Source organism: Azospirillum sp. TSH100, from assembly GCF_004923295.1.
GTDB lineage: Bacteria > Pseudomonadota > Alphaproteobacteria > Azospirillales > Azospirillaceae > Azospirillum.
Genome location: NZ_CP039634.1, coordinates 2568748 through 2680888 on the forward strand (window position 1 = coordinate 2568748; position 112141 = coordinate 2680888).

Here is a 112141-nt window from a genome sequence, read left to right on the forward strand (position 1 = left end):
CGAAGCCTTCTATGGCGAGGACGAGCTGACCACCAACGGCGAGGGCAAGAAGATCGCCCCGACCGGTGCCGAGTGCGAGTGGGTCGAGGAGCCGTCCTACTTCTTCAAGCTCTCGGCCTGGCAGGACCGGCTGATCGAGTTCTATGAGCAGAACCCCGACTTCATCGCCCCGGCCGGCAAGCGCAACGAGGTGATGTCCTTCGTCAAGTCGGGCCTGAAGGATTTGTCGGTCAGCCGCACCACCTTCAAGTGGGGCATCCCGGTGCCGGGCGACGACGCCCACATCATGTATGTCTGGCTCGACGCGCTGGCGAACTACATCACCGCCGTCGGCTATCCCGACACCACCGGCGACTATGCCAAGTATTGGCCGGCCGACCTGCACATGGTCGGCAAGGACATCCTGCGCTTCCACGCCGTCTACTGGCCGGCCTTCCTGATGGCCGCCGGCCTGCAGCCGCCCCGCCGTGTGTTCGCCCATGGCTGGTGGACGATCGAAGGCCAGAAGATGTCGAAGTCTCTCGGCAACGTCATCGCCCCGGAGACGCTGGTCAACACCTACGGCCTCGACCAGACCCGCTATTTCCTGCTGCGCGAAGTGCCGTTCGGCAATGACGGCGACTTCTCGCACAAGCAGATGGTCAACCGGATCAACGGCAACCTCGCCAACGATTACGGCAATCTGGTGCAGCGCGTCCTGTCGATGATCGGCAAGAACTGCGGCGCCGCCGTGCCGACGCCGGGCGAATTCACCGAAGCGGACAACGCCCTGCTCGGCCCGGCCTACGGCCTGCTCGACGTGGTACGGGCGGAGATCAGGGCGCAGGCCTTCCACAAGGCGCTGGACGCCATCTGGGCCGTGGTCGGCGACGCCAACCGCTATGTCGACGAACAGGCCCCGTGGGCGCTGAAGAAGACCGACCCGGCGCGCATGGCCACCGTTCTGTATGTGCTGGCCGAGACGATCCGCCATCTGGCGATCCTGACCCAGCCGGTGATGCCGGACGCCTCCGCCCGGATCCTCGACCTGCTGGCGCTGGGGCCGGATGCGCGCGGCTTCGGCACGCTGGGTCCGTCGGGGGCGCTGGTGGCCGGCACGCCGCTGCCGACGCCGCAGGGCGTCTTCCCGCGCTACGTCGAAGAACCGAAGGACTGAGTTCCCCTGATGCTCGTCGACAGCCATTGCCATCTCGACTTTCCCGATTTCGCCGAGGAGCTGGACGCGGTCGTCGACCGCGCCCGGCAGGCCGGCATCGGGCGGATGGTCACCATCTGCACCTATATCAGCCGCTTCGACCGCATCCTCGCGGTGGCGGAACGCTATGACGACATCCTCTGCACGGTGGGGGTCCATCCCCATCAGGCGGCGGAGGAGTTCGCCATCACCACCGTGGACAAGCTGGTGGAACTGTCGCGCCATCCCAAGGTGATCGGGCTGGGCGAGACCGGGCTCGACTACTTCTATGACAAGAGCCCGCGCGACCAGCAGCAGGAGTGCTTCCGCCGGCACATCCGCGCCAGCCTGGAGACCGGCCTGCCGCTGATCATCCACACCCGCGACGCCGACGACGACACCATGCGCATCGTCAAGGAGGAAGCGGCCGGTCAACAGGTGAAGGGGCTGCTGCACTGCTTCAGCTCCGGCCGGGCGCTGGCGGAGGAGGCGGTGGAGTACGGCTTCACCCTGTCGCTGTCGGGGATCGTCACCTTCAAGAAGTCGGAGGATCTCCGCGCCATCGTGAAGGACGTACCGCTCGACCGCATCCTGGTGGAGACCGACGCGCCCTATCTGGCGCCGATCCCCTTCCGCGGCAAGCGCAACGAGCCGGCCTATGTCGCCCACACCGCATCTTGCGTGGCGGAGGTGAAGGGGGTGTCGGCCGAGGAGCTGGCCCGCGTCACCACCGAGAACTTCTTCCGCCTGTTCGACAAGGCGGCCCAAGACAAGGCCGCTGCATGAGCGAAGCCGGCGTTTCACCGGGTGCGATTCGCGTGACCGTGCTGGGCTGCGGCGGGTCGCGCGGCGTGCCGGTGATCGCCGGGGTGCCCGGCGGCCAATGGGGCCGCTGCGATCCCGCCAACCCGAAGAACCGCCGCCTGCGTCCATCTGTTCTGGTGGAAAGCGGCGGGGTTTCGGTTCTGGTCGACACCTCCCCCGACCTGCGGCAGCAGCTGCTGGATAGCGGCTGTGCACGGCTGGACGCCGTGCTGTGGACGCACCAGCATGCCGACCATTGCCACGGCATCGACGAGGTCCGCGAGATCTGCCGGCAGATGCATGCGCCGATCGACGCCTATGGCTGGGACGAGCATCTGCGCGACATCGAGGTGCGCTTTCCCTACTGCTTCGATCCGCTGCCCGACGGCTACCCCTTCTACCGGCCGGTGCTGAAGTCGCACCGCATCGACGGGCCCTTCAACGTGAAGGGGCTGGAGATCACGCCGTTCGAGCAGGACCACGGCTATATGCGGACGGTCGGCTACCGGTTCGGCAACTTCGCCTATTCGACCGACGTGGTGCGGCTGGACGAGCAGGCGTTCGACGCGCTGGCGGGGATCGACACCTGGATGGTCGATTGCGGTCGAATCGAGCCGCCGCATCCGGTGCATGCGCATCTGGCGCTGACGCTGGAGTGGATCGAGCGGGTGAAGCCGCGCCGGGCCTATCTGACCCACATGGACAACACCATGGACTACGACAGCCTGCGGCGGATTCTGCCGGAGGGGGTCGAGCCGGCCTACGATGGGCTGGTGATCGAGGTTTAGGATCAGCGAGGGAGGGGGCGGAAATCCACCCCCTCTCCGGGAAATCCTACTTCTTCTTCTCAAGCGGCGGGGCCGCGTAGACGAAGCGGTCGAAGCTGTATTCGGCGACGCGGAACCACAGATACTCCTCCTCGCGGAACTTCTTCCACGCGTCGTAGATCTTGCGGAACTTCTCGTTCTTCGCCGCTTCGTCCTCGTAGACCTCGATGGCGGCCTGATAGCAGGCCTGCATCACTTCGTTCGGGAAGGGACGCAGCTGGGTGCCGCTGGCGACCAGGCGCTTCAGCGCGGTCATGTTCTGGACGTCGTACTTGCCCAGCATGTCCAGCGTGGCGTCGGCGCAGGCCGCCTGGAGCGCCGCCTTGTAGGCCGGCGGCAGCGACTCGAACTTCTCCTTGCCGAACAGCATGGAGACCTGCGGCCCGCCTTCCCACCAACCCGGATAGTAGTAATACTTGGCGACCTTCTGGAAACCGAGCTTCTCGTCGTCATAGGGGCCGACGAACTCGGCGCCGTCGATGGTGCCCTTTTCCAGCGCCGGATAGATGTCGCCGCCACCGATCTGCTGCGGAACGACGCCCAGCTTGGCCATGATGGTGCCGGCATAGCCGCCGATGCGGAACTTCAGACCCTTCAGGTCGTCGACGGTCTTGATTTCCTTGCGGAACCAGCCGCCCATCTGGGTGCCGGTGTTGCCGGCGCCGATGGAGACGAGGTTGTGGGTGGCGAAGAACTCCGCCATCAGCTCCTTGCCGCCGCCATGGCTCATCCAGGCGTTCTGCTGGCGGGCGTTCAGGCCGAAGGGCATGGCCGCGTCGAAGGCGAAGGTCGGATCCTTGCCGACATAATAGTAGGAGACGGTGTGGCCGCACTCGATCGTGCCGTCCTTGACCGCGTCCAGAACCTGGAGAGCCGGAACGATCTCGCCAGCCGCGAAGACGCGGATCTGGAACTTGCCGTCCGTCAGCTCGGCCACGCGCTTCGCCACGAACTCCGCACCGCCATAGATGGTGTCGAGGCTCTTGGGGAAGCTGGAGGCGCAGCGCCACTTGATCTCGGGCGCGGACTGGGCGATGGCGGGGGCGGCAAGCGTGCTGGCGGCGACGCCCACGCCGGCGGAGGTCAGAAATGCACGACGTTTCATCCAGAAGCTCCCTTGTCCATTCTCGTTATGCGTTCTTGTCGCCGGGCCGGCGGACACCCTGCCAAGGGCTAAGCCGGGCCGCACCCGTCAAGGCCCATTCCCTCACGGGACCGGACGAAACCGGGTGAGCGGGGAAAGCGGGAATGGGTGGGATGCACGCTCGACCAACCCGGACAGCGCACCGCGGGAAGCCGCCGGACCGGCGGGTCTCGGCGCAAAGCGCCCCCGTCCGATCCCGCGGCCTCCCGACGTTGGTGTGCGTTTCCTCCCGTCCATCCGGGTTTGCCGCCGGCCTTCCGGCCGATCCGCCCCAGCTTTCTTTTGCTGGCCGGATTATGCAGGAAGCAAATGGTCGGGATCAAGCGCGAACGGGAATTGAGGACTGTATTTCAGAGGTTTAACGCTGCGGCGCGAAGCCGCGGGTTCCATTCAACCACCAGCCGGACCACCGGCCCGGTGGCATTCCCGCCCCCTTCTCATCAAAATCCTCGACTCAGGCGGCGGCGCCCCCATCTTTTGCAACGGGCGTGGCCGGGAACCCGGCTGCCTTGGGGTGTCGATGGGTCGGAGCAGGCATTTGCGGGTTGGACGGCCATGACCGAGGCGGCCATGAAAGGCGGGACTGCGGCGGAGACCGGGACCGAGACGGCCGCACGCGACCTGCGGCTGGATTTCTTCCGTGGCCTGGCGCTGTGGTTCATTTTCGTGAACCACATTCCGGCCAACCAGATCTCCTGGGCGACGCCGCGCAATTTCGGGCTGAGCGACGCCACGGAAATCTTCGTCTTCATCTCCGGCTACACCGCGGCGCTGGTCTATGGCCGCACGCTGGAGCGGCAAGGCATGCCGATGGCGGCGGCGCAGGTGCTGCACCGCTGCTGGACGCTGTACGCCACCTACATCATCCTGTTTTTCGCCTACACCACCCAGATCGCCTATACCGCCCGCGCCTTCGACAGTCCGCTTTTCGCGGAGGAGATGGGCATCGCCGGCTATTTCCAGGATCCCGTCACCGCCCTGACCCAGGCCATCCTGCTGAAGTTCCGGCCGGCCAACCTGGACGTGCTGCCGCTCTACATCGTGCTGCTGCTGGGCTTCCCGCTGCTGCTGCCGGCCTTGCGCCGCCGTCCGCTGGGCGTGCTGGCAGGGTCCGGCGCGCTGTACCTCGCAGCTCGGCAGTGGGGATGGAACCTGCCGACCTATCCGGACGGCGGCGTCTGGTACTTCAACCCTTTCACCTGGCAGTTCCTGTTCGTGCTGGGTGCCTCGCTGCAATTCCAGCCGGACCTGCGGGCGGCGCTGACCCGCTTCCGCCGGCCGGTGGCGGCGGCGGCCGGCCTGATCCTGCTGGCCAGCCTGTTCCTGACGCTGTCCTGGAAATTCGCCCGGCTGCACGCGGTGATCCCGGTGTGGCTGACCGAGATCCTGTATCCCATCAGCAAGACCGACCTCGATCCGCTGCGCCTGCTGCATTTCTTCGCGCTGGTCTATCTGGTGCTGTGGCTGGTGCCGGCGGGAGCGTCCTGGCTGCGCGGGCCGTTGGCCTCCCCGGTGCTCGCCTGCGGCAGGCAGTCGTTGAACGTGTTCTGCCTGGGCGTGCTGCTGTCCTTCGCCGGACAGACCGTGCTGGTCAATGTCAGCGGCTCGCTTTCCGCCCAGTTCCTTGTTACCGTGCTCGGCATCGCCGCGATGGTGCTGATGGCGCGGTTCCTGAACTGGTACCAGTCGGCGGGCCGGGCGCGGGGCCAAAGGGTCGCCGCCACGACCAAGATGAACACATGAGGGGGGTATGGCGCTAGGCCGGGTGCTGGGGCGGGTGCTGACGGTCACGGCGATCCTGCTGGCGACCGCGCTTTTCGCGTCGCCGGGCCGCGCCAATGCCGCTCCAAGCATTGCCGCGTCCGTCGATCCCGCCTGCGCCGTGCCGGAGTCCGTGCTCGCGCCCGGCAGCGGGCTGCCGCGGGTGTCGGCGCAGCTGGCCGCCGGCCGGCCGCTGTCGGTGCTGGTCGTCCATTCCGCCAAATCGCCGCCCAAGCCAGGCGCCGTCGGCTATCCCGCCCGGCTGGAAGGCGAGTTGAAGCTCCGCCTGCCCGGCCGTGAGGTCAGCACCGCCGTGCTCAGCCTTCCCGGCGAAGCCGCCCCCGCCATGGTCGCCCCGCTGACCCGGGCGGTGGAGGAGCAGCGGCCGGCGCTGGTCGTCTGGCAGACCGGCACGGTCGACGCCATGCGCAGCGTGGATCTGGAAAGCTTCGGCACAGCGCTCCAGTCCGGCATCGCCGAGGTGCAGCGCCGCGGCGCCGACATCGTCATCATGGACATGCAGTACAGCATGCACACCGCCCAGCTGATCGACTTCGCGCCCTACGTGTCCTACATGTCCTGGCTGGCCCAGAGTTCCGATGTCTTCCACTTCCCGCGCTACGACATCATGCGGCATTGGGTGGAGGACGGCCGGGTCGATTTCGCCGGCGAATCGGACGAGGCGAAGCAGCGTGCTTATGAATTCGTTCACCAATGCATCGGACAATTGCTGGCGCAAAGCGTCACGACGATGATCGATCCCCTGTCGATCGGCCGACGCACCGGAGCGAGCAATTGAAGTCTGTCCTGTCGTCCGCCGTCCGTGCCCTGTCGCTGATCGCCGCCGTCACCCTTTCCGCCCCGGCCTTCGCCGCCGAACCGGCAGCGGGCGCAGGCTGCCACTTGCCGCGCAGCGCCTCGGCGCTGTCGGTGCCCCTGCCGCAGTTGTCGCAGCGCATCGCGACGGGCACGCCGATCCGGATCGTCGCCATCGGATCGTCCTCCACCGCCGGGGCGGGGGCGAGTTCGCCCGACAAGGCCTATCCGGCCCGGCTCGACCATTACCTGAGCGAGCGGTTCCGCAACGCCGACATCGCGGTGCTGAACCGCGGCGTCAACGGCGAGACCGACGACCAGACCGAAAAGCGGATCGAAACCGATGCGCTGGGCGCCAAGCCCGATCTGGTGATCTGGCAGGTCGGCGCCAACACGGTGCTGCGCGACGGCGACCAGGGCTTGAGCGAACGCTCGGTGCGCCAGGGCGTGGCGCGGCTGCGCGCCGCCGGGGTCGATGTGGTGCTGATGGACCTGCAATACGCCCCGAAGATGCTGGAGAAGACCGGGGTCGCCCCGATGCTGGCCCGCATCGCCGCGATCGCCGGCGACACTCACATCGGCCTGTTCCACCGCTTCGAGGTGATGCGGTCGCTGGTGGAGACGCGCGGGATGACCATGGCCGACCTGATCGGGCCGGACGGCGTCCACCAGAACGACGGCGGCTATGACTGCGTCGCCCGCATGCTGGCGGCCGGCATCGAGGACGCGGTGAACGTCCACAACAGCGGACTTCAGCGGTAAAAGGCCGGGGCGGCCCGCCGCCCCATCCCCTCAGCGCTGCATCATCGCGCTTTCCTTGCCGCAGAGGAAAAACACCTTGGAGTAGACCTTCAGCAGGGCATCGGTCAACGCCTGCACCTCGGGGCTGCCCATGGCACGCGGCTTTGCCGGGTCGACATGCAGGACGCAGCTGTCCTTGACGTCGTTGAAAGCAGCCAGCGCATGGATGCGGTCGGGGCGGAACTCGTCGGGGAAATTCTCGTCCATCAGCCAGAAGCACTGGAAGTTACGGCAGGATTGCGGCCGCTCTTCATAGATCGAGCAGCCCTTGCCCTGGTCGCAGGACGCGCACCACTTCGCGGCGGGCTTCTTCAGTTCCGGCACGCCCATCAGCTTGCAGCAGAGGGTGCATTCACCGCAGTTGCGGTCCGACATCAGGCAAACTCCAAGTAACGACAGCTTGCAACGGCTTACGCCGATGCTGGCAGGACAATGTGCGCGTCCTCGGCAACCAGCAACCGCTCCACCGCCTCCGGCAGGGCCGGGCGGGCGAAGTGATAGCCTTGGGCATATTGGCACAGACCGCGCAGATACACCGCTTCGTCCGCCGTTTCCACCCCTTCCGCCACGCAATCCAGCCGCAAAATGGTGGCAAGGCCGGCGATGACCTGGACGATCGCGGCGTTGCCCTCCCCCGTCGACACCGCGCGGACGAAGCTGCGGTCGATCTTCAGCACATCCACCGGCAGCTTGTGCAGATAGGCAAGCGACGAATAGCCGGTGCCGAAATCGTCGATCGACAGCCGCACGTCCATGTCGCGCAGGCTCTGCATCAGCATCCGGCATTCGTCCGGATCCTGCACCAGCAGGCTTTCGGTCAGCTCCAGCTTCAGGCTGGAGGGCGGGATCGCCACCTCGTCCAGCAGGTCGCGCACGGCGCCGACGATGTCGTCGTCGCGGAACTGGCGGGTGGAGACGTTGACGCTCATGAACAGCGGAGTGGCGCGGGGGAAGCGGGCCTGCCAAGCCGCCAGTTGCCGCACCGCCTCGCCCAGCGCCCAGCGGCCCATCGGGGCGATCAGGCCGGTTTCCTCGGCCAGCGGGATGAACTCGGCGGGCGGGACGAGGCCGCGCTCGGGATGGTTCCAGCGCATCAGCGCCTCGAAACCGGCGATGGCGCCGGTCTCCAGCAGGACGATGGGCTGGTAATGCAGGCAGAGCTGGCCCTGCTCCAGTGCTGCGCGCAGGTCGGCCTCCATCCGCGGCGGCCATCGCCTGCCGGCGCAGATTGGCGTCGAACACGTCGATGCGCGCCCGTCCGCCGCTCTTGGCACGGTACATGGCGAGGCTGGCATCGCGCAGCATGTCCTCCGCCCGGTCGTAGCCGGTCTGGCTCAGCGCCACGCCGATGGAGGCGGTCAGGACGACGTCGTGCCCGTCCTCCAGCGTCACCGGGCGGGAGATGGCGTGGGCCATCCGCTCCGCCGCCTCCAGCGCGTCGCCGGCATCGTCCAGATCATCGACCAGCACGGCGAACTCGTCGGCCGACAGGCGGGCCAGCGTGTCGCCGGCATGGCGGCTGGTGTCGAGGCGCTTGGCGACGATGCGCAGCACGCGGTCGCCGGCGCTGCTGCCGAGCGCATCGTTGATCGCCTTGAAGCGGTCGAGGTCGATGATGATGGTGGCGAAGGGCCGGGCACCGGAGCGGCGGTTGCGGTCCAGCGCCTGCCCGATGCGGTCGAGCAGAAGCGTCCGGTTGGGCAGGCCGGTCATGCTGTCATGCACGGCGTTAAACAGGATCTGCCGTTCGGCCGTCTTGCGCGCGGTGATGTCGGTCATCGAGCCGGCCATGCGGACGGCGCAGCCCTTGTCGTTGCGCACCGCCAGGCCGCGGACCAGCATCCACATCTCCTGCCCGGCCTTGTCGCGGATGCGGAATTCATGCTGGAGGTGCGGGCGCTCACCGGTCAGATGCAGGGTGATGGCGGTGCGCAGCCCGTCCAGATCGCCCGGCAGCACGCGCTGGAACCACTCGTCGATGGTGCCGGCGATCTCGGCATCCTCGAAGCCGAGCATCGCCTTCCAGCGCGGCGAGTAGTAAATCTCGCCGCTGTCGATCAGCCAGTCCCACAGCCCGTCGGCCGCCCCGGCGGCGGCGAGCGCATAGCGTTCCTCGCTGCGGCGCAGCTCCTGCTCGGCATGCTTGCGGTCGGTGATGTCGGCGACCGAGCCGACCAGCCGGATCGGCTCACCCGCATCATCCATCACCGCCATGCCGCGGCAGACCAGCCAGCGCCAATGCGGTTTCGCGGCCGGAACGGAGTCGGCGCGGCGGACCCGGTGTTCGATCTGGAAGGGGACGGACAACCCGACCATCTGCGCCTCGAACGAGGCATGCAGCCAGTCGACGTCCTCAGGGTGGACCAGCGAGAGCCAGTCGTTCGGCCGGTTGGATTCCCGGCCCGGATCGCCCGGCGGCAGCCCGAGGAATTCCTTGAAGCGCGGGGAAAGATACAGCGTGTCGCTGCGAAGATCCCAATCCCAGACGCCTTCGGTTCCGGCCTTTTCCGCCAGCAGATATCGGTCGATGTTGGTGTTCAAGACCCCTCGTCGAACCCGTCGGCGGTCAGCGATTGGTGGGGTCTCCCACCGTTGAGCTTTCGATCATAATGGCATTTGCGTGAAGAAACCATAAATGCTCCGCACACACAGTTTATCCAGCTTGCGGAGGGTTCCTTCGGCGAAATTTTTTCCTATATTAGGATAGCTCGCCACCTCATCCGAAACCGGCACCGATGGATTGGTCCGATCAGGGAATCGTTCTGTCCGCCCGCCCGCAGGGGGAAGGGTCCGCCGTCGCGACTCTGCTGACGCGCGAACACGGCCGCCATGCCGGCATGGTGATGGGCGGGCGGTCGGTACGCCAGCGCGGCACGCTGGAGCCGGGAACCCTGGTCCATGTCCGCTGGCGCGGCCGGCTGCCGGAACATCTCGGCCATTTCACCCTGGAACCGGTGAAGGGCTACGCCGCCAACTTCTTCGACGACGCGCAGGCGCTGGCCGCGCTGATCAGCGCCTGCGCCCTTGTCGAGGCGGCCCTGCCGGAGCGGGAAGCCCACCCCGCCCTGTTCGACGGGCTGCTCGCCCTGTTCGACCTGCTGGACGGGCCGGCCTGGGCCGAGACCTATGTGCGGTGGGAGATCGGGCTGCTGGCGGAGCTTGGATTCGGCCTCGATCTCGACCGCTGCGCGGTGTCGGGGGCCAACGATTATCTCGCCTATGTCAGCCCGCGCACCGGCCGAGCGGTGACCGCATCGGTGGGGGAACCCTACCGCGACCGGCTGCTTCCCCTGCCCGATTTCCTGGCCGGACGCGGTGGCGGCGGTCCCGCGGCGGTGGCCGACGGGCTGCGGCTGACCGCGCATTTCCTGGAACGCCACGTGCTGAACGGGCCGCTGCCGCCCGCGCGTGAGCGCTTGAGAGAACGTTACGCGAACGCGGTAGCGCGCTCCGGCTGAAACTGCTAAACCCCCGTGTCATGAAGCCGCAAAACCCTGCCTCCGAAATTCTGGAAAAGCCGCTGGCCGACGCTCTCGGCGAGCGCTATCTCAGCTACGCGCTGTCCACCATCATGTCCCGCTCGCTGCCCGACGTGCGCGACGGGCTGAAGCCGGTGCACAGGCGGCTGCTGTTCGCCATGAGCCAGCTCCGGCTGGAACCGACGACACCGCCCAAGAAGTCGGCCCGCGTCGTCGGCGACGTGATCGGCAAGTTCCATCCGCACGGCGACACCTCCGTCTATGACGCGCTGGTCCGGCTGGCGCAGGATTTCTCCGTCCGCTATCCGCTGGTCGACGGCCAGGGCAATTTCGGCAACATCGACGGCGATAACGCCGCCGCGATGCGGTACACCGAAGCCCGCCTGACCGAGGTCGCCAAGGCCCTGCTGGAGGGCATCGACGAGGACGCGGTCGATTTCCGCCCGACCTATGACGGCGACGGCGACGAGCCGGCGGTGCTGCCCGCCAACTTCCCCAACCTGCTGGCCAACGGGTCGAGCGGCATCGCCGTCGGCATGGCCACCAACATCCCGCCGCACAATGTCGGCGAAATCTGCGACGCGCTGCGCCACCTCATCAAGCACCGCGACGCGTCGATCGAAACGCTGGTCGGCTTCATGCCAGGGCCCGATTTCCCCACCGGCGGCGTGCTGGTCGAGTCGCGGCAGAATGTGATCGAAGCCTACCGCACCGGCCGCGGCGCCTTCCGTCTGCGCGCCCGCTGGGAGGTGGAGAAGCTGGGCCAGGGCACCTGGCAGATCGTCGTCACCGAGGTGCCCTATCAGGTGCAGAAGGCCCGGCTGGTCGAGAAGATCGCCGAGCTGCTGCTGGCCAAGAAGCTGATCCTGCTGGACGACGTCCGCGACGAATCGGCGGAGGATGTCCGCCTCGTCCTGGTGCCGAAGAACCGGAACGTGGATCCCGAGGTGCTGATGGCCTCGCTGTTCCAGGCGACCGACCTGGAGATCCGCTTCTCGCTGAACATGAACGTGCTGGGCGCCGACCATGTGCCGCGGGTGATGAACCTGCGCGAGGTGCTCCAGGCCTTCCTCGACCACCGGCACGAGGTGCTGGTCCGCCGCTCCAACCACCGGCTGAAGCAGATCGACCACCGGCTGGAGGTTCTCGGCGGCTATCTCGCCGCGTACCTGAATCTGGACGAGGTCATCCGTATCATCCGCGAGGAGGACGAGCCGAAGCAGGAGCTGATCCGCGCCTTCACGCTGACCGACGTGCAGGCCGACGCCATCCTCAACATGCGGCTGCGCAACCTGCGCAAGCTGGAGGAGATGGAGATCCGGCGCGAGCACGAGACGCTGACCAAGGAAAAGAACGGCCTGCTGGAGCTGCTGGGCGACGAGACCCTGCGCTGGAAGCGGATCGCCGAGGGTGTCGCCGAGATCAAGAAGAAGTTCGGCAGCGGCGCGCTCGGCAAGCGGCGCACCGATGTGGCCGACGCGCCGACGGTGATCGAGGTGCCTCTGGACGCGCTGGTGGAGCGCGAGCCGGTGACGGTCATCTGCTCCGCCAAGGGCTGGATCCGCACGGTGCGCGGCCATCTGACCGATGCCGAGGCGGAGGACGTGAAGTACAAGGACGGCGACGAGCGCGGCTTCATCGAGCGGTGCGAGACGACCGACAAGCTTCTGGTCTTCGCCAGCAACGGCAAGTTCTTCACCATCGGCGTCGACAAGCTGCCGCGCGGCCGCGGCTTCGGCGAGCCGGTCCGGCTGATGATCGACCTCGGCAACGACGTCGACATCGTCGACCTGTTCCGCCACCAGCCCGGCCGCACCCTGCTGGTGGTGTCGGAGGATGGCCGCGGCTTCCGCGTCGATGAGGCGGAGGTGCTGGCCCAGACCCGCGCCGGCAAGCAGGTGCTGAACCTGGAGGACGGCAAGTCGGCCCGCATCTGCCAGCCGGTGACCGGCGATACGATCGCCATCATCGGCAACAACCGCAAGATGCTGGTCTTCCCGCTGGACCAGATCCCGGTGATGACCCGCGGCAAGGGCGTCCAGCTTCAGAAATACAAGGATGCCAGCGTCGCCGACGTGAAGACCTTCACGCTGGCCGAGGGCCTGAGCTGGAAGAACGGCGAGCGGAACTTCGTCGTCACCGACCTGACCGGCTGGATGGGCGACCGCGCCGGCCAGGGCAAGATGCCGCCGAACGGGTTCCCGAAGAACAATAGGTTTATGTGAGGGTTGGGGAAACAGACAGAGGATCCCCTCTCCCCACCGGGGAGAGGGTGTAACCGCCCCTACTTCGGCGTCGTGACCGTCGCCGTCAGCGGCACGCGCCGTTCGACCAGGGCCGAGGTGACTTCCTTGGCCTTCACCGGGTCCATCGCCGCCAGGATCGGCGCGGTCTTCTGTTCCTTCATCTTCTGGATGACGCCCAGCAGCACCGGCATGTCAAGTTCCTCGAAGATGCGGGCCGCTTCCTTCGGCTTCATCGTTTCGTAGATCTTCACCAAGCTTTCCAGCTGGGCCGACTGCTTCTCGTCGCCCTGGGCCATCAGCTTCTGGATGTCGGACTTGGTCTTCTCCATCTCCGCCACCTTCTGGTCGATCCGTTTCTCGGCGGCGGCCAGCAGGGCTTCGCGCTGTTCCATCTCCTTGGTGCGGCGCTCGATCTCGGCCCGGCGCTCGGCGAAATGCTGGAGCAGTTCCTGATTGTCGATCGGACCGAGCGGAGCCAGCGGCGCGTTGGCCGCGGCCACCGGAGCGTTCGCCGGGCCGCTCGCCCCGCCGGGAGCCGGCGGGGCGTCCTTGCCGGCCGGCTTGCTGGTCGCCGCCGGCACCTGCCCCTGGGCCATCTGGATGGGAGGCGTCGCCGGGGTGGAGCTTTGCGGCCCCTGGGCCAGGCTGACCGGGAAGTCCGGCAGGCGCGCGTCGTGGGTGGCGAGGCGCCACAAATCGCCGACCCGCACGCCCAGCATCATCACCGCGACAAAGATGGTCAGCGGCAGCAGGCGGAAGCGGAAGCCGCGCACCCGCGCCCGCAGCCGTTCGGTCAGCGGCACGCGCGGCGTCGCCGGCTTGCGCGCCTTCGCCTTGGCCTTGCCCTTCTTCGCCGAAGCCTTGGCCGGAACCTTCCCCGCCGCCGGGCGGACCGCCGGCAGTTGCGCCTGCTGGGTCTGCTGGGCGGCCAGGGTGGGAGAGGTGCGGACGCCGGTCGGGGCGGCGCCGGCCGGACGGATCACCACCTTGGCTTCGTTCCCCGCCGCAGCGGGCTTGCCGTCACTGGTGCGCATGCTCATCCGATCCCCTTGCCGGCATTCTCGATCGCCTGAAGCAGTTCGCGTTCGGCCCTGGACAAGCTTTCGCCGTCACGGGTGATCGGGTCGCGCGCCTCGGCCGGCGGTTCGGCACGGGCGGCGGCGCGGCGCGGCGGCGCGTCCAGCCGGGCCGGCGGCGGGGCGTGGTCGTCATGGGCGTGGTCGTCCTCGACCGGCAGGCTGCGCAGAGCCGGACGCGGCGCCACCAGCGGCGCCTTGGCCGGAGCGCGCGACGCCAGCGCCGGAGCCACGGCATTGGAGCGCCCGGCATCACGGCGCGCACCGTCCCGCTCACTGACATTGCCCAGGCGGTTGGCAAGCGCGTCGGCCGCCTCGATCATGAATTCCAGCTCGTCACGCAGGGTCTGCGCCTTGGTGACGGTACGCTGAAGATCCTCGCCGGTGTCGCCCGCCGTCCTCTTCAGCGTGCGCACGCCGGTCTCCGCCCGCGCCATCGCGTCGTTCAGTCCCTGGATCAGTTCGGCCATCTCGCCGCGGCTTTCGCGCAGTGCGATGATCTGCCGGTTCAGGATGATCGCGTAGGCGATGGTCGCGGCCAGCAGGCCGACCATCACGACGTCGATGATGATGGAGACCAGCGGACTCATAGCCTCATGACCTCCTGCTTGGGCAATTCCTTTTCCAGGCGGACGGCGATGTGCCCGCCCTTGCGCCCCATCCGCCCCTGGAACATCGACACGTCGCCGCAGCGCAGCTCGATGGCGCCGTCGGGGGTGGCGTTCAGCAGGATGCGGGTGCCGACGCGCCAGTTCAGCACGTCGTGCAGGGTCATCGTCACCTCGTCCAGCACGGCGGAGAGGTCGACGTCCGTCACCATCAGCTCGGAGGCCAGGTGGGTTTCCCAGATCGAGTCACGGCCGAACTTCTCGCCCATGAACATCTGGAGCAGCAGCTCACGCACCGGCTCCAGCGTCGCGTAGGGGATCATCAGCTCCAGCCGGCCGCCGCGATCCTCCATGTCGATGCGCAGCTTGACCAGCACCGCCGCGTTGGCGGGACGCGCGATGGTGGCGAAGCGCGGGTTGGTCTCCAGCCGGTCGAAACGGAAGGTGACGGGCGACAGCGGATCGAAGGCGGCGGACAGGTCGGACAGCACCACATGGACCATGCGTTCCACGAGGTTGCGTTCGATGGTGGTGTAGGGACGGCCTTCGATGCGCATCGCCGCCGTGCCGCGCCGGCCGCCCAGCAGCACGTCGACGATCGAATAGATCAGCGCGGAATCGACGACCATCAGGCCGTAATTGTCCCACTCCTCCGCCTTGAAGACCGACAGCATCGCCGGCAGCGGGATGGAGTTCAGGTAATCGCCGAAACGCACCGAGGAAATCTGGTCGAGGCTGACCTCGACATTGTCGGAGGTGAAGTTGCGGAGCGAGGTGGACATCATGCGGACGAGGCGGTCGAAGACCACCTCCAGCATGGGCAGGCGTTCGTAGTTGACCAGCGCCGAGTTGACCAGCGCCATGATGCCGGAGTTGTCGCCGTCGCCGGCGCCACCCTGGTCGAAGCCCAGCAGGCTGTCGATCTCGTCCTGGTTCAGGACGCGCGTCGACCCGCCGCCGCCCATGTCGCCGACGTCGCCGCTGTCCTCGGCCAATGCCGCCCATTCGGCGGCAAGCCGTTCTTCTTCGCTCAGTTCACCGGTGTCGCTCATCGGCCCCCATCCCCACCTGACCGGGCCCTCACTGGACCAGCATTTCCTTGAACAGCACGTCCTTCACCTTCACCGGAAATGCGGCGGCGGTGATGCGCAGAAGCAGTTCCTGGCGCAGCCGGTACATGCCGGCGGAGCCACGCAGATCCTCCAGCCGCAATTCGCGCAGATAGACCTGGAAGTTGTCGATGATGCGCGGCAGCACATGCTCCACCGCCCCGACATCCTCCGGCTTCGACAGCTGGATGGAGATCTTGATCTTCAGGAAGGCGGGACGCTTGTTGCCGGTGTTCAGGTTCACCAGCATGTCCGGCAGGTCGTAGAAGATCGGCGCCGCATGGGCGGCGTCGCCCTTGCCGGCCTCCGCCCCATGTTCGCCTTCCTTGGCCGCGGCGTGCTCCCCCTCCTCCGCCGGCTTCTCCTTCCCCAGCAGCCCATCGAGCAGGCCGGAGAAATAGACGCCCGCACCGGCGCCGATCAGCAGGACCAGGGGCAGAACGACGAACAGGACCAGTTTCTTGCCACTGAATTTCTTCCGGGGCAGGCCGTCGGTCAGTTCACCGGCGTCGGTTTCGGCAGCCATGACATCCTGGGATCGTTCGAGGTACGCGACGGCTCAGGCATCCACCGCCTGACCCTGCCAAAGCTACTTTTGGGATAGTTAATAACTCCTTTCGAGTGGGGAATGGACCGCCCCGGACGGGCGGGTTTCCCCCCTCTGTCACCTTTTCGGCACGGTTCTTGATTGGGTCTGCCCGGCAGTCCGTGCCCGAACCGCTTCCGCCATCGGATCGGAACGCGATCAGGCCCGGACTCCGCCCTCGGCCGCCCGCCGTCCCCTTTGGGATTTGTGGGGCCGCCGACCATTGCCCCGCAGCACCTCCCGTGCGGCGGGAACGGGAGAGTCTTGCCCGATGGAACCCGGCAAGGAAGGCCCTCCCCCCGGCAGATTCTGCCCGGCATCCCCTGCCCCACCCGGCGGGACCGCCCCCGGCTTGCCCGAAGCCTGAGGATTCCAGGGCCTCGGTGAAGTTGGCACGCCGCCTGCAATACCCTTTTCGCCGGTCGGACGCTGTCGTTCGATCCGTTCGCAAGGTGAAGAGGCCGCAAGATGGAAAATTCGATCTACGTCGCCATGTCGCGCCAGATGGCGCTGCAACGCCAGCTGGACGTGACGTCGAACAACATCGCGAACATGAACACGACCGGCTACAAGAACCAGCGGATGCTGTTCACCGAATTCCTGGAAAAGCCGGGCCTGCACGAGAAGGTCAGCTTCGTCCAGGACCGTGCGGTGGTGCGCGACCTGTCCAATGGTCCGATGACCCAGACCGGCAACCCGCTGGACCTGGCGCTGACCGGCCAGGGTTACTTCACCGTCGATACCGCCAGCGGCCCGCGTTACACCCGCGCCGGCAATTTCCGCCTGAACGACCAGCGCCAGCTGGTGGATGCCGGCGGCCTGCCGGTGCTGTCCAACAACGGTCAGCCCATCACCCTGCCGGCCGGCACCAGCGACGTGAAGGTCAGCGGCGACGGCACGGTTTCCACCGAACTGGGCCCGGTCGCCAAGCTGAACATCGTCACCTTCAAGACCGAGCAGATGATGACCGAGGTCGGCAACGGCCTGTACGTCACCGACGAGCAGCCGCAGCCGGCGCCGGTCGAGACGAAAGTGGCACAGGGCTTGCTGGAAGGTTCCAACGTGAAGCCCGTGGTCGAGATGACGCAGATGATCGACATCCAGCGTCAGTACATGTCCGCCCAGAAGATGCTGGACAACGAACACGAGCGGATCCGCACGATGCTTCAGCGTCTGGGCCGCAGCGCCTGATCCAGACCGACGACGAGAGGAGAAGACCACAATGCGCAGCCTCGCCATCGGCGCCACCGGGATGATCGCCCAGCAGCTCAACGTCGAGACGATCTCCAACAACATCGCCAACTCGACCACCACCGGCTACAAGAAGCAGCGGGCCGAGTTCCAGGACCTGCTGTACCAGAATTTCCGCCGCATCGGCTCGACCTCGTCCGATGCCGGCACCGTGGTGCCGACCGGCGTGCAGGTGGGCGCCGGCGTGCGCGTCGCCGCGGTGGCCCGCGTGCTGGAGCAGGGCAACCTGAACATCACCGACAACAAGCTGGACGTCGCGATCAACGGATCGGGCTACTTCCAGGTGACGCTGCCCAGCGGCGACACCGCATACACCCGCGCCGGCAATTTCAAGCTGTCGCCGGAAGGCGTGATCGTCACCGCCGACGGCTATCCGATCCAGCCGAACATCACCATCCCGACCAACGCGGTGGACATCTCCATCAACTCTTCGGGCGAGGTGCTGATCAAGCTGGACGGCCAGACGGCGACCCAGAATGTCGGCCAGATCCAGCTCGCCACCTTCGCCAACGCCGCCGGCCTGGAAGCCACCGGCGACAATCTGTTCCTCGAGTCAGGCGCCTCGGGCCAGGCGGTGACCGGCAACCCCGGCGCTCCCGGCTTCGGCCGCGTCACCCAGGGCGCGCTGGAGACCTCCAACGTCAACGTGGTGCAGGAAATCACCACGCTGATCACCGCCCAGCGCGCCTACGAGATGAACTCCAAGGTCATCAAGACCACCGACGAGATGATGCAGCAGGCCAGCCAGATGAAGTAACGGCGCAGGCCGCAACACCGCCGGCGCCTCGCTTCAGCCTTCACACCGGGAACCACCGCCATGATCCGCCACCTCGCCACCCGCCGTCTGCCCGCCCTGATCCTTGGCGCCGCCCTGCTGACCGGTGTGCCGGCCATCGGGCAGGCCGCCGCGGCGACGGCATCGGCCGTGGCCGGCACGGGTCTGGCGCCGGACGTGGTGTATGGGATGCCGCATGTGGAGGCGGTGCTGTCGGACGCGCTGTCGCGGGTCATCACCGCCGGCCGGCTGCAGATGGAACTGGACAGCCGCGCGATCGAGCTGCGCGCGCCGCAGGGCGCCGGCGGGCTGGCGGTGGAGAACCTCTATTACAGCCCGATCCAGGGCCGCTTCGCCGCCGAGATCGTGGTGACGGGAAGCCAGGTCCGCCTGCCGGTGTCGGGCCGCGCCTTCGGCGTGGTGCAGATCCCGGTGCTGTCGCGCCGGATCATTCCCGGCGACATCATCGGCCCGGCCGACATCGACTGGCAGGACGTGCGCGCCGACCAGACCACCAGCGACACCGCCGCCACCGACGCGCAGCTGATCGGCATGACGCCGAAGCGCGGCGTGTCCACCAACCAGCCCGTCCGCCTGCGCGACCTGCAATCGCCGCGCATGGTCGACAAGGGCGCCATGGTCACCATCACCCTGTCGACGCAGTCGATGACGCTGACCACCCAGGGCAAGGCCCTGCAGGATGGCGGCAAGGGCGAGGTCATCCGCGTCGTGAACACCCAATCCAACCGCATCGTCGAAGCGACGGTCGCAGGCCCCAACGTCGTCGCCGTGGCAAAGCCCGGCACCATCGCGCAGTAAGGAGAAAGCTCCAATGTCCGCCACCATGACCGCCCGTCTGATCCGCTTCGCGATGATCGCCACCGCCGCCACCTCGCTGACCGCCTGCGGCGCCGCCTCGCGCATCGCCGACATCGGCAAGGCCCCGGAAATGAGCAACATCCAGGACCCGCAGGCCAAGGCCGGGTACCAGCCGGTCAGCCTGCCGATGCCGACCCCGCTGCCGACGGAGCGCAACCCGAACTCGCTGTGGCGGACCGGTGCGAAGGCCTTCTTCAAGGACCAGCGCGCGGCCAAGGTCGGCGACATCCTGACGATCAACATCTCGATCGCCGATCAGGCCAAGCTCTCGAACGAGAGCAAGCGGTCGCGCGCCAACACCGAAAAGGCAGGCATGCCGAACCTGTTCGGCCTGGAGGGCGACACGCTGAACCGTGTCCTGCCGAGCGGCGCATCGGCCTCCAGCCTGGTGAACCTGTCGAGCGACACCTCGAACGATGGCAAGGGCTCGGTCGACCGCAACGAGAAGATCGAGCTGAAGGTGGCGGCGCTGGTGACCCAGACCCTGCCCAACGGCAATCTGGTCATCCAGGGCCACCAGGAAGTCCGGGTGAACTACGAGCTGCGCGACCTGCAAATCCACGGCGTGATCCGTCCGGAGGACATCACCGCCCAGAACACCATCAGCTACGAGAAGATCGCCGAGGCCCGCATCTCCTACGGCGGCCGCGGCCAGATCACCGACGTCCAGCAGCCGCGTTACGGTCAGCAGCTGTACGACATCATCATGCCGTTCTGAGGACGGTGGACGTGACCGCGGCAGGATGGACCGCAGGGGGAGGAGGGCTTCCCCTTGCGGCCCATCCTGCCGCTGTGACGATGCTCCGGGCATCGCTGGCGGATGGGCAATTGCTGCCGCCCGGTGGGTTGTGCCGGGGAGATGCTGCCGGGCCGTCGGGGGGCCGCTCTACTGCCCGCTGGTAGCGGCTTACTGGTAGCCGCCCTCCCGGGCACGGTCCTTGGCGGCTTCCTCCTGCGCCTTTTCGGTTTCGTCGCTGATCTTGGCGCCGCTTCCGTTGCCGGCCCCGGCAGGCTTCTGCGGCTGCCCGTCGCGCGGGGCGTCGGCCGGTTGCTGGTTGGGCTGGTCGGCCATGATGTGCTCCTCAGGTCAGTTCAAGACTGGCGATGAAAAGGCAACAGCGGCGGCCGAAGAAGATCGCGGATGGACGGGCTTGCTCAGCCGGCCGGGGGATCGCTATCGCCGCTGCCGCCGGCGCCGTCGGCACGATCGAGGGCGGCGTTGATCTGGTCCAGCGTGCGGCCGCAGCCGGTGCAGACATCGCCGTCGATGGCGCACATGCCCAGGCAGTCGGGATCGTCGCTCATGGAACTGGGGCTTCTCTCAGGGTTGGCGATCACAGGCCATCCCTAACGGAAAGACAGCGTCGCCTCAAGCTGTCCGGTTCGACGGGGAAGGACGACAACGGGCCTTCGCCGCCGTCGCATGGCCGGCGGGGCCATGACGGTGCCGGAGTTGTGATTGCCGACACCATCATCAGGTAGTAAACCTTCGGCTCGACATACCACAGGCGAAGGTTTGCATGCCGACGGCACTGCTGGTGTCCTGCGCGATGTATCGGTACGGCACCGCAAGGATGCCCGCCGCTTTGAAAGCGGCGGGATTCCGCGTCTTCGTGATCTGCCCGCAGAATTCCCTGCTTGAGTTCAGCGACCAGATCGACGGCCGCCATTGTTTCGCTCCCGGGCTGGCGGTCGAAGACCTGACCGTGACCGCGGCCCGGGCGGCGGCGGGATTCCGGGCGGATATCATCATCGGCTGCGAGGAGGCGGCTGTCCGCGTGCTCGGCCTGGCCGGACGGCTGCGGGAACGGGTGGCGGAGGACAGCACCGACGCCCGCAACCTGCGGATCATCCAGCGCTGGTACGGCGGCCAAAGCTGGGAGCAGCGACGGGCGCGCTGTGTCGAGACGGCTGCGGCGGCAGGCATCCGGACCCCCCGTCAACGCGCCGTCGATCCGCAACGCACCACAGCGGCCGATCTGGTCGGGCTCGGTGAACCTCTCCTGCTGAAATATGACGGCAGCTCAGCCGGAAACGGGGTGTTTCTCGTCTCCAGCGCCCAGGAGGCGATCGGGCTGCTCGCCGCCGCACCTGCGGAAGTGGCCGGCCAGCAGGTCGTCGCGCAGGAATTCGTGCCCGGACGGGCGGCGTCGGTTTCCTTCTGCGCCCTGGACGGGCGGATGCTCGACGGCTTCGCCTACACCGCCCTGCACCATCAGCCAGAACCATTCGGCCCGGCTTCGGTGATCGAGGTGGCGGACCACCCGGCGCTGATCGAGATGGCCCGACGGATCGTGGAGCTGACCCGCTATTCCGGGTTCGGCGGCATCGATGCAATCCTGCCGGAGGATGGCAGCCCGCCGGTCTTTCTGGAATTCAACGCGCGGCCGACCCAGACCACCCATCTCGGCAGCGTGGCCGGCAGCGATCTATGCCGGGCGATGGCGGCGGCCCTGGCGGGAGAGCCCCATGAGGGCGTGTTCGGACGGATCGCCGGCAGGCGGATCGCCCTGTTCCCGAACGAATGGACCCGCGATCCCAACAGCCGCTATCTGACATTGGCCGACCATGACGTGCCATGGAACGAACGCCGGCTGACCGCGGCGATCCTGACCATCACCCCGCAGCTCCACACCGCGTAACCGATCACTCCGGCGGCTGCTCCAGGGTCAGCTCGCCAGTGACGTCATGCCTCAGGTCGATGCCGTCGACCGTCAGCGCCATGCGCGCGGACAGGGACGTCACCCCGTCGAGCCGACCTTCCGCCAGTGCCCGGCCGACGGCCAGTTCGATTTCCCGCTGCGAGGTGACGCCGACCTGCTTCAGGAATTTGCGCAGGCCGAGGTTGAAGGCCTCATTGTACATGACCGTCCTCCAGAAATTCGTGTGCCGGTGCGAACCGGCGGACGACGGCATTGGTTCCCGGGCAGCTGGAATCGACGGCCTCCCAAAACGACGAAAGCGCCGGTCGATGACCAGCGCTTTCCGTTCCGTCGGACAGGTTCCGGATTCAGGCACGCTACAGCCCCGGTCACCGGCACCGGGTGGACGTGCAAGGCCGGAACAACGCGCGTTGTCAGTCGTCGCGCTGGGTCCGTTCCATCCGCTCGTGACGTTCCTGCGCCTCAAGGCTCAGGGTCGCAATCGGACGGGCGTCCAGCCGGCGGACGGAGATGGGATCGCCCGTCTCCTCGCAATAGCCATAGCTGCCGTCGACCAGACGCTCGAGTGCGGCGTCGATCTTTGAGATCAGCTTGCGTTCGCGGTCACGCGTCCGCAGCTCCAATGCGCGGTCGGTCTCGGCCGAAGCGCGGTCGGCAATATCCGGTTCCTGGATACCGCCTTCCTGGAGGCTGTTCAGCGTGCCGGTGGATTCCGCAAGCAGTTCCGCGCGCCAGCGCAGCAGCTTCTGGCGGAAATACTCCCGCATGATCGGGTTCATGAACTCCTCGTCTTCCGACGGGGAATAGTTCTGGGGCAGAAGCGGCGACGTCATCCGAAAGCATCCAGCGAAAAAGGGGTGATCCGGGCGGCGCGGAGTATAGGCAGGCCACGGCGCGACCGCAACCCATTGGTTCGCCCCCGCAACGACCAAACAAGCCCTTGGAATAAAAAGATTTGTCAGCGTTGCAGATTCGCCGACCCTTCGGGGCCGTCCCCAGGCGCCGCCCCTGGCCGTCGCCCGGTCGCGGGCATCGCCGGCCGGTTCAGGAAGTCAGCTTCGCCAGCTCGACCTGTGCACGCAGATCGATCTCGTCGAGAATTTCGGCCAGATTGGGATCGTCGACCTGGGCCCGGCGCGTCTGGACCACCTTCGCCAGATCGACCAGCTTCTGCATCGACAGGGTTCCGGACAGCAGGCCATGCTGGATTTCCTCCAGCCGGTCCAGCATCTCTTCCGCCCGCATCTTGCCGCGGGACGCACGCGCCGTGGCGTCGTCGGTGACATCCACCTCCTGCACGGCCAGCACCCCCGCAACCCCGGCGGTGGCGGCCGTGCCGCTGACGCCGTGGGCGGAACCGGCCTCTCCCACCAGCTGCTTGGAGAAGGCAGCGCCGGACGAGCCTTCGGCCTTGCCGGTGCGGCGGACCGAACCACTGCCGCGTATGTTTCCGGAGCCTTCGACTTTCATGATCCGTGCAACCGTTTGCAGTAAAGGATGCGTAAACGCGCACACAGTAGATGGATCAACCTTAACATCCGGTCAAGCCTTGCCGCAATCGGGCAAAAATTGCCGGCCGGCTGTGACCGAAAGGCGCCATATTCCGGGCGTTTTTCAGGACATGCGAGGAATGCCGCCGCCCCCGGCCTCTGGCACGGCGTTTGTATAGGGATGGGCACGAGTTCAGGAGTGTCCGCGTCATGATCCCCACCGCCCTTCGCCTTCTGCGCCGCCATGCCGTGCTGGCTGTGCTGACCGCCCTGCTGGCGTTTGGTGTCCAGCAGACCGCACCGGCTTTGGCCGCCTCCGCCCGTATCAAGGACATCGTCGATGTCGAGGGCGTGCGCGACAACATGCTGATCGGGTACGGGCTTGTGGTGGGCCTGAACGGCACCGGCGACAGCCTCAACAACTCGCCCTTCACCGAGCAGAGCCTGCAGGGCATGCTGGAACGGATGGGCGTCAACACCCGCGGCACCAACCTGCGCACCAAGAACGTGGCGGCGGTGATGGTGACGGCGACGCTGGGCGCCTATGCGGCCCAGGGCACCCGCATCGACGTCACGGTGTCGGCGATGGGTGACGCCAAGAGCCTGCTGGGCGGCACCCTGCTGGTCACCCCGATGCTGGGCGCCGACGGCGAGGTCTATGCCGTCGCCCAGGGGCCGATCGCGGTGTCGGGTTTCACCGCGCAGGGCCAGGGCGCCAGCGTGACCCGCGGCGTGCCGACCTCCGGCCGCATCTCTTCCGGCGCCATCGTCGAACGGGAAATCCAGTTCTCGCTGGCGGAGCTGCCGGTGCTGCGCCTGTCCCTGCGCAACCCGGACTTCACCACCGCCCAGCGGGTGGCGACCGCCATCAACATCCAGCTGCGCGGCAACCGCGCCCAGGCGACCGATCCGGCCTCGGTCCTCATCAACGTGCCGGAGACGCGGCGCGGCGACGTGGTGGGGCTGGTGACGGAGATCGAGCAGCTGCGCATCACCCCCGATCAGGTCGCCCGCGTGGTGGTGGACGAGAAGTCCGGCGTGATCGTGATGGGCGAGAATGTCCGCATCTCCACCGTGGCCATCGCCCAGGGCAACCTGACCATCCGCATCACCGAGACCCCGCAGGTCAGCCAGCCCGGCCCGTTCAGCCAGGGCCAGACCGCGGTGGTGCCGCGCACCGACATCCAGGTCGACGACCAGTCCAACAACCGCCTCGCCGTGATGAATTCCGGGGTGACCTTGCAGGAGTTGGTACAGTCCTTGAATGCGCTTGGAGTGGGACCGCGGGACATGATCGCCATTCTCCAGTCGATCAAGGCCGCCGGCGCCCTGCAAGCCGAGATCGAGGTGATCTGATGTCCATGAGCCCCGCCCTTTCCGCCGCTTCGGCCCCGCGCAGTTCCTCTCTCGTCGAACGCGCCCAGGCCGCCGGATACGGCGTGCGCACCCAGGCAAGGATTTCCGATCTGGAAGCCAAGACCGACCCGGCAAAGCTTGCCCAGCTGCGCAAGTCGGCCAACGAGTTCGAGAGCCAGTTCGTGTCGCAGATGCTGGGCCCGATGTTCGAGGGAATCGGAACCGACGAGACCTTCGGCGGCGGGCGCGGGGAAGAGATGTTCCGCCCGATGCTGATCGAGCAGTTCGGCAAGCAGATCACCCAGCGCGGCGGTTTCGGCATCGCCAATCAGGTTTACGGAGAGCTTCTTCGCGCCCAGGAGGCCAGCCATGGATAAGGTCGACGTTCGTTTCCCCCAGCAGGCCAAGCCGGCCGCCAACCTGCCGAAGAACGCCCAGGAACGCGCGGTCGCGCTGGTCGAGCTGATGGGCCGGCTGACCACCCTGCTGGAGCGCGAGGCGGCCGCCGTCCGCGCCCGCCGCCCGGCCAAGGAGCTGGCGCAGATCGTCAAGGACAAGCAACCGATGACGCTGGTCTATGAGGAGATCAGCCGCATGCTGCGCGTCGACCGCGAGGGGCTGATCGCCCTGCCGCAGGAGTTGAAGACCGCGTTGAAGGACGCGACCGGCAAGCTCTATGCCGCCACCGCCGACAATGCCGAGGCGCTGCGCATCGGCGGCGAGGCACAGAAGGTGATGGTGGACACCGTGGTGACCGTCATCACCCGCCAGCAGAAGGCGCCGACGACCGCCTATGCCGCCCATATGGGCGGAGGCCGCGGCTATTCCGCGCCGCCCAGCGGGCCGCGCACCTCGGCGGCGCTGAACACCCGGCTTTGAGCCGGTCCTCCGTCATCGGTGTCCGCCTTCATCCGTGACCGCCTTCATCCGTGATTGCCGAGAGTCTTCGGACGGCCGCCTCCTCTCCACGGAGGCGGCTTTTTTTTCATACGGCGGGCAATCGCGGCAAGAATGGTCCGCCACCCGGTCGAATTTGCCGGTCGAAGTCCCGCCAGCCGGCCGGAACTGCCGCCTATCCCCCGATCTGGGGCCAGACAGAAGGGTGCGGCGGTTGGCCCGCCCGTTGCATTGATCTCTCCGCATCGCCATCGGTGCGTTCCGCCGTCCCTAAGAGGCCCTTCCATGGAAGTCCAATCGAACAACATCGCCGCGTCCTTGTTCGACGGTCTCAGCCAGTCCCAGCAGACCCAGGGAACGGCGACGAAGAACGACCTGTTTTCCAAGATGATGGACCGCATGCTGGCCGACGCCGCCGCGCGCAAGCGCGAACAGGCCGATGCCGCCGCCCGCGATTCCGCCAAGGAGGCGGCAAAGGACGCCGCCAGGGATGCCGCCAAGGACGCCAGGGATGCCCGCGCGGCGGAGGCCCAGCGCCGGCAGCCGGTGCGCGCCGAACCGAAGCCCGACCTGACCCGCGACAAGAGCGTTCAAAGCCCCCGCCAGCCGGATGCCGCCGATTCGGCCCGTGCCGCCGAGACGTCCGGCAAAACCGATGACGACCGCCGGGTGGAGGCCCGCCACGATGATCGCCGCCCGGCCAAGACAGAGAAGCCGACGAAGGACCAGTCCAGGACCGATGGCGCCAAGGCCAGCGCCGATAAGGCGAAGGCGGACAAGGCCGACGACGCGAAGGCTGACGGGGCCGCCGATGCCGGCACCGCCGCCGCGAGCGACGACACCGTGTCGACCGATGCCGGTGAGCAGGCCGATGGTGCCGGCGGGGACGAGGCGACGTCCGGGGGCGATGCGGCCGGCGAGCAGGCCACGGGTCAGCAGGCAGACCAGGCCGCCAACCAGCCGCCGTCCCTGGCCCAGCCGGTTCCGCCGCAGCCGGTGCCTCAGGCCAGCGACCTGATCCTGGCTGGACTGATGCCGGCCGGACAGGCCGCCGCCGCGACCGCCGACGCTGGCGATGATGCTGCCGGAACCGGCGCAACCGGAGCCAAGGGGCCCGCCGGCCCCGTCGATCCGGCCGCCCAGCTTGCCCAGGCACAGGCCGCCGCGACCGCCGCAGCGGCCGGACAGACTGGTGCGGACACCGGGGCGAAGGCCGCAGGCAAGACCGATGCCGCGCAGACGGAGAACGCCGCCCAGGCCAATGCCGGCGCCGAGGCCGGCGCCCAATCGGGTGCCGAGGCCCTGCCGACCGACGATGATACCGCCCTGCCCGACCGCTTCGCCGATCTGCTGGCCGCCGCCAAGGCGAAGGCCGGCGAGGCCAAACAGACCGGCAAGCAGGCCGGCACCGAGGGTGGTGGCCGCAACGACGCCCAGGCGCAGGCGCAGACGATGATGCCGCAGCCGGCGCCAGCCGTGGCACCGGCCGCGCCGGTGGCCGAGACGGTGACCGCCGCCGCAACGGCCGGTGCAGCCAAGGCGCTGGAGGGAATCGAGGGTACCGGCAGCACCGGCGGCTCCTCCTCCGCGTCCACCACCAGCCCCCACATCCATCCGGCCCTGGCCGCGATGGAAGGAGGTCAGGGCGGCATGCCCGGTCTCGACCAGACGCAGGCCACAACCGCGACCCTCCGCCCGTCGCGCGGTGCCGGCATGCCGATGGGCGTGCACGACCAGATCGCCGTCCACATCAAGAAAAGCGTCGCCGACGAGGTCGACCAGTTCACCATCAACCTGCATCCGGCCGAACTGGGCCGGATCGACATCAAGCTGGACATCGGTGCCGACGGCCGGGTCAACGCGACGGTGGCGGTGGAAAAGGCACAGACGCTCGAACTTTTGCAGCGCGACAGCCGCGGCCTGGAACGCGCCTTGCAGGACGCTGGATTGCAGACGGACTCCAACAGCCTGAACTTCAGCCTGCGCGGCGAGGGCAACCCCTTCGCCGGTGATGGCCGGGGCGATGGCAAGGGGACCGGCTCCGGTCGGCGCGGCCGCGGCTTCGGCGGTGGCGGCGACGAGGACGGGGGCGACAGTGCCGTCTACACCGCGACGCTCGGCAACGGGCGCGTCGATATCCGCGCCTGACAACATCCGCGCCCCGGGCCGGCCGCAAGCCAGCCCTCGCATCAGAGATTTCGGCCGACAGGGCCATAAAGGACGACCGCCATGACCACGACCACCAACACGACCTCCAGCCCGACCCTGAACCAGTACGGCACCTATTCGGGTGGTCTCTCCACCGGGTCGAAAACGGCGTCCGAAACCAGCAAGACGCCCCAGACCGACGCGGAGAAGACCGCATCGGCGACCAAAGGGCTGGGCGACAATTTCCAGACGTTCCTCACCATGCTGACCACGCAGATGAAGAACCAGGACCCGCTGAAGCCGCTCGACACCAACGACATGACCAAGCAGCTGGTCGATTTCGCCAACGTCGAGCAGAACATCGGCACCAACAGCCGCCTGGACAAGCTGGTTCAGTTGCAGTCCGCCGGCACCGCCTCGACCAACCTCGCCTATCTCGGCCGCACCGTCGCCTTCGAGGGCGACAATTTCCAGTACACGCAGGGCATGACCCAGGCGCCACTGGGTTATGAACTGGCAACCTCGGCCAAGTCGGTGCGCGTCGACATCCTGGATGCCAACGGCAACATCGTCCGCTCGATGCCCGGCGAAACCACCGCCGGCACCAAGCATGCGGTGAGCTGGGACTTCAAGGACAACAACGGCCGCGCGGTGCAGCCCGGCACCTATCGCCTGAACGTGGCGCCGGTGGCGGAGAACAAGAACGACACCATCAAGACCACCACCTACACCTTCGGCACCGTCGCCGGTATCGGCAACAACAAGGACGGCGAGACGGTGCTGAACATCGGCACCAGCGAAGTCCCGCTGTCGAAGCTGACCACGGTCTACTAACCCGGATTCGTTGCACGAACCGATTGCTGCCAACCTCGACGGATGGGGTGCCGGGACCACCCTGTCCGTCCGGATGAGCAACTACCACCCGATAAAAAGTTAACCCTTTCGTTTAGGCATTTGTTAAGTGCCCGCGCATACAGTACCCCGAAATCGTGGAATCCACAGTTTGGGTTGGAGCGTCCGCGCATGGCACTCATCGAACTCGACACCGGCGATGATTCTGCAGCCGGTGCATCGGTCATTGGTCCTGAGGGGCGTCCCATGACCGAAAACGACCTTCCCCCGCCCGACACCAAGCGTTGGGTGATGCGCCGCAAGGCGGAAGTGGTCGCAGGCGTCCGTTCGGGGCTGATCAGCCTGGAGGAAGCCTGCCGCCGCTATACGCTGTCGGTGGAGGAATTCCTGTCCTGGCAACGGCTGATCGACAGCCACGGCATGCGGGGCCTGCGCGCCACCCGGCTGCAGGACTACCGCCCCGGCCAGTCCGTCCGCGACCGCGTCGGCGCTGACTGACCCGGTGCGATGAGTCGAAGAAGCGCCGCGGGATCGGCCCGTGGCGCTTTTTGCGTTTGGGGTGGTGCGGTACAGGCGGAGCATTCGTCAGCCGATTTTCCGACCACAAGCCCCGCCACAGGCGCCGTCAATCAGCGCCGCCGCCGCACTCGCCACCGCCTCGTTGCCCGGCCCCAGATCCAGGGCGCGGCCGGCGGCATAGGCGCCCTCCATCAGCAACTGCAACTGCGCACACAGCCGATCCGGGTCGTCCGCCCCCGCCGCCACGGCCAGCGCATGCAGGCGATCGCGGACCATGCGCTTGTGGCCAAGCGCCAGCACCCGGACGGGGTTGGCAGGATCGCGCAGTTCGGCGGCAGCGCTGGTGAACGGACAGCCCTGAAATTTCGGATGGTCGATCCAGTGGCCGAGGGCGGTGAACAACGCCTTCATCTGGGCGCAAGGGTCGCCGGGATGGCGAGCGGTCACCCGGTCCCACCAGGCGGCATGCTGGGCCATGTTGCGCTCCAGATAGGCGCAGACCAGATCGTCCTTCGAGGCGAAGTTGCGATAGAGGCTCATCTTCGCCACACCGGACCGGGCGATGATCGTGTCGATGCCGACCGCGCGGATGCCCTCGCGGTAGAACAGTTCCGCCGCAGTGTCGAGAATCCGTTCGCGCGCCGGCTTCCTTGCGCCCTCAGCCTCGGCCATTCCCCACCCTCAGTCCCGTATGGCCGGGTCCAAGCCCGGCATTGACCCAGCATTGACAATGATACAGACCTGTCTCTACCATCGCAACGAAGAGACAGGTCTGTATCATCAAGAACGGAGACTCGGGGGATGCGCTATTTCGAGGATGTCACGGTGGGCGACCGCTTCACCGGCGGACCGCTGACGGTCGAGGCGGCGGAAATCGTCGCCTATGCCGCGAAGTTCGACCCGCAGCCCTTCCATCTGGATGCCGAGGCGGCGAAGGACACGCTGTTCCGTGGGCTGGCGGCCAGCGGCTGGCACACCGCCGGGATGACGATGCGGATGATCGTGGGCAGCGATGCCGAGTTGGCCGGCGGCTATATCGGGATGGGCGTCGATGAGATCGGCTGGCCGCGCCCGACCCGCCCCGGCGACGTGCTGCGCATCGAGATGGAGGTGCTGGAGGCCCGGCGCTCCGCCAAGCGGCCCGACCAGGGCGTGCTGCGGGTGAAGACCACCACCTTCAACCAGAATGACGAGGTGGTGCAGACCATGACCGCCAATCTGCTGGCCCCCGGCCGACCCGCCTGAAAAGACAATCCCTGAAAAAGAAAACCCCCGCATCCGGGACGGGATGCGGGGGCGGCAGTTTCGGCTTTCCGCCGTCAGCGCTTCAGGCCGGCGGTGAAGGCGAAGTTGTCGAAGGAGTTCTCGGCCACCCGGAACCACAGATACTCGTCGTCGCGGAACTTCTTCCACGGCTCGTAGATCTTGGCGAACTTCGGATTGGCCTTCGCCGTCTCCTCATACAGCTCGGTGGCGGCCTTGTAGCACGCCTCCATGACCTCGCGTGGGAAGGGGCGCAGCTGGGCGCCGCCGGCGACCAGACGGCGCAGCGCCGCCGGGTTTTCCGCATCGTACTTGGCGTTCATCGTCAGGTTGGCCTCGAAGCAGGCGGCCTCGAGAACGGCCTTGTACTGCTTGGGCAACTGGTCCCACTGCTGCTTGTTGACCAGCAGCGAGACGTTCAGCCCGCCTTCCCACCAGCCCGGATAGTAGTAGTACTTGGCGACCTTGTTGAAGCCGAGCTTCTCGTCGTCATAGGGGCCGATCCACTCGGCGGCATCGATGGTGCCCTTTTCCAGCGACGGATAGATGTCGCCGCCGGCGATCTGCTGCGGCACGGTGCCGAGCTTGGCCAGGACCTGACCGGCGAAGCCGCCGATGCGGAACTTCAGGCCCTTCAGATCCTCGACGGTCTTGATCTCCTTGCGGAACCAGCCGCCCATCTGCACGCCGGTGTTGCCGGCCGGGAAGTTCACGACGCCATAACCGTCGAAGAACTCGCGCAGCAGGGCCATGCCGCCGCCATTGTAGATCCAGGCGTTCTGCTGGCGGGCGTTGAGGCCGAACGGCACCGTCGCATCGAAGGTGAAGGTCGGATCCTTGCCGACATAGTAGTAGCTGGCGGTGTGGCCGCACTCGACCGTGCCGTTCTGCACGGCGTCCAGCACCTGAAGGCCGGGGACGATCTCGCCGGCGGCGAAGGCGCGGATGGTGAACTTGCCGTCGGTCGCGGCGGCGACACGGGCGGCGATGGTGTCGGCCGCACCATAGATGGTGTCCAGGCTCTTGGGGAAGCTGGACGCCAGACGCCAATGGATCTCCGGCTGGCTCTGCGCGATGGCGGGGGCCGCCAGGGTGCTGGCGGCAACGCCGACACCGGCAGAAGTCAGGAAGGAACGACGCTTCATGAACGTTTCCTCATCGTTGTGGCCATGGCGTCGGTTGAACGATGACGCCATTTGCCGAACAGAAGACACCAAGGTCCCCAAACAATTCTAGAAATCGCAACGGCTTCCAGACAATTCATCAAATTGCATGGCTTCCATTCCCACCGCTATTCCGCAGAAGGGAAAATACAGCGCGGATGCACGACTGCAACGGCGACGGCCAGAGTCCGTCCCATCAAGGATTTTCAAAGCAATGCATGGCAGGAAGAATCCAGGACATGGGTCTGCTCAGTCGAGCATCAGTCAGCCCTGTCGATCAACCGCGGAACCGTCTTGCCGTTGCCTGAATGGTTACGTGTACCGATGATATATGCGACGCGCGGAATTGCACCCACCCCTACTTTCGTTCATGGGCTTGGCCGTACGGAATCCGCTCTGCCGATCGCTCCGCCAGAACGCCATTCACACATGCACAATGGCGAATGTGCGGATATTGACACAGTTCAAAGTTTCAAATTGTCGGAGGACGATTGGCATGTTTGCCGCTCGGCCGGCCCCGACCCGGCAGGATCAGCACGGCGCCCAGCAGAAGACCGGCGGCCAGCCCGCCGGCATGGGCGCCCCAGCCGACCTCCGCCAGCGGGGACTCGGCCTTCGCCGGCACCAGCGTCATCGCCGCGTTCAACAGCGCGAAAATCAGAATCGCCCCCTGGACCAGCCGCCGGGGCAGGCGCCGCGACATCATGCCGGAACGGGGACGCATCCACAGGAATGCGCCCATCAGCGCGCAGATCGCTCCACTCGCCCCGATCAGCGGAGCCATCCGGTCGACCGCCAGCAGCCCCTCCGTCAGCGCCGCCGTCACCGTTCCGGCGAGGAACAGCAGCAGATAGCGCAGATGGCCGGCGTCCCGTTCAACCACATCGCCCAGCAGCCACAGCACCGCCATATTGGACAGAAGGTGCGTCAGGTCGCCGTGGATCAGGACATGACCGAACAACCCGCGCCACACTGCGCCCGTCGGCAGCGGCCCGGCCAGTTCGACCGTTCCGAAGAAATAGGCGGGAACGAAGGCGAAGGATTCCGGCGGAAGCCGCAGGACGAACGCCAGCACGCAGACGAGAATCAGGATGCGGTTGGCGTAGGGCGGAACGGCCACGGCGGCCGGTCTCCCTCTCCCGCTCCGGCCCTGCCGGTCCAGCGCCAGCGCCATGCCCTGCCCTCACCCGTCGGTGCCGCCGTTCCGTGCCGCACAGCCATGCGCGGCGATAGGCCTCACCCCCAATGTAGGAAGGGGTATTGTGGAAAAACAGCGGTTTCCCACGGCATCCGGGTTGCTCCTATACCGGTCGGACGGATTGGAGCGCCGCCGTCCGGCTGGCACAGTGGTTCTACCATCCGGCGAAGTTCCGTTTGCCGGACAACGACGACCGGGGAAGAAACGACCATGAACGAACGTCAGGATACCGGCAGCATGACGGTGGACCGCCAGGGCCGCGTCATGGTGCTGACCATGAGCGACGCCGGCACCCGCAACGCGCTGGGTTTGAAGATGATGGCCGCCGGACGCGATGCGCTGGACGAGGCGACGCACGACCCCAACATCGGCTCCATCGTGCTGACCGGGGCCGGCGGCGCCTTCAGTTCGGGCGGGCATCTGAACAACCTCTATCACCATGGCAGCCGGTCGCGATCGGAAAACCGCGACGGGATCGAGCGCTTTCACGGCTGGGTCCGCGCCATGCGCGAATGCCCGAAGCCGATCGTCGCCGCGGTGGAGGGGCCGGCCGCCGGCGCCGGCTTCTCGCTGGCGCTGGCCTGCGACCTGATCGTCGCAGCCGAGGACGCGCAGTTCCTGACCGCCTATGTCAGGGTCGGGCTGACAGCCGACGGCGGCGCCTCCGCCTCGCTCGCCCGCGCCCTGCCGCCGCAGCTCTATGCGGAGCTGATGCTGACCGGCGGCCCGGTCGACGCAGCGCGCCTGCATGCCGCCGGCGTCGTCAACCGCGTCACCGCCCCCGGCCGGGCGCTGGCCGAGGCGATCGCCTGGGCCGGAACCATCGCCGAAGGACCGAGCGGCGCCATGGGCCGCGCCAAGAAGCTGATGGAACTGGCCTATGGCAGCTTCGCCACCCAGCTTGCCCGCGAAAGCGATCTGTTCGTCGAGGCCCTGCACCATGGCGAGGCGAAGGAGGGCATCACCGCCTTTTTTGAAAAGCGCCGACCGGTGTTCCACAAGCGCTGACGTATAAAAAGGACCGGGCGCCGCATGCGGTGCCCGGTCTCCTAACTGTCAACGAGCACCCGTCAGCGCACGAGGACGTGCGCCGCCTCCTTCGTCCGTTCGACCGCACCGGCAACCTGACTGACCGCGCTGGAAATGGCGGTGATGTTGGCGGTCACCGTCGCCACGGCGGCGGATGCGGTCTGCATGTTGGACGACATGTTCTGGGTGACGGCGCTCTGCTCCTCCACCGCCGATGCCGTGCCGGTCACATGCTCGCGCACCACCGCGACCGCTTCGCGGATGGCGTTCAGCGCGGTGGCGACCTCGGTCGAGGTCGACTGGATGCCCTCGATCTCGGCGGAGATCTGCTCGGTCGCCTTCCCGGCCTGGTTGGCGAGATTCTTGACCTCCGAAGCGACGACGGCGAAGCCCTTACCCGCCTCGCCGGCCCGCGCCGCTTCGATGGTGGCGTTCAGGGCGAGCAGATTGATCTGGCCGGCGATGCTGTTGATCAGCCCGACGATGCCGTTCATCGCCTGGGCGGCGGCAGCCAGCCGGTCGGTGCTTGCCGCCACCGCGACGGTGCGGTCGAAGGCGCCGTCCGTGGCCGAACGGGCCCGGCTCATGCTTTGGGAAATCTCGCCGATCGACGCGACAAGTTCCTCCGCACTGGCGGCAACCGCCTGAACGCTGGCGGAGGTCGATCCGGCGGCGTCGTTGGCCGAATGGGCTTCCCCCATCGACAGATGAAGCGCCTGGTCGACCTCGCCGAAATTCTTGTCGATCATGACCTTCAGGTTGTTCAGCAGCGAAACCTGCGCGGTCACGTCGACCGCGAACTTCACCACCTTGGTGACCCGTCCCTTCTCATCGAAGATCGGGTTGTAGGCGCCCTCGATCCAAACGACCTTGCCGCCCTTGCCGATCCGCTTGTACTGCGCCGCCTGGAATTCGCCACGGCGCAGGGTTTCCCAGAACCTGGAATATTCGGCACTGTCGCGATAGGCCTGCTCGACGAAAATATTGTGGTGCTTGCCGACGACCTCGTCCAGGCGATAGCCCATCACCTTCAGGAAATTGTCGTTGGCCTTGGTGATGATGCCGTCGGTGGTGAACTCGATGACCGCCTGCGACCGGCTGATCGCCGCCATCTGCGTGGCGTAGTCGAGGTTTTCCAGCCGCTCCTTGGCGTCCGCCCATTCGACGACGAAACCGATTCGCTCGGTGCCTTCCGTCAAGGGCGTCACCAGCAGGTCGAACTGATGGCCACCGACCTTGATCGTGGCACCATAGGGCTTGGTCAACGCGGCCAGCAGCTTGCGTTGGTGGCTCGGATTCTTGTGGAAGACATCGATGTTGCTGCCGACGAGACGGTTGACGTCCAGACGGGGCAGTTCCTTGCGCAGGTCGCCTTCCACCTCGCGCAGAAGCGCCGTCACCGCCGGGTTGACATGAACGATGTTCAGATCCGTATCCGCCACCATCACCTTGGCCCGCAAGGCGTCCAATGCGGCCAGCTTGCGCCCCAGCGCCCGATTGGTTTTTCCCCGTCCGAACATCACCACCCCCACCCGAATACTCACGTATGAAGAAGATCATACCGAAATCGAAACAGGGTTCCATTAGGGGAAGCACTAAATCTTGTGATAATTCTCAAACCCTCGAAAAATACCAACCTTTTACCTGGAACTATAATTACAGGTTGCATTGGTTGGCTCGACAGACAACGTTTACAGGATAAAGCATTTATTATCCGGAATTTCTTTAGAATGGTTTTAGAATACGAGGCATATGACTTACGAAGTAGATCGATCCATTCGCCGGACAATGGAACGGATGCCAATGACGGCAGCCCAACACATTGAGAAAGAAACTTCCCGACAACCTCTCCATCCATGCGAATGTATGTTGAACACGCACACCCTGAATTGTAAATATCTCCAACATGATGCAATTCCGCCGCCGCTCCCTGACCGACTCCGAACGGCTCGACTGGCTCCGCCTCATCCGAACGGAGAATGTCGGGCCGATCACCTTTCACCGCCTGCTGGAGCAATATGGCAGCGCCGCCAAGGCGCTGGACATGCTGCCCGACCTGGCGCGGCGCGGCGGGCGGGCAAAACCGCTTCGGATCGCTTCCAAGGCCGAGGCGGAACGGGAAATGCAGGCCAACCGCCGCTTCGGCGCCCGCCTGCTCTGCACCTGCGAACCGGATTACCCGGAGCCGCTGGCCGCGGTGGACGATGCCCCGCCGGTGATTTCCGTCGCCGGGCATGACCATCTGCTGCGGCGCCGCGCGATCGCCATCGTCGGGGCGCGCAACGCCTCTCTCAATGGCAAGAAATTCGCCGAATCGCTGGCGCGCGAGCTGGGAGCGGCCGGGCTGCTTGTCGTCTCCGGCCTTGCCCGCGGGATCGACACCGCCGCCCATGCCGGCTCTCTCACCAGCGGAACCGCCGCGGTGCTGGCCGGCGGCATCGACGTGGTCTACCCGCCGGAGAATGAGGGGCTGTACCGCGACATTCTGGCGCAGGGCGTCGTGGTGGCGGAAAGCGCCATCGGCACCCAGCCGCAGGCCCGCCATTTTCCGCGCCGCAACCGCCTGATCTCCGGCCTGTCGCTCGGCGTGCTGGTGGTGGAGGCGGCGCTGCGCTCCGGCTCGCTGATCACCGCGCGGATGGCGCTGGAACAGGGGCGCGAGGTGATGGCGGTGCCGGGATCGCCGCTCGACCCGCGCTGCCACGGGACCAACAACCTGCTGCGCCAGGGCGCCACCCTGGTGGAGCGGGCCGACGACGTGCTCCGCGCCATCGAAAACCTGCGCCCGCCCACATTGGCGGAGCCACAGCGCGACCTGTTCAGCGCCCCCGCCTTCCTCCCGGGCAAGGCCGCCGAACCCGACGAATCCGACCTTGCCAGGGCACGCGCCGTGGTGCTGGAAAACCTCGGTCCCTCGCCCGTCACCATTGACGAACTCGTTCGCGGGTGCCAATTGTCCGCTCCGGTGGTGCTGACCGTGGTTCTGGAACTTGAGCTTGCCGGCCGAGTCCAGCGTCTTCCCGGTCATCAGGTGTCTCTTGCCTGATCGGCGCCGCTTCGGTTTGGGTGGGCATACGCGAAGGGCTGGTTTCTTGCCGGGCAGCAACGTCGTCATCGTCGAATCGCCGGCCAAGGCGAAGACCATCAACAAGTATCTGGGCGACGACTACACCGTCATCGCCAGCTTCGGCCATGTCCGCGACCTTCCGGCGCGCGACGGATCGGTGCGCCCGGATGAAGATTTCGCGATGGAATGGGAGCTGGGCGACCGCTCCAAACGCCACATCGACGAGATCGCCAAGGCGGTGAAGTCGGCCGACCGCATCTATCTCGCAACCGACCCGGATCGCGAGGGAGAGGCCATCGCCTGGCACCTGTCCGAACTCCTTCGCGAAAAGCATCTGTCCGACAACCGCGACGTCCAGCGCGTCACCTTCAACGAGATCACCAAGTCCGCCGTCCAGACCGCGATGGCGAACCCGCGCGCGGTTTCGCAGGAGCTGGTCGACGCCTATCTGGCGCGCCGGGCGCTGGACTATCTCGTCGGCTTCACCCTGTCGCCGGTGCTGTGGCGCAAGCTGCCGGGTTCCAAGTCGGCCGGCCGCGTGCAGTCGGTGGCCCTGCGCCTGATCTGCGAGCGCGAGTCGGAGATCGAGGTCTTCAAACCGCAGGAATACTGGTCGATCGCGGTCGGCTTCACCACGCCGGCCGGCGCCGCCTTCACCGCGTCGCTGACCCAGCTGGACGGCAAGCGGCTCGACAAGTTCGGCCTGCCCAACCGCGATGCGGCCGAGGCCGCGGTGGCCAAGATACGCCCGCAGGCCTTCGCCGTATCGCAGGTGGAGCGCAAGCAGAGCCGCCGCAACCCGTCGCCACCCTTCACCACCTCCACCCTGCAACAGGAGGCCTCGCGCAAGCTGGGCTTCGGCGCCACCCGCACCATGCGCACGGCGCAGAAGCTGTATGAGGGTGTCGACATCGGCGGCGAGACGGTGGGACTCATCACCTATATGCGAACCGACGGCGTCAGCCTGTCGCAGGAGGCCATCGACGGCGCCCGCGGCCTGATCGGCTCGCACTATGGCGAACGCTATGTCCCGGCCCAGCCGCGCGTCTACAAGACCGCCGCCAAGAACGCCCAGGAGGCCCACGAGGCCATCCGCCCGACCGACCTGCACCGCCGCCCTGACTCGGTGGCCGGCTATCTGGAGCAGGACGAGCTGCGGCTCTACGAGCTGATCTGGAAGCGCACGCTGGCCAGCCAGATGGAAAGCGCCGTGCTGGATCAGGTGGCGGTCGACATCGCCAGCCCGTCGAAGGACGTCGTGCTGCGCGCCACCGGCTCGATCGTCGTGTTCGACGGCTTCCTGAAAGTCTATCAGGAGGACCGCGACGACGCGACCGAGGACGACCAGCAGGAGCGCCGCCTGCCCGCCATGGACCAGGGCGATGCTCTCGTCCGCGGCGAGATCGATCCGGAGCAGCATTTCACCCAGCCGCCGCCACGCTATTCCGAAGCCAGCCTCGTGAAAAAGCTGGAAGAGCTGGGGATCGGCCGGCCGTCGACCTACGCCTCGATCCTGCAGGTGTTGCAGGACCGCAATTATGTGCGGCTGGACAAGCGGCGCTTCATCCCTGAGGACCGCGGCCGGCTGGTCACCGCCTTCCTGGAGAATTTCTTCCACCGCTATGTGGAGTACAACTTCACCGCGGAGCTGGAAAACCAGCTGGACGAAATCTCCGACGGCAAGATCGACTGGAAGACCGTCCTGCGCGATTTCTGGACCGCCTTCGACGCGGCGGTGAACGGCACCAAGGATCTGACGATCACCCAGGTGCTGACCACGCTCGACAACGAGCTGGGCGCCCATTTCTTCCCCGCCGCCACCGAGGACGGCCATGACCCGCGCGTCTGCCCGGTCTGCCGCGAAGGCCGGCTGGGGCTGAAGCTGGGCAAGATGGGCGCCTTCATCGGCTGCTCGCGCTATCCGGAGTGCCGCTACACCCGGCCGCTGGCCGTCGCCAACGACGAGAATGGCGAGGCGCAGGAAGGCCCGCGCGAGCTGGGCAACGATCCTGAGACCGGCCTGCCGGTGACGGTGCGCCGTGGTCCGTATGGCGCCTATATCCAGCTCGGGCCGGCACCAACCACGGCGGTCGCTCCGCCGGAGGAACCGGCGGCGGAAGAGCCTGCTGCCGACGGCAAGAAGCCGAAGGCGAAGAAAAAGAAGAAGGATGAGGCACCGAAGCCCAAGCGGGTGTCGCTGCCCAAGGGCATGGCCGCCGCCGACGTCGATCTCGACACCGCGCTGCGGCTGCTGGCCCTGCCACGCGCCATCGGCAACCATCCGGAGACCGGGGAAGAGATCAGCGCCGGCATCGGCCGCTTCGGTCCCTACCTGAAGCATGGCAGCGTCTACAAATCGCTGACGCCGGACGACGACGTTCTGACCATCGGCATCAACCGTGCCGTCGATCTGCTGGCCGGTGCCGCCAAGAAGGCCTCGGCTCCGGCCAAGACGCTGGGCGACCACCCGAAGACCGGCAAGCCGATCACCATGGGCTCGGGCCGCTTCGGACCCTACGTGAAGCACGCCAGCGTCTATGCCTCGATCCCCAAGGGGACCGAGCCGGACAGCGTCACGCTGGAACAGGCGCTGGAACTGATCGACGCGAAGGTCGCCAAGGACGCCGCCAAGAAGGGCGGGAAGGCCGCCAAGGACGCCGAACCGGCCAAGGCCGGCGGCGGCGAGGCGGAAAAGCCGGCCAAGGCCCCTGCAAAGACTGCGGCGAAGAAGCCGGCCGCCAAGAAGGCGACCAAGGCCAAGACGGCCAAGGACGCCCCGGCGGAAGCCGCGGCGCCGAAGGAGACGGCGAAGGCGTCGTAGGCACAACAGCCCCGACGCTCTTGCCAACGCCCTCTCCCGCCCCGGGAGAGGGCGGTCCTTATCCCTCAGCGTCCCCGCTTCGCCGCCAGCATGCTGGCGATGGCCGCCCCGTTCTTCCCGGCGCGTTCACCGATCACCGTCAGCGTCTCTCCCGGCGCGGCATCGATGCCCGCGGCCTTCAGCACCTCCACAGCGGTGTCGGACGTCAGGCCAAGGGCCGGGGCGGCGGCCTCCAGGCGGGCGCCGGACAGGGCGCCGAACACCGCCCCCGGATTGACGGCGCCGCCGCCGGTCGTACCGGTCATGCCGGTGAAGACCACCGAGACGATCACACTGGTGACGAAGGCCGCCTGGGCGGCATGCCGTTTCAGATAGCCCAGGAAGGCGCGCCAGTTCTTCACCAGATGCCAGAGTGCGATGGCGGAGAACACCACGCTCAGCCATTCGTGGGAGAAGCGCACCAGTCCGGCATTCCAGTGCAGGAGCAGCATGATGCCGGTCACGGTGGACACGACGAAGGTGACGATGGTGACGGGCGTCACCACGTCGCGGGTCATTGTTTTGGAAATGGTCATCGCAATCGCCTTGAATCGGGTGTCGTTTCTTGTTGACAGCCATGATCGCGCGCCACTGTAACTGGACGATATCCACCGGCATAAGGTTGCGTAACAGTGTGTAACGCGCCGGCCGGCGCGGGTTCGGCCGCTTCGTCTCGGGACTGCCGCCGACATGCTTGGGGAGTGTCATGGCCTCGATCCAGGAAGCCTTGCGGGTCGCCATCGACCATCATGGAGCCGGGCGGCTGCGGGAGGCGGAAATCCTCTATGGTCGAATCCTCGACGCTGCTCCCGAAACCCATGCCGCTTCACATTTGATGGGCATGCTGCTGGCCCAGACCGGCCGCCTGGACGAAGCGGTTTCGCGCGTCGCCGCGGCGCTGCGTGCCCGGCCCGACATGGCCGGCTACCACCGCGACTTCGGCAAACTCCATCAGGTGCTCGGCCATCCGGCGGAGGCCGCCGCCTGCCAGCACCGCGCCTTGGCGCTGCAACCCGACGATCCCGCCGCCCTGGCACTGCTGGGCGTGGCGGCCCAGATGACCGGCGATACCAATGCCGCCATCGACTCGCTACAGCGGGCGTCAATTCTCGACGGGGAGGATCGGGAAAGCCGGCAGCGCTTGGGTCTTCTGCTGGAACTGCGCGCGATCCATCACCTGGAGCGGCAGCAGGCCGGCGCTGCTGTGGCCGACCTGTCACGCCTGCTCATGCTGGAGCCGCCGACGGCGGAACGGCTGTTCCAACTCGGCAATGCCTGCGCCCGTGCCGGCCGCCCGGCGGATGCGCTGACCTGCTACCGCCGGACGCAAGCGCTGCAACCCGACCATGTCGGGGCGTGCTTCAACATCGGCATCCTGACCAGGCAGGCCGGCGGCCTTGATCTGGTGGCGCTGGAAACAGCGGCCGCGGCGTTGGCCCGGTCGGTGACCCTGGCACCCGATTACCTCGAAGCGCGCGAGATACTCGCGATCCTGCTGTTCCAATCCCACCGTGAGGTGGACTCGCTGGCCCATTCCGACAGGATCCTGACGCAGAAAATACAGAGCGCCATGCAAAGCGGGGCGGAATTGGCCCTGCCACGCTTGCGTGACAGACCGGCCGCACCGGAACGCCGCACCCGCGACATCGTTGCCTTCAGCCTGTGGGGCGCCGCAGAGATTTACGGCCGCGGCGCCGTGGAGAATGCGCGCCTCGTGCCATCGGTTTATCCAGGCTGGACCTGCCGCATCTACCATGACGACAGCGTCCCCCCGGCGGTGCTGGCGGAACTCGATGCGCTGGGGGCTGAACGGGTGCCCATGCCGCCGGGAAGCGGCCCGGTCACCGGCCTCTATTGGCGCTTCCTGGCATCCGACGACCCGACCGTGCGCCGCTTCGTCTGCCGCGACTGCGATTCCCGCGTCGGGCCGCGCGAACGGGCAGCGGTGGAGGCGTGGATCACATCGGGCAAGTCCTTCCACGTCATGCGCGACCACGCGCTGCACAGCGAAGTGATGCTGGCCGGCATGTGGGGCGGTCTCGCCGGTCTGCTGCCTCCGCTGGAGCCGCTGATCGGCCGCTTCTCCTCGGAGGAAGCTGACCGCTGGCAGGACCAGCGCTTTCTCCGCTCCCATGTGTGGCCGCTGATCGCGGAGGATTGTCTGATCCATGACAGCCACCAGCCCGGCCATGGCCTCCCATTTCCCGACCATCCCGGTGATCCGGCGGATCATGCCGTCGGCCGACGGGTGGCCGAGGTGACGTAACCCTGTCCACGCAATCCTGTCCAAGACGACCGGAGCGGCCGCCTGTTAGACTGCGGCATGGACCAGCAATCCGCATTGACCGAGGTGTCGTCCGGCGACGGCGAGTTCGCCCGACTGTGGCGGGAGGCGCGCTTCGACGGCATGGAATGCCTGAACGCCCGCTTCCAGCGCCACAGCTACGCCCCGCATACGCACGAGACCTATGTGGTCGGTGTCATCACCGCCGGAACCGAGCTGTACCGCTGCCGCGGCAGCGAGCGGGTGGCGCGGGCCGGTCAGGTGGTGGTGCTGGACCCCGACATCCTGCATGACGGCCGGCCGGCGGCGGACGGCTATGCCTACCGGATGTTCTACCCGTCGGTGGCGCTGTTCGGTCAGGCGATGGCCGAGGCACTGGACCGGCCGGTCGCGCCGCATTTCTCCGTGAAGGAACTGGACGACCCGGAGCTGTTCCAGGCCCTGTGCCGCCTGCATCTTGGGCTGGAGGGACCGTTCCGCGAACCGCTGCGCACCGACGCCGACGCGCTGCGCGCCTTCACCGCGCTCGCCCTGCGCCATGGCGACCTGACCGCCCGCCCGCGCGACCTGGGACGCGAGCCGGCCGCCGTCCGCCGGGCGCGGGAGTATCTGGACGCCCATCTCGACAGCCCGGTCGAACTGGCCGATCTGGCGGAGGCGGCGGGGCTCAGCCGCTTCCACCTGCTGCGCGTCTTCCGCGCGGCGGTGGGAACCACCCCGCACGGCTATCTGACCGACCGCCGGGTCGCCCAGGCCAAGCGGCTGCTGGCCGGGCCGCTGCCACTTGCCGAGGTGGCGCTGGCCTGCGGCTTCTGTGATCAGGCCCATTTCAACCGGGTGTTCAAGGGACGGGTCGGCGTCTCCCCCGGCCACTACCGGCGGGGCAGCAATCCCGTCCAAGACGCCGCCGTCATCGCCGCCTAACTTGCGCCCATGACCATGGACAGCATCGCCATACCGGCGTCCCCGCGGCAGGAGTTCGCGGCGGGCGTCGTCCATTGCCTGCCGATCGTGGCGGGCGCCGTTCCCTTCGGCTTCCTGCTGGGCAGCCTCGCCGCCAAGGCCGGGCTGTCGGCGCTCGACATGGGGCTGATGAGCGCGCTGGTCTTCGCCGGCAGTTCGCAATTCGTCGCGGTCGAACTGCTGGACAAAAATGGGAGCGGGGGCAGCGCCGGGCTGGCGGTGGTCGGCGCCATCCTGCTGGTCAACCTGCGCCACCTGCTGATGGGGGCGACGCTGGAGCCCCGCTTCCGCGGCATGTCCAGGGCACGGGCCGGGCTGGCGCTGTTCTTCATGACCGACGAGCAGTGGGCGCTGGCACTCCGCCGCGGACCGGAACTGTCGCTGGCCTACTGGTACGGGGTGGCGGCGACACTTTATCTCGCGTGGCTGACCAGCACGGTGTCCGGGACGTTGGCCGGCGCGCTGATCGCCGACCCGACCGCCTGGGGGCTGGATTTCACCTTCATCGCCGTCTTCCTCTGCCTGCTGGCCGGCTTCTGGCGCGGCGCCGGTTCGCTGCCGCCCTGGCTGGCGAGTGCCGCCGCCGCGCTGGCCGTCCATGCGCTGTCTTCCGGCGGAACCTGGCATATCCTTGCCGGCGCCCTGGCCGGCGGGGCGGTCGCGGCTCTTCAAGCGAAGGGGCAAGGGAGGGCACGCGATGCTTGAGTCGCTGCAACTGGACTGGAGCGTCTTCGCCATCGTGCTGGGCGGGGCGCTGGTGACCTGGATGACGCGGATCGGCGGACCCTGGCTGATCGCCCGGGTGCGGCTGGGTCCGGCGGCGAATGCCGCGCTGGAGGCGACGCCGGGCGCGGTACTCGTCGCACTGGTGGCGCCGGCCGCCCTGTCGCGCCCGTCCGACGCGCTGGCCGCCGCCTTCGTCTGCCTGATCGCCCGCCGGGTGCCGATGGTGGTCGCGGTGGCGGCCGGCGTGGTGGCCGTGGTGGTGCTGCGCCGGCTGATCTGACCGCCGCATTGGCCACTGTTGCAAACTGCCGTCTGGTGAAGCGGACGGGGGATGCCTATAAGTCGGGGATGACCGACCCGATCTCCGCCCCCATCGCCGCGCCCGCCGCCACTCCGGCAGCCTTCGACCCGCACGCACTGCCGCCGCTGCGCGATGTGATCGCGCGTTTCGGGCTGGAGGCGCGCAAGTCGCTGGGTCAGAATTTCCTGCTCGACCTGAACCTGACGGGACGGATCGCGCGGTCGGCCAACCTGCCGGCCGGCACCACCGCCATCGAGGTCGGCCCCGGTCCCGGCGGGCTGACCCGGGCGCTGCTGGCGACCAATGCGGTGAAGGTCATCGCCATCGAACGCGACCGCCGCTTCATCGAGGCGTTGCAAGACGTGATCGAGGCCTCGCAAGGCCGGCTGAGCATCGTCGAGGCCGACGCCCTGACGGTCGATCCGGAGGAACTGGCGCCCGCCCCGCGCGCCATCGTCGCCAACCTGCCCTACAATGTCGCGACCCCGCTGCTGCTCGGCTGGCTGGCGCGGATCGAGGCCTATGTCAGCCTGACGCTGATGTTCCAGAAGGAGGTCGCCGACCGGCTGGTGGCCAAGCCTGGCAGCAAGGCCTATGGCCGGCTGTCGGTCATCACCCAATGGCGTTCCGACGCCCGCGTGCTGTTCAACCTGCCGCCGCGCGCCTTCACCCCGCCGCCGAAGGTCGAATCGACGGTGGTCCATCTGACCCCGCGCGCCACCCCCGAGCCGGCCGACTGGCGCGCTCTGGAGCAGGTCACCGCCGCCGCCTTCGGCCAGCGCCGCAAGATGCTGCGCCAGAGCCTGAAGTCGCTGGGCAGCGCCGAGGCGCTGCTGGAGGAGACCGGCATCGCCCCGACCGCGCGGGCGGAGGAGATCGACGTCGCCGGCTTCGCCGCCCTGGCCCGCGCCTTCCGTGCCCGGAATCCGCTTGAGAGTCCGGCATGATCCGGGTCAACCCCCGCATCAGCCTGGACGAAAGCGAGTTGCAGGAGGAGTTCGTCCGCGCCTCCGGCCCCGGCGGCCAGCACGTCAACAAGACGGAAACGGCGGTCCAGCTGCGCTTCGACGTGCGCCATTCCCCCAACCTGCCGGACCCGGTGCGCTACCGGCTGGAGCGGCTGGCCGGATCGCGCCTGACCCAGGACGGGGTTCTGATCCTGGTGGCCGACCGCCACCGCTCGCAGATGCGCAACCGCGAGGATGCCCGCGAGCGGCTGATCGACCTGATCCGCGAAGCCGCGGGCCCTCCCCCGCCGCCCCGCCGCCCGACCAAGCCGACCAAGGGCTCCAAGGAGCGCCGGCTGGAGGGCAAGGCCAAGCGGTCGGAGGTGAAGAAGATGCGTGGGAACATCCACGACTGACCCGGTCGTTGACGGGCATGCCCGCCATGAGGCGGGCGCATTGGACGGTTCAACCATCCCGTGCCAGCCTTGGCGTTCGCTTGCCTGTGAAACATTCCCCAATCCGGACGGGTGCGGGGCTGGAGACGTTCGATGAGCCATCCATCCGCCAGCGCCGCCCTGCCGTCGCCGACCTCGGCCCGGCTGTCCGTCGGCTTTGCCTGGGTCGGGCATTCTCTGATGCACATCGTCTCGGCCCTGTTCCTGACCATCGTGCTGGCGCTGGAAACCGAGTGGAAGCTGTCCTATGACGAGTTGATCCGGCTGTGGACGCTGGGCGCCTTCATGATCGGGCTGGGGGCGCCGCTGGCCGGCTGGCTGGGCGACCGCTGGAGTTCGGCGGGCATGATCGCCGTCTTTTATCTGATGACAGGTGGCGGGGCGGTGCTGGCCGGGCTGTCGGATGGGCCGACGATGCTGATGTGGTCGCTGGCTCTGCTGGGACTGGGGGCGTCGATCTACCACCCCGTCGGCATGGCCTGGATGATGGCGAACGCCGAGAATCGCGGCAAGGCGATGGGCTGGCTCGGGCTGTTCGGCACCTTCGGCGTCGCCACCGCAGCGGTGGTTGCCGGCAGCCTGACGCAATGGCTGAACTGGCGCATGGCCTTCATCATTCCCGGCGCGCTCTGCCTCGTGCTGGGCGTCGTCCTCGCCCTGCTTATGATGACCGGCGTGGTTCAGGACCGCCATGCCGACGTGAAGCCCCAGCCCAAGCCGTCGCGCGGCGACGTGGTGCGCGCCTTCTTCGTGCTGTCGCTGACGATGGTCTGCGCCGGGCTGATCTTCAACGCCATGCAGGTGGTGCTGCCCAAGCTGTTCGAGGCGCGGCTGGGCGGCTGGCTCGGCAGCGGCACGCTCGGCGTCGGCGGGCTGGTGACGGCGGTCTATCTGATCTCCGCCCTGCCGCAGATGATCGGCGGCGTGCTGGCCGACCGTCATTCGCTGAAGCGGGTCTACATGCTGTGCCTGCTGGCCCAGATCCCGCTGATGGCGGCGGTCGCGGTGCTGGCCGACCTGCCGCTGGTGGCCGCCGCCGCCTTCGTGGTCATCGCCTCGCAGACGCAGATTCCGGCGGAGAACATGCTGCTGGCCCGCTACACCCCGGACAGGCACCGTGGGCTGGCCTTCGGCGCCAAATACATCCTGTCCTTCGGCGCCGGCCCGCTGGCGGTGCAACTGGTCGCCTGGGTCTATGAGCGCACCGGCGAGTTCACCCTGCTCTATATGACCCTGTCGGCGCTGGCCGCCCTGGCCTTCGCCGCCGCCCTGCTGCTGCCGGACGACCGCCGGAAAGTCGAAACCGTCGCGGAGCCGCTGCCGGCGGCGGAGTGACCCGCCGCCGGGCTTGACCGGCTATGCCAGCGTCTTGTTCAGCGCCCGATCGAGGTCGGCGATGATGTCCTCCGGCGTCTCCAGCCCGATGGACAGGCGGATCACATCGGGGCCGGCGCCGGCCGAGGCCTGGGCCTCCGCCGACAGCTGGCGGTGGGTGGTCGAGGACGGATGGATGATCAGCGAGCGGGCATCGCCGATGTTGGCGAGGTGGCTGAACAGCTCGACGCTCTCCACCACCTTCACCCCGGCCTCGAAGCCGCCCTTGACGCCGAAGGTGAGCACCGCACCGGCGCCGCGCGGCAGGTACTTCTTGGCCAGCACATTGTACTTCGACGACTCCAGACCGGCATAGCTGACCCAGCTGACCGCCGGATGGCTTTCCAGGAAGGTCGCCACCTTCAGCGCGCTGTCGGCGTGGCGCTGCATGCGCAGCGGCAGGGTTTCGATGCCGTTCAGCGTCAGGAAGGCGTTCATCGGCGCCTGGCTCGGCCCCAGGTCGCGCAAGCCCACGGCATGGCCGTGAATGGTGAAGGCGAGATGGCCGAAGGTCTCGTGGAAGCGCAGGCCGTGATAGCCGGGGTCGGGCTCGCTCAGCGCCGGGAACTTGCCGGACTTGCTCCAGTCGAACTTGCCGCTGTCGACCACGACGCCGCCGACCGAGGTGCCGTTGCCGGACAAGAACTTGGTGGTTGAATGGACCACCAGCGTGGCGCCCCACTGGATCGGGTTGATCAGGTACGGCGTCGCCAGCGTGTTGTCGACGATCAGCGGAATGCCGGCCTCGTCGGCGATCTTGGCGATGGCCTCGATGTCGGTCACCACGCCGCCGGGGTTGGCGAGGCTCTCGACGAAGATCGCCTTGGTCTTCCCGGTCAGGGCGGCCTTGACGTTGCTGACGTCATCGGTGTCGACGAAGGTGGGTTCCCAGCCGAAGGCGCGCGGGAAGCTGATGCCGAGCTGGTTCAGCGAGCCGCCATAGAGCTTCTTCGAGGCGACGATGTGGTCGCCCGGCGCCATCAGCGGGAACAGGGCGAGCAGCTGGGCGGCATGGCCGGACGAGGTCGCGGTGGCGCCGGCGCCGCCTTCCAGGTTGGCGAGCCGCTCCTCCAGCACCGCCACCGTCGGGTTCGTCAGCCGGGAATAGATGAAGCCGACCTTCTGCAGGTTGAACAGCGAGGCGGCGTCATCGACATCCTCGAAGACGAAGCTGGTGGTCTGGTAGATTGGCGTCTGGCGCGCACCGGTCGCCGGATCGGGAGCGGCGCCGGCATGGATGGCGCGGGTCTCGAAACCGAAGCTCTTCTGCTCAGTCATCTGTGTGATTCCCCCAATTTTTCAGATCAGTTTCTTGAACGATTTCGTCGGCGCCCTGCGGCGCGACACCAGCACGTTGGAATTCACCCCGATCCGGCCGATCTCGCCGTAGAGGCGCTGGATTTCCATCTTCGGGCAGCGGTCCATCACCACGGTCAGGCCGGCGGCCTGGGCGCGTGCCGCCGCCTCGTCGTTGCGGATGCCGAGCTGCATCCACACCACCTTGGCCCCGGCGGCGATGGCCTCGTCCGTCACCCCGGCGGCGGCGGCGGCGTTGCGGAAGACATCGACCATGTCCGGCGGCTCCGGCAGATCCTTGAGGCTGGCATAGACCGGCAGCCCCAGGATGGTCTGCCCCGCCATCTTCGGGTTGACCGGGATGACGGTGTAGCCCTTGTCGCGCAGGTACTTCATGACGAAGAAGCTGGCCTTCACCGGATCGGCGCTGGCGCCGACCACGGCGATGCTCTTGACGCTTTCCAGAACGCCGCGCAGGAAGTCGTCGGTGTAGGCGGCCGGCTCGGTGATCTGCTGCCCGCTCATTGGCCACACCAGACCGGCGTGCGCTTGCCGAGGAAGGCGTCGATGCCCTCGGCGGCGTCCTGCGCCATCATGTTCTCGGTCATCACCTTGGCGGCGTAGGCATAGGCGCCCTCCGCGTCCAGATCGATCTGGCGGTAGAAGGCCTCCTTGCCGGTGGCGAGCGTCAGCGGCGACTTGGAGGCGATCTTGGCGGCAACGCCGGCCACCACCTCGTCCAGTTGCTCGGCCGCCACCGCGCGGTTGACGAGGCCGATGCGCTCCGCCTCCTCCGCGTCGATCAGGTCGCCAAGCAGCAGCATCTCCATCGCCGCCTTGCGCCCGACCGCGCGGGTCAGCGCCACCATCGGCGTCGAGCAGAACAGCCCGATATTGACGCCCGGCGTGGCGAAGCGGGCGTCCTCCTCGCAATAGGCCAGGTCGCAGGTCGCCACCAGCTGGCAGCCGGCGGCGGTCGCCACGCCGCGCACCTTTGCAATCACCGGCTGGCCGATGCGGGTGATCGTCAGCATCAGGCGCGAGCATTGGGTGAACAGCGCCTCGTACAGATCCCGCGACGGGGCGGCGCGCATCTCCTTCAGGTCGTGCCCGGCGCAGAAGGCACCACCGGCCCCGGCCAGGACCACCGCGCGCACGCTGCGATCCTCGTCGATGGCGTCCAGCGCGTCCTGCAACGCCGCCATCAGCCCGACCGACAGCGCATTGCGCGCCTTCGGCCGGTTCAGCGTCAGCGTGGCGACCCCGTCGCGGTCCTCACGCAGGACCAGCGGCTGATTGGGATCATGGGTGGTGACTGCGGCGCTCATGGTTGTCGTCCTCCCGTGCGTCTTCGGTTTTTGCACCGCGGGCAGCTTAACGCGCCAAGCCTGCGGGCAACACGGGGAACCTGCAAGGCCGGGAGAATGAGACGACAGGTAGCAGGGGATTTCAACAGGGAATTTTGTAGGAAGAATCTTTAAGTCTTCTCGATTGGTAGGTTTTATCAGGGCAACGCAAACCGGCGGGACTCTCCCTCTCCCCCCGGGGGGAGAGGGGATTCCTTCCGGCATCGCGAGGACGCATGCATCACGCCCCCTACTCTTCGTCCCCGTCGCCGAGCAGATAGTCGATGTCGCCGCCGTCGAGCGCGCTGACCAGTCCCTTGCCTTCGATTGTGGCGGCAGACAGGCTGCCCTTGCGGCGCTGGAGGTCGAGGATGCGCTCCTCAACCGTGTTGGCGGCAATCAGCTTGTAGACGAAGACCGGCTTGTCCTGGCCGATACGATAGGCGCGGTCGGTCGCCTGATCCTCGGCGGCCGGGTTCCACCAGGGATCGTAATGGATCACCGTGTCGGCGGCGGTCAGGTTCAGGCCGCGACCGCCGGCCTTCAGGCTGATCAGGAAGACCGGAACCTCACGGTTCTGGAAGCGGTTCACCGGTTCGGCGCGGTCCAGCGTGCGGCCGGTCAGCTCGACATAGGGAATGGTAGCCTTTTCCAGCTCCAGCTTGATGAGGTCGAGCATGGTGGTGAACTGCGAGAAGATCAGGATGCGGCGGCCTTCCGGCACCATCTCCTTCACCATTTCGGTCAGGGCGTGCAGCTTGGCGCTCGGCCGCGCCTTGCCGCCCAGGGCCGCGATGGATTTCAGCAGGCGCGGGTCGCAGCAGACCTGCCGCAGCTTCAACAGCGCGTCGATCACCGCGATGGCGTTCTGGCCCAGCCCCTTGCCGCTGGCGGCCAGCGCCGCGCGCACCGTCTCGTTCACCGACAGGCGGATCGTCTCGTAGAGGTCGCGCTGGTCGCGCTCCAGATCGATGCGGACCACCACCTCGGTCTTCGGCGGCAGTTCCTTCGCCACCGCCTCCTTGGTGCGGCGGAGCAGGAAGGGACGGATGCGGCGCATCAGCAGGTTGGCGCGGGTGTTGTCGCCGCGCTTCTCGATCGGCACGCGATACCGCTTGCCGAACTCCTTGCGGTCGCCGAGCAGGCCCGGCATCAGGAAGGCGAACTGGCTCCACAGCTCGCCCAGATTGTTCTCCACCGGCGTGCCGGACAGGCAGAGCCGGTGCCGCGCCGGCAGAGCCGCGACCGCGCGGGTCGCCTTGCCGTCGGGGTTCTTGATCGCCTGCGCCTCGTCCAGCACGATCATGTGCCAGGTCAGCCGCTTCAACAGGTCGAGATCGCGCGCCACCACGCCATAGGTGGTGACGACGATATGCGCGCGGCCGATCTCCGACAGCCGGCCGTGGCGGTCGACGCCGTGCAGAACCACCACGCGCAGATGCGGGGTGAAGCGCTCCGCCTCCGCCACCCAATTGGGCACGAGGCTGGTCGGCACCACCACCAGGCAGGGCTCGGTCAGCCGGCCCTCATGCCCTTCCATGGCGATGTGCGCCAGCGTCTGGGCGGTCTTGCCCAGGCCCATATCGTCGGCCAGGATGCCGGCGACGTTGTTGGCGCGCAGGCTCTGCATCCAGGCCAACCCGCCGCGCTGGTAATCGCGCAGTTCGCCCTTGAAGCCCGGCGGCGGGGTCATGTCGCCCGGCATCTCGTCGGCGCGCAGCCGCTGGAGATAGCCGTCGATCTGCGCCGTCTCGTCGCCGCGCCGCGCGATCAGGTCGTCGATGTCCAGCAGCGAATCGGCCTCGGCCAGCGGCACCTTCAGCCGGTCGCCGCTGCTGCGCCCGCTGTCGAGCATGGCTTCCAGAACGCTGAGCAGACGCTCGATGCGCTCGGCCGGCAGGGCCAGGACGTTGCCGTCGTCGAGAACGATGTGGGCGCGGCCGTCGATGACGCGGGTGCTCGACAAGCCGCCCTTCTCCACCAGCCGGGCCAGGATCGGCAGCAGCGGCTGGCGCTCGCCGTCGATCTCGACACCGACATCCAGATCGAACCAGCCGTCGCCGGCGTCGCGGACGGCGACCTCGACCTCGGCGCCCGGCTCGATGACACGGGTGCCGAAATCAGCGCCGACCTCGACGATCCAGCCGGCCTTGGTCAGGGCCGGAACCTCGTTGGTCAGGAAATGCTGCCAGCGCTCCTCGACGTCGCGGCCGGTCAGCCAGTGGACGCGGGAACCGCGGGCGTTCAGCGCCCCCTTGGGCGGCTCGATCCGCGCCTGGGCGAATCCAAGGCCGGACAGCCGGTCCAGTGCCGCCTGCTCGTCGGCCTTGTCGCGGCGGACGAAGGTCACGTCGCCGAACTCGTCCTCGTAGCGGGCGAACTGGCGCTGGTCGTCGGGTTCGATCTCGACCGCAAGGCCATCCTCGCCATAGTCGAAGGACAGGCGCAGCACGTCGACCAGCCCGTCCGCCGGCGTCACCACGCGACCGAGGCGGGCGATGATGCGGGGAGAACGGTCAAGGATGGCAGCGGCGTCGGCCGCCCCGCTGCGCACGCCGGGAATGGCGTTGTCACGGAAGCTGGAGGTGGCGATGGATGGCGGCGGGGTGATGCGCGGCATCGACGCCACACCACTGCGGGACGGGCCGAACAGACGGGATGGGGTGGCCTTCGACGGCACCGGCGGCGGTGGCGGCGCGGCGGGCACCGGCTTGGCCTTCGGCACCTCGACCACCTGGAGATCGACCGGGAAGACGGTGCCGGTGGCGCTGTCGACACACCAATAGGACTGGCCCTTCACCAGCACGCTGCGTTCGGGCAGGCCTGTCGGGCGCAGCTTGCGGGTGGCGGGATCGCGGAAGGTGCGGACGGTGCGGCCCGGCGCCTCGGCCAGCGGCGTGCCGTCGCGCCAGCGCAGGCGGCCGGTGGAGAGCAGGCGACGCAGCAGGCGGTCGACCGCCTCTCCCCGGCTCTTGGCGACGGGGGTGCGTTCGGTGCCGCCGCCGCCGAGCAGGCGGGCGATGGCACGGTCGGCGTCGCCGTCCAGCGAGCGCGGCGCCTTGGCCAGCACGTCGCGCGGGGTGGCGGGACTGCTGTCGGCCGATCCCTCCGTCACGAATTCCGCCAGGATGTAGCAGGCGACGTCGCCCTGCCCGGGCTCCAGCGTCCAGCGCAGGCTGCGCACCGGCTCCGGCTTCGGCGCGGGTGGGGGTGGCGGGGGCAGCGCCACGCTGCTGCGGATCGGCGGCGGGACCGGCGGGCGTACCAGCGTCAGCGGCGGCTTCGGCGGCGGCGGCTTCGGCGCAAGCGCCGTGGGCGGTGTCGGCAGACCCGGCGCGGACACGACCGGAACCGGCGGAGGCGGAGGCGGAGGCGGAGGAGCCAGCGGCGCCTTCACGTCGGCCACATCGAAGAGGGAGGCGCGGCGCCATTCCGGCCGGCTTTCCAGCGCCAGCATCGCCGCCGCCGCCATGTGGGCGCAGGCGTTGCGACCGCAGGAACAAGTCCGGTCGAGCACCACGCCGCGCTTGCCCTGCACCGGGGTCACCGTCACCGACAGCCGGCGGCCGAGGTCGCTGACCTCCGCCTCGATCCGGTCGCCGCCGGGCGCTGCCAGCGTCACCGCACCCGTCATCATCAGCGTGCGGCCGCGCTGCAACGTCTTGGCATCGAAGACGCGCGTCAGGTCGTCCTGACCGAAGGGGACGACGGCGCCACCCGATGAAGGGCCGCGCGGCAAGGCATCGAAAAGCGACATGCGGTGCGGGAGTGACCAGGCCAGATTGGACGGATTGGGCGCGGAAATGGAACGGAACGGAAACGGGGCGTCGGTATAGAGCGTTGCGCGGTGCGGCGCAAGCCTTTGACTTGAGCATGACGTGAACGGCGCCGCATCGGCCTGACCGCGCACGGCCGTCCGTCATAACACAGGATGCGGCCGGCTTCACCCTGGTTGGTGACTTATCCGCCCGTGGCGGGGAATACCCGGCCCGCCAGTTCGCACAGTCCCGCTTCGCTGCCGAGCCGGTGGGCGGTCCAGCGGATGGCCCCCTCGACGATAGCCGGGTCGCCGGCATGGACCAGCAGGACCAGCCCCAGCACCATCGCCACCGCCAGCCAGGGGAAGGCGCGCAGGCTCGGCGCCCCATGCTTGCGGCTGCTCCACAGGAACAGCAGGCTCGACAGTCCGCCGATCATCAGCCCGGCCACCACCTCCGCCCCGGAATGGGCGGCGACGGCAACGCGCGACGCGCCTATGGCCAGCACCAGCGCCACCGCCGCCAGCGGCAAGCCGATGCGGAGCCAGCGCGAGTGGGCATTGCGCGCGGCCAGCACCGACACCGATCCATAGAAGATGGCCGAGAAGGCGGCATGACCGCTGGGGCTGACGAAGCGGTCACCCGCGAAAAACGACGGGAACAGCGGAAAGTCCGGCAGGCCGCAACCATGCCCGACCAGCTTCAGCACCATCATGACGCCGAGGCAAAGCGACAAGGCAAACAGCCAGCGCAGCGCCAGCTGGGCCGAATGGCTCCGCCACAGCGCAGTCGCATAGAGGGCGGAAAGCGGAACGAGAAGGCTGCTGCTGCCCAGATGGGCGATGGCGCCGCTTGCTGTGGCGATCATCGAACCCCCACGGATGCCGGTGACAAGGAACGGCTTTGCCACATGGTGCGACGCAGCACAAACAGCAAGAGGACGAAAAAGGGGTGCGGACGTACCGTCCCTCTTACCCCTCCAGCTGGTCGGCGCGCGCGTCGGCGATGACGCAGTTGCGCCCCGACCGCTTGGCTTCATACAGGGCTTCGTCGGCACGGCGGACCAGCCCCTCGGCGGTGTCGCCCAGCCGGCCGCCGATGGAAATGCCGATCGACACCGTCACGCTGATCTCGCCACGGTCGGACGACACGGCGAAGGGGGTGTCGGCGATGCGCGAGCGCAGGCGCTCGGCGACGATCAGCGCCGCTTCCCCGTCGGTGTCCGGCAGGATGACGATGAACTCCTCGCCGCCCAGCCGGGCGACGAGGTCGAAGGTGCGCAGGTTGCGGCTGGCACGGGCGGAAACCTCGCGCAGCACCTCGTCGCCGATGGCGTGGCCGTAGGTGTCGTTGACCACCTTGAAGTGGTCGATGTCGAACATCAGCACCGACACCGGCTTGTGGCTGTCGATGGCGCGCTCCAGCAGGCGCGGCAGATGGGCGTTGACGTAGCGGCGGTTGAACACGCCGGTCAGGCTGTCGGTCAGCGCCATCGACAGGCTCTGCTCGTAATTGGAACGCAGCCGTTCCTGATAGCGCTTGCGCCGGATCTGGGTGCGGGCACGGGCCAGCAGCTCATTCCGGTCGACCGGCTTGACCACATAGTCGTTGGCGCCGAGCTCCAGCCCTTTCGCCACCTGCCCCAGATCGCCGTCGTCAACCATCAGCAGGATCGGCACCTGCCGCGTGCGCTCGTGCGAGCGCAGCTGGGAACAGAGCCGCAGCCCATCCTCGTTCAGCAGGGTCAGGCTGACCACCACGAGGTCGAGTTGGGTGCCCAGCGCACGCTCCAGCGCCTTGGCGCCGGTGTCGGCGGAGAACACCGTGTTGTGGTCGCGCTCCAGCGTCTCCCTCACCTTCTCCAGGTCGAGGGCGGAGTCCTCCAGCACCAGCACATTGGCGCGCTCGAAGGATTCGCTGAGCATGGTGCCGCTGCGCTCGATGACGCCGAACTGGCCCGACGTGCTTTCGCGCAGTCGCCATTCGTCCATCATCATCTTCAGCCGCACCAGCGAGCGGACCCGCGCGAACAGCGCGATGTCGTTCACCGGCTTGGTCAGGAAATCGTCGGCGCCGGCCTCCAGCCCGCGCACGCGGTCGGCGATGTCGGACAGCGCCGTGACCATCACCACCGGGATGTGCATGGTGGCGGGATCGGAGCGGATCTTCTCGCAGACCTCGAATCCATCCATGCCCGGCATCATCACGTCCAGAAGGACGATGTCGGGCGATTCCTTCCGCACCATCTCCAGTGCGTCCGGTCCGTTGAAGGCGGTCAGCACATTGAAGTATTCGCGCGTCAGCTTTGCCGCGAGCAGCTTCACATTGGGCAGAACGTCATCGACGACAAGGACACGCGCGGACATCGGAAGGGAAATCCTGCAGAATTGGCACAGACGAAAACGGCTTAGCTGAGAAACTTCTTGACTGTTTCGAGGAACTTCACGACCGAAATCGGCTTGGCCACATAATCCTCGCAACCACCCTGCCGGATTTTCTCCTCGTCGCCCTTCATGGCGAAGGCGGTGACGGCGACGACCGGGATGCTCTTCAATTCGGGATCGTCCTTGATCCAGCGGGTAACCTCCAGGCCCGACACCTCGGGCAGCTGGATGTCCATCAGGATCAGGTCGGGGCGGTGCAGGCGTGCCAGCCGCATCGCCTCCATGCCTTCGCGGGTCTGCAGCGTGCCATAGCCGTGGGCTTCGAGCAGGTCATGAAAGAGCTTCATGTTCAGCTCGTTGTCCTCGACGATGAGGACGGTCTTGGTCGGCTTACCACCGGTCGCCAATGGACCGCACGGCTCCGCTGACATGCATCCTCCCTGGGTGTGACCCCTGCGTTCACGCCGTCCGATGCCGCACCTTGGCACCGCGGACGCGTCACCCCCGGCCAATGGACCGAAGGCGCGGTTGCGGGACCGCAGATCCGGTATACCCCCTTTCTGATTAGGTCGCGACGGTTAAATAGTCGTTACCGGAGTGCCGGCTACGCCCCTGATCGGGCTGCGATGACCCTGTCTGCAAACGAAAAACCGCCCGCGACGGGCGCGGGCGGAGTTCGGTTGTCACGAGCGGCAATGTCCAAAGGGCGCTGCCGGGAGGGCGATGGCCGGAAGCCTCAGGCCGCCCGCTTCGTCCTGCGCTTGGCATCGCGGCGGCGGGCACCCTTGGCGCCATACATCATGGCGTCGGCACGGCGCATCACCTCGTCCTCGCTGTCTTCGGCGCCATAGGGCTGGGTGCCGACGGAGAAGCGGACGGGCAGGCTCTGGCCGCCCCATTCCACATGGGTGGCGTCGGCGATGGCGGCCAGCTGGCCGGCGCGGGCGAGGCCGCTGACGGTGTCGGTATTGGTCAGCAGCACGGCGAATTCGTCGCCGCCCAGCCGGGCGACCACATCCTCCTGCCGGACGTTGCCGACGATCATCCGCGCCACCTGCCGCAGGTAAGCGTCGCCGGCGACATGGCCGTGGGTATCGTTGATGGCCTTGAAGCCGTCCAGATCGATCATGACCAGCAGCCCGCCGGCGGTGCCGTTGCGCCGGGCCGAAGCCAGTTCACGCCGGAAGTGGCTGTAGAAGCCGCGCCGGTTCAACAAGCCGGTCAGCTCGTCCGTCATCGTCAGGCTTTCCAGGTAGGCGATGCGCTCCTGCAGCTCGGCGATCGTATCCTTCGCTTCGGCGAGCAGCGCGATCGTCTCGTCCAGCGTCTGGCGCTCGGTCCCCCGCAGAAGCCCGACGCGTGAGGCCAGCGCAACCGGTGACCAGCCGGCCGGCACGTCGAAACGGTCGGCAGCGTGATGCTTCAGGTCCAGGGCGGCGACGATGGCGTTCATGGGGTCGGCTCCTCTGATGAAGGTCGGAACACTTCGCCTTCTTCCAAGCAACCGCTGTGCCAACCCGCCACACCCCGCAGATACCAAGCATTTTATACATTTCCGGCGGATTGCGCCGTCGGATCACCGGGCGGGGGTGGAGCCTCTTTCCCATCTGACCGGCATCTTCTGCCCACTCCAACCGGTCGGAGCAGGAAATCCCTGCCGGGTTCGGGGGCGGCGGACGGGCCGGCAAAGGACTCCGGCCCCCAACACAAAGCCACCACATCCCCGGCTGTTTGTCGCGCCCCCGCTTGGCAAAGACCGCGCTTCCTTAACAAATTTTGCCATGCCTCCAATCCTCAGATGAGAACGGCAACGAGGAGGATGAAATGCCGACGATGAACATCAGCCCGCCCGAGAAGCTGGCTTCCTTCGTCGAGCAGGAAGTCGCGAGCGGCGGGTACTCATCGCAGAGCGAGGTGGTGCGCGATGCACTTCGCCTGCTCCACCGGGAACGGGCCGTTGAGCACGAGCGGCAGGAAATGCTCCGGCGCGCCGTTATGGTCGGGATCGACGATTGGAAGGCAGGTCGTCTTGACGACCGCCCCATCGATGAAATCCTCGATGAAATCGAGGACTGAGCCTTGGGCGTTTATCGCGTCACCGACGCGGCGAAGCAGGATTTCAGGGCAATCCTGAAGGAAACCGGGGAGCAGTTCGGAACGCATCAGCGGCAGATCCACAAAGGGCTGATCGCCGCTGCGGTCAAGATGGTCGCGACCGACCCCGGCCGTGGTGGCTCCTGGGACAGAGGCGGCATTGTGCCCGGCCTCCACGCGTTCCACCTGGAGAATGCGGCCGGCAAGCGCGGAGCGGCCGCGCATACGCTGTACTATGCAGTGGAACATCCACCCGGTGGCTCCCCGCGTGTCGTCATCCTGCGTTTGCTGCACGAGGGCATGGAGCCAAACCTGCACGTCGCCCGAACCGGCCTCCCCGATTACCCCTGAACAAGGGAGCACCGCGAGGCGACGCCGAAAAAGCCAAGTCCCCGGAAGGCTTCGAGTACCTTCCGGGGACTTGGGGCAACAGCTTTATGTTTAGAGGCTTCACACCACCCTGTCGGGGGCCGGCCTGCCGGCCATCACCGCATCGACATTGTCCAGCGCCTTGAACCCCATGGCGTTCCGCGTCTCCACCGTCGCACTGCCCAGATGCGGCAGCAGGAAGGCGTTGGGCAGGTCGCGATAGCCGGGATGGAGGTTCGGCTCATTCTCGAACACGTCGAGCCCGGCGGCCGCCAACCGACCACGCTTCAGCGCGTCGATCACCGCGCCGTCGTCCACCACGGTGCCGCGCGCAGTGTTGATCAGGATGGCCCCCGGCGGCAGCCGGTCGATCCGTTCGGCGTTCAGCCAATGTCGGGTTTCCGCCGTGGCGGGGAAGTGAAGCGACAGGACATCGCACACCGGCAGCATTGCCTCCGGATCGGCGTGATAGGTGGCGCCCAGCTCCAGCTCCGGCGGCAGCCGGCGGCGGTTGCTGTAATGGATGGTCATGCCGAAGGCGCGGGCGCGGGCGGCCACCGCCTGCCCGATGCGGCCCATGCCGATGATGCCCAGCCGCTTGCCGCCGACATGGGTGCCCATCAGCTGGGTCGGGGTCCAGCCGGTCCAGGCATTGGCGCGGATCATCCGCTCGCCCTCCGACGCGCGCCGCGCCGCACCCAGCAACAGAAGCAGCGCGATGTCAGCGGTGGCGTCGGTCAGGACGTCCGGCGTGTTGGTGACGGTCAGGCCGCGGGCGCGCGCCGCCTCCAGGTCGATGTGGTCGGTGCCGACCGAGAAGGTCGCCAGCACCCGAACACTCTGCGGCAGCGCCGCGATGGCGGCGGCGTCCAGCCGGTCGCCGGCACAGCAGAGCACGGCGTCGGCCCCGATCTCCGCGGCGCGGGCGGCGATCTCCGCCCCGCTGAAGGCGCGGTCATCCGGATTGAGCACAGCCCGGTAGTCGCGCGACGCCCGCGCTTCCACCGCATCGGGAAGTCGGCGGGTCAGCAGCAGCACGGGGTGGGCAGAGGAATGGGCAGAGGGGCGGGCGGCGGGACTGTCCGACTGCGTCACGGGCTGCACCTCGGCAGGGCTTGTCATTCCGGCGGTTCCCTTCCATTGATAGGACATTCGGGTGGCGGGCCTTTCGGACCGCGGCAAAAACACCCATACTCCACCAAGAGCCGTCAATCACCTGTGGATCCCGTCTTGCTCGACCGTCTTTCTGCCTTTCCGGCAACCGTTGGCGCGGTCCTCGCAGCCGCCGTTTCCGCCGGTGCGCTTCTCGCGGCCTCCCCTGCCCTGGCTCAGCCGGCCGCGACCTCGCTGGCGGCGGTGGCGGCCAGGATCCAGCCCCACCGGGCGATCTACGCCATGTCGCTGGGATCGGCGCGCAACGGATCGAAGGTCAGCGACGTCCGCGGCCGCATGATGTTTGAATGGGCCGACGCCTGCGACGGCTGGACGACGGAGCAGCGCTTCCAGCTCCGCTTCGTCTACAGCGAAGGCGAGGACATGGCGATGAACACCAACTACACGACGTGGGAGGCGAAGAATGGCCTGCGCTACCGCTTCAACGTCCGCAAGCTGGTGAATGGCGAGGTCGACGAGGAGGTGCGCGGCGAGGCGAACCTGAGCGCCGACGGCGCCGGCAGCGCCCAGTTCACCAAGCCCGAACCTCAGGAGATGGAACTGCCGGCGGGCACCATGTTCCCGACCGCCCACACACTGGCGATCCTGGACCATGCCGAACGGACCGAGCCCTTCTTCACCCGCACCATCTTCGACGGATCCGACGCCGACGGCCCGACCGAGGTGTCGACCGTTGTCGGCAAGCCCGGCGCGCCGAAGGATGCGGCCAAGGACCCGCTGCTGAAGGTGGGCAAAGCCTGGCCGGTCCGCATGGCCTTCTTCCCGGTGCAGAGCGATTCGGCGCAGCCGGAATATGAGATGAGCCTGCATCTGCTGGAGAACGGCATCGCCGAGTCCATGCAGATCGACTATGGCGATTTCACCGTGAACGCCGTGCTGGAAAAGATCGAGGCTCTGCCGAAATCGGGCTGCTGAACGGGCCCGCCGCCCGTGACATTTTACACGGCCTTTACCGGCCTGTGGGATGGGTGGCGGTTTCCCTGTTGATCGCGACTCGCGGCTGCGCTTAACTGTCGGTTGAATTTGCGCAACAGGCCGGCGACTCCATTGGGCAACCGGCCGTCCGAGGGTTTTCCGTCATGAGCAAGAAGCATGTCCAGGTCGGGCAGGTTTTCCAACCGGTCGGCAGCGCCGGCGGCCGCGGTTGGCGGGTGACGGCCACGGTCAACCTGCTGGGCATTCCCCACGCCCGCGTCGTCAGCACCGAAGACGACGGCGTGTCGAAGACCCTGAGCTGCTCGGTCCTCGCCGACACCAGCCACTACCGCCTGATCGCCTCGGCCCCGGCGGACGGGATGGCGGCGTGAGAGCGGCGGCTGAGCGGACGTTGTCGACCCTCGGCACGGCGTCCGCTTCCTACTCCTCTCCCCGCCGCTCGCGCAGCTTCGCCCAATAGTCGAGCCGCTTGCGCAGATCGCGCTCGAAGCCGCGCTCCACCGGCTGGTAGAACTCGCGTCGCGCCATCCCGTCCGGGAAATAATTCTGGCCGGAGAAGCCTTCGGCCGTGTCGTGGTCGTATTCATATCCCTTGCCGTAGCCGATGGTCTTCATCAGCTTGGTCGGCGCGTTCAGGATATGCTTGGGCGGCATCAGCGAGCCGGTTTCCTTCGCCGCGCGCACCGACGCCTTGTAGGCGGTATAGCCTGCATTCGACTTCGGCGCCGTGCCCAGATAGATGACCAGCTGGGCCAGGGCCAGTTCGCCCTCGGGGCTGCCCAGCCGCTCATAAGCCTCCCAGGCGGCGATGGCCTGGGTCAGGGCGTTGGGATCGGCCAGACCCACATCCTCCACCGCGAAGCGGGTCAGCCGGCGGGCGATGTAGCGCGGATCCTCGCCGCCGTCGAGCATGCGGCTGTACCAGTAGAGCGCCGCATCGGTGTCCGATCCGCGCAGCGATTTGTGCAGCGCGCTGATGAGGTTGTAATGCCCCTCCTGCGACTTGTCGTAGAGCGGGGCGCGGCGCTGGATGGTGGCGGCAAGCGCGTTGGTGTCCAGCACCGTGTCGCCCGGCAGCGCGAACAGCTCCTCGCACAGGTTCAGGCAGAAGCGGCCGTCGCCGTCGGCCATCGCCTTCACTGCGGCCCGTGCGTCGGCATCCAGCGGCAGCGGCCGGCCCATCTCGGCCTCCGCCCGCGACAGCAGCCTTTCCAGCGCCGCGTCGTCCAGCCGGTTCAATACGAAGACCTGCGCCCGCGACAGCAAGGCGGCGTTCAACTCGAAGGACGGATTCTCGGTGGTGGCGCCGACCAGCGTGACGGTGCCGTCCTCGACGAAAGGCAGGAAGCCGTCCTGCTGCGAGCGGTTGAAGCGGTGGATCTCGTCGATGAACAGCAGCGTGCCCTGACCCGCCACCCGGCGGGCGCGGGCGGCCTCGAACACCTTGCGCAGGTCGGCGACGCCGGAGAACACCGCCGACAGCGGCTCGAAATGCAGATCGGTGCTGTGGGCCAGCAGGCGGGCGATGGTGGTCTTGCCGCAGCCGGGCGGCCCCCACAGAACCATGGAGGCCAGCCGTCGTGCCGCCACCATGCGGCCCAGCGGACCGTCGGGCTTCAGCAGATGGTCCTGCCCGACGACCTCGTCCAGCGTGCGCGGGCGCAGCCGGTCGGCGAGCGGACGGGGAGCCGCCGCAGAGAACAGCCCGGCATCCCCGCCCGACTCGCCGCGTCTTGCCATGACTGCCGCCTCAGCGCACCGAGGTGCAGCGCTGGTAGCACTGCTTCAGCTGGTAGCTGCAGTTGTCGGTCGGGCTGAAGGGGGTCGAATCGGTGCGGTCGATGCCGCCCTGGTTGCGGGCCGCGACCGAATCCATGCAGGAATTGTGGCTGCGCTCGCACTGCGCCTGGCAGGAAGCCCCCGCACCGGTGCCGCCGTCGATCCGCAGCGACTGGTCGTCGGCGCCGGCGCGCGGGGTGGACGGTCCGGGGACGACGGTGACGGTGGGGGCCGGGCCGGCGGAGTGACGCGAGGCCGGATCGGCGCAGGCCGACAGACCGAGCAGGGCCACGGCCATGAGCGGGGCCATAAGCGGGGCGACGAGACGGACCGGACGGAACATAGCCACGACGGCTCCTATTGTTCTTGTTGTGAGGACGGCCATTGGCATGGCGGAATGCCACACCCCTCTGGACCATCCCCCGTTCGGTCCCCACTATGCCGATATCAGCAGCAAGAAGGGAATGACTGAAATGACACCGGAATCGGACGGCAGATCGCCGCACAGCCCACCGCGCCACCGGTCCTGGCGGCTGTTGCTGGCACTGCTCGTCCTTGGCCTCGTCATGCTGGGCTCGCGCGTGCTGGCCCTGCCCAACATCGGCATGGGCGAGATGATCGTCCCGCTGCTGGGCGGGCTGTTCGTGGCGGTCGCCATCGTCCTGATCGTGCGCCGCGACCGTGCCGACCGTGCCGCCCTGCCCCCGTCCCGGCGCAACCGCCAGGACCAGGGCATGCCCGACTGACTCGGGTTTTCCCCATGTGATTCACGCTTCAAGCGGTTCCGCTTGAAGCGATCACAATTTGTGTTTGGCGATCGGATTCACGCTTCAAATCGGGTCCGATTTTACGCGATCCGATCTAGACGAACTTGAAGCTGAGCAGGCCGCCGACCACCACGACCAGAAGGACGGTGGCCACCAGCATCAGCCGCTTCTCGATGATGTGCTGAACCTGCGGACCATAGAAGTGCAGCAGGATGGCGATCATGTAGAATCGGGAAAAGCGCGCGACGATCGAACAGAGGACGAAGACCGTCAAGTCGAGATGGGCGAATCCGGCGGTGATCGTCAGCAGCTTGTAGGGGATCGGCGTCACCCCCTTGAGGATCAGGAACCAGGGGCCGAATTCGGAGAACATCTCCTGGAAATGCTGGAACGACTCCTGCGCGTTGTAGAAGTCGATGATCATCCGCCCGACGCTCTCGAACAGATAGAAGCCCAGCGCATAGCCCAGCAGGCCGCCCAGCAGCGACGCGAGCGCGCAGATGTTGGTGTAGAACCACAGCTTCTTCGGCTTCTCCAGACACATCGGCACCAGCATCACGTCCGGTGGCAATGGGAAGAAGGAGCTTTCGGCGAAGGAGATCGCCGACATCCACCAGACGGCATCGTCGCGGGCGGACAGGCGCTGGAGGCGCGTGTAAAGAGAACGCAACATTTGACCGGCCACATAAGAGAAAACCCTTCCTTCGGGGAGATCCCCGAAGGAAGGGTCTAATATATCACCGATATCGGCGGTTCCGTCCTGTGCAACACGGGATACTGAGACCCGATGCCGCACAGGGCAGAAGACCGGCCCGATTGCCGGCCATGTTACTCAGCGGTCTCGCCCTCGGCCTCGGCGACGTTCTGCGTCGGGCCGGAGTTCTGGCCCTTGGCCGAAACGTCACGGTCGACCAGCTCGAACACCGCCATGTCGGCGGCGTCGCCATAGCGGAAACCGGCCTTCAGGACGCGGCTGTAGCCACCCTGGCGGTCCTTGTAACGGTCGGCCAGGACGGTGAACAGCTTGGTCACCGTCTCGTTGTCACGCAGCTGGGCGAAAGCCAGACGACGGTTGGCCAGGCCACCCTTCTTGCCGAGCGTGATCAGCTTGTCGACGATCGGACGCAGGTCCTTCGCCTTCGGCAGGGTGGTGGTGATCTGCTCGTGCTTGATCACCGCGTTCGCCATGTTCGAGAACATGGCCTTGCGGTGGCTGCTGGTCTTGCTGAACTTACGTCCCGAAACGCCGTGACGCATGGCGGTCCTCCTTCATGGCATGGCCCCCCTCGGGGAGCCGATCGTGAACCCCGCCGCCCAGTCGTAACGCTGGTACGGCTTGCGGGTCGGGCCGTGGCGGCCCTGGGAAATGCGCCCTTCCCGACCGAAAAGCAGGAAGGGCGCGGCAAACAGCGAGATGCTTAGTACGGCTCTTCCAGACGCTTGGCCAGCTCTTCGATGTTCTCAGGCGGCCAGTTCGGGATTTCCATACCGAGGTGCAGGCCCATCTGGGACAGCACTTCCTTGATCTCGTTCAGCGACTTGCGGCCGAAGTTCGGGGTGCGGAGCATTTCCGCTTCCGTCTTCTGCACCAGATCGCCGATGTAGACGATGTTGTCGTTCTTGAGGCAGTTGGCCGAACGGACCGACAGTTCCAGCTCGTCCACCTTGCGGAGCAGGTTCTTGTTGAACGGAACCTCCTCGTGCTTCTCCTCGGAGACGGCGTGCGTCGGCTCCTCGAAGTTGATGAACAGCTGCAGCTGGTCCTGCAGGATGCGGGCGGCGAGCGCCACCGCGTCGTCCGGCTTGACCGAACCATTGGTCTCCACCGTCATCGACAGGCGGTCATAGTCGGTGACCTGCCCGACGCGGGCATTGTCGACCTTGTAGGACACCTTGCGGACCGGGGAGAACAGCGCGTCGATCGGAATGAGCCCGATGGGCGCGTCCTCCGGACGGTTCTGGCTGGCCGGGACATAGCCCTTGCCGGTCTCGACCGTCAGTTCCATGTTCAGCCGCGCGCCATTGTCCAGCGTGCAGATGACCAGTTCCGGATCCATGACCTGGATGTCGGGACCGGTCTCGATCATGCCGGCCTTGACCTCGCCCGGGCCTTCGGCACGCAGGCGCATGCGCTTCGGGCCGTCGCCGCCCATGCGCAGACCCATCGTCTTGATGTTCAGGACGATGTCGGTCACGTCCTCGCGGACGCCGGGAATGGACGAGAACTCGTGCAGCACGCCGTCGATGTGGATCGACGTGACGGCGGCACCCTGCAGCGAGGAGAGCAGGATGCGGCGCAGCGCGTTGCCCAGCGTCAGACCGAAGCCGCGTTCCAGCGGCTCGGCGACCACGGTCGCGAAGCGGTCGGCGTCGTCGCCGGGCTGGATGTCCAGCTTGCTCGGCTTAATCAGTTCCTGCCAGTTCTTCTGAAGCACGGATCGACCTCAAGATGCCATCGGGTGGACACGAACCCGCAGGGCCCGGTCCGTTCCCATGCTGAGGGGGCCGCGATGGCTGCGGCCCCCTGTCCCGGAACGGTCGGTCCCCGCGGGTGCGGAAACGGTACTGAACTTAGACGCGGCGCTTCTTCGGCGGACGAACGCCGTTGTGCGGGATCGGCGTAACGTCGCGGATCGAGGTGATCTGGAAGCCGATCGACTGCAGGGCGCGCAGAGCGGACTCACGCCCCGAACCCGGGCCCTTCACTTCGACTTCCAGAGTCTTCATGCCGTGTTCCTGAGCCTTGCGGCCGGCGTCCTCGGCAGCGACCTGGGCGGCGTAGGGCGTCGACTTGCGCGAACCCTTGAAGCCCATGGTGCCCGACGACGACCAGGCAATGGTGTTGCCCTGCGCGTCGGTGATGGTGATCATCGTGTTGTTGAACGAGGCGTTCACGTGAGCGACGCCGGCGGTGATGTTCTTGCGCTCGCGACGACGCAGGCGCTGAGAAGCGGCGGAGGGCTTGGCCATTTTGCGTTCGTCCTCTTACTTCTTCTTGCCGGCGATCGGCTTGGCCGGACCCTTGCGGGTGCGGGCGTTCGTGTGGGTGCGCTGGCCGCGGACCGGCAGGCCCTTGCGGTGACGCAGGCCACGGTAGCAGCCCAGGTCCATCAGACGCTTGATGTTCATGGCGACTTCACGACGAAGATCGCCCTCGACGCGGTAATCGGCGTCGATGGTCTCGCGGATCTTCAGGACTTCGTCGTCCGTCAGCTCGTTCACGCGACGCTCGGCCGGGATCTCCAGCTTCGCGCAGATTTCCTTGGCCTTAAAGGGGCCGATGCCATGGATGTAGGTCAACCCGATCTCCACGCGCTTCTGCGCGGGGATGTTGACGCCAGCGATACGCGCCACGCTACTCTCCTCAGTCTCGATATCTCAACGGCAGCCCGTCGGGCCGCCTACACACCGAGCAAATCCCGCCCGGCGCAAGGCCGAGACCGGGAACGCACAATGTTACCCGCCACCCCTGTGGGGCAGCGAGAGGGTCGGACTATAGAAAAACCCTGCAACTTGTCAAGGCCGATCGCTGGCCGTTGGCCGGCGCATCCGTCACTCGGCCGGAACCGGCAAGCGGACGGCACCCGGCGTCGGTGCCGCCGCCTCTTCGTCGGCCCCGGCCCCGCCGCCCTGTTCGTCGACGGCCGCGGCATCATTGACCGGAACGGGCCGCAGGGGCGAGCGGCCCGAACTCAGCAATGCACGGTCGCGCAGCACCTGCGGCAGGTCCAGGCTCAGCTTCAGCTCGATGTTGCGCCAGATCTGGCGCAGGCGCTGGACGTGCAGATCCTCACCGATCGACAGCACCACCGATTCGAGATTGTCCATGGTGATGCCGCGGTCGGCCAGCAGCACATTGCCCTTCCCGTCGGTCTTCGGGCAATTCAGCGCCTGGACCAGCCGTGGACGCGACTCCGGCCGGTCCATGAAGCGCTCGACATCGAAGATGGTGCGGATGTTGATGACGCGCAATGCCTCGATCTGGTCGAGATCGAGCGCCAGAATCAGCTGCGCCTGCGCCACCCAGTCCATCGTCTCGTAGATGCCGTAGGGGGTTTCGACGAACAGCAGGATCGGGTTGGCGGTGGCAAGGTTCTGCACGTCCTCGATCTCGAACTCGGCCAGCCGGAATTTGATGGCTCCATCGATGCCCAGGATCATGTCGATCGGGTATTCGCGGATGAAGCTCTGCGCCCGCGGATCGATCCGCCGGATTTGCAGCTGCGGCACCCGGCTCAACAGGGTTTGCAGGCCCAGCTTGGGGAAGAAACCGACCAGAAAGGCGATCAGCAACTCCGGCACCCGGTCGCCCACCGTCTGTTCCGGCACCATCTGCGCCATGTCCATATAGCCATGATGCAGGGTGACGGCGGTGATGCAGGCCAGAATGATATGCCCCGTCACCCGCAGGAAGGAGATCGGCGACAGATCGTAATTGGAGATGCGGCGGACCAGGTAGTCGATCGACCACACATAGGCGCCGAAGAAGGCGAAGGACAGCACCGCCACGGTCTGGAGCTGGTAGTGCACCATGTCGATCCGCTTGACGCCATCGACGCCATACAGGGTCATGCCGCTGAACAGGGGCTGGAAATGGTCAAGCCGCTCCGTTCCCAGCAGCATGCCGCTGGATGTCAGGAAGCCGCTGAAGGACACCATGATGAAGACCAGGACCGGGAAGAAATAGGCCCTCCACTCCGACCGCTGGGTCCGGTCCGGCCCCTGCGGAAGCGCCCGGTACTTGTAGGCGGCGAACTCGAAGGAGGGGATCAGCTGGTCGTGATCCTGCCCCTCGATGCGGAAGACCGACTCCAGATCGGCGATGATCTTCTGCCTCACATTCTTGATGTTGCTGCGCCCGATGAAGATCGTCAGCGGCAGGATGAAGGACAGGCCGAGCAGCCCCAGCGCGCTCAGCACCCGCAGTTCGCCGATCACCTGGATCACTTGGTCGAACATCCCGCCCCCGTCCACAGGGCCGTCACGCCAGCCAAGGACGTGCGGTCACGACAAAGCGACCGTTCAGCGGTCGCGCCGACGATGGTTATACCTCTTATGCGAGATTTTCAGGATATATTTACGCGTAACAATCGGCGGCACGCCAGGGTGGATCAGAGGTCCCGTCCCGCCGGTCGACGGCGAAGCGCATCGGCCTGCGCGCGAACGCGGGTGAGGTGCGGGTTGATCTTTAGTGCCGCGTCGAAGGCGCGGAGCGCCGGCTTCTCGTCGCCGAGCGCCAGATAGACCAGCCCCAATTCCACCAGCGCCCCGAAATGGCGGGGTTCCAGCGACAGCGCCCGGTGCAGATCCAGCATGGCACCGCGATAATCGCCCAGCATGTAATGGGCGGCGGCGCGCTTGTTCCACCCCTCCGCATAGGATGGATCGCGGGCGACCACGGCGTCGAAGGCATGCAGGGCCGCCTCGTAATCATCGCCGTTCAGGCTGAACACCCCGGCACGCATATCGCGCACCATCGCCGGATCGGGATGGTCCAGCCAGAAGTCCCAGATATGCTCCTCCACCGATTCGGCATAGGCCGCGTCGGTGGCGGTGTGCAAAGCCTGGAAAAGACTGTCGAGACGCATGTTTCCCTGCCCTGCCCCGGCCGGCACCCCGAGGGTCAGCGTCAAAAGCACAGTCAAGGAAAAGAAGCGTCGAATCGTCATGCTCCAAATTTGGGCACGGATTCGATAAGATGCCAACTATTTTTTGGTTGCAAATCGATAATGAAATGGTCAAGGGGGCCCATGGCGACGCCTTAGGGCAGCAGACCTATGCCCCTTATACCATCAGTGCATGCAACAGGCCGGCTTGGGAACGGATGGCATGCCTCCCTGTTCACAAGCCCCCCGGATCGGCAAAATCCGCAATCGCAACCTTCATAACGGCAAACGGCCGGCGGATCGCTCCGCCGGCCGTCAGCTTTACCGGATGATTCCCGATTGCCTTGAGGGCGATCAGGCGGCCTTGTTGCGGCCGGCCACGATTTCGTCGGTGACGTTGCGCGGCACCGGCTCGTAGTGGCTAAACTCCATCGAGTAGGACGCACGGCCCGAGGTCATGCCGCGCAGCTGGCCGATGTAGCCGAACATTTCGTTCAGCGGGACATTGGCCTCGACGGCGATGTTCGAACCACGCTCCAGCTGGCCCAGGACGGTGCCGCGACGACGGTTCACGTCGCCGATGACGTCGCCCAGGTAATCCTCCGGCGTGACGATCTCGACCTTCATCACCGGCTCGAGCAGGATCGGGCCGGCCTTCGGCAGAGCCTCACGGAAGCAGGCCTTGGCGGCGATTTCGAACGTCAGGGCGTTCGAGTCGACGTCGTGGTACTTGCCGTCCACCAGGCGGGCGCTGAAGTCCACAGTCGGATAGCCGGCGAGGACGCCGTCTTCCTTCTGCATTTCCAGGCCCTTGCCGACCGACGGGACATATTCGCGCGGAACCGAGCCGCCGACCGTCTCGTCCTTGAAGGTGAAGCCGGCACCACGCTCCAGCGGCTCGAAGATGATCTTCACTTCGGCGAACTGGCCCGAACCACCGGTCTGCTTCTTGTGGGTGTAGGTGTATTCGACCGGCTTGGTGATCGTCTCGCGGTAGGCGACCTGGGGCTTGCCCATGTTGCCTTCCACGCCGAACTCCGTGCGCATGCGGTCCAGCGTCACTTCCAGATGCAGCTCGCCCATGCCGCGCAGGATGGTCTGGCCGGTTTCACGGTCGGTCTCCAGGCGGAGCGACGGATCGGCGCGGACCATCTTGCCGAGCGCGATCGAGAACTTCTCCTGCTCGCCCTTGGTCTTCGGCTCGACCGAGACGCTGATGACGGGGTCGGGGAAGCGCATGCGCTCCAGGATGACCGGGTGGGCGGCGTCGCAGAGCGTGTCACCGGTCTCGGTCTCCTGCAGGGAGACGAGCGCGATGATGTCGCCGGCGCGGGCTTCCTCGATCGGGTTGGCTTCCTTCGCGAACATCTCGACCATGCGGCCGATCTTCTCGCGCTTGCCGCGGGTCGAGTTCAGGATCGACATGCCCTTGGTCAGCACGCCCGAATAGACGCGGATGAAGGTCATCGAGCCGTAGGTGTCGTTCAGCACCTTGAAGGCCAGAGCCGAGAAGGGCGCGTCGTCGGAGCTGAGACGCTCGCCGTTCGGGTTGCCGTCCTCGTCCACCGTCTTGATGGCCTCGACGTCGGTCGGGGCCGGCAGCAGATCGACGACCGCATCCAGAACCTGCTGGACGCCCTTGTTCTTGTAGGACGAGCCGCAGAGGACCGGGGTGAAGGCGCTGGTGATGGTGCCCTTGCGCAGGCAGGCGCGCAGCACGTCGGCCGACGGCTCCTCACCCGACTCCAGATAGGCTTCCATCGCCGCGTCGTCCTGCTCCAGGGCGGTGTCGACCAGCTCAGAACGCAGCTGCGGTATCAGCGCGATGTTGTCGAGGTCTTCCTTGACCGTCAGGTTGAGCTTCTCGGCGAGATCGTCGGTGATCTCCCAGATCTCCCACTTGGCGTCCTTGTCGTCCGAGAACCAGACATAGGCCTTCATCTCGACGAGGTCGACCATGCCGCGGAAGTTGTCTTCCGAGCCGAGCGGAACCTGGATGCAGACCGGACGGGCGTTCAGGCGCTGACGGATCATGCCGACGCAACGCTGGAAGTTGGCGCCCGAGCGGTCCATCTTGTTGACGTAGCAGATGCGCGGAACGTTGTAGTTGTCCGCCAGACGCCAGTTGGTCTCCGACTGCGGCTCCACGCCGGCGACGCCGTCGAACACCACCACCGCACCGTCGAGGACACGCAGCGAACGGTTCACCTCGATGGTGAAGTCGACGTGGCCCGGGGTGTCGATGACGTTGATCTTCTTGTCGCGCCAGAAGGCCGAAACCGCGGCGGACTGAATGGTGATGCCGCGCTTCTGCTCCTGCTCCATGTAGTCGGTCGTGGTCGACGTCTTCAGATCCTTCGTCTCGTGGACGTCGATGATCGTGTGCTTGCGACCGGTGTAGTACAGAATGCGTTCGGTAGTCGTCGTCTTGCCCGCGTCGACGTGGGCGATGATGCCGATGTTCCGAATGTCAGACAGTGGCGTTTGGCGCGGCATGTTGCGGTTCCATTGCAGTAACGCGACAACCGAAGCGCGACCGTCAGGGGTCGTCCGCTTCGGCGGCAGAGGTTGGTCGGGGTTTTACGGGCGATCTGTTAAGGCGTCATTAACATTCCGTAAACCGACAAGCAATTTGTCGGAATATTGAAGCGCGCGGCCCTCACAGCGTTCGGGCCACGCCGGCACACCCCAACCGAGGCTGCCGGGTCGCCCCGTTTCCGCCGCCTTATTTAGCAGCGGTGACCTGAATTTCAACGAGATACTCCGGCGCGGCCAGCTTGGCTTCCACCGTGGCGCGGGCGGGCGGATTGGCCGGGTCGACCCAGGCTTCCCACGCCTTGTTCATCGCACCGAAGCTGGCGATGTCCACCAGATAGATGGTGGCCGACAGCAGCTTGCTCTTGTCGCTGCCCGCTTCCGCCAGCAGGGCGTCGATCTGGGCCAGGATCTGGGCGGTCTGACGTTCGACGTCGGGCGTCGGCTCGTCGGCGACCTGACCGGCGAGATAGACCGTGTCCTTGTGGACAACCATCTGGCTCATGCGCGGTCCGGTGTGGAAGCGCTGGATCGACATTGCGGAAAGACTCCGGGTTCCGGGGCTGAAAAGACGCGGGTACGTCTATGCCATTCGGGGCCGCGCGCGAAGAAAAAAATGCGCCCCCGCGGCTCAGGGCTGCCCCGCAGCGCTTTCCTTCGCCAAAAGTGGGGCGAAACGCGCGGAGGGGACTGCAAAATTGCGCACGGCAGGCGCGTTCCCGGCAGCGACGCCGACTCCGGCAACCGCCCATCCCCCGCCCTGCGCCGTCCTCGCCAGCAGCGGCCCGCCGCTGGTCCCGCGCGTGGCGTCACAGTCATGCACCAGCAGCCCGCCGCTCTCCCCCAGCAGATGGCAGTCGCGGTCGGCCATCAGGATCTGCGCCCGGTCCTGGCTGTAGCCGCCGAGCATCAGCGGCGCGCCGGACCGCAGCGGCTCGGCGCTGACGGGGAGCGGCGGCACCGAGTCCGGCGCCGGATCGGCCAGGGTCAGCACCGCCCAATCGGCGGCGGCCATCGGCGCCGCGGCGGCCGGGTCATAGGCCGGATCGGTCGCCACCTGCGCCACCCTGACATGGCGGGTGTACGCACCCCGGTCGTAACCGAACAGCACATGCAGGGAGGACGCCTGGAGGAAGCGGCGGGTGCGCGGATTGAACAGGCAATGGCCGGCGGTCACCACCGTGCTCCGGCCGACCAGCGCCCCGGTGCAACGCCCGGCCAGATTCGTCTGCACCCGCACCACGCTGCGCCAGGGATCCGCGGCCGCATCCACCGGCGCCCGCCGGTCGTCCATCCCGACGCCGGGCAGAAGCGGCCGTTCCGCATGGGCGGTGGCCGCGCCGGCCAGGAGCGTGAGGGCGAGAGCGGTTACGGCCAGACGGCCGGGACCGGCCTGCCGTCGGCCGCGCGCATGTTCTTGCTCCGTTTCCCTCAATCCCGTATCCTCCGGCGCATGGCGACGCTGATCATCACCGAGAAATCCAGCCAGGCGAAGGACCTGCGCGCGGCCCTGGGCGACCGCTACGGCCGCATCCTGCCGGCCGAGGGCCACCTGTTGCGGCTTGCCGAGCCGGATGAGGTCGATCCCGCCTGGAAACGCTGGTCGCCGACCCTGCTGAAGCCGGACGGGCTCTATCCCACCCGCCCCGACCAGGGTGGCAACAAGGCGGCGAAGCTGCAGGCGATCACCGCGGCGCTGCGCGCCTGCGACGAGGTGATCCTCGCCACCGACTGCGACCGCGAAGGCCAGCTGATCGGCCAGGAAATCCTGGAGCATGTCGGCTATCGCGGCAAGGTGCGGCGCGCGCTTTTCACAGCCCAGGATCCAAAGACCCTGCGCGACGCCTTCGCGGCGCTGAAGCCGAACGACTCCATGCGGCCGCTCTACGAGGCGGCCGTGGCGCGCCAGCAGGCCGACCAGATCTTCAACCTCTCGCTGACCCGGACGGCGACCAAGACCCTGCTCGCCCCCGGCACCCGCGGCGTCATCGGCATCGGCCGGGTGAAGACCCCGACTCTGGCCATCGTCTGCCTGCGCGAGCTGGAGATCCGCAACTTCAAGCCCGAGGATTATTTCGAGGTGGTGGCGACCGCCAGCGTGGCGGAGGGCAGCTTCCAGATGCGCCACGCCCCGGCGCCGAAGGACCGCATCAAGGACCGCGCCGCCGCCGAGGCCATCGCTCGCGCTGCCGACAACCACCGCGGCCCGCTGACCGTGACGGTGGAGGAGAAACGGCAGGCGCCACCCAAGCTGTACGACCTGCCGTCGTTGCAGAAGACCTGCGGCCAGCGCTGGGGCTGGACCGCCGACCGCACGCTGGCGGTGGCGCAGGAGCTGTATGACGGCGATGGCAAGAAGCTCATCACCTACCCACGTGCCGAGGCGCGCTACCTTTCGGAGAACCAGATTGCCGACGCGCCGGCCATCGTCGGGGCGCTGACCCGGCTGCGCGGCTTCGCCCATCTCGACATTGCCCGCCCGGTGATTCGCAAGGGCAAGTCCGGCCATTTCTGCGACAAGGCGCTGGAAGGCGTGTCGCACCATGCGGTGATTCCCAACGTCAATGTGCTGGACGATCTGGAGTCGCGGCTGGTACGGCTGAGCGACGACGAAAAGCGGCTGTTCGCGCTGATCTGCCGGTCCTACCTCGCCGCGGTGATGCCGGATTACGAGTATCGCCAGACCAGCGTCACCATGCCGGTTCCTGTGCCATCGCCAGAAGGGATCAAGCCGGTCGCCTTCCGGGCGGTCGGGCGCATTCCATTGAAGCTGGGCTGGAAGGCCGCCTTCGGCTCCGCGGAGAGCGATGACCGGTCCGGCGGCAAGCCGGAGGAGGAAGCCGAACAGACCCTGCCACCGCTGACCGACGGCGAATTGACGACTCTGAGCGATCCGAAGGTAGAGGCGAAGCGCACCCAGGCGCCGCCGCGCTACAACGAGGGCACGCTGGTAGACGCCATGCAGAACGCCTGGCGGTTCGTCGAGGATCCGGCTCTGCGTGACCGGCTGAAGGAGGCCAAGGGCATTGGCACCCCGGCCACCCGCGCCGAGGTGATCAAGGGGCTGCGCAAACAGAACATGCTAGGAGCCGACGGCAAATGGCTGGTGCCAACCCCGGCCGGCCTGCACCTGTTCGAGACCCTGCGCGCCGCCGCCCCGACGCTGGTCGATCCCGGCACCACCGCGCTGTGGGAGATGAAGCTGGACGAGGTGGTGACCGGCCGCGCCGATTTCCGGCGGGTGATCGACGCCATCGCCAGCGAAGCCGACCGGTTGATCGGGACGCTGGTCGGACAGCGCGGCGTCGCGCTCGATCTCGGTCAACCCGCCGCCAAGGCGCGATTCACCCGACGGGGCACGACGGGACGCGGCACTGCAGGGTACGGCACAGCAGCACGCAGCGCCGCGGCGGCGCGTGGTGACACCACAAAGCCGGTGCGCCGGCGGACGCGCAAGGCCGCCGCACCCACCGATGGTGAGCCGACGGCACCGAAGCCGCGGCGTCCCCGCAAGACCAAGGCCAGCCCTCTTCCGGTGGATGTGGTTGCGGAGGGCGCGTCAGGCGCCGACATGCCCCCGCCGGAAGCGTGGCGCCGCCGCGAACCAACCGAGCGGATGGTTGCCTTCGCCCGCAGTCTTGCGGAGCGCAAAGGCATCGCCCTGCCCGATTCCTGCCTGCGTGATTTCGACCAATGCCGGAGCTTTCTGGACCAGCACGCCCGGTAATTGCCTGAAACGGCCACGCTTCAGGTTGCGGTTTTGAGAAGATTTACCCGATTTCGGCGACATTGATTGCTGGACACGCCTCGATCGGCTGGCAATTCTAGCAGCAGCCTCAATCATTGCTGGGCGCTTCCCATGAGATTTTCCGGTCGGACCTCGCGCACCGTCACTGCTGCCGCGCTGACTCTGGTCGCGACAGCTCCCGCGCTGGCCCAAAGCATGCTGAACTATGGCGGCATCAGTGTGGCGCAATGCATCCCCTTCGCGAATTTCCAACCGGTGTCCTTCACCGATCCGCCGAAGTTGAATTTCAGCATCGCCGGCGACAGCGCCATCCACACGGTGACGATGGACACCGGATCGGTCGGCGTTGCCATGTCAGCCACCAACATCCCCAACTACGAGACGCTGAAGACGGCGCCGGGGGCCAGGCCGGGCACGCAGTTCCTGTCGAGCAGCAAGATTCTGTGGGTCGGCACCTGGGTGCCGATGACGGTCACCCTGTATGACCGCGTCCAAAAGCCGGTCGCGACGTCGGAAGTCTTCATCCTTGGCGTGGAGAAGTCCGGCCGCTGCGACAGCTACCAGACCGACCAGCAGATCTGCCCCGACCTGCCGGCGCCGGCCAAGCCGGTGCTCTATATGGGCGTCGGCTTCGGTCAGGAAGCCGATTTCCAGCCGCAGGGCACGCCGGACAAGAACGTGCTGCTGAACCTGCGCAGCGTGAACGGCCAACCCATCGCCAACGGAACGCTGAACTCGGGCTACATCATCGGCCGCCAGGGCATCCAGGTCGGCCTGACCGCCGACAACACAGCGGGCTTCCGCTTCGCCAAGTTGGTGCCCTATGCGCAGTATCCCGGTGATTGGATGATGCCAAGCGGCTGCATCTCGGTGAATCCGGAAGTGAACCGCGATGCCAATGGCCCGATCTGCACGCCCGCCAACATCCTGGTCGATACCGGCATCCCGCAGAGTTACATGACGCTGCCGCCCACGATCAGGTTCGACACCGTGCAGCAGCCGGACGCCAGCGAACCCAACAAATCGGTCGGCGTTCTGGCGCCCGGCACCTCGGTCGCCGTCAACATTCCTGATGCCGCCAGCCCGATAGCCGTCGACTCCTTCATCGTCGGCGCCGGTTCGCCGAACGAGCCGCAGCAGGTGATCCCCTGGAGCACCGACAAGCGCCCGCCCTTCATCAACACCGGCCGCCATTTCCTGCGGCAATACCAATTCCTGTACGACGCGAAGCAGGGCTATGTCGGCATGAAAGACCAGCCGAACCCCTGCGGCGAACAGTGAGGAGAACGAGGGGCGCCAAGCCGGCGCTCGTCACCACGCACGCATGAAAAAAGCCCCGGAACGGGGCCTGATCACAGGAACGACAATGGGAATGGTGGGCGATGAGGGGATCGAACCCCCGACATTCTCGGTGTAAACGAGACGCTCTACCGCTGAGCTAATCGCCCCAACCGGGTAAGGCCTTGCAGCCAAACGCAAGCCGGCCGGGTGGATGCCCGGCCGGCCGCACTATGCCCTGAACGGGCCAGAAACTTCAAGCGCCGTAAGCGCTTAGTTCAGGGCGTCCTTCAGGGTCTTGCCAGCCTTGAACTTCGGCTGCTTGGACGCCGGGATGTCGATCTTCTCGCCGGTACGCGGGTTGCGGCCCTCGGTCGCGGGACGCTCAGCCACCGCAAAGGTGCCGAAGCCGACCAGACGGACCTCATCACCGTTCTTCAAGGACTCGGCGATGCTGTCGAACACGGCGTCGACGGCCTTCGTGGCGTCGGTCTTGGACAAACCGGACGCTTCGGCAACATGCGCCACGAGATCGTTCTTGTTCACGCAATCCCCCTTCGAAATTCAGCAAATACTGAAAGACAAAAGCCGCCCCAGGACTTTTCGTCCACGACTTTTTGGAAGCAAAGGATAATCACAGCGCTTGCCGCCCGTCAATTCCCGACGGGCGGCAAAGCCGCTCTTGTCCTAAAAGTCACGCCATCCGGCGGCGGTCACGATCCGATCGCAACCGCCGGTGCCGGATCAGTGACGCAGGGCCTCGCCGTCGGCACCCTTCTCCTGGGCCTTCGCCGCGGCCGGATCGACCTCCGGCTCGGTCCATTCGATCGGCTCCAGCGGACGGACCAGCGCATTGCGCAGAACCTCGTCCACCGTGCCGACGGGCATGATCTCCAGCCCGCGCTTCACGTTGTCCGGGATGTCGGCCAGATCCTTCTCGTTGTCCTTCGGGATCAGCACATGCTTGATGCCACCGCGCAGCGCGGCCAGCAGCTTCTCCTTCAGGCCGCCGATCGGCAGCACCCGGCCGCGCAAGGTGATCTCGCCGGTCATAGCCACGTCCTTGCGCACCGGAATGCCGGTCAGCACCGAGACGATGGAGGTGGCCATGGCGACACCGGCCGACGGGCCGTCCTTCGGCGTGGCGCCTTCGGGAACATGGACGTGGATGTCCTTCTTCTCGAACAGCGTCGGCTTGATGCCGAAGGCGATGGCGCGCGACTTGACGTAGCTCTCGGCCGCCTGGACCGATTCCTTCATCACGTCGCCCAGCTTGCCGGTGGTGGTGACGCGGCCCTTGCCCGGCAGGCCGACGGCCTCGATCGACAGCAGCTCGCCACCGACCTCGGTCCAGGCCAGACCGGTGGTGACGCCCACCAGATCCTCCAGTTCCGCCTCGCCATAATGGAAGCGGCGGACGCCGGCATACTTGTCCAGATTGCGGCGGGTGACCGCGACCTTGGCATTGCCCCCCGACTTCAGCAGGATCTCCTTGACCGCCTTGCGGCAGAGGTTGGCGATCTCGCGTTCCAGCGAGCGGACGCCGGCCTCCCGCGTGTAGTAGCGGACCAGATCGCGCAGCGCGTCGTCGGAGATGGTGAACTCGCCCTTCTTCAGGCCGTTCGCCTCGATCTGCTTCTCGATCAGGTGGCGCTTGGAGATCTCGACCTTCTCGTCCTCGGTGTAACCGGCGACGCGGATGATCTCCATGCGGTCCAGCAGCGGCTGCGGCATGCGCATGGTGTTGGCGGTGCAGACGAACATCACGTCGGACAGGTCGTAATCGACCTCCAGGTAATGGTCGTTGAAGGTGCCGTTCTGCTCCGGATCCAGAACCTCCAGCAGGGCCGACGACGGGTCGCCGCGCCAGTCGGCGCCGAGCTTGTCGATTTCGTCCAGCAGGAAGAGCGGGTTGGAAGACTTCGCCTTCTTCATGCCCTGGATGACCTTGCCGGGCATCGAGCCGATGTAGGTGCGGCGGTGACCGCGCACCTCGGCCTCGTCACGGACGCCGCCCAGCGACATGCGGACGAAGTTGCGGCCGGTCGACTTGGCGATGGACTTGCCGAGCGAGGTCTTGCCGACGCCGGGCGGACCGACGAGGCAGAGGATCGGCCCCTTGACCTTGTTCATCCGGTTCTGCACGGCGAGATACTCAAGGATACGCTCCTTGACCTTCTCCAGACCGTAATGGTCGGCGTCCAGCACCTTCTGGGCCAGCTTCAGGTCCCGCTTCACCTTGGTGCGCTTCTTCCACGGAATGGACAGCATCCAGTCCAGGTAGTTGCGGACCACGGTGGCTTCCGCCGACATCGGGCTCATCGACCGCAGCTTCTTCAGCTCGGCGAGAGCCTTTTCGCGGGCCTCCTTGGAGAAGCGGGTCTTGTTGATCTTCTCTTCCAACTCGGCCGACTCGTCGCGGCCGTCCTCGGTCTCGCCGAGTTCCTTCTGGATCGCCTTCAGCTGCTCGTTCAGATAGTACTCGCGCTGGGTCTTCTCCATCTGCCGCTTGACGCGGTTGCGGATGCGCTTTTCCACCTGAAGAACGCCGATCTCGCCTTCCATGAAGGCATAGACCCGCTCCAGACGCTCCGACACGGTGGCGCATTCCAGCAGCTGCTGCTTTTCCGGAATCTTCAGCGCCAGATGCGAGGCGACGGTGTCGGCCAGCTTGCCGGCTTCCTCGATCTGGTTGATCGAGACCAGCACCTCCGGCGGGATCTTCTTGTTCAGCTTGATGTACTGCTCGAACTGGGAGACGACGGCGCGGCTCAGGGCTTCGAGCTCCTGGTTCTCGCCGGTCTTCTCCTCGACCAGTTCGGCCTGGGCCTGGAAGAACTCCTCATTGTCGGCGAACTTGGTGATGGCGGCGCGCTGGCCGCCTTCCACCAGCACCTTGACGGTCCCGTCCGGCAGCTTGAGCAGCTGCAACACGGTGCCGACGGTGCCGACGCTGTAGATGTCGGCCGGAGTCGGATCGTCCTGCGCGGCGTTCTTCTGGGTGACGAGCAGGATCTGCTTGTCATCCTTCATCACGTCTTCCAGCGCGCGCACGGACTTCTCGCGCCCGACGAACAGCGGCACGATCATGTGGGGGAAGACCACGATGTCGCGCAGCGGCAGGACCGGGTAGAGGGCACCACGGGAGAGTTCGATCATCGGCAGGGCCTCAATGAATGGATCGCCGCCAGCCCGGAATGGGCCTGACACAGCCCCCGCCTCGGGTTGAGCGCGGGGATCCGCCTACGGCACCGGACTAACGTGGCACACGGCCCTGCGGCCTTCAAGGGGCTGGACGAGGCGACGGGCGGTTTCCAGCCTGCAACCCGGCCGGAAACCGCCGCGAACCACCCCCTTTTCGTCCCATCACGCGGTTTTGAGACTGCTTACATAGCCATCGACCGTGTTCCGCAGCGTTCCAGCCTCTTCGGAAAGGCCACGCGACGCGGTCAGCAGTTCTCCGGATGCGATCCGCGTGCTTTCCGCCGTGCTGGCAACCTGCCCGATGCTGCCGGACACCTCGACCGTTCCCTGGGCGGCGGCGTGGATGTTGCGGGCGATCTCCCGCGTCGCGGCATTCTGCTCCTCCACCGCGGCGGCGACTGCGGACGCGGCTTCGCTGATCGCGACGACCGTGCGGCTGATCGCATCGATGGCGGAAACGGCGCTGCCGCTGACCTCGCGGATTTCGCCGACCCGGACCTGGATGTCCTCGGTCGCCTTCGCGGTCTGGCCGGCCAGGTTCTTCACCTCGCTCGCCACGACGGCGAAGCCCTTGCCGGCTTCGCCCGCCCGCGCCGCCTCGATGGTCGCGTTCAGCGCCAGCAAATTGGTCTGGGACGCGATGGAGCTGATCATATCCACCACCGACCCGATCCCCGCCGCGCGTTCGGCCAGGGTCGCGACGATGTCGGCGGTGCTGCCGGCCTCGCGGACGGCGTCCTGGGCGATCCGGGACGCGTCGTCGATGCGGCGGCCGATCTCGCCGATCGAGGCCTGCAGCTCCTCCGCCGCGGCCGCCACCGTCTGGATGTTGCCGTTGGCGAGCTCCGATGCCGCGGCGACGGAGGAGGAGAGCGACGACACATTCTCGGCGTTGGCCGAAACCCGTTCGGAATTGCCGCGCACCGACTGGGCGGTGGAGGAGAGCTGGGCGACGATGCTTTCCAGCTTGGACACGAACTGCTGGGTCGCCCGCTCGAAATCGTGGCGGCGGCGGTCGCGTTCCTCACGCTCGCTGTGGCGCCGGGCCTCCGCCTCGTCGGCCTCGCGTACGCGGGTCTGCAGGACATCGACGGCACCGGCCATCTCGCCGATCTCGTCGGCCCGCCCGGCATGAGGCACCGCGAGATCGCGCCGCCCGCCGGCAATCGCGCCGATCACGCCGGCCAGTTCGACGACCGGCTTGGACGCCCGACGGTTGATCGCGATGGCCGCGCCGATCAGCGCACCGATCGACACCACCGCCAGGACGATAGCCAGGGACAGGCGGCGAAGCGCGGCGCCATGAACGTCGTCGGCCAGCCGGCGCGCCTCGATCACCGCAGCGTCGCGGACGGCCAGAATATGCTGCAGCAGCGGCGATGCCGACTTGCGCCATTCCGCGACGTCGAGATCGTAGGGCTTCCCGGCGTAGGACGCGCTGAGCAGGCGCTTCTTGAAGCTGCCGAACTGCTCGACATAGCCGGTCCGCAAGGTCTGGAGCGCCGCCTTCAGCCCGGGCTCCATGTCGCCACCGACGATGTCATCCTCCATCCCGGCGATCGCCTCGTCGATTTTGCCTTCGATCGTCAGGATCTGGCCCAGCAGATCGGGCGTCATCGGCTTTCCCGAACCGAGCGCCCGCAGGAACAGCACCGACTGCTGCCCCGCACGCTCGCGCAGGGTCGAAGAGCGGACGGCGAGATCGGCCCGGTCGCCGACGCGCGAGTTCAGTTCGTCAAGGTCGTGGCCCAGCCGGACGACAGTCTTCTGGATCGGAAGGGTGATCCGGCTGACTGCATCGAAGTAGAGGGCGACCGGATCGGCCGGACGGCTCGCCGGGTCCTTCGCCAGCCACTCGTCGAGCTGGCTGCGCACACCGGAAATCAGGCTGCCAAGCCCCTCTGCGTCCTTGACCGCCTGAACGTCGCCGCTGTCCTTGACCATGGCGACATAGCGGACGAGGGCCTGGTCGACCTGCTGCCGTCCCCTGGCAATGCCTTCCCGCATGGCCTGATCCACGGCCGTCCTGGCGGACAGGGGCTGGTTGGCCGTGCCGCGCTCAAGCGCGACCAGTTCATTCAGGGTGGATGCGCTCGCAACCACTTCGACAATCGCCTTGGCGGACGCGGCGCGGCTCGCCGCACCATATTCCTGAACCGCCAGCCACGCAGCCGGAACAGCCGTTACGACTCCAACACATGTCAGGCAAGTGTATAAAAAGCCGCGTATTCTCATTGCATCTTCTCACAGAAGCTTTCTTATAATTCCGGCATGCGGAAAAAGATCGGACTGAAGGAAAGCGAATGACGACTTACGGTCCTTTAGTCCTTTTTTCTGGAGCATATGCATATTGTTTCGGCAAATCTACCACCTTGGTATAATAACCTCCAAGGGTTGCAGCTTTGCGGAAATTTCTGCCGCGAGAACGACGCATCTCCTGCGGAACACGCCGAAATGAAAAAGGAGCGCCGAAGCGCTCCTTTTCAAAACGACTCACCATGGGGGTGGCCGGCCTCCTCTGGGAAGAACCGGCGCCCGGGTCAGGCCCCAGGCGCTTCGCTGCGCCGTTCGGCATGGACGTAAAGCGGCTTGGCCCGCCCTTCGACCACTTCCTTGTTGACCAGAATGCTCTCGATGCCGGTCAGGCCCGGCAGGTCGAACATCGGATCGAGCAGGATGGCCTCCATGATCGACCGCAGGCCGCGGGCGCCGGTCTTGCGGGCGATCGCCTTGTGGGCGATGGCGCGCATGGCGTCCTCGGAGAACTCCAGATGGACATCCTCCATCTCGAACAGGCGCTGGTACTGCTTGACCAGGGCGTTCTTCGGCTTGCTGAGGATCTCGACCAGCGCCGCCTCGTCCAGGTCGGACAGGGTTGCAAGCACCGGCAGACGGCCAATGAACTCGGGGATCAGGCCGAACTTCAGCAGATCCTCGGGCTCGACCTCATGCAGGATCTCGCCGGTCGCGCGTTCGTCGGCGGAGCGGACATCGGCGCCGAAGCCGATGCTGGTGCCCTTGCCGCGCTGGGCGATGATCTTGTCCAGGCCGGCGAAGGCGCCGCCACAGATGAACAGGATGTTGCTGGTGTCGACCTGCAGGAATTCCTGCTGCGGGTGCTTGCGCCCGCCCTGCGGCGGCACGGAGGCGACGGTGCCTTCCATGATCTTCAGCAGGGCCTGCTGCACGCCCTCGCCCGACACGTCGCGGGTGATCGACGGGTTGTCGGACTTGCGGCTGATCTTGTCGACCTCGTCGATGTAGACGATGCCGCGCTGCGCCCGCTCGACATTGTAGTCGGCGGCCTGGAGCAGCTTGAGGATGATGTTCTCGACGTCCTCGCCGACATAGCCGGCTTCGGTCAGCGTCGTGGCGTCCGCCATGGTGAAGGGAACGTCGATGATGCGGGCCAGGGTCTGGGCCAGCAGCGTCTTGCCGCAGCCGGTCGGGCCGATCAGCAGGATGTTCGACTTCGCCAGTTCGACGTCGTTGTGCTTCGTCCCATGGGCGAGGCGCTTGTAATGATTGTGGACCGCCACCGACAGCACGCGCTTGGCGTAGGACTGTCCGATGACGTAATCGTCGAGCACCGCATGAATGTCGCGCGGAGTCGGAACCCCGTCGCGGGACTTCACGAGGGTCGTCTTGTTCTCCTCGCGAATGATGTCCATGCACAGTTCGACGCATTCATCGCAGATGAACACCGTCGGACCGGCAATCAGCTTGCGGACCTCGTGCTGGCTCTTGCCGCAGAAGGAGCAGTAGAGCGTATTCTTCGAATCGCCGCTGCTGGACTTGCTCATCGGTACTCCGTCATCTCGCGGGAGGCGTGGACCCCTAGGACCATGCCCGTTCGCGGCGCCCCCCGACGCCGGTCCTACTCAGGTTATCGCGGACGGCGTCCGCGACAAGGTCATGCGCCGTTTTGCGACGCATCACGATCCACATGGCGGACATGCCCCAAGGGGCTCGTCCTATGACCGGATCGTGTCACTGCCATTCAACAACAGCGTCACGACCCGATCAACCCTTTGTTGGGTGGGCTCAGGACCGGCGGCTCACGAATGATGGTCGGCGCCGGGGCGCTTCTCCACCACCTCGTCGATCAGACCGAAGGCCTTCGCCTCTTCCGGGGACATGAACTTGTCGCGCTCCATGGCGGTCTCGATGGTGTCGAGATCCTGCCCGGTGTGCTTGACGTAGATGTCGTTCAGGCGCGAGCGCAGCTTCAGGATTTCCTGGGCCTGGATTTCGATGTCCGAGGCCTGGCCCTGGGCGCCGCCCGACGGCTGGTGGATCATGATGCGGCTGTTGGGCAGCGAGAAGCGCTTGCCCGGCGCACCGGCGGCCAGCAGCAGCGAGCCCATCGACGCCGCCTGCCCCATGCACACCGTCGACACCTGCGGACGGATGTACTGCATGGTGTCGTAGATGGCGAGGCCGGCCGAGACGTAGCCGCCCGGCGAATTGATGTAGAGCGCGATGTCCTTGTTCGGGTTCTCCGACTCAAGGAACAGCAGCTGCGAGCAGATCAGGCTGGCGACGGCGTCGTTCACTCCGCCGATCAGGAAGATGATCCGCTCCTTCAGCAGGCGCGAATAGATATCGTACGCGCGCTCGCCCCGGTTGGTCTGTTCGATGACCATCGGGACCAGAGCATTCATCTTCGGCTCGAAGTCGTACATGTGTTCTTCCCTGCCCCCGCAGTTGGCTGAACCGGTGATCGTCGCCGGTACGGAACCACATATAGGAACCTATGGGGGCGGATGGTAGTCCGCCCCCACTCCTTTTGGGAGTTTAGGCGGCCTCAGCCTCGTCCTCGTCCTTCGTCAGCTCTTCGACGCTGACGGTCTTCTCGGTCACCTTGGCCTGATCCAGGATGTGATCGACCACCTTGTCCTCGAAGATCGGGGCGCGGAGGTTCTCCAGAGCCTGCTGGTTCTGCTTGAAGAACTCGAACACCTGGCGCTCCTGACCGGGGAAGCGGCGGGCTTCGTTGATCAGGGCGCGGTTCACCTCGTCCTGGGTGACCTGGATGTTGTTGCGGCGGCCGACTTCCGACAGCAGCAGACCCAGGCGGACGCGGCGCTCGGCGATCGAGCGGTACTCGGCCTTCAGCTCGTCCTCGGACTTGTTGGCGTCCTCGCCGGCGGTGCCGTTCTTGATCTCCTCCTGGAGACGCTCCCAGATGCCGCCGAACTCGATGTCGACCATGCCGGCCGGCACCTCGAACGAGTGGGCCTCGGCCAGCTTGTCGAGCAGCTGGCGCTTCACGCGCAGGCGCGACAGGCCGTCATACTCGCCCTTGATGCGGTCGCGGATGGCTTCGCGCATCTTCTCCAGGCTCTCCATGCCGAACTCCTTGGCGAGTTCGTCATTGACCTCGGCCGGGACGTTCTTGCGCAGCTCCTTGACGTCGACCTCGAAGACGGTCGCGGCACCCTTCAGGCGCTCGTGCGGGTAATCTTCCGGGAAGGTGACGTTGACGGTGCGATGCTCGCCGGCCTTGGCGCCGACCAGCTGCTCCTCGAAGCCCGGGACGAAGCGGCCGGCACCCAGCTCCAGCGGGTAGTCCTTGCCGTCCATGCCTTCCAGCGCCTCGCCGTCGACCGTGCCGGCGAAGTCGATCACGGCGATGTCGCCGGTCTCGGCGGCGCGGTCCTCGGTGACCGGAGCCTGGGTCGAATGGGCCGACGCCAGACGGGCCAGAGCTTCCTGCACCGACTCCTCGGTGACCTCGGCGACCGGCTTCTCCAGCTCGATGCCGGTGAAGTCGCCCGGCTCGACGTCCGGCAGCAGCTCGACGGCCATCTTGTAGGTGAGGTCGCCGCCGTCCTCGTACTTCTCGACTTCGATCTTCGGCTGCAGGGCGACGCGCAGGCCGCGCTCGCTCAGCGCCTGGCGCGAGCTGTCGGAGATGGCGTCCTCCAGCACCTCGGACAGCACGCCGCCGAAATAGCGCTGCTTGATCACGGTGACCGGCACCTTGCCAGGACGGAAGCCCGGCAGCTGGACCGTGCGGCGCAGCTCTTCCAGCTTGCCGTTCACCTTCTCTTCGATGTCCTTGGCGGAAATGACGACCTGAAATTCGCGCTTGAGGCCGTCGGTGCTGGTCTCGGTGATGTTCATCGGAACGAAAGCCTATCTCGTTGTTCCGGCCCGGCGGCGCCCGTCCGGGCGGCCCGAATCCGTGTTGTCCATGCGGTCCAAGGTGTTGCCATGGTGCGGGCGAAGGGACTTGAACCCATACGACCGAAGTCACTGGAACCTAAATCCAGCGCGTCTACCAATTCCGCCACGCCCGCGTTCATGGCAAAGGCAGCCGCGACGGGTGCGCAAACACCCGCCGGACCGCCGGCGAAGTCCGGTCTATAGCACAGCGCGCCGGAAGCAAACAGGCAAAATGGCCCCACTCAAGAGAGTGAGGCGCGCGCTTTTCGCCTCAGCTGCCTGCCTTCCCCAGCGAGCGCACCGCCGAGGAGGTGATGATGCGCCCCTCGCCGGTGTAGGCCTCGTGGTTGGCGTCGATCTCGCCCAGCCGGTAGCGGTAGTTGATCATCATTCCCAGCGACTGCTTCAACCCCTTGCCCGAACGGTCGGCCAACCAGTTCAGCCGCTCCATCCGCGCGCCGTTGGTCAGGTGGAAATGCGCCACCGGGTCCAAAGCGCGGGAGCGGCCATGGCCCTTCGCCTCCTGCACCGTCGTCAGGTAATGGACGCCCAGCCGCATCAGCGGCCCGCGCAGGCGCTTCTGCAACTCCTCGTCCTCCGCCCAGCCGGGACGGGCGAGCGCACGGGAGAGCAGCGGCGATTCGTCGGTGCCGATGCCGCCTTCGGTGGGTGTGCCCACCACGTCGGCCTGTTCAAGCTCGCTCAGCCGTTCGGCAATGCGTTCGGCCTCGGCGTTCGTCAGCAGGGCGTCGCCGTCACGGTCGAGCGCGCGGTCGAACCAGCGGCGGAAGCCGGGGATCGGCGACAGGGTGGCGTAGCACTTGATGTTGGGAAACTCGGTCGCCAGCCCATCGACCACCCGCTTGATCAGGAAATTGCCGAAGCTGATGCCGGCCAGACCGACCTGCGCGTTGGAGATCGAATAGAAGATGGCGCTGTCGGCGCTCTTGGGATCGCAGACCGGCGCGGTCGGGTCGAGCAGCGCCTGCACGTTGTCCGACATGCCCTGGACCAGCGCCACCTCGACGAAGATCAGCGGCTCGTGCGGCATGCGCGGGTGGAAGAAGGCGAAGCAGCGGCGGTCCGAATCGAGCCGGTCCTTCAGATCCTGCCAGCCGCTGATCTCGTGCACCGCCTCATACTTGATCAGCTTCTCCAGCAGCGAGGCCGGGCTGTCCCAGGTGATGCGGTGCATTTCCAGGAAGCCGACGTCGAACCAGGCCCGCAGCAGGTTCTTCAGATCGTCTTCCAGGGCCTGCAGCAGCGGTTCGCCGCGTGCCATCTCCATCAGCTCGGCGCGCAGGTCGACCAGGAACTTCACCCCTTCCGGCAGGGCGTTGAACTGGGTCAGCAATCGCAGGCGCGGCGGTTCCAGCGCGCGCCGCAGGGCCCGTTCCGCATGACCGCGCGCCACCGGATCGGTCGCCGCCTGAAAGGTCGCCATCGCGTCCATCACCGCGTCGCGGTCCACGTCGAAGTCGCGCGCGAGCATTAAAAGGAAATTGCGCCGCCCCTGCGGATCGAGCGCCAGATAGGTGCGGCCAAGCTGGGCGGCGCGGGCGCGGGCCGAGACCTCGCCGCCGCGCGAGTCCAGGCAGGCCTCGATCTGCTCCTTCAGACGCTCGGCGTCCTCCTTGGGCAGATGCGTGCGGGGCGGCGCACCGACGGCGCCACGCGCCGAGGCCGCGATCTCGCGCCAGCGGGTGCGCAGGTTGTCCAGCGCGCGGTCGAAGAAATTGGGCTGCGCGGCCTGGGATGGCGGCACAGGCTCCAGAGTGGTGGTGTCGGGTGCGTCGCTCATGCCCCGGAGTCTGGCCCTGCCCGGCCGGCGCCGCAAGTGGGCGCGCGGACGCAGCGGTCCGGAGTACCGCGGACGCCGGCCATCGACCGCTCTTGGGCAGGCTCTATCCCTGCGCCTTCAGCGCCTTGAGCACGCCGGGCAGCGCCCCCGCCAGATCGTCGGAGATCAGACCGGGGCCAAGGGCCCTCCCGGCCTCGCCATGCAGCCAAACGGCGGTGCAGGCCGCCTCGAACCCGTCCATTCCCTGCGCCAGCAGGCCGAGCACGATGCCGGCCAGGACGTCGCCGGTGCCGGCGGTCGCCAGATCGGGCGGCGCATTCATGTTGACCACCGCCCGGCCATCGGGGGCGGCGACCACGGTGTCGGCCCCCTTCAGCACGACGACCGCGCCGGACCGCGCGGCGGCGGCACGCACCCGCGACAGCTTGTCGCCGTCCATGCCGACGGAGTCGCCGAACAGGCGGGAGAACTCCCCCTCATGCGGGGTCAGGACGCAGCGCTGGTCGAGCCGGTCGAGCAGCTCGTCGGCCGACTCGGCGAAGCTGGTCAAGGCGTCGGCGTCGAGAACGCAGGCCCGGCGGGCATCCAGCGCGGCCATCACCGCGGCGCGGGTCTGCGCGCCCCTGCCCGCCCCCGGCCCGATCAGCACGGCATTCCTGCGCGGGTCCTGCAACAGCCGGCCGAAGGCGCCGGCATCCTCGAGCGGGTCGACGATCACGCTGGCACAGCCGGCGGCATAGATCGGGAAGACCTCCTGCGGGCAGGCGATGGTGACCAGCCCGGCCCCGGCGCGCAATGCGGCGACCGAGGCCAGCCGCGCCGCCCCGGTCATCCGCGCCCCGCCCAGCACCACCGCATGGCCGCGGGCATATTTGTGGCCGTCCAGCGCCGGCCACGGAAAACGGTGGCGCCACAGCGACGGCTCGTTGACCGCGGTCTGCGGCGCGATGCTGTCAAGCGCCCGGTCGGGAATGCCGATGTCGGCGACCACCACCTCGCCGCACAGGGTACGGCCGGGCAGCAGCACATGGCCGGGCTTGCGGCGGAAGAAGGTGACGGTCAGCGCCGCCTGGGGTGCGGCGCCCAGCACCCGGCCGCTGTCGCCGTGCAGGCCGCTCGGCACGTCGACGGCGACGACGGTGCGCCCCTCCATCGCCTCCACGATGGCACGGGCGAGGCCGTCGAGCGGCCGGGACAGGCCGGCGCCGAACAGCGCGTCGATGACCAGGGGGTTGCCCTTCAGGATGTAGGGATCGGCCGCCTCGATCGGACCGGGCCAGCGCTCCGCCGCCACCGCGGCATCGCCGGTCAGCGCGGATCGCGTGCCGAGCAGCGCCAGCCGCACCGGCCAGCCGGCCTCCAGCAGGAGCCGGGCGATGACGAAACCGTCGCCGCCATTGTTGCCGGGCCCGCAGAGCACGGCGGTGGGATGCGGCGCCCAGCGTTCGCATACCGCGCGGACCACGGCGGCGCCGGCGGCCTCCATCAGGGCCGGGCCGGGAACCCCGGCGGCGATGGCCAGCTGGTCGGCCCGATACATCTCCGCGACGGACAGAAGCTCATCCATCCCCCACTCTCCCCGACCGTGGCCCTGGCCGACCCTGGCCCGCCTTGCCGTTTCCCGGGCGGGCGAGGACCAGCACGCCCGCTCTACCCGTAGGCGATGTCCTCACCCTGGAAACTCATACGGACAAGCATAAACGCCCGCGAAACGGCGTTTAAGCCGTGCGGGCGTTTATCAAACAAAATTTTCGCTGGACGCGAATAATAGGATGGGGCGATGGATGGGACTCGAACCCACGACCGCTCGGACCACAACCGAGAGCTCTACCAACTGAGCTACCACCGCCGCCGTCAGCGTTTCCGCCGTCGGGAGCCGCGTTATGCTCCACCACGACTGCCCGGTCAAGCGCCTTTTTCACGAAAAGCGAAAAAACTTCTTTCGGAGCGGAGCAGCACCCCTTTCGCCCGGCTGATGGGGCTTTCAAACGCGCGCCACCGCGGAGCGCTTGCGCCAGTTGCACAAATATTGTTCACTCCGCTGAATCCTTCGGCAGCACCCTGCCCCATCGGACGGCATCCGACCGTCTTATGACCAGCGTCGATGCCGCCGGACCGGATTGGCCGAATGTGGCACGTTCCATGCTTACCGTCGTCGCTGTCGGCAGTGCCGTGGACGGTGCCTGCCGGCGTTGGCACCTCGTACACGAGAGACCCATGAAGAAGATCGAAGCCATCATCAAGCCGTTCAAGCTCGACGAGGTGAAGGAAGCCCTTCACGAAGTCGGGATCAAGGGGATCACCGTCACCGAAGCCAAGGGCTTCGGCCGCCAGAAGGGCCACACGGAGCTTTACCGCGGCGCGGAATACGTCGTGGACTTCCTGCCGAAGGTGAAGATCGAGGTGGTGATGGAAGACTCCCTGGTGGAACGGGCGATCGAGGCGATCCAGCAGGCCGCGCACACCGGCCGCATCGGCGACGGCAAGATCTTCGTCACGCCCGTGGAGGAAGTCGTCCGCATCCGCACCGGGGAGAAGGGTGCCGACGCGATCTGATCGCGCAACCGCCCGACATCCCGACCGTCCGACCGGATCGCTTCCGACCAGCACCCGCCAACATGCGCCGATTTCCCCTCCCCCTCACGCCGGCCCCGGCCGCACCCCTCGCCGAACGGCCGAAGGCCGCCTATGGCGAACGTGCGACTTTTTGGGTTGGCGCGTTGTGCGGGGAAGAAAGGCGTGAGATAACGTCCGCCGCGAGCGCCGCACTCCGCCGCCAGAGCCCCTTCGGGGCTTGGGCAGCGGCTTGACGCAGCGGGATCCAACCCTCTTAAAGCGTGGAAAAAGAGACATGTCCGACATCAGCAAGGTCTTCGACCTGATCAAGGAACACGACGTCAAGTACGTGGACCTGCGCTTCACCGACCCGCGCGGCAAGCTGCACCACACGGCCCAGCACGTCTCGACCATCGACGAGGACGTGTTCGAAGACGGCATCATGTTCGACGGTTCCTCGATCGCCGGCTGGAAGGGCATCGAAGAGTCGGACATGATCCTGAAGCTGGACCCGACGACGGCCGTCATGGATCCGTTCGCCGCCCAGCCGACGCTGAACATCCTCTGCGACGTGTACGATCCGGGTACCGGCGGCGCCTATGCCCGCTGCCCGCGCGGCATCGCCAAGGCCGCCGAGAAGTACACCGCTTCGGCCGGCATCGGCGACACCGTCTTCTTCGGCCCGGAAGCCGAGTTCTTCGTGTTCGACGACGTCAAGTACTCCGTCGACATGAACAAGGTGTCCTACGAGTTCGCCTCGGACGAGGGTTCCTACTCGTCGGGCAAGGATTATGAGGACGGCAACCTGGGCCACCGCCCGGGCACCAAGGGCGGCTATTTCCCGGTCGCTCCGGTCGACAGCTGCAACGACCTGCGCGCCGAGATGCTGAGCGTCCTGGCCGAGATGGGCGTTCCGGTCGAGAAGCACCACCACGAGGTGGCTGCCGCCCAGCACGAGCTGGGCATCAAGTTCGACACGCTGGTCCGCACCGGCGACAACATGCAGTACTACAAGTACGTGGTGCACAACGTCGCCCACGCCTATGGCAAGACCGCGACCTTCATGCCGAAGCCGGTCTTCGGCGACAACGGTTCGGGCATGCACTGCCACCAGTCGATCTGGAAGGACGGCCAGCCGCTGTTCGCCGGCAACCAGTATGCCGACCTGTCGGAGCTGGCGCTGTACTACATCGGCGGCATCATCAAGCACGCCAAGGCGCTGAACGCCTTCACCAACCCGTCGACCAACAGCTACAAGCGTCTGGTCCCGGGCTATGAGGCTCCGGTGCTGCTGGCCTATTCGGCCCGCAACCGTTCGGCGTCCTGCCGCATCCCGTACGTCGCCTCGCCGAAGGGCAAGCGCGTCGAGGTCCGCTTCCCGGATCCGTCGGCCAACCCGTACCTGGCCTTCGCCGCCATGCTGATGGCCGGCCTGGACGGCATCCAGAACAAGATCCATCCGGGCGACGCGATGGACAAGAACCTGTACGACCTGCCGCCGGAAGAGCTGGCCAAGGTCCCGACCGTCTGCGGCTCGCTGCGCGAAGCCCTGAACTCCCTGCGTGAGGACAACGAGTTCCTGCGCAAGGGCGACGTCTTCTCGCAGGACATGATCGACGGCTACATCGACCTCCGCACGGAAGAGATGATGGCCTTCGAGACCATGCCGCACCCGATCGAGTACAAGATGTACTACTCGGTTTGATGGTGCCGCGCGGCGTCCGACAACGGGCGCCGCGGCCGGTCACGCATCATTCGAAAGCCGCTCCCGGTTCGCGCCGGGGGCGGTTTTCTTTTTGGGCCCGCTCCATCCAGACACCGACATCGGGCGGCGCACATCCCTTGCGCTCCGCACAGTCCGCCTTGGCGCAGGTGCAGGCCGGGAACAGGCAGCCGTCGCCGTTCAGGTCGGTCGCCCGCACCGCAAGGTCGTAGCGCACCCCGCGCATGATGGCGGGGCCGGCGGTGCTGTGGCGCTCGTAATGCTCCACGACATGGCGGACGCGGGTAAGCAGTTCGCGCCGTTGATCGTTCCCCGGGTCCATGCCTTCGCCCCCAATCGCCATGATTGCCGACATCAACAGGGACGCCGGAAGACCGTCTCCTGTTCCGCCATCCAAGCGCAGTACGGCGCATGGAGAAACCGACGCACAGGAATGATGCGCCGGCCCGGCTGTTGCCACCGCAATGATCAAGATGGATGAACAAGACTGGAGAGCATGATGGATCGCGATCGGCTGCACCGCGTCGCCAAGGCGCTGGGCGACGTCCGTCTCTACGAGAAACACCACACCGGTGAGTTCATCACCATGCGCCTGCGCGACTCCCTGGCCGACAACCCCGGCTATGACGAGGAGGAGGTGGACAGGAAGCTGCTGGAACTGGCCCGCGTGGCGCTTGAGGCCGCCGAATAGCCGGAACCAAGGGTGACGAAGCGGCGGGCGGTCTGTTGGTTGAGGTGAAGCGAGCCAACAGAGGGAGACAGCCGCCATGGCCGAAGGGAAGACGCAGCAGACCGATGGTCCGGCGACCAAGCCGATCCCGGTGAAGCCGGCGGTCGAACCGATGAGCGACAAGGACGAAGCGCCGCCGGGCACGCCGGGGACGGGCGAGACCATCGATCCGAAAACTGGCGAGACCTATGTGCAGGGCATCGGCGGGGCGTAAAGGCGTCCGCAGCGTCCCCCCAAAACGAAAAGGGCCGGCTCCCGTGAGCCGGCCCTTTCGCTGTCATGCTACCCGCGTCACGCCACGAAGGGCGGAAGCGCGGTGACGTTGGCGGCCTTCTCGACGACCTGTCCGACGCGCAGCAGCGTCTCCTCGTCGAACGGGCGGCCGATCAGCTGGAGGCCGAGCGGCAGGCCGTCGACGCCCAGGCCGGCCGGGACCGACATGGCCGGCAGGCCGGCGAGGTTGATCGGAACGGTGAAGACGTCGTTCAGGTACATCTGCACCGGATCGTCCATCTTCTCGCCAATGGCGAAGGGCGTGCTGGGGGCGGTCGGCGTCAGGATGACGTCGCAGCTCTTGAACGCCTCGTCGAAGTCCCACTTGATGCGCGTGCGCACCTGACGGGCCTTGTTGTAATAGGCATCGTAATAGCCGGCCGACAGCACATAGGTGCCGATCAGGATGCGGCGCTGCACTTCCTTGCCGAAGCCGGCGCCGCGGGTGTTCTCGTACATCTCCTTGAGGTTGCCGCCCTCGACCCGCAGGCCGTAGCGCACGCCGTCATAGCGCGCGAGGTTGGACGACGCCTCGGCTGGGGCGATGATGTAATAGGCGGCCAGCGCGTATTTGGTGTGCGGGAGGCTGACCTCGACCGGCTCGGCGCCGGCCTCCTTCAGCCAGGCGATGCCCTGGTCCCACAGCGCGGCGATCTCGGCCGACAGGCCCTCGACCCGGTATTCCTTGGGAATGCCGACGCGCAGGCCACGGATGTCGCCGGTCAGAGCGGCACGGAAATCCGGCACCGGCATGTCGACCGAGGTGGAGTCCTTCGGATCGAAGCCGCACATGGAGCGCAGCATGATCGCCGCATCCTCGACCGTCCGGGTCATCGGCCCGGCCTGATCCAGCGAGGAGGCGTAGGCGACGATGCCCCAGCGCGAGCAGCGGCCGTAGGTCGGCTTGATGCCGACGGTGCCGGTGTAGCCGGCCGGCTGGCGGATCGAACCGCCGGTGTCGGTGCCGGTGGCGCCCAGCGCGGCGCGCGCGGCGATCACCGCGGCGGACCCGCCCGACGAGCCGCCGGCGACGATCTTCTTCTCCCAGGCGCCGGGAGCGCCGGGGCTCCACGGGCTGACCGTCTCGCCCTGGTGGGCGGTGATGGTGGCCGAGCCCATGGCGAACTCGTCCAGGTTCACCTTGCCCAGCATGACGGCGCCGTCGCGCCACAGCTGGGAGGTCACCGTGGATTCATATTCCGGCTTGAAGCCGTCCAGGATATGGCTGCCGGCGGTGGTCGAGACGCCCTTGGTGCAGAACAGGTCCTTCACCGCGATGGGCAGGCCGTCCATCGGCCCAGCCTCCCCCTTGGCACGGCGCTCGTCGCTGGCCTTGGCCATCGACAGGGCGGCGTCGGGGGTCTCGGTGATGAAGATGTTGAAGGGACGCACGGCCTCGACCGCGCGCACATGCGCCTCGGTCAACTCGACCGCGGTGAAGTCCTTCTTGGCGAGGCCGTCCAGGGCCTCCGCCATCGTCAGATGCGTGAGCGCCGTCATCACTCGACCACCTTGGGCACGACGTAGAAGCCTTCGGCCGTTTCCGGACCGTTCGACAGGACCTGCGCGGCGTAACCGCCGTCGGTGACCTCGTCCTTGCGGCGGCGCAGCTTCTGCGCGGCGACGCTGGTCATCGGCGGCACGTCCTTCGTGTCGACCTCGTTGAGCTGTTCCACGAAGGTCAGAATCTGGCTCAGTTCCCCGGCCAGGGATTCCAGTTCCTCGTCCGGCACCTTGATGCGGGCCAGATGCGCGATCTTGGCCACCGTGGCCTTGTCGAGCGACATGCCTCTACTCTCTTCCAAAACATTGGAAATCGGCCGCGAAGCTAGCACCCGCCGGCTTCATCCGCAACGATTGCGGCCATTCCGCCGCTCAGAAGGCGCCGGCATCGCCTTTCGCAAGCCCGGCGGCCAGTGCCAGCGGACATCCGCAGGACGGGCATTGGGTGCGTTGCAACGCCTCCACCACCCGCGCGTCAGGCAGAAGGACGCCCAGCGTCTTCTCCACCGCGGCGATCTGGCGCTTGTGGTCGGCGCTGGCACCGCAGGCGGCGTCCAGCATCGCGCCGTAATCCGAACTGGACTGCGCGGTGATGGCCTTCGCCCCTCCGGCGGCAAACAGCCCGGCACCGCCACTCACCAGCCCGGCAAGTCCGGCCAGCACCGCACGCCGGTTTGCATCCGCGCCCATCCTGCTCATCCGTCCGCTCCGTCGATCTGGCTCATCAACCGGCCGTCGGTCATCGGCCTGGATGCCGACTATACGCCGCACCGGCCGGTCCGCCAGCGGTGCAATCATTAAATCTTCGGAAGGACGTCAGGCGGCGATGGGAGCGGCGGAGCGCCAGCCGGCGCGGTCCATGCGCAGCTTGAACAGGGCGATCGGCTCGCCCCAGGGCGTCACCCGCGTCTCGAGCCCGATCGGTGTCATGCCCAACTTGGCATAGAGCAGCAGGGCTGGCGTGTTGGTGTTGAAGCAGTAGAGCGTCAGTTCGGGCAGGTGATGATGGTCGAACGCGCGGTCGATCATTGTCCGCACCACATATTCGGCGATGCCGCGGCGACGCAGGGCCGGATCGACGCTGACATTGCCGATGCTGGCGGTACGGCCGTCCTCAAAGGTGGCGTAGTTGGCGTAGCCGACCACGCGCTCCCGCCCATCCTCGGTCAGGGTGACCACGGTGGGATCGCGGCGGATGCCGAGCGTCGCGCGGACCTGATCAGGGGTCAGCGGCCAGACCGCGCGCGGGAACAGGAAATACAGCTCTTCGGCGCTGCGGGGAAAGCCGCAGATCGCGGGGATGTCGGCGTCGGCCAGCGGCCGGTGGGACAGGATGGTGCGGGAGGGCATGGCGATCATACTTAGGAAACTAAGTATCTTTTGCAACAACTCAAGCGATCTTGCGGTGACAAGGCTGCGGCCCTATGGTCGGATGATGATCCACACCCTCTCCGAACTCGCAGCCCGGCTGGGCAAAAACCAACGTTTGCTTGGTCTTGACGTCGGCACCAAGACCGTCGGGCTGGCGGTGGCCGATCCGGGGCTGATCGTCGCATCCCCCATCGGCACGCTGAAGCGCACCAAATTCACCCAGGACGCGCGCGAGCTTGGCAAGACCATCCGCGATTACAGCATCGGCGGGCTGGTGGTCGGGCTGCCGCTGAACATGGACGGGACGGAGGGGCCGCGCGCCGAGTCGGTCCGCGCCTTTGCCAACAATCTGCTGGAACGGTCCGACCTGCTGGGCTGGGAGGCGGAGATCGCCTTCTGGGACGAACGGCTGTCGACCTCGGCCGTCGAACGCTTCATGATCGGCGAGGCCGACATGACCCGGAAACGCCGGGACGAGGTGGTGGACAAGATGGCCGCCGCCTACATCCTTCAAGGCGCACTCGACATGCTGGCGAACCAGCGCCGCCTCGCGAGCGAAGCGGATGAGGACGAGCGGGACGACGAAGACCACGACGACCGCGACTGACCCAGGGTCAGTCCTCCGCACTCAGGCATGAGCGTCCGGCCGCAGCAGTGCGGCGCGGTGCAGCAGCTTCGACGGGTCGATTCCCTGCACCAGCAGCAGGGCGCTGGCCTTGACCAGGGCGGCCGGCGTTCCGGGGGCGAGCGCCAGCGCGCGGCAGTAAATCCCCTCCGCCAGATCGGCGTGGCCGGCCGCGGCAAGCGTCTCCGCCGCTGAAAGCAGGCCGTTCATCGCCATGGCGAGATCGCCGTCGAGGTTCAGCGCCCCGGCGAATGCCTGCACGGCACCCGGCAGATCGCCCTGGCTTTCCATCACCAGCCCGTAGGTGGCCCACCAGACGGCGACGCCGGGGCGGGCGGTGATGGCCTGGGCGATCAGTTCCTGCGCCTCGGCCCAGCGTCCGGCCTGCGCGGCGATCAGGCCCTGGCGATAGATGCTTTCGGCCTGATCCGGCGTCATCGGTTCGGGTCCTGTCTCAGGCTTCGCTGCGGCCGAGCTGGTCCATCAGCTCGCGCCATTCGCGCTTGGACAAGCCGCTGGCCTCCTGCGTCACCGGCTCGCCGGCCAGCAGACGCTTCACCACGTCGAGGCCTGTGCGCGACAGGTGGGCGCCGCCCATGCGGTATTCGGTGAAGGACTCGAAGACCGCCGGGACCCAGCGCTTCACCACGTCCAGCATCGCGTCGGCATAGACGCGGATTTCATACTGGGCATGGCTGTCGGCGCGCAGCGACAGGAAATGCAGAAGGTTGTGGAGATCGACTTTCCAGTACCATTGCGTGTAGTAGTTCAGCGACAGGTTCATCCGCGCCAGCTCACGCGCCAGACCCTGGCGGGAGGGGTCGATGACCGTGCCGTCCTCGCGGTGGTTCAACATCTCCTCATAGTGGCTGTAGGCGCGCTCGGAATCCTCACGCAGCAGCCGCATGACGTTGGCCGCCTCCTCGCCCTCCAGCACGTCGCCGCGGCCCTGGCGGTTCACCACCGCCTGGGCGCCCAGCTGTTCCGGCGCCGGCACGTAGAACTCACGGTCGAGGATGGAGTAGCGCGCCGAATATTCGTTCACGTTCGCGGTGCGGTGGCGAATCCATTGGCGGGCGACGAAGATCGGCAGCTTCACATGGAACTTGATCTCGCACATCTCGAACGGAGTCGAGTGGCGATGGCGCATCAGATACTTGATGAGGCCGGAATCCTCGCTGACCTTCTTGGTGCCCTTGCCATAGGACACGCGCGCCGCCTGCACGACCGCCGCATCGTCGCCCATATAGTCGATGACGCGGACGAAGCCGTGGTCCAGCACCTCCAGCGGCTGATAGAGGATGTCCTCCAGGGCCGGGACGGTGGCGCGGCGGGTGGTGGCGGTGACGGCGCGCAGGCGATCGATTTCGTCGCGCTGCTCGGGCGTGATCGGCATGGTGACTCCGGGGCTGCAACGGCCGGACTCTTAAGCAGAGCAGGTCGCCGGTGCAAGCCGACATTCTGGAACCGCCCGCGTCACGGCAACGCATTCGGCGATGATGCCACACAGCCCCTTCCCTTGCCGGGCGGGAGTGCCTATATTCGCGACGTCGGTTCGCCGACTATGGCGATAAACGCCTTGTGGAATAAGCGTTGTGGACCCGGGGGCGGTACCCGGCGCCTCCACCAACCACACACCGGACTCGTTGACCGGGGTCGTTGGGGGCGAAACAGGATCGACACGCGTGGTAAAGGCATGGTTTTCGCTCGGCATGGTTCCGCCGTTATCGGGCCGTTGCAATAGTTGCCAACGACAACGTTGCTCAGGCTCGCCTCGCTGCCTAACGGCGGCTGGTAGCCTAAACCTAATCCCCGCGGGTTAGCGCCCAAGGGTGGGGCCGTGGGCCGCCTAGCAACAGAAGGCCCACACCTCTTTTCCCAGCGTTTCGTGCCGGCCCTTGCCAAAGCGGAGCGCTCAAGACCGATCGCGTTACCAGGGACCCGCCCAAGCATGCCGAAAGAGCAGCTCCGCTATGACCGTATGGTCGAGACCGCGTTGCGCGGCGTTGTCCGCGACGCGCTGACCGAGGTTGCCGAGCGCGGCTTGCCGGGCAATCACCATTTCTACCTGACCTTCCGCACCGGTTTCCCCGGCGTCGAGATCCCGGATTATCTGGCCTCCCAGTATCCGAACGAGATGACCATCGTCCTCCAGTTCCAGTATTACGGCCTGGACGTGACGGACGACCATTTCGAGGTCACGCTGAGCTTCAACAATGTGCATGAGCGGCTGGTGATTCCGTTCGCCGCCATCACCACCTTCGCCGACCCGTCGGTGAACTTCGCGCTCCAGTTCCAGCCGCTCGCCGCCGCCGAATCGGCGGAGGTCGCCACCATGCCGCCCCGCGCCGCCGAGCGTGCCGAGGAGAAGGTGGAGGAAAGCGCCCCGGCCGAGGAGCCGAAGCGCGGTGAAGTGGTTGCCCTGGACGCCTTCCGCAAGAAGTAACCCTCCAGACCGATGCCCGCCCGGCCGCCCAGCGAGTATGTCTCGACACTCTGCGAGATGCTGGCGCCGCTGGGCGATGTGCGCGTGCGCCGCATGTTCGGCGGCTATGGCCTGTCCATCGACGGACTGACCTTCGCACTGATCGCCGATGAGATCCTGTATCTCAAGGCGGACGAAGTGAACCGCGCGGCGTTCGCGGATTTGGGCCTGGAGCCCTTCCGGCCGATGCCGGACAAGCCGACCACCCTCTCCTACTACCCACCGCCCGACTCGGCCTTGGACGACCGCGACGAGTTGCTGCCCTGGGCCCGCTCTGGATTCGAGGCGGCGCTGCGGGCCGCAGCCAAGAAGGCGGCGAAGACGAAGCGGAAGTAGGGCTCCGCCCTCGAAGCGGGAGACGGAACGCCATCACTCACGCGCCGTGACGGCTCGGCGGCGCCACACACCAGCGACGTCATCGAAAGCCACTTCCCCAGACAGGAAGGGGCGTCCGGCGCGCAGTCACGGACGCGCCCCTTGATTGCATATACTCGCAAAACTCTGCTGATCCGCTGCGGCGGTTACCAAGTGTTGTTTGACGCCGACAGGGTCAGGGTTTCAACCGCGTTGTTGCGGTCATATTTGACTGTCAGCACATTCGACTGAACGATCTTCCGCTGATAGCTGGTAAGAGAATACATATAGGTCTGGGTCGATGTTCCGTCCGAACTGGTCGAGGTTGACATCGGCACGCCCAGTGACTGCATGACGGTCGATTTCTGCGTACCCTTCGGGAACATCGCGTTTACAGCGGCGTCGTTGATGTTGGCGAGCACCGCCGGACCGCTTTGCTTGTCGGCCAACGCGCCGCCCGGCCTATACATGGCCTGCTCGTCATACATTGTCGGAGGAACGCAAGCGGAAACAGCGACGCCAGATACAAAAAGCGCGACGAAGGCGAGTTTCTTCATTTTGCGACCCTATGCATTCTTTCAAAGCGGCGGGAGAGGCTTTCATTGCGCGTCACACCACCATGGCTTGAAGTGAAGCATCATTAAAGTGTTTTCACAATGCTTTCGGATACACGGTATTCGTTCAGTCTTCCATCGAGCCGAATAAGTCTTGAAACTGCCGTTCAGATTTTGTCCGCCATGTGGATCGTCGCATTGCTCGCCTGGGCGCCGGCGGTGCGCTGGCGCATCTGGCGGGCGAATCGCAGCGGGTTGGGCAGGATGTTCAGCATCGAGCCGAGCTTGCCGACCGACGAGGTCGCCTTGCCCACCGCCATCACGTCGGCCAGGCGGCGGTCGATGAAGGCGCGGGTCTCGGCATGGTCGTCCGACTTGTCGTCGAGCCAATAGAAGGTGGAAGAGCTGACCACCGCGGCCAGCAGCGCGCGCTTGGTATAGTGGTTGTAATCGGTCGCGCTGTCCCCGGCGGCGAACCACATCGCATCGACCGTGCGGTAGAGCAGCCGCAGGCCGAGCGTCACATTCTGCGGCATGGCCAGATAGGAGAGCTGCCGGCGCTTGGCCTCGCGATAGGGCTCCAGCACATCGAAATAGGTGCGGACGGCCAGCGAAATGCGCTCGCGCACCTTCATCTCGGCCAGCGGCATCGACTCCAGCCGGTCGAGCATCTGTCGGTCGGCCCAATCGGCGAAATGCTCCACCGCGTCGGTGACGCCGCCGGGGAAGGCGCGCAGCAGGGCCGACGGCTCGTGCCCCGCCATCTCGGTGCCGTCGCGCAGGGACTGCAGGCTCCAGCCGTCGAAGACGACGTTGGGCAGGCTCGCCACCAGGATCTCGTCGCGTAGCGTGTCGATGCTCATAGCCAACTCTCCCAGCGTCCGCCCTCAGCTCCGGGGCGGCGCGTCCTTGGCCGCGCCCGGCGCGGCGATGATATGAGTCGCCGCGGCGAGCGCGGCGTTGATGTGATGCATCTCCTCGGTGCAGACAAGAAGATGCAGATCGTCCATGCGATCAAGATAGAGCACGCCATCCAGGTGGTCGACCTCGTGCTGGACCACACGGGCATGGAAACCGGACGCCTCCCGCTCGATGCGGGCGCCGTCGAGACCATAGCCACGGTAGCGGATGCGCGTGTGGCGCGGCACCAGACCGCGCAGGCCGGGAATCGACAGGCAGCCTTCCCAGCCCAAGGCCTTTTCGTCGGTCAGCGGCTCGATCACCGGATTGACCAGGACGGTGTTCGCCACCTCCTCCCCCTCGCCACGGTCGGCGGGGACGCGGAAGACGATGATCCGGCGCGACTCCGCGATCTGCGGCGCGGCGAGACCAACTCCAGGCGCGTCCAGCATGGTGGCGATCATGTCGGCCGCCAGCCGGGCTACGGCCGGATCGGTCGGGTCGGCGATGGGCTCCGCGATCTGGCGGAGCACGGGATTGCCCATCCGGGCGATTGGAAGCACTGGCATGCCGCTATATCTGGAGTGTGCTGGCGGGTGGAGCAACCGATTCCTGTGGGTGTGGCCGGGCTTATGGCCGAGCTTATGCGGATGAACCGAAGACTCCCCTTCACAAAGGTGCAGGGGCGTGCTACACACTGCCCCCACACAAGGGGTGCGCCTGCCGCGCATACCTATTTGTTGCCTTGGCGCAACATGCTTCACTTGGAAGGGTGACGGTTAACGTGCAAGTTCTGGTCCGAGATAACAACGTCGATCAGGCCCTCCGCGCGCTCAAGAAGAAGATGCAGCGCGAGGGCATTTTCCGTGAAATGAAGCTCCGCCGTAACTACGAGAAGCCCTCGGAGAAGCGCGCGCGTGAGAAGGCTGAAGCGGTGCGTCGCACCCGCAAGCTGCTCCGCAAGCGGATGGAACGCGAGGGCTACTAATCGCCGGTCGCGCCTAGCGACTGCGAAGGGCGCGTGTGATGCGCGCCCAAGACCCCTTGTGTCTTGCACCCGACCGTCCCGCGAACCTCGCGTGGGCGGTTTTGGTGTATCTGCGCCGTTTTTCTTGGTCCGACTGTGCGTCGGCCAAGCGTATTGAATGGTCAGCGAGCTGGATCGCCCCCCTTCGGCCCGCTGCCGCCTGCCTTGGAAAGGCCCGATCATGAGCGCTTCCAACCTCACCGCCCGCCAGTCGGTTCCGGCATTGCGCGCCCGCAAGGGGGGCGAACCCATCGTCTGCCTGACCGCCTACACCGCCCCGGTTGCCCGGCTGCTCGACCCACATGTCGATATCCTGCTGGTCGGTGATTCGCTTGGCATGGTGGTCTATGGGCTGGACAGCACGCTGCCGGTGACGCTGGACATGATGATCGCCCATGGCGCCGCCGTGGTGCGCGCGTCCGAACGGGCCTGTGTCGTGGTCGATCTGCCCTTCGGCAGCTATCAGGAGAGCAAGGAAGCGGCCTTCCGCGCCTCGGCCCGCGTGATGGCGGAAACGGGCGCCCAGGCCGTGAAGCTGGAAGGCGGGCTGGAGATGGCCGAGACGGTGGCCTTCCTGACCGCCCGCGGCATCCCGGTGATGGGGCATGTCGGGCTGACGCCGCAATCGGTGAACACGCTCGGCGGCTACAAGGCGGTCGGCCGCGATGCCGAGGCCGCCGAGCGGATCGCCGCCGACGCCCGCGCGATCACCGAAGCCGGCGCCTTCACCCTGGTGATCGAGGGCACGATGGAAGCGCTGGCCCGACGCATCACCGAAGAGGTGGCGATCCCCACCATCGGCATCGGCGGCTCGCCGGCCTGCGACGGTCAGGTTCTGGTCACCGACGACATGCTGGGCCTGTTCGGCGCCTTCCAGCCGAAATTCGTCAAGCGCTACGCCAACCTGGGCGAGACCGTCAGCGAAGCCGCCGCGACCTACGCGGCCGAAGTGCGGACCCGCGCCTTTCCGGGGCCGGAGCATTGCTTCGGGGTGAAGAAGGCTGCGGTGTAAGGCCCTCATCCGCACTTCGTTCTTCCTCCGTTCCAGGCGATCCGTTACAGTCCGACCGCCATGGATGCACCCTCCCCCGCCCCGATTCCGCCCAACGTCGCCGCGTGGTTCCGGTCGCGCGGCTGGGCGCCGCACCCGCATCAGGTCGCCATGGTGGAGGCTGCCGAGCGGAGGGAGAGCGCGCTGCTGATCGCGCCAACCGGCGGCGGCAAAACGCTGGCCGGCTTCCTGCCCTCGCTGATCGAACTGGCCGAGCGGCCGCGCGAGGGGCTGCACACCCTCTACATCTCGCCGCTGAAGGCGCTGGCTGTCGATATCCAGCGCAACCTGGAACAGCCGATCGCCGAGATGCGCCTGCCGATCCGGGCGGAAACCCGCACCGGCGACACGCCGGAGGCCAAGCGGAAGCGCCAGCGCACGCACCCGCCGCACATGCTGATGACGACGCCGGAAAGCCTGGCGCTGCTGCTGTCCTACACCGATGCCGACCGGCTGTTCCGCAATCTGCGTTGCGTCATCATCGACGAGTTGCACGCGCTGGCGGGATCCAAGCGCGGTGACCTGCTGGCGCTTGGGCTGGCGCGACTGTCGCGCCTCGCCCCTGCCGCCCGGCGCGTCGGGCTGTCGGCCACGGTTGCGGAGCCGGAGCGGCTGCTGGCCTGGCTGTCGCGCCGCGGCCGATATGACGGGACGGACTCCGACGATGTGCGCCTTGTCCTTGGCCGCAGTGGCGCCCAGGCGGAGGTCGAGATCCTGACCTCGCAGGAACGGGTGCCCTGGGCCGGCCACATGGCGATGCACGCCATGAAGGAGATTTACGAGCGCGTCCGCCGCCAGCGCACCACCCTGCTCTTCGTCAACACCCGCGCCCAGGCCGAACTGGTGTTCCAGGCGCTGTGGCGGGTCAACGACGACAATTTGCCGATCGCGCTGCATCACGGCTCGCTGGCGGTGGAGCAGCGCCGCAAGGTCGAGGGCGCCATGGCGCGCGGCGAGTTGCGGGCGGTGGTCGCCACCTCCTCGCTCGATCTCGGCATCGACTGGGCGGCGGTCGATCTGGTGGTGCAGATCGGCGCGCCCAAGGGGTCAAGCCGGCTGGTCCAGCGCATCGGCCGCGCCAACCACCGGCTCGACGAGCCGAGCCGCGCCCTGCTGGTCCCCGCCAACCGCTTCGAGGTGCTGGAATGCCGCGCCGCGCTGGAGGCGGTGCACGACCACACGCTGGACGGCGAGGCGCCGCGCCCGGGCGGGCTGGACGTGCTGGCCCAGCATCTGCTCGGCATGGCCTGCGCCGCCCCCTTCCTGGCGGACGAGTTGTATGAGGAGGTGGTCTCCGCCGCCCCCTATGCCGCGATGACGCGCGACGAGTTCGACGACGTGCTCGATTTCGTCGCCACCGGCGGCTATGCGCTCGGGGCCTATGAGCGGTTCCAGCGGTTGAGGCTGCGCGAGGATGGCCGGATGGCGGTGGCCGGTCCGGCGGTGGCGCGGCAATACCGCATGAATGTCGGCACCATCACGCAGGAGGCGCTGCTGCGCGTCCGCCTGAACCGCGGCCCGGTGCTGGGGGAGGTGGAGGAGTATTTCATCCAGGGACTGACACCCGGCGACACCTTCCTGTTCGCCGGCCAGCTTCTGAAATTCCTCGGCGTGCGCGAGATGGAGGCCCAGGTCGCCAAGGGCGGCACCGGCGATCCGAAGGTGCCCGCCTATGCCGGCGGGCGTCTGCCGCTGACCACCCATCTGGCCGAGCGCGTGCGCGCCATGCTGGCCGATCCGCGCCAGTGGGACGGGCTGCCGGAAGACGTGCAGGAGTGGCTGCGGCTTCAGCGTTACCGCTCGGTCCTGCCCAACCGCGACGGGCTGCTGGTGGAGACCTTCCCCAAGGCGGGCAAGCAGTTCCTCGTCGCCTACGCCTTCGAGGGGCGCAATGCGCACCAGACGCTGGGCATGCTGCTGACCCGGCGGATGGAACGCTTCGGGCTGGGACCGCTCGGCTTCGTCGCCACCGACTATGTGCTGGCGGTATGGTCGTTGAGATCGCCCACCGACATGGACACGCTGTTCGATCAGGACATGCTGGGCGACGATCTGGAAGCCTGGATGGACGAATCGTCGATGCTGCGGCGGACCTTCCGCAACGTGGCGCTTATCGCCGGGGTGATCGACCGCCGCCATCCGGGGCAGGAGAAGACCGGGCGGCAGGTCACCTTCTCCTCGGACCTGATCTATGATGTGCTGCGCAAGCACGATCCCGGCCATGTGCTGCTGCGGGCGACGCGGGCCGATGCGGCGGGCGGGCTGACCGACATCCGCCGCCTGTCCGATTTCCTGGCACGGGTGCGCGGACGGATCACCCACAAGGGCCTCGACCGCATCTCCCCCCTGGCGGTGCCGGTGATCCTGGAGATCGGCCGCGAGCGGGTGGAGGGCAGCGCCACCGACGAACTGCTCGCCGCCGCCGAGGCCGAACTGCTGGCCGAGGCGATGCCGGAGTTGGCGCCCGTCAAACCGGCTGCCAAACGTGCCGGACCGCAACAGGGCCGGTTGATCCTGTGATGCCCATGACCGAAGCCATGAACCGCGCGGCGCTGACGCTGTGCGGCGCCGAGTTGCTGGCCGATCCCTCGGGGGCCCTGCTGTGGCCGGCGGAGGGCATCCTCGCCGTCGCCGACCTGCATCTGGAAAAGGGATCGGCCTTCGCCGCGCGCGGCCGGCTGCTGCCGCCCTACGACACCCGGGCGACGCTGGACCGGCTGGCCGAATTGATCGCGACGGCGCGACCGGCGCGCGTGCTGTGCCTCGGCGACAGCTTCCACGACCGCCGCGCGGCGGAGCGGATGGCCCCCGCCGACGTGGAGCGGCTGCGCGGCCTGACCGCGTCCGTCGCCGACTGGGTGTGGATCACCGGCAACCACGATCCCGAACCGCCGCAGGGGCTCGGCGGCCGGGTGGTGGCGGATCTCTCGCTCGGCCCTCTGACCTTCCGGCACGAGGCGCAGCCCGGCGCGGTGGGCGAGCTGTCCGGCCACCTGCATCCTGCCGCCGCGGTCGCGCTGGGCGGGCGGCGGGTGCGCGAGCGCTGCTTCGCCCATGACGGCGCCAGGCTGATCCTGCCGGCTTTCGGCAGCTTCACCGGCGGGCTGAACGTGCTGGACGCCGCCTTCGACGGGCTGCTGGCGCCGGGGTTCGAGGTGCTGATGACGGCGCGCGGCCGGGTCTATCGCTTCCCCTGCGCCCGTTTGTCGCCGGACCGGGCGCGCTGACACTCTGGCCGAAGCGTGAGCGCGGCCTATATCGGGTGGGTCCGGAGACGAACAACCGAGCACAGCGTATGTCCGCCCCCATCATCGTCTGGTTCCGCAACGACCTGCGCCTTGCCGACAATCCGGCGGTGACCGCCGCCGCCCAGGCGGCCGGAGAACGCGGCGCAGCCGTCATCCCGCTCTATATCCTGGAGGAGCAGACGGAGGACGACTGGGGGTTTGGCGGGGCGCAGCGCTGGTGGCTGCATGGCAGCCTGGAACGGCTCGCCACCTGCTGCGCCCGCCACGGCTCGCCGCTGGTGCTGCGCCGGGGCGAACCGGCCGCCGTGCTCGACGCGCTGATCGCCGAAACCGGGGCGGGCTGTGTGCTGTGGAACCGCCGCTACACACCCGCCCAGACCGCCCGCGATTCGACGATCAAGGAGCGGCTGAAGGCGCGTGGCGTCGATGCCCGCAGTTTCAACGCCGCCCTGCTGGCCGAACCCTGGACGGTGCGTAACAAGAGCGGCGGCCCGTTCAAGGTGTTCACCCCTTTCTGGCGCCATCTGTCGGCCACGCTGAACCCGCCGCTGCCGACCCGCGCGCCTGCTGCCCTGAGGACACCGGATCCCTCGCCGGCCAGCGACCCGCTGGAAAGCTGGGGCCTTCTGCCGACCAAACCCGATTGGGCGGCCGGGCTGCGCAAGCGCTGGGTGCCGGGGGAGACGGCGGCGCTGTCCCACCTCGCCGATTTCCTCGACGGGCCGGTCGGGGTCTATGCCACCGAGCGTGACCGGCCGGACCGTGCCGGCACCTCGGCCCTGTCGCCCTATCTGGCCTTCGGCGAGATCGGGCCGCGGCAGGTCTGGCATGCCGCCCGCCATGCCGCCGATGCCCGGCCGGAACTGGCGCCCGGAATCGACGCCTTCCTGCGTGAAGTGGGCTGGCGAGAGTTCCAGTATCACCTGCTGCACCACGCGCCGGAGTTGCCCGACAGCCCGCTCGATCGCCGCTTCGCCGATTTCCCCTGGCGCGAGGATGCCGCCGGGCTGCGGGCGTGGCAGCGCGGGCGTACCGGCTATCCCATCGTCGATGCCGGAATGCGCCAGCTGTGGGAAACCGGCTGGATGCACAACCGGGTGCGGATGATCGTCGCGTCCTTCCTGGTCAAGGATCTGCTGCTGCCCTGGCAGGAAGGCGAACGCTGGTTCTGGGACACGCTGGTCGATGCCGATCTGGCCCAGAATGCCGGCAACTGGCAGTGGGTGGCCGGCTGCGGCGCCGACGCCGCCCCCTTCTTCCGCGTCTTCAATCCGGTGCTGCAGGGCGAGAAGTTCGATCCCGAGGGTGACTACGTCCGCCGCTATGTGCCTGAGCTGGACCGCCTGCCGCCGCGCTGGATCCATCAACCCTGGGCGGCGCCGACCGAGGTGCTGCGGCAGGCCGGCGTCCGGCTGGGCGACGATTACCCTCGGCCGATCCTCGACCATGCCTCCGCCCGCGACCGGGCGCTGGCCCTCTACAGCGACCGCAAGGGCAAGGTGGAGGCGGCGGACTGACCGCTGATCTTCACCGAACGGTCACCGCGACGCCGGCAAACGGTCATGCAGGCGGACTATTCTTCACAGAGCGGCCCGGTGCGGCCGCCCGTCCCAAAAAGCCGTCCCAAAAAGAAAGAACAACCGCCACCTGAAAAGGCGGAACTGCAAGGCGGCCCTTCCCGCGGGGCCGCCTTTTTCCTTGTCGCGTTGCATCGGCCGGAAGAGTGTTATAAAGTAACACCCATGTCCGCGCTTCACGACCATACCCACTGCATCGCCGATGCCCTGACCCGTGCCGACGCGCTGTGCGCCGAACGGGGGGCGCGGCTGACCTCGTTGCGCCGCCGCGTGCTGGAGCTGGTGTGGTCCAGCCACCGGCCACGCGGCGCCTATGCGATCCTGGAGGACCTGAGCCAGCAGGACGGCAAGGCGGCGGCGCCGCTGACCGTCTACCGCGCGCTGGAGTTCCTGGTCGAACAGGGACTGGTCCACCGCATCGAATCGCTGAACGCCTATGTCGGCTGCGCCGCGCCGGGGGCTGTCCATTCCGGGCAGTTCCTGGTGTGCGAGGCCTGCGGCGATGCCGCCGAGATCGACGATCCGGGGGTCGGCGCCGCCATCAAAGCCGCAGCGGCCGGGCACGGCTTCCGTGTCCAGCGCCCCACCGTCGAAGTGCGCGGCCTATGCAAATCCTGTCAGGAGACTTCCCGTTGAGCGCTTCCGCCGCCCCTCCCGCCCGTCTTCCCGTCTCGGTGCTGACCGGCTTCCTCGGCAGCGGCAAGACCACGCTGCTCCAGGCGCTGCTGCGCAACCCGGCCATGGCCCGCACCGCCATCGTCATCAACGAGTTCGGCGAGGTCGGGCTCGACCATCTGCTGGTCGCCAAGGCGTCCGAGAACATGGTGCTGATGGACAGCGGCTGCCTGTGCTGCACCATCCGCGGCGATCTGGTGGATACGCTGCGCGACCTGTTCCTGAAGCGGGTGAAGGGCGAAATCCCCGATTTCGACCGGGTGGTGGTGGAGACGACCGGCCTTGCCGATCCCGCCCCGATCATCCACACGCTGATGTCGGACCCGCTGCTGGCCGCCCGCTTCCGCCTGGACGGCGTCATCGCCACGGTGGACGCGGCGCACGGCTCGCTTCAGCTCGACCGCCAGCCGGAAAGTGTGAAGCAGGCCGCCGTCGCCGACCGCATCGTGCTGACCAAGACCGACGTCGCCACCCCGGCGGCGACCGTCGCCCTGATGCAGCGCCTCGCCGCCATCAACCCGGCCGCCCCGGTGATCCCTGCTGCCCATGGCGAGGTCGATCCGGCCAAGCTGTTCGACGCCGGCCTGTACAATCCGGAGACCAAGAGCCCCGACGTCGCCCGCTGGCTGCGCGAGGAGGCCTATCGCGACGAGCAGGCCAAGGCGCACGAGCATCACCACCACGGGCATCACCACCACGGGCATCACCACCACGGGCATCACGATCACGGCCATGAGCCTCATGACCATGACCATCATGGGCACGATCATGACCACGACCATCACGACCACGGGCATGACCACGGGCACGGCGACCATTGCGGCCCCGACTGCGGTCATGACCATCACCACCATGACGCCAACCGCCATGACGACCACATCCGCGCCTTCTGCATGGTGATCGACCGGCCGGTTCCCTGGAACGGCTTCGTCGACTTCATGGAAGCGCTGATCGCCCAGGCCGGCGAGAATCTGCTGCGGGTGAAGGGGCTGCTGAACGTCCAGGAAAGCGACCTGCCGGTGGTCGTGCACGGCGTCCAGCACATGTTCCACCCGCCAGTGCGGCTGGAGGACTGGCCGAGCGACGACCACCGCACGAAGCTGGTCTTCATCACCCGCGACGTCGGCCAATCGGTGATCGAGCCGCTGTTCAACGGTCTGGTCTGGGGCGAGGGGAAATAAGGGTCACGGCAGGGAGGGAGCATCGTCAGTCGAGGCTTCCTCCCTCACCGCTCCACCACCCGCCGCAACGGACTGTCCCCCACGGGCCACACCCCGCGGTCCGCCGCCTTCGCGCCGTCGAACACCAGCCAGCTCTGCCGCCCGTAATGCGGCAGCGGGCGCACCAGCGCGGTCAACGCCTCGGCATCGGCGCCCGACACCACCAGCGCCGTCCGCCCATCCGCCGCGCGCGACACCCACACCCGCGCCGTGCCGCGCCCGGCCAGTTCGGCCGGCGCCGGCGGCAGTCCGCGCCGCTCCAGATCCCGGGCCACCGCCGCATCGGTCCCGACCAGCAGCAGCGGCACCGCACCACCACTCCCCTCCTTGCCGGCACCGTCCATCAGGCGCCCGGCAAGTATCCGCGCCGCCTCCGCCGCATCGCCATCAGCGGCGATCACCCGCTCGGCCTCCGGCCGCAGGGTGACGTCGCGCAGGATCGGCGGCGCCTCGCCCGGCGCCAGCCGGCGGAACAGGTCGAAGTCCGGATCAACCGACACCGCCCGCACCGCCGCCTTGGCGGGCACCCGCAGGGTCGCCTGCCGGCCGTCGAATCGAACGACATGGTCCTCCACCCCGGCCGCCGTCTCCAGCCGCACCGGCACCGACAGGGTGTAGGGCGCTTCGGCCTCCTGCCGCAGGGTCAGCAGCACGCCGCCGCCATCCGTCCTGTCATCCGCCCCGACATCCACCAGCGTCAGCATCGGCGCGCCCCGGCGCTCGACCCACTGGCCGAACAGCCTGCCGAGATCTTGGCCGGACGCCGCCTCGAAGGAACGGCGAAGATCGGACCAGCCGGCGTTGCGGAAGGCAAAGCCGCTCCAGAACCGGCGGATGCCGGCGTCGAAGGCCTCGCGGCCGATCTCCGCCTCCAGCATGTGGAACAGCATCGCCGCCTTGCCATAGCCGACGATCTGCGAGGCATCATGCGTCTTGGACAGGAATTCGGTCAGCGGACGGTCGCGCTCGGCCGGCAGGGCGGCATAGTCGCGCAGCCAATCCAGCCGCATCGCCCGCGCCGCATCGGTGCCGCGCGCCTGGGCGGCGGCATAATCGGCCATGTAGGTGGTCAGTCCCTCAGCCCAATTGCCGGGCCAGTTGCCGCCCTCGCCGACCCGGACGCCGTTGCCCCACCAGTTGTGCATGATCTCGTGGGTCAGCGACTGGCTGCGGATGAAGGGCAGCGGCAGCACCGCCCGGCCGATGGCGGTCAGGCCGGGAAAGCCCAGCCCGACCGGCGGCGGAACCGAAACGATGCTGAAGCCGTCGAAGGGATAGGCACCGATGCGGGCGGAGCCGTCGGCAATGGCCTGCTGCGACAGGCCGAGATAGCCGTCGGCCAGCCCGCCCTGTTCCGGATGGCGGTAGAGCCGCAGGCGCAACCCGTCCGCCATCCGTTCGTCAACCGTCCAGGCCCCGGCGAAGACGGAGGGTTCCTCGACGCTGCGATCCTCGGAGAACACGGCACGATAGCCGGCGGCGTCGCGCCCCTCCTCGACCAGCCGGCCAGTGGCGACGGCGACATAGGGCGCCGGCACCCGCACCGACAGGCGCCAGGTTGGTGGCTCGTCGGCCGCAGTCGCCGGATCCGGCAACCATCCGCTTAGCCCCGGCAGGAAAGCGCCGTCGCCATCCAGCGCCAGAGCGGTTCCGACGGCGAAGCCCGGCAGCCGTCCGCCATAGCGGATGGTCACCGCTTCCCCACCCTCAGGCACCACCAGCCGCAACCCGCCGCCGCGCCGGTCCACCGGTATGAGACGGTCGCCGGCCCGAACCTCCTGCACCGCCAGGGCCGGATCCAGCCGCAGGGACCGCGCCCCGGCGGGCAGGTTGAGCCGGTCCACCACCTCGATCCGGCTGGCGGCAGGATCGAGCGTCAGGTCGATGTCATGATGAAGAGGTGCGGCACCGGCCGGAGCAACCACGCCCAGAACCAGCCCCGCCAGGGCCATGGCCCGGAAGCACGGGATCGTCATGGCCAAGACTATAGCGCTGAAACGGCAGGGAACCAGCGGCAGCGGAAACCCTGCCCGTGCCGCGGCGGCTCAGGCCGCGCGGATACTGGTCATGAAGGTCTCGACCTCACTCCGCAGCTTGTCGGCAACTCCCGCCAGCCGGTCGGCCTCGCCCAGCATCGCCTCGGCCTTGCCGCCGGCATCGGCGGATGCCTCGTTGGCGCCGGCCACGTTCAGCGACACCGCCTGCGCGCCCTCCGCGGCGTTATGGACATTCCGCGAAATCTCGTTGGTCGCCGCACCCTGCTCCTCGACGGCGGCGGCAATGGTGCCGGCGATGCCGGTCATCTGGCCGATGATGCTGCCGATGTCGCGGATCGCCACGACCGCCGCGTCGGTCGCCTGCTGGATCTCGGAGATCTTCCGCTGGATGTCCTCGGTGGCGCGGGCGGTCTGTCCGGCCAGCCCCTTGACCTCGCTGGCGACCACGGCGAACCCCTTGCCATGCTCCCCGGCGCGGGCGGCCTCGATGGTGGCGTTCAAGGCCAGCAGATTGGTCTGGCCGGCGATCGAGTTGATCAGGTTGACGACCTCTCCCACCTCGTTGGCGGCGCGCACCAGACCATCCATGATCTCATTGGTCTTGGTGGCCTCGTCGACCGCACGATGGGCGATCTCGCTCGACACGCCGGCCTGCTTGCCGATCTCGCTGATCGAGCAGGTCAGTTCCTCCGCCGCCGCGGCGACCGATCCGATGCTGGACTTCGCCGTATCGGCGGCCTGGAAGGCGGCGGTGCTGCGGTCGGTGGCGACGCTGGCGCTGTCGGCCAAGGTTCGGGCCGTCCCCCGCATGGTGCCGGCCGATGCGGTCACCAGCCGCACCACCTCGCCGATCGAGTGCTCGAAGGAATCCGCGAGCGATGCCAGCAGCGCGGCACGATCGGCCTGCGCCTTCACCCTCATTTCCTCCTGCTGCAAACGCAGGCTGTGATTCTCGGCGGCGCGTTCCTTGAAAACACTCATCGCGGCAGCCATCTCACCGACCTCGTCACGCCGGCCGGCATCCGTCACCGCGACCGTGACGTCGCCGTCGGCAAGGCGGCGCATGACCTGGGTCAGCCGCGTCAGCGGCTTGGTGATCGAACGGGCGATCAGCAGCGCCATGATCGCCGCCATGC

Annotated in this window: 109 protein-coding genes, 3 tRNA genes, 1 other RNA gene and 1 pseudogene (2 of these 114 running past the window's edge); 52 read left to right on the forward strand and 62 right to left on the reverse strand. The window is 67.1% G+C overall.

Annotated elements, in window-relative coordinates:
• The 3 genes in view from metG to E6C72_RS12165 are tightly spaced (at most 9 nt apart) and all read left to right on the forward strand, a layout consistent with a single transcriptional unit that may run on beyond the window.
• Positions 1 to 1156 carry the 3' portion of a methionine--tRNA ligase gene (metG, locus tag E6C72_RS12155; protein WP_109086053.1) on the forward strand. Its footprint begins 395 nt before the window's first position, so 1156 of the gene's 1551 nt are visible here — the last part of the coding sequence; its start codon lies off the left edge, out of view; the stop codon is at positions 1154 to 1156.
• A 9-nt stretch (positions 1157 to 1165) separates the two neighbouring features.
• Positions 1166 to 1960: a TatD family hydrolase gene (locus E6C72_RS12160; RefSeq protein ID WP_109086054.1), complete on the forward strand. Its 795-nt coding sequence runs from the start codon at positions 1166 to 1168 to the stop codon at positions 1958 to 1960.
• Positions 1957 to 2766, forward strand: coding sequence for an MBL fold metallo-hydrolase (locus E6C72_RS12165; protein ID WP_109086055.1), 810 nt, complete (start codon positions 1957 to 1959; stop codon positions 2764 to 2766). Before E6C72_RS12160 ends, E6C72_RS12165 begins: the two co-directional genes overlap by 4 nt.
• A gap of 46 nt (positions 2767 to 2812) precedes the next feature.
• On the opposite strand, the gene E6C72_RS12170 is transcribed toward E6C72_RS12165, so the two are convergent.
• The gene (locus E6C72_RS12170; protein ID WP_109086056.1) at positions 2813 to 3910 is read right to left on the reverse strand and encodes a TRAP transporter substrate-binding protein; all 1098 of its coding nucleotides are present in this window, start codon (positions 3908 to 3910) and stop codon (positions 2813 to 2815) included.
• A 594-nt stretch (positions 3911 to 4504) separates the two neighbouring features.
• On the opposite strand from E6C72_RS12170, the gene E6C72_RS12175 reads away from it, so the two are divergent.
• Genes E6C72_RS12175 through E6C72_RS12185 form a run of 3 tightly spaced genes read left to right on the forward strand, consistent with a single transcriptional unit; the run spans position 4505 to position 7288 of the window.
• On the forward strand, positions 4505 to 5692 hold the full coding sequence (locus E6C72_RS12175; protein WP_247875729.1) for an OpgC family protein: 1188 nt from the start codon (positions 4505 to 4507) through the stop codon (positions 5690 to 5692).
• Between the two features lie 7 nt (positions 5693 to 5699).
• Complete coding sequence (locus tag E6C72_RS12180; protein ID WP_109086057.1) at positions 5700 to 6509, forward strand: hypothetical protein; 810 nt, start codon at positions 5700 to 5702, stop codon at positions 6507 to 6509.
• Positions 6506 to 7288, forward strand: coding sequence for an SGNH/GDSL hydrolase family protein (locus E6C72_RS12185; RefSeq protein WP_247875730.1), 783 nt, complete (start codon positions 6506 to 6508; stop codon positions 7286 to 7288). Before E6C72_RS12180 ends, E6C72_RS12185 begins: the two co-directional genes overlap by 4 nt.
• 30 nt (positions 7289 to 7318) lie before the next feature.
• Here the strand turns inward: E6C72_RS12185 and E6C72_RS12190 are convergent, their stop codons facing one another.
• From E6C72_RS12190 to E6C72_RS32230, 3 genes and pseudogenes are all read right to left on the reverse strand, one after another.
• The gene (locus E6C72_RS12190) at positions 7319 to 7702 is read right to left on the reverse strand and encodes a hypothetical protein (protein ID WP_085089726.1); all 384 of its coding nucleotides are present in this window, start codon (positions 7700 to 7702) and stop codon (positions 7319 to 7321) included.
• 35 nt (positions 7703 to 7737) lie between these two features.
• Positions 7738 to 8526 carry a bifunctional diguanylate cyclase/phosphodiesterase gene (locus E6C72_RS32225; protein WP_247875731.1) on the reverse strand — a complete coding sequence of 263 codons (789 nt, stop codon included), beginning with the start codon at positions 8524 to 8526 and terminating at the stop codon, positions 7738 to 7740.
• Between the two features lie 97 nt (positions 8527 to 8623).
• Positions 8624 to 9868, reverse strand: a pseudogene (locus E6C72_RS32230) (diguanylate cyclase domain-containing protein); the annotation flags it as partial.
• A 194-nt stretch (positions 9869 to 10062) separates the two neighbouring features.
• Between E6C72_RS32230 and recO the strand changes: the two are divergent.
• A complete protein-coding gene (gene recO / locus E6C72_RS12200) occupies positions 10063 to 10785 on the forward strand; it encodes a DNA repair protein RecO (RefSeq protein WP_109086058.1) in 723 nt (240 codons plus the stop codon).
• A 20-nt stretch (positions 10786 to 10805) separates the two neighbouring features.
• On the forward strand, positions 10806 to 13031 hold the full coding sequence (gene parC, locus E6C72_RS12205) for a DNA topoisomerase IV subunit A (RefSeq protein ID WP_109086059.1): 2226 nt from the start codon (positions 10806 to 10808) through the stop codon (positions 13029 to 13031).
• 59 nt (positions 13032 to 13090) lie between these two features.
• Here the strand turns inward: parC and E6C72_RS12210 are convergent, their stop codons facing one another.
• From E6C72_RS12210 to E6C72_RS12225, 4 genes are read right to left on the reverse strand one after another with little or no spacing between them, the layout of a single operon-like run.
• A complete protein-coding gene (locus E6C72_RS12210) occupies positions 13091 to 14092 on the reverse strand; it encodes a MotE family protein (protein WP_109086060.1) in 1002 nt (333 codons plus the stop codon).
• Positions 14089 to 14718 carry a DUF6468 domain-containing protein gene (locus tag E6C72_RS12215; protein ID WP_109086061.1) on the reverse strand — a complete coding sequence of 210 codons (630 nt, stop codon included), beginning with the start codon at positions 14716 to 14718 and terminating at the stop codon, positions 14089 to 14091. The genes E6C72_RS12210 and E6C72_RS12215 overlap by 4 nt, the downstream gene beginning before the upstream one ends.
• Positions 14715 to 15788, reverse strand: coding sequence for a flagellar motor switch protein FliM (fliM, locus tag E6C72_RS12220; protein WP_085089732.1), 1074 nt, complete (start codon positions 15786 to 15788; stop codon positions 14715 to 14717). Before fliM ends, E6C72_RS12215 begins: the two co-directional genes overlap by 4 nt.
• Before the next feature lie 28 nt (positions 15789 to 15816).
• Positions 15817 to 16371: a flagellar basal body-associated FliL family protein gene (locus E6C72_RS12225; RefSeq protein ID WP_109086062.1), complete on the reverse strand. Its 555-nt coding sequence runs from the start codon at positions 16369 to 16371 to the stop codon at positions 15817 to 15819.
• 528 nt (positions 16372 to 16899) lie between these two features.
• Between E6C72_RS12225 and flgF the strand changes: the two genes are divergently transcribed.
• The 4 genes from flgF to flgH are packed head-to-tail and all read left to right on the forward strand — an operon-like array spanning position 16900 to position 20054.
• Complete coding sequence (flgF, locus tag E6C72_RS12230) at positions 16900 to 17622, forward strand: flagellar basal-body rod protein FlgF (RefSeq protein WP_109086063.1); 723 nt, start codon at positions 16900 to 16902, stop codon at positions 17620 to 17622.
• 31 nt (positions 17623 to 17653) lie between these two features.
• Positions 17654 to 18439, forward strand: a complete 786-nt coding sequence (gene flgG, locus E6C72_RS12235) for a flagellar basal-body rod protein FlgG (protein ID WP_109086064.1) — start codon at positions 17654 to 17656, stop codon at positions 18437 to 18439.
• Positions 18440 to 18499: 60 nt separating this feature from the next.
• On the forward strand, positions 18500 to 19276 hold the full coding sequence (gene flgA, locus E6C72_RS12240) for a flagellar basal body P-ring formation chaperone FlgA (protein WP_109086065.1): 777 nt from the start codon (positions 18500 to 18502) through the stop codon (positions 19274 to 19276).
• Between the two features lie 13 nt (positions 19277 to 19289).
• Entirely contained in the window at positions 19290 to 20054 is a 765-nt protein-coding gene (flgH, locus tag E6C72_RS12245; protein WP_199228760.1) for a flagellar basal body L-ring protein FlgH, read from the forward strand.
• A gap of 189 nt (positions 20055 to 20243) precedes the next feature.
• Here flgH and E6C72_RS31755 read toward each other — a convergent pair whose 3' ends face one another.
• The gene (locus E6C72_RS31755; RefSeq protein ID WP_158280169.1) at positions 20244 to 20408 is read right to left on the reverse strand and encodes a hypothetical protein; all 165 of its coding nucleotides are present in this window, start codon (positions 20406 to 20408) and stop codon (positions 20244 to 20246) included.
• Between the two features lie 83 nt (positions 20409 to 20491).
• Positions 20492 to 20641, reverse strand: coding sequence for a DUF1289 domain-containing protein (locus E6C72_RS12250; RefSeq protein WP_109086066.1), 150 nt, complete (start codon positions 20639 to 20641; stop codon positions 20492 to 20494).
• Between the two features lie 215 nt (positions 20642 to 20856).
• Here E6C72_RS12250 and E6C72_RS12255 point away from each other — a divergent pair, with 215 nt between their 5' ends.
• Positions 20857 to 21978, forward strand: coding sequence for an ATP-grasp domain-containing protein (locus E6C72_RS12255; protein ID WP_109086067.1), 1122 nt, complete (start codon positions 20857 to 20859; stop codon positions 21976 to 21978).
• Between the two features lie 4 nt (positions 21979 to 21982).
• Here E6C72_RS12255 and E6C72_RS12260 read toward each other — a convergent pair whose 3' ends face one another.
• The 3 genes from E6C72_RS12260 to E6C72_RS12270 all read right to left on the reverse strand — a co-directional run bounded on the left by E6C72_RS12260 (position 21983) and on the right by E6C72_RS12270 (position 23469).
• On the reverse strand, positions 21983 to 22201 hold the full coding sequence (locus E6C72_RS12260; RefSeq protein ID WP_109086068.1) for a DUF6494 family protein: 219 nt from the start codon (positions 22199 to 22201) through the stop codon (positions 21983 to 21985).
• A 211-nt stretch (positions 22202 to 22412) separates the two neighbouring features.
• A complete protein-coding gene (dksA, locus tag E6C72_RS12265; protein WP_012974451.1) occupies positions 22413 to 22832 on the reverse strand; it encodes an RNA polymerase-binding protein DksA in 420 nt (139 codons plus the stop codon).
• Positions 22833 to 23043: 211 nt separating this feature from the next.
• On the reverse strand, positions 23044 to 23469 hold the full coding sequence (locus E6C72_RS12270; protein ID WP_109086069.1) for a flagellar assembly protein FliX: 426 nt from the start codon (positions 23467 to 23469) through the stop codon (positions 23044 to 23046).
• Positions 23470 to 23699: 230 nt separating this feature from the next.
• Between E6C72_RS12270 and E6C72_RS12275 the strand changes: the two genes are divergently transcribed.
• From E6C72_RS12275 to E6C72_RS12300, 6 genes are all read left to right on the forward strand, one after another.
• Positions 23700 to 24845 (forward strand): flagellar basal body P-ring protein FlgI, encoded by a 1146-nt coding sequence (locus tag E6C72_RS12275; protein ID WP_109086070.1) that lies wholly within the window; start codon positions 23700 to 23702, stop codon positions 24843 to 24845.
• Between the two features lie 5 nt (positions 24846 to 24850).
• Positions 24851 to 25222: a rod-binding protein gene (locus E6C72_RS12280; RefSeq protein WP_247882056.1), complete on the forward strand. Its 372-nt coding sequence runs from the start codon at positions 24851 to 24853 to the stop codon at positions 25220 to 25222.
• Complete coding sequence (locus E6C72_RS12285; RefSeq protein ID WP_109086072.1) at positions 25215 to 25724, forward strand: flagellar basal-body protein; 510 nt, start codon at positions 25215 to 25217, stop codon at positions 25722 to 25724. The genes E6C72_RS12280 and E6C72_RS12285 overlap by 8 nt, the downstream gene beginning before the upstream one ends.
• 303 nt (positions 25725 to 26027) lie before the next feature.
• Positions 26028 to 27890, forward strand: a complete 1863-nt coding sequence (locus E6C72_RS12290; RefSeq protein WP_247875732.1) for a flagellar hook-length control protein FliK — start codon at positions 26028 to 26030, stop codon at positions 27888 to 27890.
• A gap of 81 nt (positions 27891 to 27971) precedes the next feature.
• Positions 27972 to 28724, forward strand: coding sequence for a flagellar hook assembly protein FlgD (locus E6C72_RS12295; RefSeq protein WP_109086074.1), 753 nt, complete (start codon positions 27972 to 27974; stop codon positions 28722 to 28724).
• Positions 28725 to 28913: 189 nt separating this feature from the next.
• Positions 28914 to 29240: a DUF1153 domain-containing protein gene (locus tag E6C72_RS12300; protein ID WP_085089750.1), complete on the forward strand. Its 327-nt coding sequence runs from the start codon at positions 28914 to 28916 to the stop codon at positions 29238 to 29240.
• 87 nt (positions 29241 to 29327) lie between these two features.
• On the opposite strand, the gene E6C72_RS12305 is transcribed toward E6C72_RS12300, so the two are convergent.
• Positions 29328 to 29933, reverse strand: a complete 606-nt coding sequence (locus E6C72_RS12305; RefSeq protein ID WP_109086075.1) for a TetR/AcrR family transcriptional regulator — start codon at positions 29931 to 29933, stop codon at positions 29328 to 29330.
• Positions 29934 to 30062: 129 nt separating this feature from the next.
• Between E6C72_RS12305 and E6C72_RS12310 the strand changes: the two genes are divergently transcribed.
• Positions 30063 to 30506 carry a MaoC family dehydratase gene (locus tag E6C72_RS12310; RefSeq protein ID WP_109086076.1) on the forward strand — a complete coding sequence of 148 codons (444 nt, stop codon included), beginning with the start codon at positions 30063 to 30065 and terminating at the stop codon, positions 30504 to 30506.
• Between the two features lie 74 nt (positions 30507 to 30580).
• Here E6C72_RS12310 and E6C72_RS12315 read toward each other — a convergent pair whose 3' ends face one another.
• Together E6C72_RS12315 and E6C72_RS12320 are read right to left on the reverse strand one after the other, a co-directional pair.
• A complete protein-coding gene (locus E6C72_RS12315; protein WP_109086077.1) occupies positions 30581 to 31669 on the reverse strand; it encodes a TRAP transporter substrate-binding protein in 1089 nt (362 codons plus the stop codon).
• 490 nt (positions 31670 to 32159) lie between these two features.
• Complete coding sequence (locus tag E6C72_RS12320) at positions 32160 to 32807, reverse strand: rhomboid family intramembrane serine protease (protein ID WP_247875733.1); 648 nt, start codon at positions 32805 to 32807, stop codon at positions 32160 to 32162.
• Between the two features lie 288 nt (positions 32808 to 33095).
• Between E6C72_RS12320 and E6C72_RS12325 the strand changes: the two genes are divergently transcribed.
• Positions 33096 to 33893 carry an oxepin-CoA hydrolase, alternative type gene (locus tag E6C72_RS12325; protein ID WP_109086079.1) on the forward strand — a complete coding sequence of 266 codons (798 nt, stop codon included), beginning with the start codon at positions 33096 to 33098 and terminating at the stop codon, positions 33891 to 33893.
• 62 nt (positions 33894 to 33955) lie between these two features.
• Here E6C72_RS12325 and E6C72_RS12330 read toward each other — a convergent pair whose 3' ends face one another.
• Complete coding sequence (locus tag E6C72_RS12330) at positions 33956 to 35458, reverse strand: PAS domain-containing methyl-accepting chemotaxis protein (RefSeq protein WP_247875734.1); 1503 nt, start codon at positions 35456 to 35458, stop codon at positions 33956 to 33958.
• A gap of 365 nt (positions 35459 to 35823) precedes the next feature.
• On the opposite strand from E6C72_RS12330, the gene dprA reads away from it, so the two are divergent.
• Together dprA and topA are read left to right on the forward strand one after the other, a co-directional pair.
• Entirely contained in the window at positions 35824 to 36960 is a 1137-nt protein-coding gene (gene dprA, locus E6C72_RS12335; RefSeq protein WP_109086282.1) for a DNA-processing protein DprA, read from the forward strand.
• Positions 36961 to 37006: 46 nt separating this feature from the next.
• Positions 37007 to 39802 carry a type I DNA topoisomerase gene (gene topA, locus E6C72_RS12340; RefSeq protein WP_109086081.1) on the forward strand — a complete coding sequence of 932 codons (2796 nt, stop codon included), beginning with the start codon at positions 37007 to 37009 and terminating at the stop codon, positions 39800 to 39802.
• A 65-nt stretch (positions 39803 to 39867) separates the two neighbouring features.
• On the opposite strand, the gene E6C72_RS12345 is transcribed toward topA, so the two are convergent.
• Entirely contained in the window at positions 39868 to 40377 is a 510-nt protein-coding gene (locus tag E6C72_RS12345; RefSeq protein ID WP_109086082.1) for a DUF4405 domain-containing protein, read from the reverse strand.
• Between the two features lie 170 nt (positions 40378 to 40547).
• On the opposite strand from E6C72_RS12345, the gene E6C72_RS12350 reads away from it, so the two are divergent.
• The 7 genes from E6C72_RS12350 (at position 40548) to E6C72_RS12380 (ending at position 46852) form a co-directional block, all read left to right on the forward strand.
• Positions 40548 to 42107 (forward strand): tetratricopeptide repeat protein, encoded by a 1560-nt coding sequence (locus E6C72_RS12350; protein WP_109086083.1) that lies wholly within the window; start codon positions 40548 to 40550, stop codon positions 42105 to 42107.
• 57 nt (positions 42108 to 42164) lie between these two features.
• Positions 42165 to 43049 carry an AraC family transcriptional regulator gene (locus E6C72_RS12355; RefSeq protein ID WP_109086084.1) on the forward strand — a complete coding sequence of 295 codons (885 nt, stop codon included), beginning with the start codon at positions 42165 to 42167 and terminating at the stop codon, positions 43047 to 43049.
• A gap of 9 nt (positions 43050 to 43058) precedes the next feature.
• A complete protein-coding gene (locus E6C72_RS12360) occupies positions 43059 to 43793 on the forward strand; it encodes an AzlC family ABC transporter permease (RefSeq protein WP_169055157.1) in 735 nt (244 codons plus the stop codon).
• Positions 43786 to 44094 carry an AzlD family protein gene (locus E6C72_RS12365; RefSeq protein ID WP_109086085.1) on the forward strand — a complete coding sequence of 103 codons (309 nt, stop codon included), beginning with the start codon at positions 43786 to 43788 and terminating at the stop codon, positions 44092 to 44094. Before E6C72_RS12360 ends, E6C72_RS12365 begins: the two co-directional genes overlap by 8 nt.
• A gap of 80 nt (positions 44095 to 44174) precedes the next feature.
• Positions 44175 to 45062, forward strand: a complete 888-nt coding sequence (rsmA, locus tag E6C72_RS12370) for a 16S rRNA (adenine(1518)-N(6)/adenine(1519)-N(6))-dimethyltransferase RsmA (protein WP_371298441.1) — start codon at positions 44175 to 44177, stop codon at positions 45060 to 45062.
• Entirely contained in the window at positions 45059 to 45478 is a 420-nt protein-coding gene (arfB, locus tag E6C72_RS12375; protein ID WP_109086087.1) for an alternative ribosome rescue aminoacyl-tRNA hydrolase ArfB, read from the forward strand. Before rsmA ends, arfB begins: the two co-directional genes overlap by 4 nt.
• 132 nt (positions 45479 to 45610) lie before the next feature.
• Positions 45611 to 46852, forward strand: a complete 1242-nt coding sequence (locus E6C72_RS12380) for an MFS transporter (protein WP_109086088.1) — start codon at positions 45611 to 45613, stop codon at positions 46850 to 46852.
• A gap of 21 nt (positions 46853 to 46873) precedes the next feature.
• Here the strand turns inward: E6C72_RS12380 and E6C72_RS12385 are convergent, their stop codons facing one another.
• From E6C72_RS12385 to E6C72_RS12415, 8 genes are all read right to left on the reverse strand, one after another.
• Positions 46874 to 48169 carry an O-acetylhomoserine aminocarboxypropyltransferase gene (locus E6C72_RS12385; RefSeq protein ID WP_247875735.1) on the reverse strand — a complete coding sequence of 432 codons (1296 nt, stop codon included), beginning with the start codon at positions 48167 to 48169 and terminating at the stop codon, positions 46874 to 46876.
• Between the two features lie 21 nt (positions 48170 to 48190).
• Complete coding sequence (locus E6C72_RS32235) at positions 48191 to 48712, reverse strand: CoA-binding protein (RefSeq protein ID WP_247875736.1); 522 nt, start codon at positions 48710 to 48712, stop codon at positions 48191 to 48193.
• The gene (locus tag E6C72_RS12390; protein WP_109086089.1) at positions 48709 to 49515 is read right to left on the reverse strand and encodes an enoyl-CoA hydratase; all 807 of its coding nucleotides are present in this window, start codon (positions 49513 to 49515) and stop codon (positions 48709 to 48711) included. The genes E6C72_RS32235 and E6C72_RS12390 overlap by 4 nt, the downstream gene beginning before the upstream one ends.
• A 268-nt stretch (positions 49516 to 49783) precedes the next feature.
• Positions 49784 to 53290: a DEAD/DEAH box helicase gene (locus E6C72_RS12395; protein WP_109086090.1), complete on the reverse strand. Its 3507-nt coding sequence runs from the start codon at positions 53288 to 53290 to the stop codon at positions 49784 to 49786.
• 203 nt (positions 53291 to 53493) lie between these two features.
• Positions 53494 to 54159 (reverse strand): phosphatase PAP2 family protein, encoded by a 666-nt coding sequence (locus E6C72_RS12400; protein WP_109086091.1) that lies wholly within the window; start codon positions 54157 to 54159, stop codon positions 53494 to 53496.
• A gap of 103 nt (positions 54160 to 54262) precedes the next feature.
• Entirely contained in the window at positions 54263 to 55657 is a 1395-nt protein-coding gene (locus E6C72_RS12405; RefSeq protein WP_109086092.1) for a PleD family two-component system response regulator, read from the reverse strand.
• A gap of 41 nt (positions 55658 to 55698) precedes the next feature.
• The gene (locus E6C72_RS12410; protein WP_109086093.1) at positions 55699 to 56106 is read right to left on the reverse strand and encodes a response regulator; all 408 of its coding nucleotides are present in this window, start codon (positions 56104 to 56106) and stop codon (positions 55699 to 55701) included.
• Between the two features lie 305 nt (positions 56107 to 56411).
• Positions 56412 to 57128, reverse strand: a complete 717-nt coding sequence (locus E6C72_RS12415; protein WP_109086094.1) for a GGDEF domain-containing protein — start codon at positions 57126 to 57128, stop codon at positions 56412 to 56414.
• A gap of 371 nt (positions 57129 to 57499) precedes the next feature.
• Between E6C72_RS12415 and E6C72_RS12420 the strand changes: the two genes are divergently transcribed.
• A complete protein-coding gene (locus E6C72_RS12420) occupies positions 57500 to 57751 on the forward strand; it encodes a type II toxin-antitoxin system ParD family antitoxin (RefSeq protein WP_109086095.1) in 252 nt (83 codons plus the stop codon).
• A gap of 3 nt (positions 57752 to 57754) precedes the next feature.
• The gene (locus E6C72_RS12425; RefSeq protein ID WP_109086096.1) at positions 57755 to 58120 is read left to right on the forward strand and encodes a type II toxin-antitoxin system RelE/ParE family toxin; all 366 of its coding nucleotides are present in this window, start codon (positions 57755 to 57757) and stop codon (positions 58118 to 58120) included.
• A 99-nt stretch (positions 58121 to 58219) separates the two neighbouring features.
• Here the strand turns inward: E6C72_RS12425 and E6C72_RS12430 are convergent, their stop codons facing one another.
• A complete protein-coding gene (locus E6C72_RS12430) occupies positions 58220 to 59260 on the reverse strand; it encodes a D-glycerate dehydrogenase (protein WP_247875737.1) in 1041 nt (346 codons plus the stop codon).
• 108 nt (positions 59261 to 59368) lie between these two features.
• On the opposite strand from E6C72_RS12430, the gene E6C72_RS12435 reads away from it, so the two are divergent.
• Positions 59369 to 60226 carry a cell envelope integrity EipB family protein gene (locus E6C72_RS12435; RefSeq protein ID WP_247875738.1) on the forward strand — a complete coding sequence of 286 codons (858 nt, stop codon included), beginning with the start codon at positions 59369 to 59371 and terminating at the stop codon, positions 60224 to 60226.
• A 164-nt stretch (positions 60227 to 60390) separates the two neighbouring features.
• Entirely contained in the window at positions 60391 to 60618 is a 228-nt protein-coding gene (locus E6C72_RS12440) for a hypothetical protein (protein WP_109086098.1), read from the forward strand.
• A 49-nt stretch (positions 60619 to 60667) separates the two neighbouring features.
• On the opposite strand, the gene E6C72_RS12445 is transcribed toward E6C72_RS12440, so the two are convergent.
• Positions 60668 to 61987 (reverse strand): replication-associated recombination protein A, encoded by a 1320-nt coding sequence (locus tag E6C72_RS12445; RefSeq protein WP_109086099.1) that lies wholly within the window; start codon positions 61985 to 61987, stop codon positions 60668 to 60670.
• Positions 61988 to 61997: 10 nt separating this feature from the next.
• Positions 61998 to 62375 (reverse strand): hypothetical protein, encoded by a 378-nt coding sequence (locus tag E6C72_RS12450; protein ID WP_136700734.1) that lies wholly within the window; start codon positions 62373 to 62375, stop codon positions 61998 to 62000.
• 124 nt (positions 62376 to 62499) lie between these two features.
• On the opposite strand from E6C72_RS12450, the gene E6C72_RS12455 reads away from it, so the two are divergent.
• A complete protein-coding gene (locus E6C72_RS12455) occupies positions 62500 to 62772 on the forward strand; it encodes a hypothetical protein (protein WP_136700736.1) in 273 nt (90 codons plus the stop codon).
• A gap of 115 nt (positions 62773 to 62887) precedes the next feature.
• On the opposite strand, the gene E6C72_RS12460 is transcribed toward E6C72_RS12455, so the two are convergent.
• From E6C72_RS12460 to E6C72_RS12505, 10 genes are all read right to left on the reverse strand, one after another.
• Positions 62888 to 63466: a YqaA family protein gene (locus tag E6C72_RS12460; protein ID WP_109086102.1), complete on the reverse strand. Its 579-nt coding sequence runs from the start codon at positions 63464 to 63466 to the stop codon at positions 62888 to 62890.
• 155 nt (positions 63467 to 63621) lie between these two features.
• Positions 63622 to 64050 (reverse strand): 50S ribosomal protein L17, encoded by a 429-nt coding sequence (gene rplQ / locus E6C72_RS12465; RefSeq protein WP_109086103.1) that lies wholly within the window; start codon positions 64048 to 64050, stop codon positions 63622 to 63624.
• Between the two features lie 161 nt (positions 64051 to 64211).
• Positions 64212 to 65228, reverse strand: a complete 1017-nt coding sequence (locus E6C72_RS12470) for a DNA-directed RNA polymerase subunit alpha (RefSeq protein WP_085089782.1) — start codon at positions 65226 to 65228, stop codon at positions 64212 to 64214.
• 136 nt (positions 65229 to 65364) lie between these two features.
• Entirely contained in the window at positions 65365 to 65763 is a 399-nt protein-coding gene (gene rpsK, locus E6C72_RS12475) for a 30S ribosomal protein S11 (RefSeq protein ID WP_012974490.1), read from the reverse strand.
• Between the two features lie 15 nt (positions 65764 to 65778).
• Positions 65779 to 66147, reverse strand: a complete 369-nt coding sequence (rpsM, locus tag E6C72_RS12480; protein WP_012974491.1) for a 30S ribosomal protein S13 — start codon at positions 66145 to 66147, stop codon at positions 65779 to 65781.
• A 198-nt stretch (positions 66148 to 66345) separates the two neighbouring features.
• Positions 66346 to 67752: a hypothetical protein gene (locus tag E6C72_RS12485; RefSeq protein ID WP_109086104.1), complete on the reverse strand. Its 1407-nt coding sequence runs from the start codon at positions 67750 to 67752 to the stop codon at positions 66346 to 66348.
• A gap of 152 nt (positions 67753 to 67904) precedes the next feature.
• Positions 67905 to 68381, reverse strand: coding sequence for a tetratricopeptide repeat protein (locus tag E6C72_RS12490; protein WP_247875739.1), 477 nt, complete (start codon positions 68379 to 68381; stop codon positions 67905 to 67907).
• Between the two features lie 372 nt (positions 68382 to 68753).
• The gene (gene fusA, locus E6C72_RS12495) at positions 68754 to 70895 is read right to left on the reverse strand and encodes an elongation factor G (RefSeq protein WP_109086106.1); all 2142 of its coding nucleotides are present in this window, start codon (positions 70893 to 70895) and stop codon (positions 68754 to 68756) included.
• A gap of 229 nt (positions 70896 to 71124) precedes the next feature.
• The gene (locus E6C72_RS12500; RefSeq protein WP_014248117.1) at positions 71125 to 71472 is read right to left on the reverse strand and encodes a RidA family protein; all 348 of its coding nucleotides are present in this window, start codon (positions 71470 to 71472) and stop codon (positions 71125 to 71127) included.
• A 93-nt stretch (positions 71473 to 71565) separates the two neighbouring features.
• Positions 71566 to 72369 carry a serine protease gene (locus E6C72_RS12505; protein WP_247875740.1) on the reverse strand — a complete coding sequence of 268 codons (804 nt, stop codon included), beginning with the start codon at positions 72367 to 72369 and terminating at the stop codon, positions 71566 to 71568.
• 18 nt (positions 72370 to 72387) lie between these two features.
• On the opposite strand from E6C72_RS12505, the gene E6C72_RS12510 reads away from it, so the two are divergent.
• Together E6C72_RS12510 and E6C72_RS12515 are read left to right on the forward strand one after the other, a co-directional pair.
• Positions 72388 to 74661, forward strand: a complete 2274-nt coding sequence (locus E6C72_RS12510) for a type IA DNA topoisomerase (protein WP_109086286.1) — start codon at positions 72388 to 72390, stop codon at positions 74659 to 74661.
• 132 nt (positions 74662 to 74793) lie between these two features.
• Entirely contained in the window at positions 74794 to 75963 is a 1170-nt protein-coding gene (locus E6C72_RS12515) for a hypothetical protein (RefSeq protein ID WP_136700738.1), read from the forward strand.
• A 92-nt stretch (positions 75964 to 76055) separates the two neighbouring features.
• On the opposite strand, the gene E6C72_RS12520 is transcribed toward E6C72_RS12515, so the two are convergent.
• The 11 genes from E6C72_RS12520 to E6C72_RS12570 form a co-directional block, all read right to left on the reverse strand.
• Positions 76056 to 76130, reverse strand: a tRNA-Val gene (locus E6C72_RS12520).
• Positions 76131 to 76233: 103 nt separating this feature from the next.
• On the reverse strand, positions 76234 to 76506 hold the full coding sequence (locus E6C72_RS12525) for an HU family DNA-binding protein (RefSeq protein ID WP_012974523.1): 273 nt from the start codon (positions 76504 to 76506) through the stop codon (positions 76234 to 76236).
• A gap of 198 nt (positions 76507 to 76704) precedes the next feature.
• A complete protein-coding gene (gene lon, locus E6C72_RS12530) occupies positions 76705 to 79119 on the reverse strand; it encodes an endopeptidase La (protein ID WP_109086108.1) in 2415 nt (804 codons plus the stop codon).
• Between the two features lie 207 nt (positions 79120 to 79326).
• On the reverse strand, positions 79327 to 81267 hold the full coding sequence (locus tag E6C72_RS12535; RefSeq protein WP_158280170.1) for a methyl-accepting chemotaxis protein: 1941 nt from the start codon (positions 81265 to 81267) through the stop codon (positions 79327 to 79329).
• Positions 81268 to 81704: 437 nt separating this feature from the next.
• Positions 81705 to 82967, reverse strand: coding sequence for an ATP-dependent Clp protease ATP-binding subunit ClpX (clpX, locus tag E6C72_RS12540; RefSeq protein WP_012974526.1), 1263 nt, complete (start codon positions 82965 to 82967; stop codon positions 81705 to 81707).
• A 255-nt stretch (positions 82968 to 83222) separates the two neighbouring features.
• Complete coding sequence (gene clpP, locus E6C72_RS12545) at positions 83223 to 83849, reverse strand: ATP-dependent Clp endopeptidase proteolytic subunit ClpP (protein ID WP_012974527.1); 627 nt, start codon at positions 83847 to 83849, stop codon at positions 83223 to 83225.
• A 112-nt stretch (positions 83850 to 83961) separates the two neighbouring features.
• A complete protein-coding gene (tig, locus tag E6C72_RS12550) occupies positions 83962 to 85293 on the reverse strand; it encodes a trigger factor (RefSeq protein ID WP_109086110.1) in 1332 nt (443 codons plus the stop codon).
• Positions 85294 to 85384: 91 nt separating this feature from the next.
• Positions 85385 to 85469: transfer RNA gene (locus E6C72_RS12555), tRNA-Leu, on the reverse strand.
• A gap of 137 nt (positions 85470 to 85606) precedes the next feature.
• Entirely contained in the window at positions 85607 to 87136 is a 1530-nt protein-coding gene (locus tag E6C72_RS12560; protein ID WP_109086111.1) for a malonyl-CoA decarboxylase, read from the reverse strand.
• Positions 87137 to 87239: 103 nt separating this feature from the next.
• Complete coding sequence (locus E6C72_RS12565) at positions 87240 to 88703, reverse strand: NAD(P)H-hydrate dehydratase (protein ID WP_109086112.1); 1464 nt, start codon at positions 88701 to 88703, stop codon at positions 87240 to 87242.
• 206 nt (positions 88704 to 88909) lie between these two features.
• Positions 88910 to 88985: transfer RNA gene (locus tag E6C72_RS12570), tRNA-His, on the reverse strand.
• Positions 88986 to 89353: 368 nt separating this feature from the next.
• On the opposite strand from E6C72_RS12570, the gene E6C72_RS12575 reads away from it, so the two are divergent.
• Entirely contained in the window at positions 89354 to 89692 is a 339-nt protein-coding gene (locus E6C72_RS12575; protein ID WP_012974531.1) for a P-II family nitrogen regulator, read from the forward strand.
• Positions 89693 to 89987: 295 nt separating this feature from the next.
• Positions 89988 to 91397 carry a type I glutamate--ammonia ligase gene (gene glnA / locus E6C72_RS12580; RefSeq protein ID WP_109086114.1) on the forward strand — a complete coding sequence of 470 codons (1410 nt, stop codon included), beginning with the start codon at positions 89988 to 89990 and terminating at the stop codon, positions 91395 to 91397.
• A 46-nt stretch (positions 91398 to 91443) separates the two neighbouring features.
• On the opposite strand, the gene E6C72_RS12585 is transcribed toward glnA, so the two are convergent.
• The gene (locus E6C72_RS12585; protein WP_199228761.1) at positions 91444 to 91737 is read right to left on the reverse strand and encodes a hypothetical protein; all 294 of its coding nucleotides are present in this window, start codon (positions 91735 to 91737) and stop codon (positions 91444 to 91446) included.
• A gap of 174 nt (positions 91738 to 91911) precedes the next feature.
• Here E6C72_RS12585 and E6C72_RS12590 point away from each other — a divergent pair, with 174 nt between their 5' ends.
• The gene (locus E6C72_RS12590; protein WP_042691138.1) at positions 91912 to 92106 is read left to right on the forward strand and encodes a hypothetical protein; all 195 of its coding nucleotides are present in this window, start codon (positions 91912 to 91914) and stop codon (positions 92104 to 92106) included.
• A 76-nt stretch (positions 92107 to 92182) separates the two neighbouring features.
• Positions 92183 to 92359 (forward strand): hypothetical protein, encoded by a 177-nt coding sequence (locus E6C72_RS31760; RefSeq protein WP_158280171.1) that lies wholly within the window; start codon positions 92183 to 92185, stop codon positions 92357 to 92359.
• Between the two features lie 77 nt (positions 92360 to 92436).
• Here E6C72_RS31760 and gatA read toward each other — a convergent pair whose 3' ends face one another.
• The 4 genes from gatA to E6C72_RS12610 form a co-directional block, all read right to left on the reverse strand.
• Positions 92437 to 93918, reverse strand: coding sequence for an Asp-tRNA(Asn)/Glu-tRNA(Gln) amidotransferase subunit GatA (gene gatA, locus E6C72_RS12595; RefSeq protein ID WP_109086115.1), 1482 nt, complete (start codon positions 93916 to 93918; stop codon positions 92437 to 92439).
• Positions 93918 to 94205, reverse strand: coding sequence for an Asp-tRNA(Asn)/Glu-tRNA(Gln) amidotransferase subunit GatC (gatC, locus tag E6C72_RS12600; RefSeq protein ID WP_014248134.1), 288 nt, complete (start codon positions 94203 to 94205; stop codon positions 93918 to 93920). The genes gatA and gatC overlap by 1 nt, the downstream gene beginning before the upstream one ends.
• An 88-nt stretch (positions 94206 to 94293) precedes the next feature.
• Positions 94294 to 94611, reverse strand: a complete 318-nt coding sequence (locus E6C72_RS12605; RefSeq protein WP_247882058.1) for a hypothetical protein — start codon at positions 94609 to 94611, stop codon at positions 94294 to 94296.
• Between the two features lie 126 nt (positions 94612 to 94737).
• Entirely contained in the window at positions 94738 to 95271 is a 534-nt protein-coding gene (locus tag E6C72_RS12610) for a GNAT family N-acetyltransferase (RefSeq protein ID WP_247875741.1), read from the reverse strand.
• 85 nt (positions 95272 to 95356) lie between these two features.
• On the opposite strand from E6C72_RS12610, the gene ruvX reads away from it, so the two are divergent.
• Positions 95357 to 95899 (forward strand): Holliday junction resolvase RuvX, encoded by a 543-nt coding sequence (gene ruvX / locus E6C72_RS12615; protein WP_109086287.1) that lies wholly within the window; start codon positions 95357 to 95359, stop codon positions 95897 to 95899.
• A gap of 21 nt (positions 95900 to 95920) precedes the next feature.
• Here ruvX and E6C72_RS12620 read toward each other — a convergent pair whose 3' ends face one another.
• Together E6C72_RS12620 and thyX are read right to left on the reverse strand one after the other, a co-directional pair.
• On the reverse strand, positions 95921 to 96355 hold the full coding sequence (locus E6C72_RS12620) for a tetratricopeptide repeat protein (protein ID WP_109086118.1): 435 nt from the start codon (positions 96353 to 96355) through the stop codon (positions 95921 to 95923).
• A 16-nt stretch (positions 96356 to 96371) separates the two neighbouring features.
• The gene (gene thyX / locus E6C72_RS12625) at positions 96372 to 97313 is read right to left on the reverse strand and encodes an FAD-dependent thymidylate synthase (RefSeq protein WP_109086119.1); all 942 of its coding nucleotides are present in this window, start codon (positions 97311 to 97313) and stop codon (positions 96372 to 96374) included.
• A gap of 114 nt (positions 97314 to 97427) precedes the next feature.
• Between thyX and ssrA the strand changes: the two genes are divergently transcribed.
• The 3 genes from ssrA (at position 97428) to E6C72_RS12640 (ending at position 98738) form a co-directional block, all read left to right on the forward strand.
• Positions 97428 to 97788, forward strand: a transfer-messenger RNA (tmRNA) gene (gene ssrA / locus E6C72_RS12630).
• An 80-nt stretch (positions 97789 to 97868) separates the two neighbouring features.
• Positions 97869 to 98363, forward strand: coding sequence for an SspB family protein (locus E6C72_RS12635; RefSeq protein ID WP_109086120.1), 495 nt, complete (start codon positions 97869 to 97871; stop codon positions 98361 to 98363).
• 12 nt (positions 98364 to 98375) lie between these two features.
• Positions 98376 to 98738 carry a TfoX/Sxy family protein gene (locus E6C72_RS12640; RefSeq protein WP_109086121.1) on the forward strand — a complete coding sequence of 121 codons (363 nt, stop codon included), beginning with the start codon at positions 98376 to 98378 and terminating at the stop codon, positions 98736 to 98738.
• A 185-nt stretch (positions 98739 to 98923) separates the two neighbouring features.
• Here E6C72_RS12640 and E6C72_RS12645 read toward each other — a convergent pair whose 3' ends face one another.
• From E6C72_RS12645 to def, 3 genes are all read right to left on the reverse strand, one after another.
• Positions 98924 to 99313, reverse strand: a complete 390-nt coding sequence (locus tag E6C72_RS12645; RefSeq protein WP_136700741.1) for a hypothetical protein — start codon at positions 99311 to 99313, stop codon at positions 98924 to 98926.
• A gap of 164 nt (positions 99314 to 99477) precedes the next feature.
• Positions 99478 to 100173 carry a COQ9 family protein gene (locus tag E6C72_RS12650; RefSeq protein ID WP_109086123.1) on the reverse strand — a complete coding sequence of 232 codons (696 nt, stop codon included), beginning with the start codon at positions 100171 to 100173 and terminating at the stop codon, positions 99478 to 99480.
• A 24-nt stretch (positions 100174 to 100197) separates the two neighbouring features.
• Positions 100198 to 100779, reverse strand: coding sequence for a peptide deformylase (def, locus tag E6C72_RS12655; RefSeq protein ID WP_109086124.1), 582 nt, complete (start codon positions 100777 to 100779; stop codon positions 100198 to 100200).
• A gap of 215 nt (positions 100780 to 100994) precedes the next feature.
• On the opposite strand from def, the gene rpsU reads away from it, so the two are divergent.
• From rpsU to E6C72_RS12690, 7 genes are all read left to right on the forward strand, one after another.
• Entirely contained in the window at positions 100995 to 101198 is a 204-nt protein-coding gene (gene rpsU, locus E6C72_RS12660) for a 30S ribosomal protein S21 (protein WP_012974546.1), read from the forward strand.
• A 220-nt stretch (positions 101199 to 101418) separates the two neighbouring features.
• Positions 101419 to 102249 carry a 3-methyl-2-oxobutanoate hydroxymethyltransferase gene (panB, locus tag E6C72_RS12665; RefSeq protein ID WP_109086125.1) on the forward strand — a complete coding sequence of 277 codons (831 nt, stop codon included), beginning with the start codon at positions 101419 to 101421 and terminating at the stop codon, positions 102247 to 102249.
• 60 nt (positions 102250 to 102309) lie between these two features.
• Positions 102310 to 104808 (forward strand): ligase-associated DNA damage response DEXH box helicase, encoded by a 2499-nt coding sequence (locus E6C72_RS12670; RefSeq protein WP_109086126.1) that lies wholly within the window; start codon positions 102310 to 102312, stop codon positions 104806 to 104808.
• A 5-nt stretch (positions 104809 to 104813) separates the two neighbouring features.
• Positions 104814 to 105515, forward strand: a complete 702-nt coding sequence (pdeM, locus tag E6C72_RS12675; protein ID WP_109086288.1) for a ligase-associated DNA damage response endonuclease PdeM — start codon at positions 104814 to 104816, stop codon at positions 105513 to 105515.
• A 68-nt stretch (positions 105516 to 105583) separates the two neighbouring features.
• Entirely contained in the window at positions 105584 to 107053 is a 1470-nt protein-coding gene (locus E6C72_RS12680; protein WP_109086127.1) for a deoxyribodipyrimidine photo-lyase, read from the forward strand.
• Between the two features lie 225 nt (positions 107054 to 107278).
• On the forward strand, positions 107279 to 107749 hold the full coding sequence (locus E6C72_RS12685; protein WP_109086128.1) for a Fur family transcriptional regulator: 471 nt from the start codon (positions 107279 to 107281) through the stop codon (positions 107747 to 107749).
• Positions 107719 to 108969, forward strand: a complete 1251-nt coding sequence (locus tag E6C72_RS12690; protein WP_109086129.1) for a GTP-binding protein — start codon at positions 107719 to 107721, stop codon at positions 108967 to 108969. The genes E6C72_RS12685 and E6C72_RS12690 overlap by 31 nt, the downstream gene beginning before the upstream one ends.
• A gap of 44 nt (positions 108970 to 109013) precedes the next feature.
• Here the strand turns inward: E6C72_RS12690 and E6C72_RS12695 are convergent, their stop codons facing one another.
• Together E6C72_RS12695 and E6C72_RS12700 are read right to left on the reverse strand one after the other, a co-directional pair.
• Positions 109014 to 110984: a M1 family metallopeptidase gene (locus E6C72_RS12695; protein WP_109086130.1), complete on the reverse strand. Its 1971-nt coding sequence runs from the start codon at positions 110982 to 110984 to the stop codon at positions 109014 to 109016.
• Between the two features lie 69 nt (positions 110985 to 111053).
• Positions 111054 to 112141, reverse strand: the 3' portion of a protein-coding gene (locus E6C72_RS12700; RefSeq protein ID WP_169055158.1) for a methyl-accepting chemotaxis protein. 502 nt of this gene lie beyond the right edge of the window; the window shows 1088 of its 1590 coding nt (coding positions 503-1590); its start codon lies beyond the right edge, outside the window; the stop codon is at positions 111054 to 111056.

Coding starts and splice junctions, on each gene's coding strand:
- E6C72_RS12160 (WP_109086054.1), top strand. CDS start 1,166: ATGCTCGTCGACAGCCATTGCCATCTCGACTTTCCCGATTTCGCCGAG.
- E6C72_RS12165 (WP_109086055.1), top strand. CDS start 1,957: ATGAGCGAAGCCGGCGTTTCACCGGGTGCGATTCGCGTGACCGTGCTG.
- E6C72_RS12170 (WP_109086056.1), bottom strand. CDS start 3,910: ATGAAACGTCGTGCATTTCTGACCTCCGCCGGCGTGGGCGTCGCCGCC.
- E6C72_RS12175 (WP_247875729.1), top strand. CDS start 4,505: ATGACCGAGGCGGCCATGAAAGGCGGGACTGCGGCGGAGACCGGGACC.
- E6C72_RS12180 (WP_109086057.1), top strand. CDS start 5,700: ATGGCGCTAGGCCGGGTGCTGGGGCGGGTGCTGACGGTCACGGCGATC.
- E6C72_RS12190 (WP_085089726.1), bottom strand. CDS start 7,702: ATGTCGGACCGCAACTGCGGTGAATGCACCCTCTGCTGCAAGCTGATG.
- E6C72_RS32225 (WP_247875731.1), bottom strand. CDS start 8,526: ATGGAGGCCGACCTGCGCGCAGCACTGGAGCAGGGCCAGCTCTGCCTG.
- recO (WP_109086058.1), top strand. CDS start 10,063: ATGGATTGGTCCGATCAGGGAATCGTTCTGTCCGCCCGCCCGCAGGGG.
- parC (WP_109086059.1), top strand. CDS start 10,806: ATGAAGCCGCAAAACCCTGCCTCCGAAATTCTGGAAAAGCCGCTGGCC.
- E6C72_RS12210 (WP_109086060.1), bottom strand. CDS start 14,092: ATGAGCATGCGCACCAGTGACGGCAAGCCCGCTGCGGCGGGGAACGAA.
- E6C72_RS12215 (WP_109086061.1), bottom strand. CDS start 14,718: ATGAGTCCGCTGGTCTCCATCATCATCGACGTCGTGATGGTCGGCCTG.
- fliM (WP_085089732.1), bottom strand. CDS start 15,788: ATGAGCGACACCGGTGAACTGAGCGAAGAAGAACGGCTTGCCGCCGAA.
- E6C72_RS12225 (WP_109086062.1), bottom strand. CDS start 16,371: ATGGCTGCCGAAACCGACGCCGGTGAACTGACCGACGGCCTGCCCCGG.
- flgF (WP_109086063.1), top strand. CDS start 16,900: ATGGAAAATTCGATCTACGTCGCCATGTCGCGCCAGATGGCGCTGCAA.
- flgG (WP_109086064.1), top strand. CDS start 17,654: ATGCGCAGCCTCGCCATCGGCGCCACCGGGATGATCGCCCAGCAGCTC.
- flgA (WP_109086065.1), top strand. CDS start 18,500: ATGATCCGCCACCTCGCCACCCGCCGTCTGCCCGCCCTGATCCTTGGC.
- flgH (WP_199228760.1), top strand. CDS start 19,290: ATGTCCGCCACCATGACCGCCCGTCTGATCCGCTTCGCGATGATCGCC.
- E6C72_RS31755 (WP_158280169.1), bottom strand. CDS start 20,408: ATGGCCGACCAGCCCAACCAGCAACCGGCCGACGCCCCGCGCGACGGG.
- E6C72_RS12250 (WP_109086066.1), bottom strand. CDS start 20,641: ATGAGCGACGATCCCGACTGCCTGGGCATGTGCGCCATCGACGGCGAT.
- E6C72_RS12255 (WP_109086067.1), top strand. CDS start 20,857: ATGCCGACGGCACTGCTGGTGTCCTGCGCGATGTATCGGTACGGCACC.
- E6C72_RS12260 (WP_109086068.1), bottom strand. CDS start 22,201: ATGTACAATGAGGCCTTCAACCTCGGCCTGCGCAAATTCCTGAAGCAG.
- dksA (WP_012974451.1), bottom strand. CDS start 22,832: ATGACGTCGCCGCTTCTGCCCCAGAACTATTCCCCGTCGGAAGACGAG.
- E6C72_RS12270 (WP_109086069.1), bottom strand. CDS start 23,469: ATGAAAGTCGAAGGCTCCGGAAACATACGCGGCAGTGGTTCGGTCCGC.
- E6C72_RS12275 (WP_109086070.1), top strand. CDS start 23,700: ATGATCCCCACCGCCCTTCGCCTTCTGCGCCGCCATGCCGTGCTGGCT.
- E6C72_RS12280 (WP_247882056.1), top strand. CDS start 24,851: ATGAGCCCCGCCCTTTCCGCCGCTTCGGCCCCGCGCAGTTCCTCTCTC.
- E6C72_RS12285 (WP_109086072.1), top strand. CDS start 25,215: ATGGATAAGGTCGACGTTCGTTTCCCCCAGCAGGCCAAGCCGGCCGCC.
- E6C72_RS12290 (WP_247875732.1), top strand. CDS start 26,028: ATGGAAGTCCAATCGAACAACATCGCCGCGTCCTTGTTCGACGGTCTC.
- E6C72_RS12295 (WP_109086074.1), top strand. CDS start 27,972: ATGACCACGACCACCAACACGACCTCCAGCCCGACCCTGAACCAGTAC.
- E6C72_RS12300 (WP_085089750.1), top strand. CDS start 28,914: ATGGCACTCATCGAACTCGACACCGGCGATGATTCTGCAGCCGGTGCA.
- E6C72_RS12305 (WP_109086075.1), bottom strand. CDS start 29,933: ATGGCCGAGGCTGAGGGCGCAAGGAAGCCGGCGCGCGAACGGATTCTC.
- E6C72_RS12310 (WP_109086076.1), top strand. CDS start 30,063: ATGCGCTATTTCGAGGATGTCACGGTGGGCGACCGCTTCACCGGCGGA.
- E6C72_RS12315 (WP_109086077.1), bottom strand. CDS start 31,669: ATGAAGCGTCGTTCCTTCCTGACTTCTGCCGGTGTCGGCGTTGCCGCC.
- E6C72_RS12325 (WP_109086079.1), top strand. CDS start 33,096: ATGAACGAACGTCAGGATACCGGCAGCATGACGGTGGACCGCCAGGGC.
- dprA (WP_109086282.1), top strand. CDS start 35,824: ATGCAATTCCGCCGCCGCTCCCTGACCGACTCCGAACGGCTCGACTGG.
- E6C72_RS12345 (WP_109086082.1), bottom strand. CDS start 40,377: ATGACCATTTCCAAAACAATGACCCGCGACGTGGTGACGCCCGTCACC.
- E6C72_RS12350 (WP_109086083.1), top strand. CDS start 40,548: ATGGCCTCGATCCAGGAAGCCTTGCGGGTCGCCATCGACCATCATGGA.
- E6C72_RS12355 (WP_109086084.1), top strand. CDS start 42,165: ATGGACCAGCAATCCGCATTGACCGAGGTGTCGTCCGGCGACGGCGAG.
- E6C72_RS12360 (WP_169055157.1), top strand. CDS start 43,059: ATGACCATGGACAGCATCGCCATACCGGCGTCCCCGCGGCAGGAGTTC.
- E6C72_RS12365 (WP_109086085.1), top strand. CDS start 43,786: ATGCTTGAGTCGCTGCAACTGGACTGGAGCGTCTTCGCCATCGTGCTG.
- arfB (WP_109086087.1), top strand. CDS start 45,059: ATGATCCGGGTCAACCCCCGCATCAGCCTGGACGAAAGCGAGTTGCAG.
- E6C72_RS12380 (WP_109086088.1), top strand. CDS start 45,611: ATGAGCCATCCATCCGCCAGCGCCGCCCTGCCGTCGCCGACCTCGGCC.
- E6C72_RS12385 (WP_247875735.1), bottom strand. CDS start 48,169: ATGACTGAGCAGAAGAGCTTCGGTTTCGAGACCCGCGCCATCCATGCC.
- E6C72_RS32235 (WP_247875736.1), bottom strand. CDS start 48,712: ATGAGCGGGCAGCAGATCACCGAGCCGGCCGCCTACACCGACGACTTC.
- E6C72_RS12390 (WP_109086089.1), bottom strand. CDS start 49,515: ATGAGCGCCGCAGTCACCACCCATGATCCCAATCAGCCGCTGGTCCTG.
- E6C72_RS12395 (WP_109086090.1), bottom strand. CDS start 53,290: ATGTCGCTTTTCGATGCCTTGCCGCGCGGCCCTTCATCGGGTGGCGCC.
- E6C72_RS12400 (WP_109086091.1), bottom strand. CDS start 54,159: ATGATCGCCACAGCAAGCGGCGCCATCGCCCATCTGGGCAGCAGCAGC.
- E6C72_RS12405 (WP_109086092.1), bottom strand. CDS start 55,657: ATGTCCGCGCGTGTCCTTGTCGTCGATGACGTTCTGCCCAATGTGAAG.
- E6C72_RS12410 (WP_109086093.1), bottom strand. CDS start 56,106: ATGTCAGCGGAGCCGTGCGGTCCATTGGCGACCGGTGGTAAGCCGACC.
- E6C72_RS12415 (WP_109086094.1), bottom strand. CDS start 57,128: ATGAACGCCATCGTCGCCGCCCTGGACCTGAAGCATCACGCTGCCGAC.
- E6C72_RS12420 (WP_109086095.1), top strand. CDS start 57,500: ATGCCGACGATGAACATCAGCCCGCCCGAGAAGCTGGCTTCCTTCGTC.
- E6C72_RS12430 (WP_247875737.1), bottom strand. CDS start 59,260: ATGACAAGCCCTGCCGAGGTGCAGCCCGTGACGCAGTCGGACAGTCCC.
- E6C72_RS12440 (WP_109086098.1), top strand. CDS start 60,391: ATGAGCAAGAAGCATGTCCAGGTCGGGCAGGTTTTCCAACCGGTCGGC.
- E6C72_RS12445 (WP_109086099.1), bottom strand. CDS start 61,987: ATGGCAAGACGCGGCGAGTCGGGCGGGGATGCCGGGCTGTTCTCTGCG.
- E6C72_RS12455 (WP_136700736.1), top strand. CDS start 62,500: ATGACACCGGAATCGGACGGCAGATCGCCGCACAGCCCACCGCGCCAC.
- E6C72_RS12460 (WP_109086102.1), bottom strand. CDS start 63,466: ATGTTGCGTTCTCTTTACACGCGCCTCCAGCGCCTGTCCGCCCGCGAC.
- rplQ (WP_109086103.1), bottom strand. CDS start 64,050: ATGCGTCACGGCGTTTCGGGACGTAAGTTCAGCAAGACCAGCAGCCAC.
- rpsK (WP_012974490.1), bottom strand. CDS start 65,763: ATGGCCAAGCCCTCCGCCGCTTCTCAGCGCCTGCGTCGTCGCGAGCGC.
- E6C72_RS12485 (WP_109086104.1), bottom strand. CDS start 67,752: ATGTTCGACCAAGTGATCCAGGTGATCGGCGAACTGCGGGTGCTGAGC.
- E6C72_RS12490 (WP_247875739.1), bottom strand. CDS start 68,381: ATGCGTCTCGACAGTCTTTTCCAGGCTTTGCACACCGCCACCGACGCG.
- fusA (WP_109086106.1), bottom strand. CDS start 70,895: ATGCCGCGCCAAACGCCACTGTCTGACATTCGGAACATCGGCATCATC.
- E6C72_RS12500 (WP_014248117.1), bottom strand. CDS start 71,472: ATGTCGATCCAGCGCTTCCACACCGGACCGCGCATGAGCCAGATGGTT.
- E6C72_RS12510 (WP_109086286.1), top strand. CDS start 72,388: ATGGCGACGCTGATCATCACCGAGAAATCCAGCCAGGCGAAGGACCTG.
- E6C72_RS12515 (WP_136700738.1), top strand. CDS start 74,794: ATGAGATTTTCCGGTCGGACCTCGCGCACCGTCACTGCTGCCGCGCTG.
- lon (WP_109086108.1), bottom strand. CDS start 79,119: ATGATCGAACTCTCCCGTGGTGCCCTCTACCCGGTCCTGCCGCTGCGC.
- clpX (WP_012974526.1), bottom strand. CDS start 82,967: ATGAGCAAGTCCAGCAGCGGCGATTCGAAGAATACGCTCTACTGCTCC.
- clpP (WP_012974527.1), bottom strand. CDS start 83,849: ATGTACGACTTCGAGCCGAAGATGAATGCTCTGGTCCCGATGGTCATC.
- tig (WP_109086110.1), bottom strand. CDS start 85,293: ATGAACATCACCGAGACCAGCACCGACGGCCTCAAGCGCGAATTTCAG.
- E6C72_RS12560 (WP_109086111.1), bottom strand. CDS start 87,136: ATGAGCGACGCACCCGACACCACCACTCTGGAGCCTGTGCCGCCATCC.
- E6C72_RS12565 (WP_109086112.1), bottom strand. CDS start 88,703: ATGGATGAGCTTCTGTCCGTCGCGGAGATGTATCGGGCCGACCAGCTG.
- E6C72_RS12575 (WP_012974531.1), top strand. CDS start 89,354: ATGAAGAAGATCGAAGCCATCATCAAGCCGTTCAAGCTCGACGAGGTG.
- glnA (WP_109086114.1), top strand. CDS start 89,988: ATGTCCGACATCAGCAAGGTCTTCGACCTGATCAAGGAACACGACGTC.
- E6C72_RS12585 (WP_199228761.1), bottom strand. CDS start 91,737: ATGGACCCGGGGAACGATCAACGGCGCGAACTGCTTACCCGCGTCCGC.
- E6C72_RS12590 (WP_042691138.1), top strand. CDS start 91,912: ATGATGGATCGCGATCGGCTGCACCGCGTCGCCAAGGCGCTGGGCGAC.
- E6C72_RS31760 (WP_158280171.1), top strand. CDS start 92,183: ATGGCCGAAGGGAAGACGCAGCAGACCGATGGTCCGGCGACCAAGCCG.
- gatA (WP_109086115.1), bottom strand. CDS start 93,918: ATGACGGCGCTCACGCATCTGACGATGGCGGAGGCCCTGGACGGCCTC.
- gatC (WP_014248134.1), bottom strand. CDS start 94,205: ATGTCGCTCGACAAGGCCACGGTGGCCAAGATCGCGCATCTGGCCCGC.
- E6C72_RS12605 (WP_247882058.1), bottom strand. CDS start 94,611: ATGGGCGCGGATGCAAACCGGCGTGCGGTGCTGGCCGGACTTGCCGGG.
- E6C72_RS12610 (WP_247875741.1), bottom strand. CDS start 95,271: ATGCCCTCCCGCACCATCCTGTCCCACCGGCCGCTGGCCGACGCCGAC.
- ruvX (WP_109086287.1), top strand. CDS start 95,357: ATGATCCACACCCTCTCCGAACTCGCAGCCCGGCTGGGCAAAAACCAA.
- E6C72_RS12620 (WP_109086118.1), bottom strand. CDS start 96,355: ATGACGCCGGATCAGGCCGAAAGCATCTATCGCCAGGGCCTGATCGCC.
- thyX (WP_109086119.1), bottom strand. CDS start 97,313: ATGCCGATCACGCCCGAGCAGCGCGACGAAATCGATCGCCTGCGCGCC.
- E6C72_RS12635 (WP_109086120.1), top strand. CDS start 97,869: ATGCCGAAAGAGCAGCTCCGCTATGACCGTATGGTCGAGACCGCGTTG.
- E6C72_RS12640 (WP_109086121.1), top strand. CDS start 98,376: ATGCCCGCCCGGCCGCCCAGCGAGTATGTCTCGACACTCTGCGAGATG.
- E6C72_RS12645 (WP_136700741.1), bottom strand. CDS start 99,313: ATGAAGAAACTCGCCTTCGTCGCGCTTTTTGTATCTGGCGTCGCTGTT.
- E6C72_RS12650 (WP_109086123.1), bottom strand. CDS start 100,173: ATGAGCATCGACACGCTACGCGACGAGATCCTGGTGGCGAGCCTGCCC.
- def (WP_109086124.1), bottom strand. CDS start 100,779: ATGCCAGTGCTTCCAATCGCCCGGATGGGCAATCCCGTGCTCCGCCAG.
- panB (WP_109086125.1), top strand. CDS start 101,419: ATGAGCGCTTCCAACCTCACCGCCCGCCAGTCGGTTCCGGCATTGCGC.
- E6C72_RS12670 (WP_109086126.1), top strand. CDS start 102,310: ATGGATGCACCCTCCCCCGCCCCGATTCCGCCCAACGTCGCCGCGTGG.
- pdeM (WP_109086288.1), top strand. CDS start 104,814: ATGACCGAAGCCATGAACCGCGCGGCGCTGACGCTGTGCGGCGCCGAG.
- E6C72_RS12680 (WP_109086127.1), top strand. CDS start 105,584: ATGTCCGCCCCCATCATCGTCTGGTTCCGCAACGACCTGCGCCTTGCC.
- E6C72_RS12685 (WP_109086128.1), top strand. CDS start 107,279: ATGTCCGCGCTTCACGACCATACCCACTGCATCGCCGATGCCCTGACC.
- E6C72_RS12690 (WP_109086129.1), top strand. CDS start 107,719: ATGCAAATCCTGTCAGGAGACTTCCCGTTGAGCGCTTCCGCCGCCCCT.
- E6C72_RS12695 (WP_109086130.1), bottom strand. CDS start 110,984: ATGACGATCCCGTGCTTCCGGGCCATGGCCCTGGCGGGGCTGGTTCTG.